The organism is uncultured Zhongshania sp., assembly GCF_963975605.1.
GTDB classification, from domain to species: Bacteria; Pseudomonadota; Gammaproteobacteria; order Pseudomonadales; family Spongiibacteraceae; genus Spongiibacter; species Spongiibacter aquimaris.
Genome location: NZ_CAXBHN010000008.1, coordinates 1 through 115343 on the forward strand (window position 1 = coordinate 1; position 115343 = coordinate 115343).

The following is a 115343-nucleotide window of genomic DNA, read 5'->3' on the forward strand; positions in this document are numbered from 1 at the left end:
CTAACCGGCCATCATAGTTGTCGCCGACCGGCCAAGATAGTTGACGCCAGACAGGTATCTACGGTTTCGTGCTCATGCGTATCGAGACCAGGATCAGACGCGACATTAACACTGCCCTGACGGTAACCCCTGGTGTATTTTGTGTACAACATCACATCATCGACAGGTCGATAGTTAAATTCCAAGAATCCGGTTGGCGCTTCGCTTTTCACTTCCGGTGTAGAACGACTAAACACAGGCGCTTGTCGAGCCGACAACAAATATGCGTAACGCTCTTTAACGCCTTCGCCCTTGGTTTCATCCCACGTATAACGCAAGCCAAGTGTGGTACTCAGCTGTGGCAATACGTCGTAAGTCGCCTGGCCATAAACCGCCTGGTTTAGAAATTCGGTTTTGTTTTTGAAGATTAATACGCCACCCGCTATCCCGAGCAGGGGATCGAAGCAGTTAAACTGAGAAGGATCACTCGTTTCGATAGTTGATAGGTCGCAGTAAAGTAAACTGGCTGCATTCTGCCCTGAAAACCCATCCGGCGTGCTATTTTCATGGTAAAGACCAGCTTGCCAAATCATACGACTATCGAGCGCCACGCCCTGTAGCTGCAGCTCCCCCACCCATGTTTGCTGGCTGGTAGACGGGAAGTCAGGATTGACAACAGAGGCGCCCAAGGAGATTTCGCGACGCGGATCCACCAAACCAAGAGGCAGCCCAAATCCGAGTAGCGCGGCGACATTTTCCTGAAAGCGCGTACCGAAAATATCAGACCCGTTGGTACCCTCTAGATGAGCATAGGCAATGATGCCTTTCGCTGTCAGATTTTCATCAATCTCCCATGTGGTTGTATTGATAAAGCGCTTTTCCTTGATCGTTGTAATCGGCGTTTTTACAGTACTAACCAGATCGTAGAAACCATCCTGACCGGTTGCTTCCTGCATCTCTAATTGGCGCACACACTCTCGACCAATCGTTAGCGCGAAAGGGTTGTCGACGACCGTCTGATCGGAATTACAGTCAAAAAGCGTCGCGGTATAGCCTGTTGATTCGGAATCAACATAGGTGAGAATTGTATAGTTCTCAATGGAGTCAGTTATATCCCATACCAAGCTGAGCCGGGCGGCTAAATATTCGGTATTCCCCAGCTTCCGTGCACCCACCCCCGTTATATTATTCAGGTGGCCATCGCGCTCGTTCTGATCCAGGCCGAAACGCACCTTGAAATTATCAGATACCGGAAAGTTCGCTACCAATTGCTGGCGTCTTGATCCTAGTTCTCCGGCAGAAAACTCGACATAGCCTTCATATTCCTCCGAAGGTTTATTGGGCACTAGAAGAATGGCACCGCCCGTCGTATTGCGGCCGAACAAGGTGCCCTGAGGCCCCTTGAGAACCTGAATATTGGCAAGATCAAACAGTGTTCCCGGCCCGGCACCATCACCTGGCGTCTGAGCCACCGCGCCGCGAGGCGCAACCACGTCGGCAAAGTACGTTGCGACGGAAGCCGTGGTACGAAGCGACTGTGTAAAACCACGAATCGCAAATGAGGTATTTTCATTACCAAATCGAGTGTCGACGGTTAGCGACGGCGTATAGGTCGCTATGTCACTCGAATTTATCATGTTTGCATTGGCAATCTGCTCTTGATTAAAAACCGTCACAGAGATCGCTACATCTTGGGCATTTTCCTCACGTCTTTGCGCCGTAATTATAACCTCCTCTATTGCCGGAGTTTTCGCTGCGCTTTGCGGGTAAGCCTCACCCGCAAACATCATTGGCAAGAGGAATAGTATTCCCCTTGATTTTTTCACACTAATTAACCGAATCATGCTGACAACACCTCTTATTATTTTGTGCCCGTGTTATCGCACTCGACCAATAGCGCCACAAGCAATGATACGCACTGTATCAAATGATACGCAATGGATCAATTGATATTGTGCGTATCACTCAATTGTCAGTTCTTGTACAATTGGAGACCATGTGAGGGAAAGCCTGTCCTCTTGATTTTTGAATGCTTCGGTCGGACAAATGCCTGAATTAAAAACCAAACCCAAAGACACCATGGGACTTCGCTCCCAAAAATCGCGGGAAGCCCTACGCGCAGCTCTCCTTTCAGAACTTGGAGAAAAGACGTTTCAGGACATTACGGTAAAGGAGCTCACTGCGAATGCGCGGATCGGCTATGCCACCTTCTTCAGACACTATGAAGGCCTCGACGAGCTATTAGTTGATTTAGCCAAAGAACAAATTGATAAAATGGTATATGACGTTCTACCGGTGATGGAGCAGCAAGATACCCTGTCAGCCTGTCGGTCGATGTGTACATTCATTCACGACAATTGGGCAGTGTGGTCAATTCTACTTACCGGCGGCGCCTCAGAATCCATTCGCCAGGAGCTGATGCAGCTATCTACCAATTATGCCGGACTACAAACGCAATTTTCGTCTACTCTACCCGACGACCTCGGTATTACCCTCTCAGTGAGCACAACGATCGAACTGCTCATTTGGTGGCTGAGACAAGCTGAGCCTCGCCCCATAGAAGAGGTGGCACAGCTGATCAACGAAATAATACACACCCGATTGCTACAGAGCCGAAAGGCCTAAAATCAAATACGAGACAGTAATAGTGAAAAGAGTTTCGATCATCACGGGCGGCGCCGGCGGTATGGGTCTTGCCACCGCCAAGATACTCGGCTCAGATCACAGCCTAGTGCTCTGCGACCTAAATCAAAACCGTCTTGACCTAGCAGTAAACGAACTATCAATGGCCGGTATCGAAGCTGTCGGAATCGTGACAGATGTCACTGATCGCAATTCCGTAAACGAACTTATAGTCCGCGCTCAGTCGCTAGGAAACCTAGTATCGCTTGTACACACCGCGGGAATCAGCCCACAAATGGCAGGTGCCGAACAAATTCTTCGTGTGAACGTGCTAGGGACTGTGAATATTGTCAATGCCATGTTTGACGCTGCTAGCGAAGGGTTTGTTTTAGTCAATGTGGCGTCTATGGCTGGACATATGCTGCCTGAAATCATGATCCCGCGACGAACTTATCGCTATGCATTTTCTGCTTCAGAAAAGCTGATAAAGAAGTTATTGCTGCGCTGCAAGCTGATGCCGACAGATTTCTATCGTCGCGGTATCGCCTACAGTATCAGCAAAAATTTCGTCATGTGGTTTAGCCGGGAGAACGCGGCGAGATACGGCGCCAAAGGAGCCCGCATCCTAAGTATTTCACCTGGGATCTACGATACCGAGATGGGCAAACTCGAAGAACAAAGCGGCGGTGTCGACATTGCAATGAAATCCGCTGCGCTCAAGCGTGTCGGGCGACCAGACGAAATAGCCGAACTCCTCGCATTCTGCGCAACCACTAAAGCAGGATATCTTACTGGCGTTGATATTCTAGCCGATGGTGGCGTCATTGCCGGGAGGAAATCCCAACACAAGTAAAATGCTATTTCTTTTTTAGTACAAAAGGCCGACAACTAAATTTAATGACTTAGCCAGCTCAAGGAGATGCTTACACACCTTTTATCGATAGCGAGAGATCAAGGGCGCTAATCGGTACGGGGCGGGACACGTAATAACCTTGAACGCATTCGACGCCAATTTCGCGAACTATATTGAAGGCCTCCATGTTTTCCACTCCTTCAACTATCACCTTTTTACCAAGGTTATGGCTCATTTCCACCATAGACTTCACTAGAATCTGATCGCTTTCTCGCTCGTGAATAAAGCGAATAAATGATTGATCAATTTTTATATAGTCCACTGGCAATTCACGAACGTACTCGAAGGATGTGAACCCAATACCAAAATCATCTAAGGCAACTTTGGCACCTACGTTTTTGAAGTTGTTTAGCAATTTACGGGCAACACTAAGATTCTCCAGCGCATCAGTTTCAACAACTTCAAAAATAAGATGCGCCGGGTTCGCACCGGTGCGACTAATCATATCGACTAGGCGGGACTCAAAATCTGCCTGCTCCAAGGTAAATGCCGTTATATTAACGCTTAGCCCAACATGTATGCCCGAGTCTTCCCACATGCGCTGCTGACGCATGGCTTTCTCCATAACCGAGAAATCCAGCTGTGGCATAAGGCCAGATTCGGCGGCAATACCAAGAAAATGCGCTGGCGAAATAAACTCACCTTCACTATCGAGCATCCGCACCAAGCACTCACAGTGACTGATACTGTTAGACGCCAAATCGAGAATCGGCTGATAAAAAACCACCAACCGATTATCAGCCAACGCAGACTGCAACTGTTCCCTCATACGGTATTTCATTTGCCGCAATAGCTTGCTTGAGTCACCCGATTCTGCGGCGTAATACAAAGTGCCCTTTATCTTGCTTTTCACTTTGGCCATGGTCGATGTTGAATTAGAAATCAACTCATCAATACTGCTCAAAGATTGGTCGTAACAATCAACCACAATTGAGATACAAATTTCTTCATTAATATCACTATGATCAAAGCTATACCGAGTAAGCGATTCCAAATTTAAATCTTTGACACTCTGCCCAGTGCTTTTAGCATGTTGAATGATGGCGCAAAACTCTCCCGACCCCGTTCTTGCCAACAGACAATTTTCAGGGAGAGCCTGAGCCAAATGTAACGCTAAGCTATTGAGTAAACGATCACCTGCGTCAAAGCCAAACCGATCGTTAAAAATCGCGAAATTATCGATATCAAACATGACCAACTCAATGTGATGGCTATCATGATATTTGGCAATATTCTCACTTGCACTTTCTGTAAAGCTGCCGCGATTAAGCAAGCCGGTAATACGATCATGTTGGCCAAGCCAATACAGACTCTGAGCGGTTTCTTTCCGCTCAGTAATATCAACCCCCATTGACAAAATGCGTGACTCACCATTTATTTGTAGGCAGGTATGAGTCCATAAAAAATACAATTTGTGGCCATTATCAGTAAAAAAGGCCATCTCCCCCTGCATCTTCTTACTAGTGGAATCAAAAATATTTGCCAAAGAGCTCGACAAGGATTTGCTCGAGTGCTCATTTCTTACCCAATTATTGATATTAGCTGCTATCGACGAACCCGATGACAAACCCGCCAGCTCTCGTCCGAGTTTATTGATGTTATAAATCACACCATCGCGGTCATGGATAACCACTACCAGCGGCGACGAGTCGAGTATCAACTCGTTAAACACCTTAGCTTCCGTTAGTGCTTCAATTTTTAATCTAAGCTCATCCCTATGCTCACTCACACTAGCACTCATGCCTTCCAGTGAGTCGACAACTTCACCAACGGTGTACTGCAAAACATCTATTTCATCACTGTATTTTTTCTTAGCCTTTGCATTATTTAACTTCTTAGCATCACTAAATCGCCCCTTCGGCAACAAGGGCAACACTTCGGCCAATCTCATTGCGCGATTTAAAGATGGCTTCAAAATTAAACCAATGAGCAACACGACAAGAACCAGGGTGATAACAGTGGAGAAAACGATGTCTTTTATCGCTTGAATAATTAGCGCTCGAATATGGCTTTGATCTTGTAAAACTGCCGCGTAAGGAATGATATTGCCATCGCTACTCAAGGGGAAAAATCGAGCGCTGTAAAGGCCGCGCAAGATCGAATCAAAGAATATATGATTGCCGTGAGAGCTATATTTACGTGACTTCAATATATCAACTAATACTGAGCTTATTATTTCAGCATTGCTGGCAACAAATACTTTATCAACAGCGAGCACATCGCTGTCTTTACCCACCGAAAACAGAGCAATATCCGCCCCTGTGATTTCATAAAAATCTTGAATCAATAATGTCGCAGAGCGGTTAATGTTAATTATTAGCTCACGTCCGTCGTCTGCGATAACTGGAATAAATACACTTTGAAAACATTGCAATAGGCAGCTTAGGTTTGCATGAGGACGCTGCTCACGCCGCAAAATCTCCACGGCATCGCTAATTTGTTTCTCACTCAAGTGCTCATTTGAACCAGCTTGTATTGAGCTATTCAAAATTGTTCCACTGTTACTCAAGTAGTAGATCGATTCAATGCCAGATATCAAAGATGGTGCGAAAGCTTCACTATCATCAAGTTCATTTTCTGCGGGAACTCGCAATTGATCTGCGAGCCGGAAGAGTTCCTTGCTCGATCTCTGATGTATTGCGTGGAACGTCGCTTCCAGCTGGGATAAATCAAGCTCGACCTTCTCTCGCTGTGAATTAACGGTTTGAACAAAACTAAGGTAACCCCGGCCGCCCATCACTAGGGTTACAGCTAAAAAAAGCACAATACTTAACTTTCGCTGCAAGCCAAACGTAACTATCGGTGCAGTCGTCACCGAAGCACTGCCATCAATCGGCTCAGAGTTTTTCAGAATCGATACCCTATCATCACAGAAAAGATTTCAGTTCGTTCGCTAAGTGGCATATTGTCGGCATTATCAACACCGGGAATACCAGACTGCCCTCTAATTCCGTAGACATCAATGTCGACTATCCAACTTGGTGATGGTGTCCAGCGCGCACCAAACACAAGATGGTGACCATCTGTTTCGCTGCGATTATCTCGATCCAGCACGATGTACTCATAACGGCTAGTCAAGGTAAAGTCCGGGCGAACACGATACTGCGCCTGCAGATACGCCGATTCAATTTCGTTGACCTCATTCCCTAGCGACGTCCTAAACTCAGTGCTTAATAAACTGTACTCTGCGGTGAAGGTCCAGGTTGCGAGGTTTTTTTGCGCAGAGAAAACATAGCCACTGGCGTCGAGGGTAATATCCGAGAAAAAACTGGAATTCGAATGTAAATCAAGATGGACATTCAACATTGAGAACGCAAATTTACTGTCCCCGCCATTCCTGGAATGGAGAAGCTGCATAAATATAGGAGTCTTGAACTCAGCTTTATGAACTAGCGATGCGCTGGGTCCAAATAAATTCCTCAGGATATCTGCCGAGAGACTCTTGTCCCGCCCAAGTGTGAAGCTAAAATTTGTCGAATTTTCATCCGAATCCCAATAACTGTAGAGCTGAACGCCATCGCTAGCAAAAAACAATTCGCGAAAGCCATTTCCCTCAAAATAAACTGCCTGCGGCATTAAAATGGTAGGACGAGTAAAAAGAACGTCGCGAGTATCATTGTACAAACCAAAGGCATTGCGAACGCGACCAAGCCGAAACCCTAGGCCTGACGCATCACTTTCAAAGGTTTTTATATCGGCGAATAAAAAATCTACCTTAACGTCACCATTATCGGTATTCCCGGCGTCGCGGCTAATGATTTGACCTGCAAAATTCAGTGTGGGACTTGCCCTCCACGTGCTATTAATACCGGCCTCTGTGTAGTCGGTACTTCCCCTCAGGCTATTACCATAGAAGTTGTTGCCATCACTGAGTAGATACCCCTGAGACAAGAAGCCGTGAAACTGCAAATCAGTATTTTCGTCAGCGCAACTCAGGCTCGAACCGATTAAGGCAGCGAGGAAAACCACTGCGGGTCGACAGTATTTTCTATATAAATATGGCATCATTTTGTACTCGCTTCAGATTCTAGTTCTGAACTTTTTGGCGGGATTTTTTCTATAGATGGCATGCCTTTTTGAGTATCCACTGCGGCATAACCTATTGCCCCTGAGGTCGCATTAACCAGAGCAATGAGTTCTTCTTCACTTCCTACCGTAATTGGCGGAATTCCGGTTCCACTAAACAGCAAGCGATCCCATTGTTCGCGGAGTACATAGGGGTAGACTTTCAGTACTGATTTACAAAACCGCTGATGAAGCTCGTGATTATCTGGAAGAACATACACCTTGATCGGAGCCTTGTTGTCCCAGCTCCGCTTACGAACGGCAAATATCGCCCGCAAGTCAGCTAAATTTAGCTCACCCGACTTAACATCCGCATTCCTGATCACCATCACCCCGGCTTCATTAGCCTCACTGCGGACTACATCAGCATGGCTATAACCGCTAAATACCGTCGCAAGAATGAACAGCGAGGACAAATGCCATTGTCTCTTGGGGTGTCTTTTAGTCCTTTTTAACATGCGTGGATTGCTCAAAACATTGTCCCGCGGTGTCGGTGACTCCATATCCCATACCCGTGCTATATTTCACAAACGCAAGGGGCGCTTTCCTTATATAACGTCATATGTGCAAAATACTTGAATGAATTTTTTATTCAGCATTTAAGCCGTCCTATCACGGAAACTGACCGAACTGTGCCTAAATAGCACGCTAGAGTACGTGCCCTAAGACATGGAAGAGCGACGAGTTCTTTTGCCCCTAAAGACATTAATTCCAACAAGTTTGGCGCCGCATCAAACCACCCACCCATCGCTTAAACTAGGCCCCTGGCTTTAACCGATACCATCCCAGCCTTAATCATCCCTTTCGTCGCTAAAGCCTCTCCTCTAGCCCGGCCACGCTAAGCTCGCCTTAATCTTTACGTGCAAATATCATGGTAGCTTACGCCCGGCGTATTGCTAGCTGCGCCGGCAACAATTCACTAGCCCGGTGAGTCATTCAAGGCTTAACAGGACAATAAGCAAAGGTTCCATCAATCAGCTTCGCATCAAAGACCTCTTTGCCGATATCCCGATTACTACTTACATGACTCGCGTATTAAATTTACACTCCGATCTATCCCAAACACGGTTTGTGCATAAGACTTTATGACAGCACCTCCCCCTAACAAGAGTACTCAAGAACTCGTTCTCGTCGGCGGTGGTCACGCACACGTTCAAGTACTGAAGTTGTGGGGACGTAATCCAATCAAGGGCGTTAGCCTCACACTCATCTCACCGCAACAACATACGCCCTACTCCGGTATGCTGCCTGGACTTATTGCCGGTCATTACCAGATGAATAAAACGCATATAGATTTAGCGGAACTATGCCACTTCGCAGGCGCGAAATTGATTCAAGGCAGCGTCAGCCAAATCGACCTGCGCAATAAGGAATTACAGATTAGTAATGGCGCAGCTGTAAAAGTATTTGATTGGCTGTCAATTAACAGCGGCATTACACCCGATTTACATATCCCTGGCACAACGGAGTTCGCCACAGCTGTAAAGCCAATCAGCGAGTTCTATCCGCGCTGGCAACACATACTGCAAGAGCTAGACAATGCAAATACCAAACAGTCCATCGCTATCGTTGGCGGGGGTTCAGCGGGGGTCGAGCTGGTCTTAGCCATGCGTCATGCGATTTCTGAGCGCCAGTCGATCTCAGTTCCGGTGACACTTCATCTGGTGTTTCGTGGAAACCAAGCCTTAAAGGACTTTCCCCACCGAATTCGCAAGCGCTGCGAGACCGCCTTAGAAAAGGCGAATATCTATCTTCACAGAAACTGCCATGTTTCAAAACTCAGTAAAGGCGAAATTCACTGCACAGGAACAACGCGGATTCCCGCTGACTTCATCGTTTTATGCACCCATGCAGCCGCACCTAGCTGGCCGAAAACCTCAGGTTTAGCAACGGATATCCATGGTTTCATATCAATTGAAGATACTTTGCAGTCGCGCAGCCACCCCTACGTGTTTGCGGCGGGAGATATAGCGCAGCAAACACGTCACCCGCGCCCGCACGCTGGGGTGTTCGCAGTTCGACAAGGCCCCGTGCTGTTCAACAACTTACAACGGGCACTGCAAGGTAAGCCACTACACTCCCATCACCCTCAGCGGGATTTCTTAAGTATCCTTGCCCTAGGCGGAAAGTCGGCTATTGCTTATCGACGGTTTTGGCCCGCCTTGCAAGGCAATTGGGTTTGGCGCTGGAAGGATGCAATCGACAGGCGATTTATGACTCAGTTTGGTTCAAGCAAAATAATAAAAAGACAGCACTGATAGCGGAGCCGCGGCCTAGCGGCCGCTAAGAAAAATATCGTTCTGCTTTTGCCATTTTATAATCAGAAAAGAATCAAGCTAGCAAATACAAATAACCCCAAACCACTGATCAACAAGGTTTTGCGTTTATACATTGGCGACATCCAGCCTAAATAGAGGCCGGTGAGCATGATCAACACCAAACCTAGGGCAAATATTTTTTCAAATAAAACGGCTATTTTAGGGCCATGACCTTTGTGGAGCTCCATCATCGCTGCCTGCAAATCGGGGTTCGCGACCTCAACATCAACGCCCGACTCAGTCTGCCTCAGGGTATAATTTTGTCGGCTAGATGGGCGAGTATAAAAATTATCGCCGCGCACTCGGACCTCTTCTACCCGAGTACGAATATTGAGCGCAGCTAGGACTGCAACAACATCACTGCTTAATGTGTGACTACTAGCATCTAGTTTGGCACTGGCAACATGACCGACTTCAGTTCGGATCACTTCACCTTCGTAATCTAACAGATACAAACCACCGGACACGGCCATGATGATGACGACGGGAGAAAAGAAAGCAGCAAGATAGAGATGAATAGAAACAAATAGTTTGCGCGACATCGGGCAGTGCTCATAGCGGTAAAAACAGCCAAGAATTATCCTTGTTTACACCGATAATTACAGCCGCAATGCGCTTTTAATTACATAAATTACAAGCGCAAGCTAATCAAATCCTCACTTTGAGGATGCTGGCAAACGAGGTCGCCGAAACCGTGCATAGTGCAGGATGCGACAAAGTGTCGCAGTCAAAGCTCGTCGCTATTAGCAAGACCCGCGTATACTTATTATTATTATTTAACAAGCATTGAATATATTCATGATCGCCATAGCACAACAAAACGTGAGCTTAAACCCAAACACAGCTAACTTACGTGGCCTGTGCATAATACGCAGTCTGGTCATCGCCGGTCAGTTTGCCGCGGTATTTTACGCAGAGGCGCAGCTCGGCTGGCTGCTGCCCTACGTCACGCTTAAATTGCTGCTTGCAGCAATTTCGGTATTTGCGGTCTTCAGCTGGTGGCGCAGTTTTCGCAGCTGGCCCGTGACGGATATCGAGTTATTTGTCCACTTATGCGTAGATACTATTGGCTTTAGTGCGGTGCTTTATTTCTCTGGTGGCGCCAACAACCCTTTTATTTCCTATTTACTGGTGCCACTGTGCATTTCTGCCGCAACCCTGCCATGGGCCTATGCATGGACACTAAGCATACTCGCCTGTGCGGCCTATAGTTTACTGCTATTTTTCTTTATCCCTTTAGAAGCGCTATCACCGCTCCAACACCAGCACGGCGCATCGCCCAATACTCACATACTTGGCATGTGGGCAAGTTTCCTGGTTAGCGCGCTACTGATTAGCTACTTTGTTTTCAAAATGGCTCACCGCTTGCGGCAGCGCGAAAACGAGTTGGCGCGCAGCCGCGAACATCGCCTGCAAGATGAACAAATGCTAGCAGTTGCCACTCTCGCCGCTGGGACCGCCCATGAATTCGGCACGCCACTATCAACGATGAAAGTGATACTGGAAGATTTAGCAGAGCAGAAAAACGCTGAAGACGCCGACGACATTCTCTTATTAGAACAGCAGCTCGATCACTGCAAAGACATTTTAAACAAATTAGTAAGCACTGCCCGCGACCTAAGTGAGGGAGAAGTTTTCTCAGTTGATGCCGGAGTTTATTTAACTGAGATAACTGAGCGCTGGCAGATATTGCGCCCCGCTTGCGAACTGAGAACGTCAATCGGCAACGAGACTGCAGCACTGCAGTTACGGCTTGATGGCACAGTTAGCCAAGCGATCCTAAATTTATTAAATAATGCTGCCGATGTCAGCCCCGGTGATATTCACTTGGAATTACGACATACCAATAGCGAACTCATATTTTCTATCAAAGATCGCGGTCCCGGCCTTAGCGCTGAACAAGCAGCTATGTTTACCAAGGCATTTGTTAGCACAAAAGGGAAAGGTCGCGGATTGGGCTTATTCCTCAGCCACGCAACCGCTAATCGCTACGGTGGCACATTAAGCTGGCAGCAGCGGGATGGCGGTGGCAGCCAAGTGGAATTAATACTACCACTGGAAAAAATACAGAGGCAGGCATGAGTCAAAACTCTGAGAAATTTTTATTAGTCGACGACGACATCACCTTTAGTACTACGCTGAGTCGTTCACTAAAACGCCGTGGCTACATAGTCGAAGTAGCTCATAGCGTCGACGAAGCACTACAGAGATGCGAAGTGTTCACACCAGACAAAGCGGTTATCGATTTAAAATTAGAAACCCGCTCAGGCCTAAGCCTTATTCCCATACTGCGCCAGCGTTTCCCCAAGTTGCGAATGATCGTCCTGACAGGTTATTCAAGCATAGCCACCACCGTCGACGCCATCAAAATGGGGGCCAACAACTATTTGCAAAAACCTGCCGGTACCAGAGAAATCCTCGCCGCCTTTGACGACCACCCAATCCAAGATGAAACACCCACAGAGACACTTAGCCCACCTTCTTTAGATAGAATCGAGTGGGAACATATTCAGCGGGTACTGGCAGAAAACGACGGCAATATCTCAGAAACTGCGCGCCAACTCGGCATGCATCGACGAACCTTACAGCGCAAATTGCAAAAGCGGCCCGCAAAGAACTAATAATTTTGCGCTAAGCCGAAAGGGGCAAAAAAAAACCGCCTTGCTAGCAAGGCGGTTTTTAGATTAAGCGTGAAAGTCTTACTCGCTTGCTTCTACACCTGGGTCGACTTCGATAACCCGGACATTGCCAGACATAGCATTGGCGATTACTAAATAGGCTTTACTATCCAAGAAAAACACCGCCGTACCGTCGGCGCCGAAATCCTTTGTCACTCCAGCACTGTTATCAAAACGATTATTCACATACTGGATAAACTGCACACCCAGTGGTGAAGTGATATCGTAAACCGCAATACCGCCAGTGCGCTCTAAACTCACAAACGCGTATATGCGATTTAAACTGGATAATAGAGAAATACTTTTGGGCTTAGCGCCGCTCTCGTCACTACCCTGATCGAGATCATTAAAGCCATTATTCGGAAGGTTTTGGGTGATTTTCGCCAGATCAGCGCCGGAATCGTACATCAATTTTCCATCTTCACTCCAGATAGAAAACGAGCGCGCCCCAAAGGCCGTTATCTCGTCAATATCACCGTCGTTATCCGTGTCACCCGCTTCACTACTGATAAACAAACGACCTAACTGGCTGCCGTCCTGAGCAGCAAATGCGCTTGGATTAGATGGATCTATCTCTGCAGAACTCGCGAAGCCATCAGCGTCTTGCGCGCGAACGGCTTCATTAAAGGCAGAGTTTGCTCGAACCTTCCCGTCGTTGGCGGTAACAAAGTAGTTTTTATTTCCGAAGCGGTAAGCGGCAATACCATCGGGCTGATACATCCCGTAAACACCACTCCAGGTTCGAATATCAATATTACCGTCGTCATTAACGTCTAGCTCATTACCAGCTACGCCAAAATCTTTACTTCCGAGCGGGATAATACGATCAATACTCAGTCCTGCAATATCAATGACGGCTACCGCATTATTTTCCTGAAGCGTCACAAACAATTTATTATTGTCTAGTGAAACTGCAATATGCTCCGGCTCCAAATCTTGTGCCACTGATGGGTTGTTGGCACCAAAAATTCGAACACCAGCTGGCAAAGTTTTACTGCCACCCACATTGAAATCTTCAAACCCAATGGTCGTCAACGTCGGAGTTTCAACACCGTCTGAGATATCGATAATAGTCACCGAACCAACCGGATCAGAACTATAATCACCACTAGGGACACCTTCGTTCGCAACGGCAATAATAGTCGACAGGGCGTCGAAAATGACCATCTTGGGTGCGGCACCTACGGTATAAGTGCTAACCAAACTCAGATCTTCAAGATCGTACAAGGCCAGAATACCGTTGGCCTGCGGGTTAACATTATTAATCGCCACTGCGACATAGCCACCGCCAATAGTCACCCATTTCGGCGCACCGATACTGATGCCGGCATCATTGGCAGCAGCCACAAGATTGAGCTCTGTACTATTTACCGGTGGCGTTAGAGGCTCAGAGATATCCCATACATCGACAGAATTACTCTGATTATTGACAACAAACATTTGCTCACTAGCGCTATCGGCAACCACTGACGTCGCCGCATTTGAACCGAAATTACTGTCGTCACGCATGTAAGATGCGGAATTTTCGTAGTCTAGCGAAGGCTCAAGCGGCGCGGATGACTGCACAACAAATGAACCTATTGGCAATACTTTAGCAATGCTTGCATCATCATAAATGCCGTATTGGTTGTCGTTCAGCAATACCGCGAAATTAGAATCCAACAGCGCCATACCTTCAATATTTTCGGCCAGCGGCTCGATATTGTCTGGCAGCGGCATCGTCAGAGAATCAAAGCCAAGCTGCTTGGTGACAAACTTAATACCTGAAGGATTTTCCTGCTCCTCCACACTTGGCGAAATACCAAAAGTATCCGCGCTGGTGCCAAGAATATTGGTGGCATTTGCTAGATTGATTCGAAAATATTTACTCACTGTCTTGGCTTGCTCAACCACCACCAGGTAATCTTCAGCGAGCGCAATGGCCTCATTAATAGTCACTTCACTTTGGGCAAGAAAATCGCCATTGCCATCGAGATCACCGCTATTATCTGACTTGATACCGTAGTTCGAGCTGGGATCTAGTCGATATAGATACTCTCCCACCATCGCATTCGGCGTGCCGTCACTATTAAGCTCGATCTTACCGATTCGCACATTTCGCGAACTGTCCGCGGCAGCACTATCTGGATTCTCCAAGGCGCTTTGCATAATAAAATACAAAAATTTGTTATCTGGGCTTAAGGCGAGAGCCTCAATACCACGATCTATTTTACGACGGGAAAAAATCGCCGGTAAAATTGCATCACTAACGGTGTAATTGGCACCGCCGAGATCAAAGGCAGAACCCGCTGGCACTTGTCGCTGTAAAACCCGACCATCAACATCGACCAGCAGCAAGCTAGGGCCGTTTTCTTCGGCAATCCAAAATTTACCATTGTCGAGTTGAACAATCGCCTCTGGATCGACACCGCTTGGGCTTGGCTGCAACTCTATCCCGCTGGGGCCAAAGGCCTTCTCATTGCTCGCATTGCTAAAGCTATTGGGCAGACCATTAAGCTCAACACCGTTGCTACCACCCTTCAAGGTAATCACTTCGGTTTGTTCAAGCTTCAATGCTGTACCGATACCACTGAGCTGCCACTTGATGATTTTAGGAACATAACTAGGAATCGCAAATATAGATCCGGTGTTGGCACCGCAGAAATTGGCAACACCAATAGCCGCTTGACTGTCTGCACAGTCGATAGTTGGGCCACGGTCACTAATGGTGTAGAACACGTCATTCGATCCATTTACGGGTCGAAACGCACCGCTGCCATAGTTTTCTGTCAGGCTCAAAGTATCACCGCCAGCAAAAGACACCGTCGCCAAACTTTCAGTGATATTAAACTGCCTGGAATTAGGCTCTGTGCCGCTAAATCCCCGGGACCTATTACCGTCGCCGCTACAGGCTGCAATTGCCGTAATACCAATGGCTAGCGACAGAACCTGAAGCCTACGTGCGTACATCTGCGGTTCAAAAAAAGTCATCAATAACGTCCCATTTTGCAAATTCAGCCGGTGCACGATCGGCACCGAAACCTAAGCGTAACGACCGGAAACCCCAGCCCCTAATGTATTCTTATCTTCATTAAAAGCAGAAAGGGGCTGCGTCGCCCCTTTTACTTACGACGCTTACAGCTGCGAGCGACCTTTATTCGCAGCGATTCGCAGGCGCAGTGCATTAAGCTTGATAAAGCCTTCTGCATCTTTTTGATTGTAGGCGCCGGCATCATCTTCAAAGGTAGCAATTGCTTCGTCGAACAGCGAATTATCTGATTTCCGACCCACTACGACCACATTACCCTTATAGAGTTTCAAGCGAACAACACCGTTCACGAAAGCCTGCGACTCATCGATTGCAGCTTGCAGCATACGGCGCTCAGGGCTAAACCAGTACCCGTTATAAATCAATTTTGCATAACGGGGCATTAGCTCATCTTTCAAATGCGCCGCCTCGCGATCTAGCGTGATTGACTCCATTGCGCGATGCGCACGCAGCATAATAGTGCCGCCGGGGGTTTCATAGCAGCCCCGCGACTTCATGCCAACATAGCGGTTTTCAACCAAATCTAAACGACCGATACCGTTGTCGCCGCCGATTTTATTCAGCGCCGCTAACATGGTGGCTGGGCTCAATGCTTCGCCATTCAAGGTCACTGGATCACCGTTTTCGTAGCCTAATTCAATATAGGTTGGCGTATCTGGTGCCGCCTCAGGGCTGACACTCCAGCGCCACATATCTTCTTCTGGCTCCCAGTAGGGATCTTCCAAATTACCGCCCTCGTAGGAGATATGCAGTAAATTGGCGTCCATTGAATAAGGAGACTTTTTCTTTTTACCGGCAAAATCGACGGGGATATTGCGCTCGGCACAATAGGCCATCAAGGTTTCACGAGACGTCAAGTCCCATTCACGCCAGGGCGCAATAACCTTTATGCCGGGTTTGAGCGAGTATGCACCCAGCTCAAAACGGACCTGATCGTTGCCCTTGCCGGTTGCGCCGTGAGAAATCGCATCCGCTCCCGTTTCGTTGGCAATTTCGATCAAGCGTTTGGCGATCAGCGGGCGGGCAATAGAGGTACCCAGCAAATACTCGCCCTCATAGATCGCATTGGCGCGAAACATGGGGTAAACAAAATCACGGACATACTCTTCACGAAGGTCGTCGATGTAAATTTCCTGGACACCCAGTGCCTTAGCCTTAGCTCGGGCAGGTTCCACTTCTTCGCCCTGGCCGATATCGGCGGTAAACGTGACCACCTCACACTTATAGGTATCCTGTAGCCACCTGACAATAACCGAGGTATCGAGGCCACCTGAATAGGCCAACACAACCTTGTTGATATCCGACATTACACACTCCGCTGAAGCCCCGTAAAACGCCACGCCTACGGGATGAAAAAGACCGCCATTTTACCGATCTTTACGCCGCCGCGCCATGCCGCGTTGCAAGACGTCAAATATAGTCAAAATCAATCTGCAAACCGGCAATAAAAGCTATTGACGTGGAGGCCATCAACGGAAAAAAATAGCGACCAACGCAAACCGCCACGGAAGCCCCCCTAGCAGTGTTAGAAATCATTGATGTTTCGCGCCGTTTTGGCGACTTTGTGGCTTTAGACAAGGTGAGCTTGCATATTGAAGCGGGTGAGTTCTTCACCCTGCTCGGCCCGTCTGGCTGCGGCAAAACCACGCTACTGCGGCTCATTGCCGGCTTTGATCAAGCAGACAACGGCGAGATTTTACTCGACGGCAAATCTCTTACTGCGCTGACGCCGGAACAACGCCCAGTCCATACGGTATTCCAAAGCTACGCGCTGTTTCCGCATATGACCGTGGCGGAAAATATCGCCTTTCCACTGCGGATGGCCAAAAAAGCCAAACCCGTCATTGATGCGATGGTGCGCGAAATCCTTGAGGATGTGCGCCTACCCGATAAGGCAAACCACTACCCCGATGAGCTTTCCGGTGGCCAAAAGCAGCGTATCGCTATCGCCCGCGCCCTGGTAAATCGCCCGAGACTGCTGCTACTAGACGAACCGCTGTCGGCACTGGATGCAAAATTACGAGAGCAAATGCAGATTGAGCTTATTAACCTGCAAAAAGAAATTGGCATCACCTTTGTTTATGTCACCCACGACCAAGGCGAGGCACTAGCGCTGTCGCATCGCATTGCAGTGATGAACAAAGGGGAAATCAGCCAAATTGACGAGCCCTCTGTGCTCTACAGCTGCCCAGACAACCGCTTTGTAGCAGATTTTATTGGCCAATGTAATTTACTCGATGCCACCGTCGTTGCGACCGGCGAAAAAAATCTGCGCATAGCAATTAAGGGTTTAGGCGAACTCGATGTTTGCACAAATCCTGAAATAAAATTTTTAGCAGGCGACAACTGCGCCCTCACCCTTCGACCAGAGAAAATTAGGTTGGCGGCCCAGCTCGTCGCTGACGACAACGAGGTATTGTTTAGCGGCCAGGTCCACGACATGTTGTATTTAGGCGACGTCACGGTTTACATCATCGAACTCGCCAACGGCGTATTAATTGAAGCCATGCTAGCCAATGACGCACCGGGTCGCACTAGACTCTTCGATACCGGTGACGCCGTGCAAATTGCCTGGCGCACTGACGCCGGCCACTTGGTACGCTGACTAGTGAGCACTTTCTTCACCGCCGCCCTAAACCGAGCTGAACGACTCAGCCGCATTTTACTCTCCCTGCCGCCGGGACTTTATTTGCTACTGTTTTTTGCCGTCCCCAGCTTAATGATGCTATTCGCCTCATTTCGATTCTCGGGTGAATACGGTGGCTTAGCGCCGTGGTATTACATTGACGACGGCGGCATTACCCTCGACCTCACACTCGAGAACTGGCAGCGCCTATTTGAGACCGACATTTACCTTAGCTTACTGATTAAGTCGCTGGCCTACGCACTCGTAACAACCTTAATTTGCGTGCTAATGGCGTATCCGATTGCCTTAATGATTGCGCGCAGTCAAAAGCGCTATCGCGATTTATTGCTACTGCTCGTCATACTCCCATTCTGGAGCAATTTTTTAGTGCGTATATACGCGTGGATGATTATTTTCAGCCCACAAGGCGCACTCACTGCTGCATTGAACGCCGTTACGAGCAGCCTCGGTCTAGAACCTATTTCCCTCATGTTTAGCAGTACGGCGGTCGTTGTCTGCCTGGTATATGTCCACCTGCCCTTTATGATTCTGCCCTTGTATGCCAATTTAGAAAAACACGACAATCGCTTGCTCGATGCGGCACAAGACCTAGGCGCCAATCGATTTCAATGTTTTTGGTTAATTACCTGGCCGCTGTCTCTGCCCGGCATCTACGCTGGGGCGGTGCTGGTATTTATCCCATCGCTGGGGATTTTTGCCATTCCCGACCTGCTCGGCGGCACCAACGGCATCATGATTGGCAATGTCATTAAGCAGCAGTTTGTTGAATCCCGCGACTGGCCATTTGGCAGTGTACTTTCCTTAGTCCTCACCGCAATCACGCTAGTACTGGTGCTAGTTGCCGCCAAGTTGGGCAGTCCCGCTGGAGAAAACAATGGCAAGAAATAGCGCTTATCCCAGCAAATTTCTGATCGCCGCCGGCAGCCTGGTATATCTGTTTCTATATGTGCCGTTGGCCGTCGTGGTGCTGTTTTCCTTTAACGACTCAAAACTCAACGCCGAGTGGGTCGGCTTTACTTGGAAGTGGTACCACAAGCTATTTCAGAACGGAGATATTCTGCACGCTGCGGCAAACTCTCTGATCATCGCCACAATCAGCGCGTTGCTGGCGACCGTGCTAGGCACATTGGCCGGACTCTCTATTTACCGTTTCCGCCAAAAATGGTTGTCGGCACTAGTACTTGGGCCCATTGCCATGCCCGATATTTTAATCGGGGTAAGCCTGCTGCTAATGTTCATCCTCTTCAATGCCACACTGGGGATGACCTCAATCATTCTCGCCCATGTTAGTTTCTGTATCGGCTTTGTCGCACTGGCGGTGCAATCTCGGCTATCAGGCATGGATCAAAGCCTAGTGGAAGCTGCCCGCGATCTCGGGGCAACGCCACTACAAGCGTTTCGCCTGGTCACTTTACCGCTGTTAAAGCCCGGCATTATCGCTGGCGGCATGATGGCATTTACACTTTCTATTGACGATTTTGTAATTACGTTTTTTACTGCAGGGGTTGGCAGCTCAACGTTGCCACTGGAGATCTATTCCATGGTGAAAATTGCTGTCACTCCTGAAGTCAACGCGGTGTCCACCTTGCTTATGCTGGTGACGCTGGTACTGATCACCGCGCTTTCCCGAATCTCACCAATGGTGTTGAGAAACTAAGCCGCTATACCCTTTACCTAACCCTTATATAAAGGATGCTACCGTGAAAAAGATACTGTGCTGTTTTGTGCTGTGCGTTTCGCAATTTGCTATGGCCGAGAAAGCGTTACACTTGTTTAATTGGAACGACTATATCGCCGAAGATACTGTCACCCGTTTTGAAGAACAATGTGGCTGCAAAGTAGTGCAAGACTACTTCTCAGCCACCGAAGAAATGATGGCAAAGCTGCTGGCTGGCGCCGGTGATTACGACGTGGTTATTCCCACCCAAAACGCCGTTGAGGCGCTGGTAAAACAGGGCTTTTTGCTACCACTAGATAAAAGTAAGCTGAGCAATCTTGGCAATACCGCCAAGGGCTTTTTAGATAAAGCTTACGACCCAGGCAACATCTACTCACTGCCTTACGCATTCACCACCACGTTAATCGGCTATAACGAAGAAAAAATCGCTGAGCTAGGCATCGACCCAAGTGACTGGTCCATTATTTTTGACCCAGCGGTACTGGAAAAAATAAAGGGTAAAGTCACCGTTATGGATGATTCGGAAGAACTATTCGGCGCGGCGCTTAAATACCTGGGCTACTCGATTAATGACAACGACGAAAAACACCTAAAAGAAGCGCAGGCTTTGATCTTAAAAGCCAAACCCTACTGGGCTGCGTTTAACTCATCAAGCTATATAAAAGAGCTAACCGTTGGCAATATTTGGGTTGCTCACGGCTACTCTAGCGATATGTTCCAGGCTCGCGTCGATGCCGCGGATGCTGGCCGTGACTTCAGTGTGAACTTCGTACTGCCAAAACAAGGCGCAGTGTTGGCCTTGGACAATATGGTTATTCCGAAAAAAGCCCGCAGCCCTGAATTAGCGCTGCAATTCATTAACTTTATGATGGCACCAGAAAACGCCGCCGAACTGACCAATGTCGTCGGTACCGGCAACCCCAACGCTGCTGCCACACCGTTTATCGAGCCCGAGATTTTAAAAATCTCTGCTATTTTCCCCAACGACGAAGTACAAAAGACCCTAGAAACAGTGGCTGCGCGCAATGCAAAACAACGCCGCTTAATCAACAAACTATGGACAGAGATTAAAGTTCGCTAAACAGAGAGTATTGCCGACTTTGCATAATTATCGACATGCTCTATGATTGAAACAGGTGCGCCAGATGGTGCACCTGCACAATTACCCTTAAACACTTCATCTTGAAAAGGATTTTTACGATGAAATACTTTCTTTGCCGTTTCACGGCACCTCGTTTTTTGTTCGCCCTACTGTTGTCACTCGCTTTCTTTAATAGCGCGAACGCAATGGATATCAATACCGCCAGTGCCGAAGAGCTACAAACCTTGAAGGGAGTTGGCCCTAAACGCGCCGAGGCCATTATTCGCTACCGCGAAGAAAAAGGCCCCATTCGCAGTGCCGATGATTTAATGAGCGTTCCCGGCGTGGGCGGCAGCATCCTCACGGCCAATGGCGATGAATTGACATTCAGCGCCGCCAAATCGACACCACCGCCCAAGTAAAGCCACCATACGGGCATAAACCCCCGCCGTTCCAGCGCGGCAGGTGTTTATACACCCTGCAAATTACTGTAGCATTCTCGACCTAAGATCACGCCTCCAAAAGCCGACCCAAAACGGGTGACCGGTGGACGCTAGCACTAAGGCTCAGCATGCAAACCCTAGAAATTACCCGCCCCGACGACTGGCATATCCATTTGCGAGACGGCGAGGTTTTACGCCATACCGTAGCCGACGCGAGCCGCTATTTCGGTCGCGTAATCGTCATGCCAAACTTGACGCCGCCGGTACGCAATCTTGCCGAGGCAAGGGCATATCAGCAGCGCATTGAACAAGCGCTCCCAGCAACTGGCCACAAGCTTCAGCCTTTGATGGTGCTATATCTCACCGACAACACCCAACCAGAAGACATTGCCGCCGCGGCGGCCTCAGACGTGGTCTACGCTGCAAAACTTTACCCCGCCGGCGCAACGACTAACTCAGACTCCGGTGTTACCAACATCGAAAAGCTCTATCCGGTGCTAGAAAGCATGGAAAAGCACGGTTTACCGCTGCTTGTTCACGGCGAAGTCACCGACGCCGAGATCGATATTTTTGATCGTGAAGCGCAATTCATCGACCGATATCTACGACATATCTGCAAGCAATTTCCAGCGTTGAAACTAGTCCTTGAACATATTACGACCGCTGACGCGGCTCAGTTTGTGAGCGAGTCTGGAGATAAGGTTGCGGCGACCATCACCGCCCACCACTTGCTGTACAACCGCAATCACATGCTGGCCGGCGGCATTCGCCCGCACTACTATTGCCTACCCATTCTTAAGCGCAACACGCATCAGCAAGCACTCATTGCCGCTGCAAGCTCTGGCAGCCCTAAATTTTTCTTGGGCACAGACTCTGCTCCGCATGCCCGCAATCGCAAAGAAACCAGCTGCGGCTGCGCTGGCTGCTATACCGCCTACGCAGCAATTGAGCTTTATGCCGAAGCCTTTGAAACAGCAGGAAAACTCGACAAACTCGAAGCTTTCGCCAGCTTTTACGGGCCCGATTTTTACAGCTTGCCCCGCAATAGTGACTCAATTATTTTGCAGAAAAAAAGTTGGACCGCACCAGAGCTACTTCCGCTCGGCACCGACACCATTTACCCACTGCGTGGCGGTGAACAACTGCACTGGCAGCTAGCCTGAGACTAATATGGATTTCAGCGATGAAAAATCGATGATTGCGCAGCGCTTTAGAGGCTTCCTACCGGTGGTTATCGACGTCGAGACCGGCGGCTTCAACTGCCAAACCGACGCGGTTCTCGAAATTGCCGCTACGTTTTTACGCATGGATGACTCTGGCCAGTTAGAGCCCGACGACACCGTGAGCTACCACGTAGAACCTTTCGAGGGCGCAAATTTAGAACCCGCCGCCCTTGAATTTACCGGCATTGATCCCCATAACCCATTACGACAGGCACAAAAAGAAGTGACTGTCATGGGCGAGCTAATGAAGCGAATTCGCCAACAAGTAAAAGCTAATGGGTGCACCCGTGCGGTGCTGGTGGGGCACAATGCGCACTTCGATCTCGGCTTTGTATTGGCCGCCATTGAACGTAGCAATATCAAACGTAATCCCTTCCACCCCTTTTCGGTAATGGACACCGCCAGTCTTTCGGGACTTGCCTACGGCCATACCGTGTTAGCTAGAGCTTGTCAGTTAGCCGATATTGACTTCAACAATAGCGAAGCTCACAGCGCTGCTTACGATGCCTTTAAAACCGCCGAATTATTTTGCCAGATCGTCAATCGCTGGCAGCAATTAGGCGGCTGGCGTTGGCCCTGATTTTGCTGGATTAATTCACGACCAACAGTGAAATGTCAGCGCAGCATCATGTAAATCAGGTGCAACATTTAACCGTTTTACTACACAAAACCATACTCAGGAGAGAATCACATGGCTTTTGAACTACCTGCTCTACCCTACGCAAAAGACGCGCTAGAGCCGCATATTTCTGCCGAAACCCTCGACTTCCACCACGGCAAACACCACAACGCCTACCTGACCAAATTAAACGAACTAGTGCCAGGCAGCGAGTACGAGGGTAAATCACTCGAAGACATCATCAAGACGTCTAGTGGCGTTTTATTCAACCAAGCCGCCCAAGTTTGGAACCACACTTTTTATTGGAATAGCCTAAGCCCAAATGGCGGCGGCGCGCCAACTGGCGACCTGGCTGCTGCTATCGATAAGGCGTTTGGTTCTTTTGACGAATTCAAAACCGCATTTAACGGCAAGGCCGTCGGCAACTTTGGCTCAGGCTGGACGTGGCTTGTTAAAAACACCGATGGCAGCTTAGAAATCGTTAATACCGATGATGCTGACACCCCAATTGCCCGCGAAGGTCAAACGCCACTGTTTACCGCCGACGTATGGGAACACGCCTACTACATCGACTACCGCAATGCCCGTCCAAAATACTTGGAAGGCTTTTGGAATTTGGTGAACTGGGAATTTGCTGCGGCTAATTTCGCTTAATTGCGAAATTTGGTCGGACGTCTGAGCTTGGGCGTCGGATGAAAAAAGCCCGATGCGTGGTACGCATCGGGCTTTTTCGTTTTAGCATCTGACGTCCGACTTCCGACGCCCGACTATCTCATCACAGCTTATCTGAATTCTCAGCCAAGTAAGCAGCAACGCCATCTGGAGAGGCATTCATGCCCTTATCGCCTTTATTCCAGCCAGCTGGGCATACTTCGCCATGCTCTTCGTGGAATTGTAGTGCTTCAACCAGGCGCACCAATTCATCCACATTGCGGCCAAGAGGCAGATCGTTGATCAACTGTGAGCGAACCAAACCAGCTTTGTCGATCAAGAACGCGCCACGGAATGCAACACCGCCTTCAGCTTCAACATCGTAAGCGCGGCAAATGTCGTGACGAACGTCAGCGGCCATAGTGTAAGTCACAGGGCCAATACCGCCGTCTTTGATTGCCGTGTTACGCCATGCATTGTGGGTAAACTGTGAGTCGATAGACACACTGATCACCTCTACACCCAACTCACGGAATTTATCCATGCGGTGATCTAATGCGATCAGCTCAGACGGGCACACAAATGTGAAGTCTAGTGGATAGAAGAACAACAAAGCATATTTGCCTTTGGCAGCTTCGCTCAATGTGAAGCTATCAACAATTTCACCATTGCCAAGCACTGCTGCGCATGTGAAGTCTGGAGCTGGCTTGCCTACAAGAACACCCATGTAAAACACCTCTGATTAGTAGTTGAAGAAACTTTCACTCACTAGTTATCTCACCCTGTACAGCGAGGCAATATACTTAGTTTGTGACGGTTTCTTATGTTTATAAAACGACAAGGAATGCCGAAAAAAACTCAGTTTCGATCGGCAATCATACACGCCACCCTCGGCCAATCCCATTGAATTTTCTTATCGCTACCATAGCCATTCACTATTAAAAGCGGATTGAATCGCCAGCAAAATCTTAATTGACAAGCATTCTCATTTGCATTATCGTTGCCATTAGATTTCGAACCCAGTGAGATTTAAAATAGAATGTACGTTTGTCTCTGTAAAGGTATTACCGATAAGCACATACGCGACGCTGTAGATAGCGGCGCAGGTAGCTTCCGTGAGGTTCGTCGCCAACTTGAATTAGCCAGCCAATGCGGAAAATGCGGCTCGCTCGCTCGCGATGTGTACGATAGCTACCTCAACAGCTATGATGAAAATCTGTGTTATGCAGCCGCGTAACGCAACTGATAACGATTAGCTTTACTCTTCTCTATATGCCTTATAAATCAATTACTTAGCTTGACTTTCAGACCTTTCTGCAAGCACACTTAGCGCTCGCATATAGCTAATCGCAGAAAGGACAGGAATCATGAAAGGTGACAGCAAGGTTATTGCCTACCTCAATAAAGCCCTCGGCAATGAACTCGTAGCGATTAACCAATATTTTCTCCACTCTCGGATGTTCAAAGACTGGGGATTGAAAGAGCTAGCCGACTACGAATATCACGAATCAATCGACGAAATGAAACACGCCGATAAGCTCATCGAACGAATCCTATTTTTAGAAGGTCTGCCTAATCTACAAGATCTCGGCAAATTACTGATTGGCGAAAACACCAAGGAAATGCTGGAGTGTGACCTTAGCCTCGAGCTAAAGGCCGTCCCCGACCTCAAGGACGGTATTAAATATTGCGAATCGGTTGGCGACTATATCAGCCGCGAGCTAATGGAAGACATTTTAGAATCTGAAGAAGAACACATCGACTGGCTGGAAACTCAGCTAAGCCTTATCGACAAAGTGGGAATCCAGAATTACCAGCAATCGATGATGGGCAGCATTGGCAGCTAAGCTATGTTTTCACGCCCCATCACTGGGGCGTATTCGAGTTTCAAGCACGTTTTAATGCGTCCCCTTCAAAATGTACCCCACCCCAGCCCTCACGCATAAAATTGCGGATATTGGCGTGATCATTAGCGCCCGGATTCGCAAGCACATCTTGCGTATAAAAATCGCCAAAGGCATTTAGCGTTGCCTGCTGACCCAAATGATGTAAAAGTCCAAATGCAAAAATCTTGCAGGATCCGTTATTTGTGCCGGCAGCGTTCTTTTGCTCACCGTTAGAAAATGCGGTGGGAGTGAATACATACTCCGCATCAATCACCGCAATAACGTCAGCAAATGGCTGCGGTGCGATATTTAGTTTTGCTATAAGCTGTTCTGTGGTCATCGTTCATCCTATTCAAATGGCTGTCAAAGTCTGCCTTCATTATACCGAGCAAATTGGGTAAGCAAGACCATCAATTGCCAGACAAAAAAATACCGGAACGAATCCGGCATTATCTTTAGGTGTTACCACACTAGGTTTGCGTATTTACTTAGTGCCTATCGCTGACCTTGACGCGGGTATTCCAGTAGTTCGCATTGTGTTTTTGACGATCGTTTAGGTTTCCGCGCCCCTGATGATCATTATTACCTTGGTAACGACGATCATGGTTATCGCGAGCGAAGCGGTCAAACCGATTATCGTGCTTATCATGGCCGTACTTTTTGCCATTATTGTGTTTCTTGTCTCGGTAATAGTAGTTTTTGCCGTGGTTGGTATGAACGTCAGTATAGACATGCTGATTTCGATACCCGCCGTTATTGTAGCTATAGTTATTACCGTAACGATTATAGTGCGAGTTATCACGATAACCCACCTGATGACCACAGCGCCTGTCGTGCACATGACCATGGCGATAATGTCGATCATCTTTATTTGAGTCGTGCGCGGCGTACAATACCGCCGCACCAATCATGATTGCGGCCGCCGTTTCTATGCCGTCTGCATGAGCCTGTTTAGGCGACACCGCCACCGCGGCGATCAGCAGCACGGTCAGCGCAACGTTACGGATCAACGCAGGGCTTCCACTATTTAGTGCTTTAGTATTTGTCATCATCGTTTCTCCTTTGTGTGAGTGTAAAGTATCAGGAGTTAACTGAATGCCAGCTTAAGCACTAAAAAGATTATTCAGCCCTCAAATAATACTAGTTTTCCCCCATCGACGTTTCAAATTCACCCACAACGCCACCCATCACAGGGTCCTGAGTTGCTCCTCGCAACATGAAGATCTCAACTCGACGATTTCTCGCCCGTCCTTCGACAGTCTTATTATCAGCAATAGGCCTGGTATCCGCGTACCCCGCCACCCTAAAGCGGGCAGGTGATTGACCACTGCTTTCAACAATACTGCGAATCACAGTCGCAGCTCGCGCTGATGACAAATCCCAATTTGAATAAAATCTATCGGTATGAATTGGACGGTTGTCTGTGTGGCCCGCCACCACAATTTGACCAGAAATATCATCCAAGACGTTGCCAAATTTAACAATAACCGCGTCAAATCCTGGCGAAAGATCCGCCTTACCAGACGGGAATGACCCTCTTTCACGAATTCGAATAATAATCACTTTATTGCCATCGTTCTCAACTTCGACGAGACCTTCACTAATCTCCAATTGCAGATGCGCTTTCACCTTTTCAAGGTCATCTAACATTTGGTCATCGGCTTCGACCGACACAAAATCCGTCATTTCGCGCATAGCTTCTTGGCGTACTTGATTCTCTGCAGTCGGCCTCACCGTGCCGGGAGTGAAGTCCCGCGCTATCATGCTGGTACCAATTGGCGGCTTAAACGCCGGCACCTCGCGCTGCACACCAAACGCGTCTTTCATCGAACCAGACAATTCTTTAAATTTTTGCTTATCCATTTCCGAGAACGAAAACAGCAACACAAAGAATGCCAAGAGCAAAGACATCAAGTCAGCGAAAGTAAGTACCCACGCTGGCGCACCCGCGTCAGGCTTTTTAACATGTGCATCATCCACTTACTTACGCCTCCTCCGCCTTTTTATCAGGCTCGCGCTTATTGTCTGGCAAGTAAGTGGACAGCAGGGACTCAAGAACCCGAGGATTAATACCCTCTTGAATACCGTCAACCGCTTCAAGTATGAGATGACGATTGCGACGCTCCTCAGATGTTCTGAACGCCAGCTTTTCAGCAATCGGAAGAGCGACAACATTAGCCAGAACAGCGCCGTAAAGGGTAGTTAGCAAGGCAACCGCCATGGCGGGCCCTATCGCTTTGGGATCAGACATATTCGACATCATCTGCACCAGGCCCACGAGAGTACCGATCATACCCATAGCGGGAGCGGATTCGCCAAAGCCCTTAAACACGGACTCGCCCATCTCATGACGTTCAATGGCCAAATTTATTTCTTTGTTTAGCACTCGGCGCACAAATTCTGGGTCGTGGCCATCAATTGCCATTTGCACGCCCTTATTCAAGAATTCATTACTAATTTCAAGCGACTCTAGACCAAGCAAGCCCTCTTTACGGGCCACACCAGCCATTTCCATGCACTGAGCAATCAAGGCTTCAGAGCTTGTTGTCTTGTGGACAAATGCGCGGGACGCCACCTTGAACGCGCCCAAGGTTTGGTCCAGTGGAAACTTCACCAAATTGGCGAGTAAGCCACCACCAACCACAATCAACAGACTTGGCGCATCAATAAACCCACTCGCGCTGCCGCCGATTAAAATTGCCACGACAATGACACCCAGCGCGCCCAACATGCCTAAAAGAGTTGCGATATCCAACGGACTTCTCCAATGCCTTGTTTACCTAGCTGGGCATAATGTCAGCTGACGAAAACACTTCGTCGACTATTGCCCTCATACGTAACCCACTTAACGGCCGAAGTCGCACTCTCTGTATAAGAGAATACCCTGATAGCGCACACCAAATTTCTATTTCCGCCGCCCAAGTAAACTCGCGAACTGACATTGCACGTGGCACTTTTCTACATGGTATGCTTGCGCAATACACAATATGAGTTCACTGCCCCACACCATGCTTACTCACCACCTCCTCGATTTTGGCCGCGGGCCTGCACGCTGGCTCGAATCTGAGTCAAATAGCGACACACTGCATTTCTCCGCAGCTAATGGCTTCCCGATAGGGAGTTACCGATTTTTCCTCGACCACTTTAAGCGTGACTTTAGCCTTATCGGGCTTGAGAACCGGGGCGCATGGAACCAAGAGCCTCCGTCGCGCGGCTTCACATGGCGCCAACACGCCGACGATTTAATTGCCTTTCTCGACCACCGGCGCGTAAGCCAACATAAAGGCCCAGTTATCGCCATGGGCCACTCAATCGGCGGCACGGTAAGCGCCTTGGCCGCTGCCAAACGACCGGATTTGTTTAAAGCCTTGTTAATGTTCGATCCCGCTGCTATTCCAGGCCGCATCATGCCCAAGATTGCGACAATCGCGCCCACCACGTTGATGGGCCAAATGAAGCTTGTAAAAAGTACCCTACGCAGAAAAACACACTGGGAAAGCCGCGAAGCATTCATCAACTATCACCGAGAAAAGTCGGCCTACCGGCGATTTTCTGACGCGGCGTTCGACGATTACGCACAAGCGGGCCTAGTCGAGCAAGACGATGGCAGCTTTACCCTGCGCTACGGTCGCGAATGGGAAGCCCACAACTTTCAACACACCTATTCGCCATGGCAAGCTTTGCGCCATATTACGGTTCCGACCCTGGTCTTGCGTGCGGAGCACTCCTACCTTCACAAACCCAAGGATTTTGCCCGTAATATCGCCAGGGTTTCCCAGCATGTTAGCCACGGTGTCATCACCGGCACGGGACACATGGCCTTACAGGAGGACTGCCAGCAAGTTGTTGCCAAAAGCTATGCCTGGCTACGTGAACAGCAACTGCTAAGTAGTCAACCGTGAAGATATTGCAGGTGCTTACTCATTCAAAAGCCAACACGCACTGGCCGGCTAGCCAGATAGCGATGTTAATTAGTGCGATCCTGCTGGCATCCTGCGCCTCTACCCCACCGTCAGCCGCAGTAAAATCCGCTGAGCTAAGCAGCCTCCTTAGGGATCAATGGCAAACTGTCAGCCTTCGGGACCATAAGATGGGATATCGTCATATTCGGAGAGAACTTAATAGCGAGCGCATCAACAGCACAGAAACTCTGGCGCTCACCTTGAGCCAACCCGGAACCCGCGACCGTAAAATCAGTACGATTCTGAGCTATCAAGAGTCGATTGACGGCAAGGCTATTTCGCTAAGTAAAACCATGACCTCGGAAACCGCCAACCACCAAATGAACGCAAAGGTGAGCGGAAATACGCTTGTGGTAACGCTAAAACAAGACGCCAAGGCGGAGAAATATGCCATTCCGGAGCCTTTCTATCTACCGGAAGGCCTTCGACTGGCCCTGCTAAAGCACGAGCCGCGCGATGCGCTCCTGACGTATTACAGTTGGAATTTTAGTACCCGCAGCTTCGACAAGATCAGTCTAACAATCAAAGCCTATACCGACTCAGCCAACCCCGCTTATGCATGGCATATACAAAAAGCCACCGCGATCGGCGAAAGCAGCAAGACTAGTGATATTTTCACTGACGCACACTTTTACCCACTAACAGAGCGCAGCCACTCAAACGGCGGAGACGTTCTATTTGCGAGCTGTGACCGCGCCTGCGCGACAGCTGACTTTATACCAAACACCCATGTCTACCGGCAGCTCATACAATCGCCCTATCGCATTAGTGATAGCGCCCTGCAGGGAAAAATACGCTATCACTTAAGTGGTGATTTTGATTTGCAGCCGCCCACCACTTACGAGCAGAGCGTAGCTGTTAGCCCGGAGGGTACAGAGCTTGTCGTCTGCGGCGACTGCGGAACAGAATCGTCACCCAGCGACGACGATCTGAATACCGCACTCAAGGACAATTACTGGCTGCCCGCGCAGAACCCGATATTCAAAAATCTAGTCGCAGAACTGCTACCAGATCAAGATTCCGACCCCAGCGGGCAGATGCAGCGCCTCACGCGTTTTGTGACCCGACATATGAGCGACGAACCCAGCTACTCCGGCTATGCAACTGCCTTAGAGGCATTTAATAGTCAGCAGGGCGATTGCACTGAGCACGCCTTATTACTAGCTACCCTCGCCCGAGCTGCGAACATACCCACCAGAGTGGTATTTGGATTGGCCTATAACAACGAACGATTTTTGGGGCGCAAATACGTGTTTGTGCCTCACGCGTGGGTGCAGGCATGGACAGGCAGTAAATGGGAGAGCTTCGACAGTGGCTTGGGGGACTTTACCGCTGGCTATATCGCGCTGGGCCTGAGTAATGGCGATCAAAGTGACATTCTAAAAATTAACGAACAGTTACATAAAATACTTATCGCATCAGCAATACAAATCAGGAGACGCTGAATGCACAGCGCCTCCTGACAAAAGACCAAAAAGTGGGGGTAAAACTGATTTTCTAAAAGCCAGACTTATTCGTAAGCAACCGGCATTTCTTGCAGTGTTTGATCACTAGCCACATCAATATCCGCGACCTCAACAGCGCCAGCGCGAACCGCACCAACAACAGTCACTTCTTCAATCAATTGCACCGGCTCATCAGCCACTGCACTCATCGGCGCTGCGGCCACTGCAACCACTGCCAGCATCATTACACGTACAAAACTATTTACACTCATTACCTACTCCGTCGCCCTTAGGCAGCTAATCAATCTTGCGGCAACCTACACGCACTGCACGAGGGCCCTTAACGGAGTAATTATCGTGTCGAATTGTGACATTCGTATTAATGTATTGTGACAAAACACAAAAAAATCAAAAAACATGGGATTTCTTATCACACGCCCCGGCACTAGAGGGTCGTTTAGTTTACCAAACTACCCGATGAGGCAATCACGACAGCATCGCAGCTGCCAATAAATTGCGTACGACCTGCGACCAGAGCCACGGCTGCGCAAGAAACTTAGAGGTGGAGAGCGCGACCACAAAACACGTATCGTGATCACCGCTAATATGAGTGTCTGCTATGCTTGGACAATAATAATCTGACAGAGATACCCGAATGCCTAATCAACTCGCCGACTGGCACCACGCTATTACCACCCGCGATATCGCCATGCTTGACGATATCCTCGCCGACAACGCGACATTCCATTCACCTGTAGTATACACCCCACAAGTCGGCAAAGAGGTCACCAAGATGTACCTCAGCGCCGCATTCCACGTCCTTCTCAACGACAGTTTTCACTACGTGCGCGAGGTCGCCGATGGCAAAAATGCCATCCTGGAATTTATGGTCGATGTCGATGGTGTGCAGGTCAATGGCGTGGACATGATCCGCTGGGATCACGACGGCAAGATCGCCGATTTTAAAGTGATGCTCCGCCCATACAAAGCGATCAATTTAGTGAAGGACAAGATGCGCGAAATGCTTGAGAGTTTATAAAAGTAGAGCAAACAAATTTCTCGCACAAATCGCTCAACAGATTCGGGGTAAGAAAATTTCCGCGGGCTTTATCCGTTATACGTTTCTCACCCCATGTGTTCCGCCAGGTAATCCACCAGACTTTTAATCTTGGGTGACAGCTGACGATTAAAAGGATACAAGGCCCAAATACCTTCTTCTGGTTCCTGATAAAAATCCAAGGCCATCAATAAGCGCCCTTGTTTGATATGATCTTGAACATAGTAGTCCGGCACCTGGATTAAGCCCAAGCCCTTGAGCGCGGCATCAACTAAGGCGTAAGCGCTATTGCACTGAATTCGACCCGACACTTTAATGCTTCGCGCTTTTCCACTCTCCATGAAACGCCAGTACCCTGACCCGCCCACCAAACATTCATGCTGATCTAATTCTGATACTGTATGCGGCACACCAAAACGACTTATATAGTCAGGAGCGGCGCAAACATGGCGCCGCCGCGCAGACAGTTTTCGCGCAATCATGCTCGAATCCTGCAAGTGACCCAGGCGAATTGCCAGATCATAGCCGTCAGCCAAAATATCCACCAATTGATTTGATAGCAAACACTCAACCTCTAACTGAGGATTTAGCGCCATAAAATCATTGATCAACGGCATGACCCGCTCCTCACCAAAGGTAATCGGTGCGGTAAGTTTTATCTTACCCTGAGGCGTGGCCTGCAGATCGGATACCGCTCTTTCTGCGTCTAGCAAACCCTCCAGGGCATGGCTACAGTGTCGAAAATAAACAGCACCCGCTTCAGTGAGCGCAACTTTACGGGTGGTGCGATAAAGCAACTTCACCTTGAGACGCGCCTCCAAGCTAGCGACCTGTCTACTTATCTGCGCCACAGAAAGGCGAAGACGTTTTGCCGCCGCCGTAAAACTCGCGGTTTCCGCTACCGCGACAAATTCACTAATCCCATTCCATTCCGACATTATTACCGCCTCGTAAAAGTCTTTTACATATAATGAACATTACACACAATGAGGAAACAATTACAATCAAGGCCGTTCTCTACAATCATTATCACCTAACCATCTCTCGGAGCGACTTCATGTCAGACCAATTTATAAAATCTAAAGCCGCTGTGGCCTGGGGTCCCGGCCAGCCATTAAAAATTGAAGAAGTCGACGTCATGCTACCCAAGGCAGGCGAGGTGCTTGTCCGCATCGTCGCCACCGGCGTATGCCACACAGACGCATTTACCTTGTCGGGCGATGATCCAGAGGGTATTTTCCCTGCCATTCTCGGCCATGAAGGCGGCGGTATTGTTGAACAGGTCGGCGAAGGTGTGACCAGCGTGGCAGTTGGCGACCACGTAATTCCGCTTTACACCCCCGAATGCGGCGAGTGCAAATTTTGCCTGTCAGGAAAAACCAACCTCTGCCAGAAAATTCGCGAAACCCAGGGTAAAGGGCTTATGCCAGACGGCACTACGCGGTTTTACAAAGACGGACAAGCCATCTTTCACTATATGGGCTGCTCCACGTTCTCGGAGTACACCGTGCTACCAGAGATATCACTGGCAAAAGTGAACCCCAGTGCGCCGCTTGAAGAAGTCTGCCTACTCGGCTGCGGTGTTACCACCGGCATGGGTGCGGTGATGAACACAGCCAAAGTCAAACAAGGCGACACCGTCGCTATATTCGGTTTAGGTGGTATAGGCTTGTCAGCCGTAATTGGGGCCGTCATGGCCAAAGCCAGCCGTATCATTGCCATCGACATCAACGAGTCTAAATTTGAATTGGCGAAGAAATTAGGTGCAACAGACTGCATTAATCCCAAACTCTTCGACAAACCCATTCAAGAAGTGATTGTGGGTATGACCGATGGCGGCGTGGACTTTTCCTTTGAATGTATCGGCAATGTGAACACCATGCGCTCAGCCCTAGAATGCTGCCATAAAGGCTGGGGCGAATCCGTGATCATTGGGGTTGCAGGCGCAGGCCAAGAAATATCTACACGCCCCTTCCAGCTTGTAACGGGCCGAGTCTGGCGCGGTACCGCCTTCGGTGGCGTTAGAGGTCGCTCAGAATTGCCAGACTACGTAGAGCGCTACCTTGCCGGCGAATTTAAACTCAGTGATTTCATTACCCACACCATGCCGCTGGAACAGATTAACGAGGCATTTGAGCTTATGCATGAAGGTAAAAGCATTCGCTCAGTTGTGCATTATTAAATCCGCCATATAACGAAGAGGACATTGCCCCAAGGGGCAATGTAATACCTTATGAGTATTGAAAACATCAGCAGTAATAAAAGCTTCGGTGGTTGGCACAAGCAGTATAGTCACCGCTCCGCCGTGCTGAATTGCGATATGCGTTTTGCGATTTATCTGCCGCCCCAAGTGTCCACAGGTGATACCGTTCCGGTACTCTATTGGCTGTCAGGACTGACCTGCACCGATGAAAACTTTATGCAGAAAAGCGGTGCACAAGCTATCGCCGCCGAGCTCGGCATCGCGATTGTCACTCCCGATACCAGCCCGCGTGGTGACGACGTAGCTGACGATGAAGGATACGACCTAGGTAAAGGCGCGGGGTTTTATGTCAACGCCACCCAAGCGCCGTGGAATCGGCACTACCAAATGTACGACTATATTGTGGAAGAATTGCCTACCCTCATCGAGGCGAATTTCCCCGTGTCTGGCATGCGCTCAATTTCAGGCCATTCAATGGGTGGCCATGGCGCACTAACTATCGCGCTAAAAAATCCACTGCGCTACCAATCGGTATCTGCATTCAGCCCCATCAGCAATCCGATAAATTGCCCCTGGGGGCAAAAGGCCTTTACGCAGTATTTAGGTGACGATAAATCCCAGTGGCGGCAACACGACGCCAGCGAACTCATGCGCAACGCACGACAATTTGTACCCGCAAGAGTTGAGCAAGGCAACGCTGATCAGTTTCTGGAAGAACAACTAAAACCAGAAACCCTCACGGCTGCCGCCAATGCCAGTGCTTATCCGCTTGAGCTAAATAGCCACGACGGCTACGACCATAGCTACTATTTCATCGCCAGCTTTATTGAAGAGCACCTGCGCTTTCACGCGGTACATTTGCAGGGTTAAACCAGAGAGGTGCCGACAACACTAACTCAGCACCTGTCATGTCACTCTGCCTGCGGCACCGGTAGCACAGCAATTGAAGGCATTGCCAAGCTACCGAGCCAGAGCAGGCCATCGTACTCATTTACGCTAGTCACTGTGTGGTACCGTCCGTCATGAGACTGTAAATTAAACTTCACGACGCCATCCAAACTGAGTCCGAGCACAAAACCGAGATCACTAGTCGGCACCAGCATGTTGGCCGGCAAACCACCCAATAATTTACGTATCAATGGGTACTGCGCCAATAGATCAATCTCTTTGCTTCGCAATGCCGGTATGGCCAGCCAAATAGTATCGCTACCATTAAAGCTGATGTTGTCAGGCATACCTGGTAAATAGTCGATAAACACATCTTGAACACCTGCCTTTGGTCCTTTTAGCCAAAGGCGAGTCACCCGCGATGCGCCCGTTTCATTGACTAATACCCAGCTATCGTCAGGACCAAGACTTACCCCATTAGCAAAATAAAGACCGCTGACACGCACCTTGAGCTCGCCACTGGCTGGAGAGGAACTCAACAGTCGACCCGTCGCGCTAGCCTCTAGCAAATCGTAAATGTAATCATGCAAGCCAAAGCGAGTCGAAACATCGCTAAACCAAATTGTGCCGTCTTCGGCCACATCGACATCGTCGATAAAGCGAAAATTAAGCTCATGATCGTAGTGGACTAAAACACTAATCTCGCCGCTGGCCGCCACAGACAACAAGCCCTTAAATGCGTCGGCAACAATTAAATTTCCCGCGCCATCAAACTGCATTCCCAGCGGGCGACCGCCGGTATTCACAAACTCCCGAATAGTACTGGGGTCAGGCTCGCCGTCCCTTAGCCCAAAACACACGATCCGGCCATCCATATAACCGGTGTAGAAAAGCCCATTGGGACCTTTTACGACATCTTCTGGCCCCACACCCACATCGTGCAAATAGGTTTTGAGCGTCGACAAACGATTATTTTCTGCAAAGGCAGCACTCGCTGGCGGCGTAAATGCCACCGGCTCAAGCGGAGAACGGGCAAACAATGCCAGGCCTCCAATAAATAACACCAAAACTGCGATAGCACATACGCGCAAGAAATATCCCATGTCACACTCTCTTATTGTTGTATGTTGTCAGTCGAGAAGTTGTATTGCATCGCCCCGCAAATCTATTCACTCGGCACATTTTTACCATCGCTTTTTTGACGCTAACCTAATTTCTCGAACAAAAACTCAATGCCAAGGCAAAACACACCAATGCAAATGCTGGCAACAGTGGCTTGATAAGACTATTCTAAAAGTTATCATTTGACGACATTTTGCTGGCTATTTATTGAAAGGACACTTATGCGCCCCTTAGTACGTTCAACCGCGCTCAGTGGTTACTCTGAGCTCGTTCGCAGCCTCAACGAAGACCCAGCCCCCTTATTAAAACAGTTCAATATTGACCCAGAACGTCTAGGTGATCTCGACTATTTAATTTTCTTTCACAGCTTAATGCAGTTATTAGAAGCGACCGCAGAAAAATTACAGTGCGCCGACTTTGGCCTGCGCCTATCTAAAACACAAAACCTAGAAACCCTTGGCCCGATCGCCATTATGGCACGCGCCTCCAGCACTGTTCGCGACGCCCTATTTTGTATCGCGCGCTATATAGCCCACCACAGCCCCGCCATAAAACTGACGCTAGACAACACCTCGGCACCAAATTTTCCACGCCTGATGCTAGACATCAACGTCGCCGACTTTCCCTACCGGCACCAGACTACAGAAATGTCCATTGGCTTGATGGCAAACGTACACGCGATGCTCACCGAAAATCGAAAAAAGCCCGAAACCATTTTATTCAGACACGACCGAATCTTGGATGCAAAAATTTACAAGCGTCATTTCGGCTGTCCGGTACTGTTCAATCAGGACTGCAATGCGCTGGTGCTCACCCCGGAACAATTCGATTTCCCAATTAAAACCGCAGACTCCTTCCAACGCGACATCATCGCTAACTACGTCATTAAAAAAGGTAGCAACTCGCCATTTACATTTATAGAACAAACCCGGTTTATTATTAGCCGTCTGCTGCCAGCACAGTGCTGCAACATCAAAACCGTGGCCAAAGAGCTCTATATGCACCAACGCACTCTGCAACGTCGATTAAAAGACGAAGGCCATGTATTCGAAGAGTTAGTTGACGAAATACGCAGACACGATGCCAAAAACTTCCTCGCCGAACAGCGAATGCCAATGGCTCAAATTGCAGGACTGCTCGGATATCAAGAGCAGAGTTCATTTAATCGCGCAGCCAAACGCTGGTTCGGTGTCACGCCCAATGTTTATAGAAAAGCCGTCCACACTGCGACGAAACAAGAACACTAAGCTAAGCTCTACAAGCAATGAGCAGCTTTCACAGAAAACATAATGTGAATAATAACCGGGCAAGCTGTCATCAAAAGACAAGAATAAGTCGCCAAATGACAATTTATAACAAAGGGACTTCGGCATTATCCACGCTCTAAAATTCTTAAATAATACCAACCTGTCACCGCTTGAAAGGATCAGTCTATGCAGCAACGTCGCTCAGCAACACAAAAGAGTCGCCGGCACTTAGTAAACGCTGGCATCTGTCTTACCATTGCTAGTGCAGTAAATTGTGCTGTCGCCGCACCCATGCTTGAAGAGGTGCTGGTTACGGCGCAAAAGCGCAGCCAGAGTACGCAAGATATTCCCGTGGCAGTAACCGGTTTAACAGGCACCCAGCTCGACAAATACGGCTTCGAAAATGCCAGCGATATCTCCGCACAAGTTCCCAATATGCAGGTCAGCGGCCCCTACGGTGACATTCAACCTATTTTCTCTATTCGCGGCGTCAGCATGTCTGACTATAGCTCTAACCAAGCCAGCCCAATCGGGGTCTACGTCGACGAAACCTATCTCGCACCGGTATACAGCCACGGCGCTAACTTTTTTGATATTGAGCGCTTAGAAGTATTGCGCGGCCCGCAGGGCACCCTATACGGCAAAAACACCACGGGTGGCGCGATAAACATCATTACCCGCACCCCACAATTTGGTGGTGAAGCCAACAATTACGTCAAATTGGGCGCGGGGAGCTTCAACGCCACCAGCGCCGAAGCTGGCGCGGAAACCGAACTTATAGAAGGTATTTTAGCTGCCCGCGGCGCACTCAGTTTTAAGCGCGATGAAGGCTATGTTGATATCGTTGGTCGCGGTGAAAATGGCGCCCAAACTGATTTCCGCGGCGGGCGCTTGGCGCTGCATTTTGCACCCAACGACACCTGGGATGCGGTATTTAAATATACTGTTTCTGGTAACGACGCGCTGAGTACTCCCGCGCGCAACGAAGGCCGTACCGATCTGATTGGCTCACCAAATTCCGACTACAACGGCTACTCGCGCGAAAGTCGCAATTTAGATTTCCATGAGACTGAAGCCAACGACGTCGGCCCTCTTATTACCAACACCGACATTGCCGGCCTAACGATCACTTTTTCTGGCGATAATTACTCGATCACATCGGTAAGCTCATACTACGACGCCGACTACTACCAGTTGGCTGACACCGACGGCTCACCGAATGATCTGCTTACTATTACCTGGTCCTCAAACACCATCGGTTACAGTCAAGATTTGCGTTTCTCATCCGAATTCGACGGCATGTTTAATATTATTGCCGGTCTCTATTACGGCTATGAAGACCAGTTCATGAATAATATTTATGACATCTTCGACACGCCACCGGATGTTCGCGTGGGCATAGCGAAACCGGATACCGCCCAACAATATCCGTTTCTACTGAACTACGGCATGCTTGATCAGCGCATGGAAACCAAGAAAAGCAGCCTAGCTGCGTATTCACAAATGCGTTTTGATTTCACCGATCGTTTTGGCATGGATATAGGCCTGCGCTACACCAAAGACGACAACGAGCAAAGCTACTTTAATATTTCACGCGTGGAGTACGACGGCAGCCCAACAGGAACCTATGTGCCAGGAAACAATACTGGTGTCGATGACGCATATATTTCTCTGCCACTATCCCAGTCACAGCTGATCGACATCCTCGGAGACCCGACCTTACTGGCAAACCTACTGAACATAGGATACACACACGGCCCCTATACACTTGACTCCGCTCCCGCACTGGAAGCCAACGAGGCTGAATGGACGGGCAAATTAGGACTTGATTACCGCATCAACGACGACGTAATGGTCTATATTAGCGCCAGTCACGGCTACCGCAGCGGCAGTTTCAATGGCGGCGCCTACTACCTTGCCCGACCGATTGAAACCGCCTACGCGTCTCCTGAATATATCGACGCCTTTGAAGTTGGTTTCAAAGCTGATCTGCTAGACAACAGCATGCGCTTAAACGCCGCCTTGTTTTCCTATGACTATACCGACCAGCAATTTATTAACGTCGTCGGTTTCTCGAACTTCCTTGAAAACGCCGGTAGTTCGAAGATTGCCGGTGCTGAAGCGGAATTATGGGCGCGCTTAACCGAAAAACTAACTCTACAAATCGGGTTTGGTTATCTGGAAACTGAGTTTTCTGAACTTACTTTAGCGAACACTGAAACCATTGCCGACGCAGATGATCGCGTCGATCTCAGCGGCAACGAGCTAATTTCCGCACCCAAGTTTAACTACAGCATCTCGCTGGATTACGATATTTGGGTAACAGAAGCTGGCTATCTAACGACCAATGTTAACGGCAATTTTCAAGATGACCAGTGGTATAGCGCTTACAATGACCAATTCGGCTACGGCGAAATTCGCCAAGACGCCTACTGGTTATTTAATGCCCGAACTAGCTGGCATGCCAGCGACGACAGCTACTCAATTTCGCTGTGGGTTAAAAACCTGATGGACAAAGAATACGACGGCTACGGTATAAACCTGCAAGCTGGTTTCGGTCATGACAGCTACCTTGCAGGCCCGCCACGCACCTACGGCGCAGAGGTTACATACCGCTTCTAAGACTCGGTGTCAGTACGCTGACACAGCCTTTCAACAGCAGGTTACGCAAGGATGCGACCTGCTCTGCACCGCAAAACCCTACCCAAATTAAAACTAAAATCCCGCCCTAGCATTTAACAAACACCGAAACTAAGCTGCGCCATCTACGTATTGAAGGTAGCGCTGCAATGTAGACAATAGAGTTGTCTATGCACTCATCCATTCCGCAGTAACTTCGGAATAGGAGCCGTAACTCTATGAAGGCTACAAAACCTAGCGACGCATCTGCGAGACCAGTTTCACTCGGTCAACTGTTAATCGCTGGCGGATTCATATCCGCCAGCACCTTGCAGGACGCCTTAAATACCCAGCAATGGAGTCGCCGCCGCCTTGGTGAGGTACTTGTCCAACGCGACATACTCAGCCGCTTAGAGAAACAAACACTGCTTGAACTCCAAAAAAAGTTATCAACTCACGCAAAAGCACTTAGGCCTGACGGCAGCCTGACGCAGACCTTACAGCTTAGCTTAGGGCAGTTACTGCTTAATAGTGGCGAAATCACAGCTCAACAGCTGGAGTCGGCATTAGCTGAGCACAGCCTTAAGAATCGTCGACTCGGCGAAGTCCTCGTTGAGCAACAATCACTGACACCTATCCGCCTCGCGCAGTGGTTAAAACTGCAGAAGAAGTTAGTCAGTGCCGCAGCTGTAGCGACCTGGATGATGGCCGGCAGCTGCAATGTTGCCGCCGATGAGCGCGAACAGACTCTTTGGAAAAAATTTATTTCAGGGAAATTTCATCAGGAAAAAACGAGAGACTCTCATCTTGCCTGGGGGCAGCTGGGCGCGAAAAATCTTGGCAATATGAATATTCAAAATCGCGACCTCAGCGAATTGCGCCGCAGCCGCGATGGCACTCTGACACTCAGGTTTGGCGACAAAGGCTTGAATATTACCAAGCGATTCTAGGGCCTCTCTACACTACTTGGATTTCAGGCTTAATCTTCTTCATTCGCTTCGCGGATTCGCTCGCGACGCTCGGCCTCTTCTTCCATAACCGCCTTAATTTCCAATAGCACGGCATCCACGTCTGCCGCTTCACCACTGTCTTCAAACTCGCCACTGAGTGGGGTATCTTCGTTTAATTCGCCGTCTTCATACAACGCCCACATCTCGTCAGCATAACGCGTCGCTAACAATTCAGGGGCATACTGACCGTAGTATTCGGTCATATTATTGATATCGCGACCCAACATACTTCGGGCGTTATTATTGCCCGCGGCGTCGACTGCCTGCGGCAGATCAATGATGACCGGGCCGTATTCATCAACTAAGACATTAAATTCCGACAAGTCACCGTGAACCAGGCCGGCAACCAACATCAGTTTCACGTAATGCATCACAAGAGCATGGTCTTCGATTGCCTGTTCAGCCGACATCGACACATCGTTCAAGCGCGGCGCAACGCCACCCTCTTCATCGGTAACCAACTCCATCAGCAATACGCCATCGAAACAGCCGTAGGGTTTTGGCACCCGCACGCCCGCCTTAGCTAGTCGATACAGCGCGTCCACCTCTGCGTTATGCCACGCATCTTCCTGCTGCTTGCGACCAAACTTCGAGCCTTTTTCCATCGCGCGCGCGCGGCGACTATTGCGCACTTTGCGGCCTTCTTGGTACAAAACGGCCTGCTTAAAGCTACGTTGTGCCGCTTCTTTATACACCTTTGCGCAGCGAATTTCGTCGCCACAGCGCACTACATACACAGAGGCTTCTTTACCACTCATCAATGGCCGAAGTACTTCGTCAACAATGCCATCTTCAATCAGCGGTTGTATGCGTTTAGGGGTTTTCATTTTGTCCTTCACGTTATTCCGGCATAGACCGGAGAATTCCACACGATATTAATAAAGCCAATGTCATTGTAAAGCGTGGCCTATCTTTAGGCGACCACCCCGCACAAAACCTACGTCAAAGTTGACACCTGGCTGAGCAATACCGAATCTTAGCGTATTCTAATTAGATTTTTTGACATACGCGCTAATTATCACAATTCGCGTACCATTAACTCGGCCTTCGATATGTTCAGAATTATTCGTCAACGAGATACCGCGCACCGCTTTACCGCGCTTGGCGACGAAGCTTGTAGCTTTAACGTCCAAATCCTTGATCAATACCGCCGTGTCGCCGGCTCGGCACTCCAAACCGTGCCCCTCAAACTACGCCAGCGTTTAGCGTCTAGCTCGTTAGTTGCAGGCAGCTGCGCAGCCCAAAGCTCGCAAACCCTGACACAATGGCTAAGATTAGCCTGCTCGAAGGGAGGCACCGCGAAAAGCGTCAAATGTTCAGAGGACGCGCGCAATTCACAGCGGGAATCGCTACGCTAAGGCTTGCCCGGTATTCATAAGATGTACGTTAGCAAAACGACGTATTTTACGGCTTAGCGACTGTAGAAACGACCTAAAAGAAGCTGAAATGAAAAAAACTTAGCGATTGCCCGAAACCTGGGGGAGCAAGACGCCGCAAAAACAGCGCCTTAAACTTAGACTAATTTAACTAGCACGATTCTCTGTAGCTGACGAATCTTGTGTTTCTTGCGTTTTTGCCGCATCTTCATTAACAAAAGTTAGGCGAGGGGTGTCATGCTTCTTTACTTGGCTCGCGCCAACAAATTGACCGCCAGACTCAATCACCAACTCGCGAACTTTAATCTCACCACTCACTTGTCCAGAGGCGACAATTTCTAAGCGGTCGGCATCGACCTTGCCGTCTAAGATTCCACTTACCAATACGCGCTTGGCTTTTACATCGCCAGTAAAACGACCACTTGTGCTTACAATCAGATCATTTTTGGAAATCAGGTTTCCCTTCATGACGCCATCGAGATGAAAGTCGTCGTTTAGCTCGACGTCACCGGTAAGCGTGGTGCCAGCTGCGACCACCGTCGTTCGGGAACCACCATCTGTTTTCTTAGAGTTTTTGCCAGGGAATCCCATTTTATTTGCTCCTCGCGAGTAAAGAGAACATCGTAATTTTCCCAAGACCATTCCATGAATGGACCCGGAGCCAAGCGTCGATGTAAGTATCGTACTTCGTAGTGAAGATGTGGCGCACTGGATAAGCCAGTATTGCCGGTATAGCCAATCAAATCGCCCTGACGAACATAATCACCCATAGCCACTGAGGATTTACTCAAATGACCAAATACCGTCACAAACCCAAAGTTATGGCTTAATTTGATCATATTGCCAAAGCCACTTGTATTCATACCCGCCCACTCAACCACGCCATCGGCGGTCGCATAAACTGGGGTACCAACCGCAGCGCGTAAATCCGCTCCGCCGTGTAATGCCATTTTGCCCAGCACGGGGTGATTACGCATACCATAGCGACTGGTCACAAAAGCATTAGATAGAGGGTAACCACTGGGAATAGCATTTAGCATGTGATGCTTTTCAGACGCAGTTTGGCTAGCCGTATCCAGCCGTTGATAAAGGGCTATATCGGGGTCGGGGGTTAATCCGATCATGGTTTCAATAGAGCCAAGCTCGTCGGTCATGGTCGACAGCGCCGCTACCTTTTCGTCAACAGTTTGCTGTAAGCGCCGCTGCTCCGCCATCAAAACGCTGTTTTCTGACTTAATCTTGGCCTGATATTGCTGCAATTCCGCCACTTCGGTATTCAACATACCTAGGCGAGTACTCATAAACAAAATCGCCAAAAACCCGCCGAGAAAGCAAGTTCCGAGCAAAATGCCAAGGCCGGCCATATAGCGGCGCATGAGCTGGGTAACAGTGTAGTGCTTAGCACCACTGTAATTCGTTATTGTTATTCTGTAATGATCGCGCATCTTAACTCTCTAGTTTGCCTTCATCGCATTCGGAGTTGACCAAGCCGTAAGGACAAAATAAAACCAAAATCATCAAACCACTGCTCAAAAATTCTCAAAAATGATGGAACTTTTTCCACCCCACGAGACGCAAAACCATCTCGGGCGGCTCGATTATGTTATTACTGCGCAAAGTATGCAAATTGTGCAGCAATTTAGGCTGCCAGATTCGACCAGTTACACGCGTTTAAAAGAAGATTGAATGTCATCTGACAGGTCAATAGTGGCGACACTTAATTATGGATTTACCCTAAAGCGTGGCAGCTACTTTGTTTGCACGACCCTCAAGGAGTAAGCAAAGCAAAAAGTACAGGAAAGCGGCAAACAGGAAGAATTTGTAGCACAGACAAGGACATACCGCTCAACACCAGTAAAAATTGCCGCGATATAAAACCTATAAACGCAAAAAAGCGGCCAAAAGGCCGCTTTCAATCTAGCAATAGCAAGTTAATGACTTAAGGCGCTGCACTAGCAAACAAAGTCGTAAGTGCACCCTGCAGCACGGTAAGTAAATTCTCACCACCGCCGCCACCGATTGCATCAGTTAAGGTTGATGCGACATCACACAGGGCGCTAAGAGGGGTCGCCGCCAGCGGGCAAGACCCCGCACCGCCATCTAATGCAGTCACTAAAGGCGTTAGCAACAAGTCTAAAGGCGTACCTGTTAAGCCATCACCTGTGCCACTGCCACCGCCGGCAGACAATAATGCTTGCAGCGGAGCGAGTGCTTCTAACAGGGCATCAAACCCACCCACATTAGAGCCGCCGCCACCACCAGCTAAACCGTCAGTTAGCGCACTTTGAAGCCCTGCCAAGAACGTATCGCTAAGCGGACCAAATAGCGCATCGGCTGGATTTTCAAAACCGCCGCCAGGTAGCTCGCCAAAATTACCACCCAATAGACCGGCTAGCGCTGCCGTTGCTTCTTTAATTTGGCTACTCAGAACTGGGCCTTGATCAGCCTGCTCTTCGATAAAGCCGATAGGCACCACATCGATTAACAAGCCGTTCAGCAAGTTTTCAAGCGTGACGCTCAATGCTGCAGACGCCGCATCGGTATCCATATCGTCAAATGCAAGTCCAGCTGCAGCCAGGTCGCTTAAGGCGGTATCCAGTGTTGTCAACAAGCCACCTAATACAGGTGCACCGCCAATTTGGCCTGACGGATCTTGATCACGAATGGTTTGAATACCTTCGCTAAACGCGTCGCTCAACATCGTCAACAATACCGACGGTGATGGCGCTTCGCCGCTGCCGCCACCATTGGCCATTTCCAGCACAGGTGCCAATGCATCTGCCAAGGGTGCTAAAGGCGTACCCGCTAAGGCAGCCAGTGGATCAGATGAATCACCACCGCCACTGCCGCCACCCGTGCAACTCTCCCCAGCCAAAGACGCCAAGGCCACCGGTAAGTCAGCTGCCAGCTCAGTCACTGTTGCCTGGAAGCTTGCCGCTGAATCAGTAAACAAGGCGGCCGGATCACTTTGCAGCGTAGCCGGATCAACATTCACTAGAATTGAATCTAAGATATCCAGGACGTCGGTAACAATAAACGACGTCACGCAGCTCACCGGACCTTCCAATGGTGTACCCGCAGCACCCGCAACAATCGGTGCCAAAACCTGTTCAGACAGAGGCTGCTGTACCGCATCCAGCGGGCCTTCAACCTCAGAAAACCCGTTAGTGATCGGCTGTTCCGCGCCGCCACCGCCACCGCTAGAGCCGCCTCGGTTGCTACTACTGCCGCCGCCACAACCCGTCAACACCAAACCGGCGCTGAGGGTTAAGGCCAGAAGCCCCTTGTTAAAAAACACTTTATTCATACTAAGTACTCCGTTAATTAGCGTAACAATCGCTGATACATCTACCCAAAATGACGCGCTTTGTAACAAGGCTAAAACTACTCCACCATCTTACATTTGCTGCTGTGCGTGCTGAGGACAGTAGAACAAATATGAGAAGTAGTTGAAGTAAGGGAAAACCGAGGAGCATCGCTAAGCGACACACCATACCGAGAACTGCATCACATTTTTATTAAGTCACCGAACCAAACACATATACGCATCATCACGCTTCGCTAGATCGCGGTTTATATCTAATTAGTGAATAATGTCGAATTTGATGGAAACTAGCTATGCAGAGCACGCCCTTCAATTGGGACTATGAGAACCCGTTCACACAAGAATTTCGTGTTCAGGACCAACACATCGATTTTATCGGGCATGTGAATAACGCGGTGTATGTCGGCTGGTGCCAAGACGCAGGTTGGCAGCACTCGCTAGACCTCGGATTAGGCCTAGAAGAATACAAATCCCTGGACGCAGCAATGATAATTCGGCGCGCTGACTACGACTATATCCTCTCGGCCTATGCCGGCGACGAGTGCGTCATGGGAACGTGGCTAAGTGCCAACGACCACAAGCTCACGATGGAAAGGCAATTCCAACTACTTCGCAAAGTAGACGGTAAAACATTGCTGCGCGGCCACTGGCAACTAGTGTGTATTCGCATGAGTAACGGCAAACCGCGGCGCATGCCAGTGGAGTTTGATACACGTTACGGTGCTGTGGTCATCCCCCCTGCGGTCTAGTCGAGTGCACCGCACCATAATCCGTGTAGAATACGACGATAACTTCAAATCAAGAGAGAGTGATACGGTGACAAGCCAATACGCTGAACACCCCGCCATGTTTCGCAACAATCCGCTGGGGTTTATCCTCGCCGTCATTCTAATTCCGGCGGCCATTGGCATCATAATATTGATGGTCTGGTATTTGCGCTGCAAATCTACGCGCTTAGAGATCAACGATAATGAAATAGTTCTTGAGCAGGGCCTACTCAGCAAAGAACGCACCGAACTGAACGTGTCGGGTATTCGCACGGTAAAAATCAAACAGTCTTTTTTCAATCGCTTGTTTGGTGTGGGCACCCTGTCGGTTTACACCGCCGGTGACAATCCCGAAATACAGGCGCACGGCATGCCCAAGCCAGAAGTATTCCGCGATCTCGTCAAATCACGTCAATCCAACGCGAGCTGAGCCGATTAACGAAATGAACAACGCAAGCGATAATGACAGCAAGCGCGCCTTGAAAATAGCGATCATATCCCTGGTATTGATTGTCTTACTCGGCTTGGCCGTCGCCATGTTCATCCCGCTGGCGTCGACCTTTATCGACCAATATTTCAGTCCCGGTCTCGGGCTGAAAGACGCCGCGGTAGCAGCCTTTTTCGTCACGGTCGTGACCTTGGTTATTTTTGCAGTTGCCGCCGGCGACGGTTTACTCGGCGAGCTACAATTCATACTGAGCGGCTTTTTTAGTTTTTTTCTGGTGCTGTGGCTTTTAATTGCATGGATTTTCTAAGCAGCAGCCCAGCTCGATGTCAGCGGAACCTCATCCATGCTTGACCTTTTCGACGTTACTGCGCTGTTTGGCTTTTTTGCCCTTCTCGCTTATTTTTGGCGGGCACAGGGCACACGAGAAATCGCCTTGCGCGCGACTCGCAAACACCTGGAACTTCAGCAACTTGCTTTGCTCGACGACCACGTCGCCCTTCGCGCCATCTGGTTTAAACGCAATTCCAAAGGCGAGTTTAGCCTGTGGCGACGCTATATCTTTGAATTCACCGCGACCGGTCACGAGCGCTACAAAGGCTGCGTAATCACCCTCGGCAATAAAATTGAAAGCTATGAGCTGGAACCGCATCGTTTTCCAAATGACATAATTCACTAAATAACAAGCGATCCCCGACATGCGCCACGGCACCAACTATCCCCAGAACCAAGATGTTAGTTGGGCTACTCTGCGCGAACTAATACCTTACTTAATGGCATTCCGATCTCGAATCGGCATTGCGCTGCTATGTTTGATTGCCGCCAAAGTCGCCAGCGTTGGACTGCCGTTTATACTCAAACATATTGTCGATCAACTCGACAAAGACGGCCAACCCGCCATTCTAATATTGCCTCTCGCGCTACTCCTTGCTTACGGTGTATTACGATTTGCCAATGTACTGTTTGGCGAGCTGCGCGACACCATCTTTGGCCGCGTTACCGAGCGCGCCATGCGCCAAGTTGGCCTCACCGTATTCAAACATCTGCATGCCCTGGATCTCGAATTTCACCTCAACCGCCGCACCGGAGGATTGTCTAGAGACATAGAACGGGGCACCAACGGTATCAACTTTCTACTGCGGTTCATGGTGTTTAATATCGTCCCGACGTTTATCGAAATTGGCTTGGTCATCGGCTTATTGGGCTGGCAATACAGCATGTGGTTTGCGGCCATCGTATTGCTTGCAGTGATCTGCTATGTAGGATTTTCGATCTTCGCTACAGAGTGGCGCACCGGCTTTATCCGCCGCGCCAACGAGGCGGAATCTCGCAGCAGCACCCGCGCGGTAGACAGCCTGTTAAACTTTGAAACCGTAAAATACTTTGGCAATGAACAACACGAAGCCAATCACTACGACAATGAACTCGAAGGCTGGGAAACCGCTCGCCGGCAGAATCGCCTCAGCCTCTTTGCGCTCAATGCCGGTCAGGCCTTAATTATTGCCGCCGCCATGACCGCAGCGATGGTATTGGCCGCCAGCGAAGTCGTCGCCAAAGAAATGACCCTCGGCGACTTTGTTCTCATCAATGCCTTTATGATGCAGATTTTTGTACCGCTTAACTTCCTCGGCTTTGTGTACCGTGAAATGAAAGGCTCAATGGCAAATATAGAGGCAATGTTCGCCCTGCTGCGCCAAAAAGCCACCATCACTGACATCGAAAATGCGCCAGACTTGCACTTAAGCGAAGGCCGCATCGAGCTTGAAAACATCAGTTTTCACTATCAAAGCGAGCGCCCTATTCTCAACAATATCAGCTTTAAGGTCGGCGCTAATCAGAAGGTCGCCATCGTCGGCAGCAGCGGGGCCGGCAAGTCGACCTTGTTGAAATTACTGTTTCGTTTTTACGATGCCAGTTCAGGTCGAATTCTTATCGACGGACAAGATATTAAAAACGTCAATCAGTCATCGCTGCGACGCGCACTCGGTATCGTGCCCCAAGACACCGTATTATTTAATCAGTCCATTCTCGAAAACATTCGCTATGGTCGAATCGACGCCAGCGACGAAGATGTCTATAAGGCCATCCGTATGGCTCACCTCGAAGACTTTATTGCACGCATTCCCAAAGGGGTAGACACGCTGGTCGGTGAGCGGGGCTTAAAGTTATCCGGGGGCGAAAAGCAGCGCGTTGCCATCGCCCGTGCGCTCCTAAAGCAATCGCCGATTATGATTTTTGACGAAGCCACGTCCTCCCTCGACAGCGCCTCAGAGCGCTTGATTCTGGAGGCGATCCGCGACATCGCCCGCGAACACACCATGTTGGTGATCGCACATCGCTTGTCGACGGTAGTTGATGCCGATCATATCCTGGTATTGGAGCAAGGCGAGATTATCGAGCAAGGCACTCACACCAAACTACTCGAACTCAATGGTCAATACGCCCATCTTTGGTCTTTACAACAACGTGAACGGGCTTTAACAAGCGATTAGACAACTCTTCACCTTATCTGTGATTGCCAGCCTACCCAGACTCTTATAGTCTGATGCAGTAAAACACAATAAGGAAAAAACATGCAGCAGCTATCCGGCCAAGACGCCATGTTCATTCATACCGAGACCGCGGGAATGCCGCAGCATATCGGAATCATGAGTATTTATGATCAGTCCACCGCGCCTGACGGCATAGTCCGCTTCAAACAAATTCTGCAATTGTTGGAAAGCCGCTCACACCTATCGCCGATATTTAATCGGCGACTTCGTAAAGTGCCAATGGGACTAGATCAACCCTACTGGGAAGACATAGAACACCCCGACATTGAGGCTCATGTTCACCACATGGCTCTACCCAAGCCCGGTGACTGGCGACAGCTCTGCATTCTCGCTTCACGCATTCATGCGCGCCCTTTAGATATGAGCAAACCCCTCTGGGAAATGTACGTCATCGAAGGGCTAGACAGCGTCCGCAACCTCCCCAAAGGCTGCTTCGCGGTCATAAGTAAAGTTCACCACGCCGCGATGGACGGCGCCACCGGTGCGCGTTTTATTCCGCTGCTACATGACCTCAGCCCCGATATTGCTGACCCTGGCTACGCGTCGACCAAAGTGATACAAAAATACACCGACGGCCAAATGTTGAGCAAAGCCCTATTCAATAACCTTAAGAAGCCAATGCAAGCGGTTAACCTAATTGGCAGCGCCTTTCCTACCTGGCGCCGAATTCGACGTGGTAAGAAAGAGCAGGACTTCGCCACACTAGAAGACAAACAAAAAACCATTTTCCAAGGCAAAATTTCACCCCATCGCGTGTGCGACGCCGTGCCCTTCGCCTTTGAAGATATTCGCGCCATCAAGAACACCGTCGCCGGTGCCACCATCAATGACGCCATGCTCTGCATCGTGTCTGGCGGTTTGCGCAAATACCTCGCAGCCAAAAATGCGCTGCCGGATAAGACCTTGGTCAGCGGTTGCCCCATCGATGTTCGCAGTGACAAAGAACACAGCAGCGGCGGGAATATGGTCGGCTTTATGACAGTATCACTGCACTCCAATATCGACGACCCCAAGCTCAGACTAACAGCGATTCACGACGCGTCGATGAGCAGCAAAGCCTATGCAGACGCGCTAGGGCCTCGCATGGCAGTCGACGTAACCAATGTGCTTCCCGGCGGCATGCTGTCACTCGCGCTGCGGGCGGCATCGGCAACCGGCCTCACCGAGGCGGCGGTTATCTTCAACACCGTGGTCACCAACGTTCCTGGGCCCACCCAACAGCTGTATTTCTGCGGCGCCAAAATGGTCGATGGTATGAATTTCGGCCCGCTACTCCCCAACGTCGGCCTGTTCCAAATTATCTATAGCTCGGTGCTAAACAAGGTTGGCACTATCTCTATTTCATTTACTGCCTGCCGCAAAATGCTGCCGGACCCCGAGTTTTACTCTGAGTGTTTGCAAGCGTCTTTCGACGAATTAAAAGCCGCCTGCCTTGGCGAGACAAGTCCGAGCAACACCACCAGCGAGGCGCAAACCACCTCCTAGCGAAAACACGCTTGCGACAATGAGAAAGCCTGAATAAGCTGGTGGGCAAACCAAACACACTTGCCCACCCAGGAAGGGATTTCGCCGACCATGAACGATAGCCACGACCTGCGCCTGATAATTGAATCTCGCATTCCCGTCATCGTCATTGAAACCTGGGAAGAAAAGCGCGCCTTAACACTGCTCTCTAAACTTGGCATTCAACTGGGGTTACCGGTGTTTGCATGGTCGATTACCGAGGGTCTACGGCGCAGCGATTACGATCAAGCCGCTAATCAGCCCCTTACCGCCGAGCCCGAAGCGGCGCTCAAACATATTCGCAGCGGCAAACTCGCGGGTATTTATACGCTCTGTGATATCCATCCTTTTTTAAATGATGAACCACGTATCATCCGCCTCATAAAAGACATCGCATTAGACGCCGAGGAAACCGGCCAAACGCTAATCTTAGTAAGCCATGCCATCGACATTCCCAGCGAATTCAAACGCCATAGTGCGCGCTTTAACTTATCGATGCCAGAAGACCACAAATTGCGCGCCGCAGTTTACAAAGAAGCGCAGGAGTTCTCCGCCAGCAAAGGCCGCAAAGTCAAAACTGACCGCGACGCGCTAGACAAGCTCATTAACAATTTGCGCGGTCTTCCACTCGAAGACGCAAGAAAATTGGCACGTGGCGCTATTTTTCAAGACGGCGCCATCACCCATTCCGACATCGCGGCGGTGAACAAAGCCAAATTCGAATTGCTCGATATGGACGGTGTTTTAAGCTTTGAATACGACACCGCCGACTTCGCCCATGTCGGCGGCCTATCTAAATTAAAGGACTGGCTGAGCAAACGAGAACAGGCATTTACCCGGCACGGCGACGACGCCCCCAAAGGCATTATGCTAGTAGGCGTGCAAGGTGGTGGTAAAAGTTTGGCGGCAAAAGCGGTCGCGGGGCTCTGGGGTTTACCCCTGCTACGCATGGATATGGGCGCGCTCTACAATAAGTTTTTCGGTGAATCGGAACGCAATGTGCGCGAGGCCCTGGCGCTGGCAGAAACCATGTCACCCTGTGTGTTGTGGATCGACGAAATTGAGAAAGGCATCGGCAGTGACACCCACGACGGCGGCACCTCGCGCCGCATACTCGCTACATTATTAACGTGGATGGCAGAGCACAAGCAGGCGGTATTTGTTGTCGCCACCGCCAACGACATTCAACGTCTGCCACCTGAACTCATCCGCAAAGGCAGACTCGACGAAATATTTTTTGTGGATTTGCCAAGCGAAAAAGTCCGCCAAGACATCTTTGCTATCCATCTTAAAAAACGCAATTTTGCACTTCAGGATTTTCGCTGCGCCGAACTCAGCGCCGCCAGCGACGGTTTTACCGGTGCAGAAATTGAACAGGCGATCGTCGCCGCGCGCTACTCTGCCAACGCCCGCAATGAAAATCTAACTACCGCACATATCCTGCACGAAATCAGCAGCACCGTGCCGCTGGCAATTACCATGAGCGAGAATATCGATGCACTGCGCCATTGGTGTCAAAGTCGCGCAGTGGCGAGTGATTAATACATAAGCAAGCCGTCGCACTCGAATTACGGCATACTATCGTCTTTAAAAATTTGCACATTACACGGAATACTCATGCCATTACTGCCCCTCGCCCACTTGCTCTGCCCCATCGACCAGAGCGAGTTGCAGCAAGACGGCAATACCTGGCGCTGCCAGAATAATCACTGTTTCGACATTGCCAAACAAGGTTATGTCAACCTGCTGCCGGTACAAAATAAAAAATCACTCGACCCTGGCGACAGCAAAAAAATGATTGCCGCACGCCGGGATTTTTTAAATAGCGGCGTCTACCAGCCACTTGCCATCTCGCTGGCAAATGTCGTCGCGACACTCTGCCAAGGGCGTAAACAGCTCGCGGTGTTAGATGCAGGCTGCGGCGAGGGCTACTACCTAAATACGGTCAGTGAGAGCTTGGTTCAAAATGACGTAGCGCTGTGCGCTACGGGATTGGATATTTCGAAATGGGCAGTGCGCAGTTGCAAAATTCGCAACCCCAAACTCAACGGCCTTGTGGCGAGCAACCGGCAAATACCATTGCCAGACCACAGCCAGGACATTGTGTTATGCACCTTTGGCTTTCCGGTATTCGACGAGTTTAAGCGCGTATTAAAGCCGAATGGCCATATTGTCATGGCCGACCCCGGCCCTGAGCATTTAATAGAATTACGCAGTCAAATTTACGACACCGTGCGCCGCAATCCACCAGCAGATATTAGCACCGCCCTAAGCGATGGCTGGCAACTCAGCCAAAGCATTAATGTGCAATTCACAACAGCTCCACTCAGCGCCGAGCAGTTCGAACATTTGCTGGTAATGACACCGCACCTGTATCGCGCCAGCCGTGAAGGTCGCGAACGCGCAGCGAAATTACAAAATATTGCTATTAGCGGCGACGTGCTCATTCGCGTAATTAGCAACAGCAACTAAACCAACAAAGCAGTTTCAATGATTGAAGTGTCGAAGAGAACGTCGGTGCGGATATCTGAAGGGAGTTATTTAAACTAATATAAAATGCAGCCAAAGCTATCGAACTAGCTTTGGCTGCAAAACGCAATCTAGATTACGTTGCGCGCAATGATCATACGCTGAATTTCACTGGTACCTTCGTAAATACTGGTAATACGCACATCACGCGCCAAACGCTCCAACGGGTATTCGCGGTTATAACCATTGCCACCCAGGATCTGCAAACCGGTGTAACAGGCGCGGTTCGCGGCCTCAGTGGCAAACAATTTCGCCATCGATGCCTGCTTGCCAAAATCGCCACCGCTCTCTTTGGTAAACGCAGCCTGCATTAACAGCAGCCGCGCCGCTTCCATTTCAGTATAGGCATCTGCCAACATCCACTGCAAACCCTGGAAATTAGAAATAGCCTGACCAAATTGCTGGCGCTCTCTAGCGTAGTCCCGCGCGTAGTCCAGGGCGGCCTCACCCAGACCCAGCGCCAGCGAACCGACGCCGATGCGCCCGCCAGCAAGCTCGCCCAAGGCCACTTGATAGCCGCGATTTAAGGTGCCCATAAGCGCCGAAGCGGGAATGCGGCAATCATCAAAATATACAGGGTTAGTCGCAGAGCCTTTCTGACCCATTTTCTCTTCAGCGGGACCGACACTCAGACCAGTCGTTTCACGCTCAACCAGGAAGCACGAAATGCCCTTGCCGCGCGGGGCATCTTTGTCCGTTACCGCCCATACCACAAAAACACCAGCGTACTCGGCACTGGTAATATAGGCTTTTGAGCCATTCAGAACCCAGCTATCTCCATCGCGCACTGCGGTGGTTTTCATACCTGAAGGATCTGAGCCTGCACCAGATTCTGTTAAGCAAAAGCCGGCCGCCAGATATTCGCCGGAGCAAATTTTTGGCAAGTAGGTGCTTTTCTGATCCTGACTGGCAACCGCTTGAATAACTTCGGCGACCATATTGGTTACCGAAACCGTCACGGCCGTAGAGGCGCAACCGCGCGCCAAACCGGTAATAGCAAGGCTGAATGCAATGGTGCCCGCCTCAGTGCCGCCATAGTCGGCACCGACGTTTAGCCCCATAAATCCGAGATCGGCAAGCTTTTTAAGATTACCTAGGAATTCGTCCTTGCCTTTGCCTTCATCCAATTTAGCGGCGTTTGGCACCAGCTCTTTGGCCGCAAAGTCAGCTGCGGTTTGCTGAATAAACTGCTGCTCTTCAGTAAGGTTTAAATTCATTACACTTGGCCCTGCTAATTGAAAATCGAAGACAAAATAATAAAAACCAGAATCCTGGAAGCGCTCGGCGCTTCCAGGTATTGAGCGCTAAATCACATACGCTCAATAATGATGGCTGGCGCCATGCCACCGGCAGTACACATGGTAATTAGACCGCGCTTTAAATTGCGACGCTCTAATTCATCCAATACTGTGCCGATCAGAATAGAGCCAGTGGCACCAATCGGGTGACCTAAAGCCATTGAACCGCCGTTAACATTGATCTTGTCGCGGTCAATATTTAACTTGCGAATAAAGCGCTCAAGTACCACGGCAAACGCCTCGTTAACTTCAAACAAGTCGATATCATCAACCGTCAAACCGGCTTTTTTAAGCACCTTCTCAGCAGCGGCAACCGGCGCGTTTAGCATTAGGGTTGGGCAATCGCCCATGTTCGCCATAGCCAATACTTTCGCGCGCGGCTTCCACCCCTGCTTAGTCGCGTACTCTGGTGAGGCTAATAAAATTGCCGCCGCACCATCGACCACACCCGATGAATTGCCCGCGTGGTGAACGTGGTTTATTTCAATCCCGGGATATTTTTTCTGCATTAACTTGCGGTAGGTTAAGCCATTTTCGTCCAGCTCTTTATCCGCCAGCGCGGGGAAAGAGGGCTTGAGTTGCGATAAGGACTCAAACGTGGTGCCTGGACGGGGAAACTCTTCTTTATCTAAGGCCAAGCTGCCATCTTCATGATAGACAGGTACAACGCTTTTCTTGAAGTAGCCATTCTCGATAGCGTGGGCAGCGCGCTGCTGGCTCACTACCGCCAGCCTATCCAAGGCTTCACGATCTATGCCTTCGAGTGTTGCAATCGTATCCGCACAAACACCCTGGTGGCTTTGTGGGTGACTTTCACGCAAACGCAAATTGCCACTGTCCATAATTTCCGGCAAGCCATTGTCGTGACCGTAGCTCGACATCATCTCAGCACCACCAGCAATCACCACGTCTTCCATGCCAGACATGATCGACGCCGCTGCGATGTTCACACTGGTAATACCGGAACCACAAAAGCGGTCCAGGGTGACGCCACTGGAGCGGATATCAAAACCGGCATCCAATGCCGACATGCGGCCCATGTCGCCAGCGTGACGACCGCGCTGACAGCTAGTGCCCCACACCACGTCATCGACGTCTGCGGTATTCAAATTATTACGTTCAACAATCGCTTTAAGCACACAGGCGCCCAATTGCTGGGGGTGAATTTCTGCCAATGCACCCTTGCCTAATTTACCTATGCCACGCGGGGTACGGCAGGCGTCTATAATCCATGCTTCACTCATTTTAAAATCCTCTGTTTTAGCGGCCTAGTATTTACATCAGCCAGTATTTTCGATTTACGGTAAAACACCTTGCTCGGCAAGCTGCGTTATTTGTTCACTGCTGTATCCCAAACCGCTTAATACAGCGCTGGTATTACTTCCCGACGCTGGCGGCGAAGCCGGTACCGACGGTGCGGTACGGCTGAATTTTGGTGTTGGCGCCGCCTGTAAGATACCGTCAGTGTGAAGGTAGCTTTGACGGAATTTATTATGCGGGTGCTCTGGCGCCTCGCTCATAGAAAGGATTGGCGCAAAGCACACATCGCTGCCTTCCATGATCGCGCACCACTCATCGCGGGTTTTATTTTTCATAACCGCAGTGAGCTTTGCCTTTAATTCCGGCCACCTTGATTCATCGCTTTGTGAGCTAAACTCACTGGCATCCAGTTCGGCTTTTTCCAGTAGTATCTGAAAAAATTGCGGCTCTAAAGAACCAATCGACACGTATTTGCCGTCGGCGGTTTCGTAGCTGTCGTAAAAATACGACGCACCATCGAGCAAATTTACACCGCGCTCATCACGCCAGCGGTCACTCGCCATCCAGGCGTACATCATGTGCATTAAGGCCGCGGAACCTTCAACCATCGACACGTCCACAACCTGACCTTGGCCGGAGCGCGACGATTCAAAAATGGCGCACATCAAGCCAAAGGCGAGGAACATGCCGCCGCCGCCAAAATCACCGACTAAATTCAACGGCGGCACCGGTTTTTCACCCGCTCGACCAATGCTGTGCAAGGCGCCAGACAGCGAAATATAATTGATGTCGTGGCCTGCAGCCTGCGACAAAGGGCCGGTTTGACCCCAGCCGGTCATGCGCCCGTAAACGAGCTTTGGGTTCCGCGCCATGCAGTCTTCTGGACCGATACCCAAACGCTCCGCAACACCTGGGCGAAACCCTTCGATAAGCGCATCTGCTGTCGCACAGAGCTTTAACACAATCTCCACGCCCTCAGCCGACTTTAAGTTGACCGCGATGGATTTCTTACCGCGCTCACTGACCTCTGCAGGCCGCGCTTTTGAGGAGGTTTTACGGGTAATAGAAATAACTTCCGCCCCCATATCCGCCAGCATCATGCCGCAAAATGGCGCGGGGCCGAGGCCTTCAATTTCTATTACACGCAAGCCAGTCAAGGGGCCCATATTTACTCTCCTGCTATTCCAGCAATTCGACAAGCAAAGACTTATTTAGGCTGCATACGCAGACCGGCATCCATACGAATGCACTCGCCATTGATGTAATCGTTTTCGATGATACTGGTGACCATATGCGCAATTTCATGTGCGCGACCAAGACGCTTAGGAAATAGTGGCGTGCTGCTCAGGGCTTGATAAACAGGCGCAGGCAAAGACTCAAACATGGGGGTATTGATCAGACCCGGGGCAATGGTATTCACCCGAATACCCACGGTTGATAAGTCACGCGCGATGGGCAGAGTCATGCCCACAATTCCGCCTTTACTCGCGCTGTATGCAGCTTGACCAACCTGGCCTTCAAAGGCGGCAACTGAGGCCGTATTCACAATCGCACCGCGAACGCCGTCTTCATTGTCTGGTGTATTCTTAGCCATTTGCTCGGCGCATAAACGCAACACATTAAAGGTGCCGGTTAAATTTACAGCCAAGGTTTTTTGCCACAAATCTAAGGGGAATGGGCCGTCTTTACCCAAAGTCTTGCTACCTGTTGCAATACCCGCGCAGTTCACACAAATATGAATGGCGCCAAATGCGGCCATAGTGGCGTTCACACCGGCTTGAACCGACTCTTCGCTCGTCACGTTCACGTCGGCAAACATAACCGCCTCGCCCAACTCGGCAACGACTGCCTCGCCCGCCGCTGCGTTCATATCGAATATCGCCGCCTTAGCACCAAGACTCACTAGCCGTTTAACAATCTCTAACCCCATGCCCGACGCACCACCGCTGACAACCGCGACTTTTCCTTTGATATCCATTACTTTCTCCAAATGAGGGTAGGGACCGCACACCGCGGCAACAAAATAGACTTGTGCGCAATACTCCACCTCTATGGCAAGCAATACAATGACGCAAAAGAAGACAAAAATAGACATATTGTTATAATGCGGCTTCACGCTAACTTGAGCCTAATACGGTGCGATCTCCGACTATCTCAATCTACTTCATTCAGGCCTGCCTAAAGAACCTAGAGCACAGGCCCGATATGCAGCGGGAACTACTCGCCAAAAATCATATTTCACCCCAAATTTTGCAATCGACTACCGCGCGTGTACCCGCGGAGAACTATGCAAACCTGCTCCGCGACACCATGCAGGAAATGGACGATGAGCTAATGGGCTACGGTAGCCTGCCCCAAAAATTAGGTTGCTGGACTACGATGGTGGAGCTAGCGGCCAACTCAAATAACCTCGGCGAGGCCTTAAAAAAACTGACGCGATTTTATCGCCTAATAACCTGGGGCTTAGAGACAAGGCTTAGCAGAGACGACAGCGGCAATGCATTCCTGTCACTAAATCACAGCAATCAACAAGATCACCCGGCACAGTTCGATCCCTATTTGTATGAATCCTTTTTGTTCTACATCCATCGCACCGCCAACTGGCTAATTGGTCGCCAGATCCCACTGCACGCGGTAGATTTTTGCTTTGCGGAAACAACGCACCGCTCGGTGTATTGGGATATGTATTTTTGCAAAGATATTTATTTTCAGCAGCCGGTATCGCAGCTGCGTTTCTCAGCAAGCATGTTAGATTTACCAATCGCGAAATCGGCACAGGCAATTAACACTTTTCTCAACCACGTTAACCAAGCAATGATCACCCAAGTCTATGCCCAAAAAAGCTGGCACTATAGAGTGAGCACACAACTGGAATCGCGACTCCAAAGCAACCATTCGTTCAGCGAGTTTGCCAAAGGTTTTAATGTACACCCGCACACATTGCGCAACTATCTGCGCGACGAAGGCTTTCAATACCAGGAAATAAAAGACCGGGTGCGTCGTGACAGCGCTATTTTCTACCTGAGTTCACAGGGTAAAAGTGTCGAAGAAACCGCCACCCTCACCGGCTTCTCTGAAGCTAGCGCCTTTATTCGCGCTTTCAAAAAATGGACGGGGAATACCCCGATTCACTACAAACAAAAATCGAACTAAAACGATCTAGTCTAAAATTGGGCGTAGATGTGACAAACAAACGCTACACTCCCAAAACTCAAATTCAAGTACGTTTCAGGACTCCATAATATAAAATGGCATGCAGACACGCTTTATAACGACATTTTTATCCCAGATGAGACCTTAGCCATCCGCAAGGAAGTACGAGAATTTGCCGATGACGGCATTCGCCCCGTTGCAATATTGATACTAAATTGTGAAAACAACGTAGCGCTTAAATGCCGATAACACTTAAACAAGCGGCGGGCAGAGGATTACCGAAAAAAGGGGCTAAAGACCTAGTATCTATATCAACTAGATCTTAGCCCCAAAGCCTAGAGGCCACTTTGAGTTTCAGCTATGTTACATAGCAAGATTAAAGACCAGGCAGAGCATCCAATCCCATCGGCAATATTCCCAGAATTTGAGAAGCCAAGAATGACGGGCCAATCATATCAGTTGGCAAACCGATACCAACCAGGTCTAGCCCACCAATTCCAAGCACTGCTAACGGTTCGTTAACCAGAGGAAGAGGAAGAACAGGAAGGCCAGGTGAGAGCAAAATACCGCCATTTGTAACATAGCCAGGTAGCGTCAGTGGCTCAATATAGGCAACAGGAAGTACTGGAACAAAACCCGACAAAAGACTGATATTAACATTCGCCGGTATACTGTTTGCGGGATTTTCAAAGACGGCAAGTAGTACATTCTGAATCTGCGCATTTGATGCAGAAGCAGCAAATAAAATACTTGCAGCTAAGGCTGACTGTTTGATTGATTTCATCTTCATAGGAAGTCCTTCATTCGAATTCTTTGTAAGGTTTATAACTCAACTTTAAGCTTAAGTCCGTAAAGTCTTGGCGGACCAAAGTTACCGTTTACGCCGAAGTCGTTTTCAATTAACTGAACGAAATATTCTTTATCCTTAGCATTGTCTACAAACGCGGTAAGCGTCACGCCCATTGGTTCGTAGACCCATGAAGCGCGCGCACTCCACAGCTCGTATTGTGGCTGCACTGCATTACGTGTATTGGATGCTGTCAGGAAAAAGCTGTCTTTGTATGCGTAGTCCACTCCAAATTCAAACCCACCGAGAAAGCCAGCATCAACGTACTGATTAACAGATAAGTTCGAGCTAAACTTAGGAGTGCGCGGAATATCATTGCCAGTGAAATCTCGCTCAGGCAGGCCAAGTAACGAATCAGGCCCGTAAAATAAGCCGGTATCTTCGTCGTAGCCTCTACCGTCTTTAAAGTCGGTATATATTGCTTCTATATAAGAGGCGCCGCCAGTTATCGCTAGACCGGGGTTCAGGCTTGGAAGCGGCTGCCAAACAAAATCAACTTCGGCGCCTTCGACCTGAGACTCGTCTGCGTTAAAAAACGACACAACACCGCCAGATTGCAATGCAACGATTGAGGAAATAGGGTCTTCGGTGATCGTCTTATATATAGCTGCATTAAGACGCAATGTACCATCAAAAAGATCTGACTTTATGCCTAGCTCAGCCGAAGTAGTTGTTGACTTATCAACGGCGTCTGGCGCAGAAAAGAAGTTAAGGATATTGTAAGTCTGGCTTTTAAATGCGCGCGACAATGACGTGAATACCTGCACATTATCAGAAGCAAACCACTGCAATGCAAACCTTGGCGCGATAGATTCGTCGCTTAAATCCGGTACCGTAAAAGTCGAAACTCGAACATTTCGACTGTGATCATCACTATCAAAATAAGACCTATCAGGAACACCAAGCGCGGTATTAACCAGCTCCAAATAGTTTCTATCAAGCCCACGAGTTTCCTCCTGATAACGCAAGCCAACAGTTAAATTCAGTGTATCACTAATAGCATAGTCAGCTTGCGCAAAAACCGAATCGGAATCTATGGTTATATTCCCACCGGACTCCAAAATTACCCGCGTACCACTGAGAGGTGGAATAAGGGTATTCAATAGGCTGCCAATAGGTCCCGGAGCTAAGCCAGTAACCAGGCCCGTAGCAATTTCGGGTGAAATATGGAAAAAGATACGATCAAAGCCACCTCCGCCTTCAAGATGATATAGGCCAGCTACCCAGCTAAGCCTATCTGACATCCAGGTTTCCGAATTTGAACTAAGCTGTAACTCAAACGTTTTCTGGTAAGTTGGTTCGTCAAACGTCGTAAAAAATGTGCGCAGCTCATCTGTACCGTCATAATCCGTCTGCGATCCGTCAAAGAATATCGACTCTTGATCAGAGGCAATAAATTTTAGATCTACGGGCCCCAAAGCCCAGTCAACAATAAGCCCGTACAACTCGCTATCGCTGCGGCCGTAACTCTGAATATCATTATCCGCTACACGGTCAGGCGTAGATGTAGGCTCACCTATAGTTAGACCACCACTAACAATCTTTTCATTACGCAAACCTTCCGCATCCTGCTGATCATTCTTCTGCGCGATACCTGTAATACTTATATTGTCGCCAATACGTTGGGTAAATTTAAGCCGAAAACTTTCCGAGAACGTTTCTCTCAAATCCTGTTGATCAATGCCATTAACTTGTCGCCCGCCAAAATGATCGTGTTGGTCCTTGTAGTAGGAAAAGCTGAAGCCGGAGTAATCAGTTAGCGCGCCGGCCAAATAAACCGCAGAGCTTCGAGTATCGTAATTCCCTTGACTGTAAATGACAGAGCCTTCGAATCCCTCATCGGGCACAGGCTTGGTGATAATACTAAATGCCCCACCCGTCGCGGCACGACCGTAGAGTGTGCCCTGCGGACCTTTCAACACCTCTATCCGTTCGATTGGACCTAAACCGTCTTGCTTACCATGAGCACCAGCTATATTAATATAGTCGACATAAGTCGCTATACTTGGCTCCGAGTTCGGCAAGAAGCCTTCACTGCCGACACCACGAAGATAGATTAGGGTATAACCATATTGTTGCGTAAAAGTGAGTCCCGGGGTTATTTTTTGAAGATCCTGGGTATTCTTAATCCCAAAAGCTTCGAGCTTATCTCCGCTGAAAGCGGATATAGTAATGGGCACGTCTTGCGAATCTTGCTCACGTTTTTGGGCCGTAACCACCACCTCTTCTAGCAGCCTGTTTGCTGACTTCTGCGCAAAAGCCGGATCAACAAGCAAAGACAGAATAATTAGGCCGATTGCATTTTTCCTATAAGACATTTTTTATAATCCCACTTTTATATTATATATTTTTAATCTGAACGAATATTCGACACACAAACCAAGCCAGGTAAAACTATAGTATTTCGTCATAGTCGTCTTTCGTGGCACCACAATCGGGACACATCCAGCTATCAGGAATATCGTCCCATAGTGTCCCAGGCGGCAACCCCGTATCGGCATCACCAATAGCTTCCTCATAGATATGTGAGCAATATCTACACTGAAATTTTCTCATTTCTACCACCTTCAAATACTCGATTTTATTCTGGGACTGCGACTTTCTTACCTACTGAAAATGTTTTTACAAAAAACGGATTTTGGCTTACATGATATTCTTTGCGCGCATTCCATATTTTCACCATGCGATAAAAAGGCGCCCTCGGGTAAAGGTGGTGAACAAGGTGATAATTCTGATACGCCATCAGAGGCGTAAGTATTGATTCATAGCCGGCACGAATATTAGATGCTTGGTACTCACCTTCTTCTGACAACCTGGCAAATGGGGCATGAGGAAGGTATACGAACATGGTAACAAACAGGATCGAACTTATACGAGTAGGTAGCAGCCACAACATCCAGACCTCCGCCCCGTAACCCAAAACCATCGCTAACACGGTAACAACAATCACAAAGCCAACCTGTACTATTAGTCGAGGGAGCAGTTTCTTCCGCATTGGCCCTGCATGTTTTAGGAAATAGGCCGTGTAAAAATAGTCAAAATTCGCCCAACGCAAAGGAGTTAGCCAATCCATTTTGTGGCCGAAATGATCTGGATCACGAACTGGATCATTTGTAAAACGGTGGTGTTGCATATGAATCCAGCGAGCCAAGTCCAACGTCGCAATAGGACCAAAAAACAGCATACCTACACGCCCAAACCAATCATTCAGGGCCTTGTTCTTCGAAATTGATCCGTGGGAGGAGTCGTGCACGACACTAAACAAGAAGTAAACAACAATGCCATTAATTAAAGCCCCAGCCCAAAGCGGTAATGCGCCTGTCACCGCAAGATAGGCCACGGCGCTGCATAGGCTAAGGCAAACAATCATCATCAAAGCCGTCGGCCAAGCAAAGTCCGGCGTTTCTACCAGCTTTTTAAATGCTAGCTCGTCGCTTTTCAATTCGTTATTTTTTTCAAATGCCATTTCATTAAACCGTCTTTTGTATATAACCGTTATGACTACTATCCTCCCTCTCAACACCCCTAGGCACCCCAACCCTTAGTTTGGGATTTGATGACGGATAATAGCCGCACCAACGCTCGGGAAATTGACCTACACATACTTTATTAAGCCCTAAGACAAGCGGCACCAAACTTTAGAATGGGTGTTTTTGAGGCAAAACATCAGATAGTTACCGTACAAATACAATCTAGGAGATAATAAAGTGGCTACCCATACTGTCGAGAATAAGATTGCACTGATTACCGGAGCAGGCTCTGGTTTTGGGAAATCTACCGCCGAAAAGTTTGCAAACCAGGGCGCAAGCCTAGTACTGACAGATATAAATATCGATGCCCTTGAGACAACTGCAGAGGCCTGCAGACAGTACGGAGTAGAAGTAATTTCAGCTCAACAGGATGTTGGCTCCAACCAGGATTGGGCCAAGGTGCTTAGCCAAGCAGAGAAGAAATTCGGCAAACTTGATTGCCTAATGAACAATGCTGGTTACATGTTGACCAAACCCTACTTAGCAACATCGCTAGAAGAATTTCACAACATTATGCGGGTTAATGTGGATAGTGTATGGCTCTCTGTACAGATGGCGCACCCCCTGCTAAAAAAAGCCGCGCTAGATACCCCAGCCGGGGCATCGGTGGTTAATCTATCTTCCATTTTTGGACAGATATCTGGATTTTCACAATCGGCCTACTCCGCGACAAAGGGCGCGGTAAGAATGCTAACCAAATCACAAGCTGTAGAGTTTGCAAGAGGCGGAGATAATATTCGAGTGAACTCTATTCACCCAGGCCCAGGTAATACAGCCTTGGCTGCAAATGGTGTTGCGGAAATGATTAAACATGGCATGGTAAAAACCCCTGACGAAGCGATGGCGTTTCTGCTCGGCCTAATCCCCTCAGGCAGATTTGCCGAGCCCGACGATATTTCTAATTTGATGATTTTCCTGTGCAGCGATGCATCAAGTTATTTCACTGGGTCCGAGTTCACTCTAGACGGAGGCTACACGGCTATCTAAGCAACTAAGATAAGGGCCCGAAAGGGCCTTTATAGCCAATACGATTTTCTAAGCAACGCCTCTCTCCTTCGCCCCCCAATAGGGCTTACGCAATTCAGTCTTTAATATTTTCCCCGCGCCAGACATCGGCAGCGCATCCATCGTCTCCATGCTCTTTGGGCATTTATAACCCGCAATGAGGCTTTTGCAATGCACCCTCAAATCATCAAAGCTCAGCTCGGCACCAGGTCTTAGTACAAGCGCCACATGAACCTTCTCTCCCATATCATCGCAGGGAATGCCGATTACCGCGCACGCAGCAACCGAGTCATGCCGCATTACCGCATTTTCAACCTCAACGCTGTAGACATTTTCTCCACCAGAAATAATCATGTCTTTACAGCGGTCAACAATGTAAATATATCCACTGCCATCCATGTATCCCATATCACCGGTGTGCATCCACCCACCAGCCAGGGCTTCACTACTTGCCTCGTCTCGGTTTATGTAGCCACGCATTACGCTGCGCCCTTTTGACAGGATTTGTCCGACCGTATTCCTCGGTAACTCATGGTCATTATCGTCAACAATCTTTACCTGAATATGCGTTCCGGCCAGCCCTGCGCTACGCATGCGGCCAAGCCCCCTATTCTCAGACAAATGCGCTTCATGACCCAGTATTGTCATGACAGCCGATGTCTCTGTCATACCATAAACTTGCGTAAAAGCCGCACTAGGAAGTGCGATCATTGCCCTATCTAACAATGATTCAGAGGCAGGGGACGCCCCATACATCACATTTTTGACGCTACTAGTGTTACTAGTCCTACACTTTGGATGATCAACTAGTGCCTGCATCATCGCCGGCACCAACAAGAGATCCGTCACTTTTGTATCTTCTATCAGCCCCAACACTTTTTCGGGATTAAACGCTTGTACAAACACATGCTGGCCGCCGCGGAGAATCATCCCGGTTGTCATCATCATATCTGCTAGATGGAACATAGGCGCCGCATGAAGGCCTTTACTGCCCGACTTAAACAGGCCCTCCGCCAACAACGCAGACGCTCCGGTGCAAATATTCGTGTGGGTCAACATCACACCTTTAGACACGCCAGTTGTGCCACCGGTGTAAAATATACCGAAGAGGTCATCACCCTCTGCTTGCCGGTCTTCAATAGGCTCGTTGAACGCGATCAAAGACTCGGTCGATACAAAACCACTATTTGCGTACAAATCTCCGGCGTAAAAAATAGTCTCAAGTAACGGTAGTTCTTCTTTTACTTGCTTTATTGTATCAACGAAATTGTCGTCGACTATGATGGCTGTTGAACCTGAGTCCTGCAGAGAATAAGCAATTTCAGCGGCTGACCATCTGAAATTAACCGGATTCACAACCGCACCCATCCACGCGATCGCTAAATACGCCTCTAAATATCGATCGCTATTGAAAGCCAATATAGCGATACGATCACCCGCCTTGTAACCCTGCCTTACAAACCCGGCAGCCAGCCTTGAAACGCGGTCGTGAAGCTCGCGAAATGTGCGCACTCTATCGTCGCAAATCGTCGCAATATTATCAGCCTGTTGCTGCAGCGCTCGGTGCAAACCTTGTGTGAAATGCATTAAAAACAACCTCATTCTTTTTAATAAATTTAGCTATCTAGAATTTGAAAACACCTACTGAGGGGGCTTAAATTTAGACATTGCCAACAAAATAAACGGTGCAACGACTAACTCGATGATGATGGCAAGCACTACAAATCCTTGCCCTGCAGTATTCTCGGGCAAGCCAAGCATGGCTGCGCTGGCAAATCTGCCTATGCCACCCAAAATCACAAAAAGCATCGCTCCCTGTAGCAGAACACGCCGATTAAAAAGATCGTAAAGGCCATAAATAATCAGAAAACCAAAGCCACACCAGATAGCGCCCAAAAAGCGGACCTGGCTGTCTAGCACCGGATCTCGAAGCGCCTGTGCAGGTAAATCAATGCCGATATTGAGTTGCGCCACGGCCCCAACAACAACATCCATAAAGCCGGTTAACACCGCTATCAGCGCAATAAATATAAGCAGTACTCGCACTAACCGTTCCATCACATTACCTTGTCAGTAGATTCTCTTTGAGGTGTTAAGCATTCATCGCGGAGGTCATTGCGGCAGAGCCACCCAGCGTCCAGCCGCCATCAACGGGTAGCACAACCCCCGTTACAAAAGATGCAGAACAAGAGCTTAACCACTGAGCCGCGTCGGCAATATCAGCGGGATTTCCCCAACGCCCCAGCGGAATGCTATCGAGCCACCGCGTATCAGATGCCGTAGTCGGCGAGAGCCTGCTCATTCCTTCAGTACCTTGTATCGGGCCAGGGGAAATTGCATTCACTCTTATACCGTGTCGCCCCCATTCCATTGCCGCCGTTTTCGTTACCTGATTAATTCCGGCCTTTGCTGCGCAAACATGTATTTGATTGATAGTGGGTTCGGTCGCGTGCGGAGCCGTAATATTGATTATTGAACTACCCGGTTTTCTCAATCGCGGGAAGCACGCTCTCATGACGTTGAAACACCCGTTGAGATCGATATCTACTATCGTTTTAAAACCATTTGCGGAAAGTGTTTCTGCCGGAGAAATGAAATTTCCGGCAGCGCCAGAAATCAGAACGTCAATGTCTCCCCAGCGCTCGTAAGTCTTTTCAACCGCGTGAGAAACCTGGTCGAAATGTCTAACATCGGCCTGAAGCCCCATTACCTCCCCGCTAGCTTGATCAAGAAGCTCAAGCCCAGCCGCAATTTTTTCTGCAGAACGACTGACAATACACACCCGATCCCCAGCGCGATTAAACGCCTGCGCAATGCTGAGATTTATCCCAGTTGACCCACCGACGACTAATACAGTCCTATTTTTCATGCAAATCACTCACGTGCTGTATAAGTTAATCCCAACCCGGCCCGACGAATCGCCGTGACTAGAGAACGAGTCATTCTCAGCACCCAAGCCCTCAAACCTATTCACGTTTTTTTGAATCTGCCAGGGCCGCTCCACAATCACCATTCAGCAGCGCGAATGCATTCCACGTAGCGACATATTCCAAGCCGTCACGAACCGAATTGTCGCGCGAGAACAACAGATTCCGTTTTACGCCCCTTATCGTAAGCGCAGACTTGCTGGCGATAAGCGATGCCAAGCGATCGGCCTCGGCATAAAGCGCATCCTTATCATCGAGAACCTTTGATACCAAGCCCATCGCCTTCGCCTCGCCTGCGTCAAACGCTTCCCCGGTATACATAAGTTCACTCAGGCGGGAAAAGCCAATAATGTGTCGCAATCTCTGTCCCGAGCCAACATCGGCAACAATGCCAAAATCGATTTCTTTGAGACAAAAACGGGCATCTGCCGAGCATAGACGCAAGTCACAGGCGGCAATCATATCCAGTCCCGCTCCAATACAGGCGCCATGATCAGCGGCGACGACGGGAACGCGCGTATCCTCGATCCGATTAAAGGCGTTCTGCAACTTTAAAATTTCCGCCCTCAAAGACTCGCATCCCAGAGCCAGATCATCACCACCTGCAAAACTAAACAGGTGCTCCAGCAGCTCCATGTCAGCGCCTGCGGAAAAGTGCCTGCCCTCGCCCTTGAGGATAATGACGCGGACGTCAGTCTGCTTATCGAGCCATTCAAGGGCTTGTGGCAACTCAGACCAAAAGCCCAGCCCCATCGCATTAGCCTTGGGCGCGTTATCGAGAACAAGCTCCGCAATGCCATTACTTGTGCTTACTCTTAGAAAGTTAAACATATAAAAATTAGGCCTAAACCATTAGTTTCAATACTGTTTTTTTACAATCAAGAATTAAACAGTGTTCTTTAGACACCCGTACCAAACTTTAGGTTGGTACGAGCAAACTTCGGCTAAGTGATGATGGACTCTTAAAAATTGGGGAGAACACTATGACAGACTTTGCACTACCGCCGTCGGCGCACTTCATAAACGGTGAGTGGAACTCAAGCAGCAGCGCAACCACCTACGACGTCAAGAACCCAGCTGACGGCAGCACCCTCGGCACAATTCCCTGCGCTGACCTTCCCATCGTTGACCACGCGGTGCAGAGCGCCAAACGAGCTTTAATAAATAAAGCATGGAGCGACATGCCGCCCTTAGAGCGAGGCATGCTAATGAACCGCTTGGCCGACCTGATTTCTGCCAATGCCGAAAAATTAGCCACAGTCGAATCATTGGACAACGGTAAACCCATTGCCTTTTCCCGTACCTTAGACATTCCACTGTGTGCGATGTGGTTTAGATACTTTGCCGGCTGGACAAGCAAAATATCAGGACAGAATTTACAACCCAGCTTACAAAGTGGTGGTAGCTTCCATTGCTATACACGAAAGGAGCCAGTGGGCGTTGTCGCGGCCATTGTGCCTTGGAACTTCCCACTGGTTCTAGCTGTATGGAAAATCGCTCCCGCCCTTGCAGCCGGCTGTACCGTAGTTCTCAAACCTGCCGAAGACACACCCTACTCAGCATTAATGCTTGCAGAACTTGCCGTTGAGGCGGGCTTCCCACCAGGCGTGCTTAATGTCGTGCTAGGTCAGGGAGATACGGGTCGACTACTGGTTGAACATGAAGGTATTAATAAGATAAGTTTTACTGGCTCCACCCAAACTGGCAAGGCTATTTTGCGTGCCGCGGCAAATGATCTAAAACGGATCACCCTAGAACTAGGCGGCAAATCACCCACAATCATCATGCCCGACGCCAATATGGATCTCGCGATACCTGGCGCCACCCAAGCGATATTTGTTAACTCAGGACAAATATGCTTCGCAGGCTCCAGACTGATTGTCCCCCGCAAAAGCATGAACCAAATAATAGATGGTGTTTCGACCGTCGCAAGTACCCTAAAAGTGGGCCCTGGTCTCGACCCAGAAACGCTAATGGGCCCGGTGATAAATCAGAAGCAGTTGAGCTCGATACTCGAAAAAATCGAAATGAGTATCAGCCAAGGCGCCGCACTTGTGCAGGGTGGCAATCGAATCGGAAGCTGCGGATATTTCCTTGAGCCAACGATACTGGTGACTGAAGACCGGAACAACACCGCCTTCAAAGATGAATTTTTTGGGCCAGTTCTGACGGTAACCCCATACGACGACATAGATGATATCGCAGACATCGCGAACGACTCATACTATGGACTCGCCGCGCATATTTTCACTGAAAATCTAGGCACAGCACACAAGTTAGCGGCCAAAGTAAACGCCGGCACCATCTGGGTAAATACCCAGCTGAATCCGGACCCGAATATACCCTTTGGAGGGTTCAAGCAATCTGGATGGGGACGGGAAAATGGTGAAGAAGTGCTCAGCAGTTACACCGAAACTAAATCTGTGATCATGTACTTAGGATCATAAATCCTGCGTGAATCCCCGTTTTAGCAAGCACAGGGGATTCACAAACATCCGAATCTGTGCAACAGACCGCGACAATATGAATTTGTCTGGACAATCCGGCGTATGCTATACAATCAGCCGATTACAATAAATCTAAACCGAAGATCAATCCGGTACGCCTAGCAGAATTATAAAATTCAGGATCCATCTATGCGCAGCTCACATGTCCGTTATGAACCACCCACATTTAACTTTAATATTGTTAAAACGGCGGGATTGGATTCATTAACAAAATCAAAGAAGTTGCCGGGGCGATTCTCGCTGATCAATGCACCAACCGGCTACGGAAAAACGGTGCTAATGTCAGCATTATTCAATCATTTCAAGGCCGGAGACACTGTCTGCTTTTGGACTTGCCTAGCGGAGACCGACCGAAGCTTTGAAAAAGTGATCACTCGACTCGAAAAACTTTTTGACGACGATAGTACGGGTTTCAACCAAGCTGAAAACGTTCATAAAAGCGATGCTCCGATAGAAGAGCGTATCGCTCATATAATCAAACACCTGACGTCAGAAGACAAAGATACCTTCCTATTTATAGATAATTTGGACTACTGCAAGGACGAAACACTAAGCGGACTTTTCGACTCACTGATATTCAACACACCAAATAATTTCCATGTCATTTGTGCTGCCACCACTGAACTGAATATGAGTTTGCATCGCATCATGCTCGAAGGTCATCTGATACATTACGACTTCAAGCAATTAGCGTTTAATAAGGTCGGGGTAAAAGCATTATTCGGCAATGCACTTTCTGAGCGCCTTGGCGACGACGGAATAGAAAAAGCACTGCGTATCAGTGAAGGATGGCCGGCGGCTCTTCGAATGATGCAAATTATTCTGAATAACGCAGACAACGCAATTGCAATCTTGGAGAAATTTTCCGGTGAGGATTCGGATATTGCAAGCCTTCTGCAGAGCCAGCTGTACAATAGTTTTGACGAAGAATTCAAAAATTTTCTTCTCGCCACGTCGCTCACAAAGAGCTTTTCAGCTCCGCTTTGCGAATTTATCAGTGGCAACAAGCAAGCGACAGAACACATTAAAAACCTTATCAATAATAATTTACTAATTATTCCATTAAACCGAGAAAAATCTGAATTCCGCTTACACTCCCTTTTTCGAGATTTTTTACGCGGTCAAGCCAAGCTCAAAATTGGCGACGAGGGATGCAGAGAAATACTGCGACGCGCATCGGTCTGGTGCGAAAATAAGCGGCATTGGGGTGAAGCAATAGACTACGCTTTAGAAGCGGATGACATAAATTTCGCCGTTGATTGCCTCGAACGGATTTCATCGGATTTTATCCGAGATGAAGGAGATTTGAGCACTTATATAAACTGGGTAGAGCAGATAATGCGCAACGGCAAGGAACCCAGTATAGAAACGGACTACTGGTATGTGTGGGCGTTGGTTTTTCACAGACGCTATGAGTACGCGGCACAACAAATTAAAAGACTGTCTCAGCGGTTACGAAATGACGACAGAGGGCCGGTGGACGATATGTTGCGTCGTCTAGAAATTATTGAAATTACATGTGCAACATATAGAGACATCCTCCCTCAAGTAACTAGTCTCGGCGAGCAATGGCTAAAATGTGATCTGGAAGATGACCCGTTTGACCGCGCAACAGTGGCATGTGCTACTGGTATTTCATACTGTGCGGAATTTAACTTCCCCAAAGCACGGGAATTTTTCCAAGCGGCGCAAATTAGCATCAGCCAATCCAATAGCGACTATGGCAAATCTTGGGTGGACGCACTTTCGAGCCTCGCCATGCTATATGAAGGAGATTATCTAAATTGCCACGAAAGAATAAGCCGATCTTTCGACAGAACGGTTGCCTCATCAGGGGCGAATTCAGGAATAACGAGCACTATTGCATCAGTGGCAGCCTACGTCGCAGCAGAGCTGGGTAAAGACAGCGATGTAATCAAATACCTTGAAGCAAGTAACAGCAGACTCACGACCCATGGCGTCGCCGATACTGCGTTCTTTTCCCTCGCCGCTTCGATAAAAATGTGGGCAACGCAACAAGGTGAGAACATCCGCCTTTACCAGCTACGAGAAATAGCCGAAAGTTATCCCAAAAGAGTCTCCGTACAGTTTAGCTGTGTTCTCATCCAGCGCCTACTGCGACTGAGAAGAAATTCAGACGCGCGAGATGAGGCTAAAAAACTTAATTTGGCAGAGCGAATAGAAGAATTTTCACACAATAAATACGCCTCATTTCTTATACGGCAAACATTGATTGACCTCGATATATGCGAAGGGAGAATCACTCAAACTGAAACCCTATTATCTGACGAAATTAAGCTCGCCAAGTCCGAGAATCGCGTTGGCAATTTGATTGAACTACACCTAATGAAAATGTCTGCGGAAATCTTTCGCGGCTCAACCTCAAACGCCACAAGAGAGTTTACTCGCGCCATTGGCTTGGCAGCAAAACGCCAGCATATTCGCCCTTTTCGAGACCGCGCCGACCACATCGCAGGGCTAGTTAACGAAAAAAAAGCCAAAAGTTGGGGCTTCGCAACAGATGAAGAGAAAAATTTCTTTCGGGAAATCTGCAAGTCACTCCCTATTGCAAATAGCGCGATATTGGAGCAGCTAGAAAGGCTCGATGTTGAAACGGTTCTCCTCGAACCTCCCACGCCAAGGGAGCTTGAGCTACTCCAGCTCATCGACGCCGGACTGACAAACCAACAGTTGGCCGACAGACTCTTTGTGTCTTTAGCAACCGTAAAATGGCATCTCCACAATTTGTACAATAAGCTAGAAGTTTCAAATCGCTCATCCGCAATTGCAAAATCTAGAGCATTGAATTTGATAGCCAAATAAAGCTGCAATTTTTTTAGACTTTATTTCGGAGACTTAAAGCCGGCTTTTCCTTGTATTTCCACCCGTATTAAGATCCACTTCCTGCCACCCTAGAAATATCTCAATCCTTTAGGCAAGAGAGCTAAAAATATAATACCTTTTAGAAGAACTTCTGCAAAAATTTTAAGCCGCTTAACTTTAGGCGTCGTAACTCACCAAGACAATCACAACTCTCAAAGTTAACGCTATTCACTAACTGAATTTCTGTCGATATGACCGTGGCGTCAGACCCGTTTTACGCTGAAATAAACGATTAAACGAACTGATATCCGCATAACCAATACGTCGCATTATTTGCTCAGACGACATGCCGGTGCTTTCCAATAGTTTTTTAGCCGCTTCAATACGCAAATTTTGCAAATAGCTATTGGGTGTATCACCCACTGCTTCTTTAAAACGTCGCATCAATGTTCTTGAGCTGACATGGCATTGCATAGCGAGAGCATCCAAGGAAAACGGAGACGTGAGATTTTTTTCAAGATGGTCCTGCGCCGACAGCACCAGAGCATCACTGTGCTCCTTTTGTCTTGGCAATATTAAATACGGTGTTTGCTGGGTTAAATTGGTATCGACCAATAATGTTTTGGCGCATAAAGACGCCACGGCTTTACCCATGTAGCGCTCAACTAGAATTAATGCCGTGACCATTTCAGCGCCATTTGCACCACCAGTTATTAGACGTTTTTCATCGACGACTAACTCGCCCGCGCGCAATTCAATATCGGGGTAACGCTGCCCAAACTGTTCCGCCAACCACCAGCTCGTGGTGGCAGTCAAACCACTCAACAAACCGGTTTCTGCCAATACGAAACTACTTGTGCAATGGGCGCAAATGATACAACCATTGGCGTACTGGCGACTGAGCCAGCTCACAATCGCGCTCATCGCCAACAATTTGTGACTGAAGGCTTTGCCGCCTGGGTAATTCATCGCAGGTAGAACAATGATACTTCCCTCGTCGAGGTCTACTAAGGCGCCGTCGACGGCAACCCGCAACCCCGAAGCGGTTCTAACCGGCGCACCGTCCTCGGATAAGACTTGCCACTCAAAAACACCTTCCTGCCGTTTGTACTGCTCACGCCAATGGGAGTTTGCGACTAAATATAAATCCTGTGGATTGGCCAAACTTCCCGCATAGCAATCTTCATACGCTAGCACATAGACCTTCGGCATTTTTCACTCCACTATGCACAACACCATCTCAAGCCCAAGTGTCACTATCAACGTATTTAATGTCAATACAGACACTACCCCGCGCTGGCGTAAGCCTATAAAGTACGCTTTCCAAAAAAGCCTTCCAAAAAGAGTATTACGACTATGTCACTCCCCGAACTGCTAAAAAATCGACTGCAATTGCCCGCTGTTGCCGCCCCCATGTTCTTGGCATCTGGCCCAGAGCTGGTCATCGAAACCTGCAAGTCCGGTATGGTTGGCTCTTTTCCCGCATTGAATCAGCGCAGTAGTGAAGGGTTTGAAGAGTGGCTCAACACCATAAATACAGCGCTGGCAAAATATGAGCAAGAAACGGGTAAAAGAGCGGCACCGTTTGCGGTGAATCTGATCGTCCACAAAACCAATCCTCGCCTTGAGGCAGACCTCGCCTTATGTGTAAAACATAAAGTACCGATGATTATTACCTCGCTTGGCGCAGTTAAAACAGTAATTGATGCAATTCACGGATATGGCGGCTTGGTATTCCACGACGTCATCAATGCACGTCACGCACGCAAAGCAGCAGACGCAGGCGTAGATGGTTTGATCGCCGTTTGCGCAGGTGCAGGTGGCCACGCGGGCAACACCAACCCCTTTGCACTGGTCGCAGAGATACGTGAATTCTTCGACAAGACGCTTTTGCTAGCGGGTGCTATTTCAAAGGGTAGTGATATTGCCGCCGCACGCATGATGGGCGCCGACCTCGCCTATATGGGCACACGATTTATCAATACCCAAGAAAGCTTGGTACAGCCTGAATACAAGCAGATGATCGTAGATTCTATGTCCAGTGACATCGTCTACACGCCAAATATCTCAGGGGTATTCGCCAACTTCCTCAAGCCCAGCATTGTGAACGCGGGACTAGATCCTAACAATCTGGAAGCTAAAACAGATATCGATTTTGGTGAAGAGTTAGAGGTAGATGCTGACCACAAAGACGGAGACAAAGCGGGCGGCGCATGGAAGCAAATTTGGTCTGCGGGCCAAGGCGTTGGCGCGATACACAATATTCCAACAACAGTTGAACTGGTGTCGACGCTGATAGCGGAATATCAAAGCGCGGCAACAGCATTTAATAAGCCATACTAATATGTAGCTTAACAACGCGCGGTGCCTCTATCTCGGCACCGCGTATTTCAACCCCGCCCCACAAACTGTAATGTGATGGTTACGGCTATTTCTTCAATCACTTAGCTTCAAGCGCGCATCTTTTAAACAACTCGCAAACGCAACTCACAGCCTTACTGCCTAATAAGTTAAATCAGCGATCTATTGCTTAACAATAAGCTCAATTTCCAGCCGCTTTTGCGCGGTGAGTGAATTGCTGACAATACAAATTTTCTCTGCTTTAGCCAGCAGTGTTTCTGCTTTCTGGCGCGAGGCCTCTGAATCTATGGTCAGCGCGACTTTCGTAACAATCTCGGTAAATTGCATTGTCCGCTCGACCTTATCGAGTACGCCGTCTGTCGTGCAACGGATGGCCTGCCATTCCAGCTTCGCGATAGAGGCAACCGTTCGAAATGATAAAACAAAGCAATTCGCCGCCGCGGCCAATAATAGCTCCTCCGGCGACCATTTATCGCCCGGACCACCAAATTGGCTCGGTGCATCAACGTCTAATGTAGGTAAATGATCAGCAGAGACCTGCAAATGGTTATCTGGCTTCGCGTTGACTACAACTGAATAGTGATGGGGCAAACTTTCCATTAGGTCATTCCTTTTTCAGTAATATAGCTAGATTAAAAATAGTGCCGGTATACCAGCGCCCGGCCTCTGACACCACATTGTATGATGCCAAGTAAGAAAGACACAGTGATTCCTGCAGGCCACCACCGTATGTATTTATCAAACGATGCTCATCGACAGTGAGGGGTACACAAGCGCTATAATCCACAGCAGCTGAAAACAGGTTTATATTTACATAAAATAAAGTATTTTCCACCACATACAGGCTTTCTGGTCGCGATTCAGTCTATAGTTAGCAATGCAGATACTGGTGCTTGAGAACAATGTGACGCACCATTTTTAAGATGAGACGCAGATACAAGCGATGCCAACATTCTCAAAAAATTTACTCACCGCCGCGATCATAAGCAGTCTACTAGCCTGCTCCAGCACCGACACCCGCGACGCTACTCAACTTGATATCCAGCCCCCCAGCGCTGAAGAAGTCACGGCGCTATTAAATCTCAAAAACAGCGGTGAAAATGTTGATGTTAGTGTATATCCCGAAGACAACATACTCGCGCTCAATGCAGAAATGCGCTACTTCGTAGAAGAGAATGTACCGGCCGCTCTGTCGCCACGCGCCCGCTTAAGTTATCTGCTCGACAGCATGATCAGACCCTCGCAGCTAGGTCTTGAATATGACCCCGGCATTACCCTCAACGCGACTGAAACATTTCAACAGCGCACCGGAAACTGCCTATCACTAACGTCACTATTTATTGCCCTCGCGAGAGAGGCAAAGCTAAATGCCTATTACAATGAAGTCACTATTCCGCCGAGCTGGGATATGGTTAGCGACAACAGCATGGTGTTCTACAAGCACATCAATGCCATCGTTGACTTTGGCAATGGTGACAAAGAAGTAGTCGACCTCAGTGTCGACAATTATGAATACCACTACCCCCAACATCAGGTGAATGAGCAGCAGGCCGCCGCACAGCATTACAATAATCGCGGCGCCGAGTTTCTCAACAGCGGCGAAAATGACAAGGCACATCTGTATTTTAGACGCGCGCTCTTTCTCGACCCGAAAGCGGGGCATATCTGGGGGAATTTAGGTACCTTACTTCGCCGACAGGGCCGCACTCTCGATGCAGAAATTGCCTATCGGCACGCGCTAACGCTTAACTCCAACGACCAAGTAGCTATTAGCAACCTGGGACGTCTTTATAGTGAGCAAGGTCAACACGCAGAAGCACGAAAACTGGAGATAATTGCTGAGAACTTTCGAAAACAAAATCCCTTTTTACTCTATAGCTATGCAAAGGCTGAGTATGAAAAAGGGGCTTACGAAGAAGCGCTAGATTTAATCCAGCAGGCTATTAAGCTGCGGAAAGATGAATATCGATTTTATAGATTTGCGTCTCTAATCTATTTTCGCCAAGGAAATTTAATTCGTGCTCAGCAGTTTTCTGATAAAGCCAGCAGACTTAAGCTGAGCTCAGAATAAGATATTAACAGGCACAAAAAAGGCGCCAACCGGCGCCTGATTTAGCAAATCCTTTGCTAAAAACGTTTAAGAATTTATTAATATTTCCAGCTCAGGCTTAAACCCACGCTAGTACCGACTTCTTGCTCAAGAATTTTGACGTTAGTACCGCTGCTATTCTTTTGCTCAAACTCGCGGCTTGAATCCAATAGATTCGTTACCTTGACTTTAAGTGAAAGATTTTCAGTTGGGTAGTAATTGTAAATTACATCCAGCGAGCCAAACGGCTGCTCAAACGCATCGTCATTACCCGAAGTACCAGCAAAGAAAATACGCTCACTAGATATGTTGTACAGTATAGATGCACTGTGACGCTCATCTGGCGAATCGTATCCCAATGACGCGTTAACAACATATTTAGAATGACCGGTTAGACGACGATCCGTATTAGTCACTTCATTGTTACTAGTGATGGCAATTTCCGAATCACTCAAGGTTACATTACCCGAAAGGAACAAACCCGCCGGCAATGTTTTAAGGCCCTCAAATTCAACGCCGTAAACTTCACCCGAATCGCCGTTGATGTAACGCAGTACCGTGTCATCATCTGAACCAGCGCCCTCAACCTGCTCAATCGGCCGTTCTAGATCCTTATAAAACAGCGATACCGTGAAGTTATCACCGCCGTCATAATAGAACTCACCACGCAAATCGAAGTTACTAATATCCGTTGTTTGTAACCCTGGATTACCAAAAACCCGGACATTTAGCTCGGGATCAATATAGGCAACATCCGCTAGTTCACGAAGATCAGGACGAACTACCGTCTCACTCGCACTAAAGCGAATTTGAAACTCATTGGCACCCAGCAAGCTCATACCCGAATAAGTCACGGCAAAACTTGAGTAGATATCATCATTCTGAACAGCAAACTTCTGATTGGGATCTTGCAACTGCTCAATTAACTGCTGATTAAACACACCGGTAAAATCGAGAAGGTTCACCGGCAACACAGCCTGCTGATACTCCTCCCAACGGGCGCCCAATGTAATGCGCCACTCTTCAGTCATCCGAAAATCTAAACCGCCGTACACCGCCCCTATCTTCTGAGCAGCAACGTAACTTTCATTACCGAATCCAGATCCCATCGCAAGATCAAAAACATTATTTAAGTCATTGATTCGCTCATCAGTGAATACCGTTTGCGGGGTACCGACCGTGGCATTCGTACCGATGTTCGCGGTATAGCCGTAGTACTCTCGAGTTTTTTCTGAGTTCCACCAACCTCCAGAAACGGTAAGTTCGCGACCGTCAATATCGATTGGCAATTCAACACGCCCACCCCAACTCTCCACATTATCTTCCAATGCAAGAAACTCAAACTGGCCAGCGGTAGACGACTGTGAAATGAAAGGGGTTTCTGGCGATGTGTTTCTATCGATAGAACCGGAAAAACTCGTCGCATTGGGAACATTTGTTGTGGCCTGAGCATCCGAGTAAAACCAGTCAAAGCTCAACATTTCCAACGCTGGCACTGGCGAAAATTTGCCCAAACGATGGCTACCCGTAATTTGCGTCAGCTCGAGCTCGCGCTCCTCTAAGCGAGTATCATAATTAACTCTGGGACGGTTTTCTGTTGCGGGATTATTGCTAGAAAATCCAGAAGTAATACTCGCCTCGTCAGCGTCGTTTTGAATAACATAGTGACTCAGCTGTATTGTATTATCTTCGGCGTACTCCGCGCCCAATACAATTGCCAAGGTTTTTCGCAGTTCGTAAACAGTCCGCTCAGACTCAGAGAAGTTATCGCTCGGATTACCGATACTGCGTTTAATCTGATTTTTATTACGATATTCTTCATCGTAGCCCCAATTTAAAGACGCGCCGAGTACTAAGTCGTCACTCACATCCCAAGCGTTGCCAAGATCGATTTTAATATCACGATCAGGATCTAGCTTGCCTTGGTTTAATGCCACATTGCGATTTAAAGATAGAATTAAATCGCGCTGCACTTGCTCCGCTTCTAAACGGCTAATAGCGTTACCGGCTGCATTCTCAATATCAAAGATGTTACTTTGCGACAAATCGCCTTTATACCGGCTGATTGCGTTTGTTAACGCCTGCGGCATCGATCCCGAATTATCCGAATAGGTTAATCCGTCATCACTTTCGGTATTAAAACCGGTCCCAATGCTAACTGCTGCAACAGGCCCACTTGGCACACTTCGAGTCCGAATATCAATCGCACCACCGCCAAAGTTAGCTGGTAGTTCCGGCCCCCACGATTTTTGAACCTTCAGAGATTCAACAATACTTGCAGGGAATAGATCCAAAGGAATAACGCTACGGGCCAAGTCAGGCGACGGCACGGCCGCACCATTAACTGTTACGTTGCTATAGCGCTCGCCAAGACCACGTATATAAATAAATTTACTGTCTACTAAAGTAACACCGGTTACTCGACGCAAAGCAGCTCCAATGGTTGAGTCACCGGCACGTGCGATGGCTTCAAAACCCAGAAAATCAGCCGAATAAGGTAATTCCAGGCGCTCATCAGTCAAAGAGGCAGCAACACTCTGTAATCGACCGACCACGACCACTTCCTCTAGCGAAGCCGGCGAGAATTGCTCGCTGGTATCTACGGCGACGCTCTGAGCCAAAGCCGTGCTGATCAGTCCGCTGCTTGCCACTGCTACGGCTATAGAAAGCTGCTTTCGCGCAAATCGTTTAATTAGCATAATCAAAATCCTAAGTGCTCAGGAAAATGCCCTCACGAGCGGAGGGCGTTCTAGCGCTGTACTTGCGGGTCGCAACCCGCATTTCCTGTGAAACAGGTATTACTTTTAATACTTAGGGATTAAGAGGAGCGCTTAAACCTACAGTCCAGCCAGCCAACCAGTCGTCGCCAGCATTTGCGCCACCGAGGTAGCTTGGTGTTTCAAAGTAAGCGTCAACCGCAGCCACATCGGTAAGTTGGGTTGCTTGGTCGAACACTGCGGTGCCATCAGCTTTAGTCAAAGTTGCAGCCGTTTTGTAACCTCGGCTACCAACACCACCAACAATCAAACTTTGCGCTGGAATATCGGCGCCACTTATAACCACGTTATTAACGTTGCTGTTTGCAGGTGTATCCGCATTACCACCACCAGCCAACCAATTGTTAATATCGAACATATCAACTCTGTTGCTTGCTTTCGTAGGCTCGCTACAAGCTATTAGGTTACTGCTTGCCTTACTTACACCGTCCTGCGCCGCTTTAATCGTTTGTGGACCTTCCGTGTTATCTAACTCAAAGCACTCGTTACTTGCCATGTTTACTGCGTTAGAGGTAACAATAGAGTTGTACATTTGGAAGAAAACGCCTTCGCGAAACAACGGCCCTTCGGAATCACCCTTAGAGGTAGCGTTGACACCACCGTTTTCATCGATACTTGATGTAATACAAGTCATGTTAGAGATGATCATATTAGTTGTTGGTGTAAACGCATCACTACGTCCGCCACCAGTGTTATCGCCTTCAATACAGCGGTTAGCACCTGAGGTGTGAACAACCACAGCGTATTGAATCATGCCGTTATAACCTTCTGAGTAATCGATTGAATCATCACCCACGTTAACAGCGACCAAGTGGTCAATATTCACCGCACCACCAAAAAACTCGAAGCCATCATCTTGCGAGGTATAGGCTTGTAGGTAGCTAAGAGTTGTACCACTGCCAACACCGTTAAAGGTAAATGCGTTAAGCTCGTTACCGTCGACAACCTCGAAACCTGCGTGCTTCACAACCACATATTTCATTACACCAGAGCTCTCAGCGTTGTTGTTACCACCGTAGGTCGCTGGCTGCCCCTCTGCTTCTTGGTTACAGTTATGCGGGTTATTCGCAGTGGCAGTGAAATCACTAACCGCACCTGTACCTGAACCAGTTGCAGTACCGTCATGACACTTGTTAGTCATACCGTTACCGTTGATTTGAATACCGCCCCAAAGACCGCGATCATCTTCAGTCGCAACGCCATCAATATCTTCGTCGGCAGTGAACGTGATCGGTGCGCCCTCAGTACCGTTTGCAAAAATTTGCGAACCGCGGGTAATACGCACATAGCTATCTGGACGTTTAAACACCATGGTGACGCCAGCTTCAATATTTAACTTTGTACCTTCGCCTTCTTGCAAAATTGGCGTACCTGATGCGGCCGCTTGGCTATCTACGTCCTCACCAATAAAGAGGCTGTCGGCAAATTCATGCACGCCGGAGATCGCAGAAAAAGTCACTTCGTCAGCAGTGATCGGATTCGTAGAGCTAACAAAGTTGGCAGAATAAAAGCAATCTGCACCCACTACCTGACCTTGGAATGTGTTGCCATTCTTAACATAAGACGCACACGGATTATTGTTGTTGCCACCGCTGTTATTCGAGCTATTATCTTGACTATTATCAATATTAGTAGGGCTTAAATTAATATCGCCGCCACCGCCACAAGCAACAAGCAGTAGGGCTGATGACATTGCTGTCAGTGCAAAAAGCTTTTTCATATTTACTATCTCCGAAACCAACTCTAAGGATTTTCTAGGATTGAATTTATGTAGCGTATGGTAGGGAGACTTGGTGACAGATATGTGAATAGTATGTTGCAGTTATGTGACACGTTGTGAGCGGAAACACCTTTTCATTTTTACGTAGAGACTAATAACGCACAGAGAATTAAATAGCGCTATAAAAACCGCCTGGCTAGGAATGCGGAGTACACAAACAAAAATGCCGCTGTAAACAGCGGCATTTTAACTTCCTAGCATCAGCTAAATTGCTTAGCCGAAGGGGTGGCGCAAGACAATTGTCTCTATCCGATCTGGACCAGTAGAAACGATATCGATGGGCACACCGACAATTTCTTCGATACGACGAATATAAGCGCGAGCATTTTCTGGCAATTCAGCTAGGGATTTTGCACCCACAGTCGATTCCGTCCAGCCTGGCATATCTTCGTAGATCGGTGTAATGGTGTTGTAATCTTCACAATCAAACGGTGCGGCGATTGATTCGCCAGCCGGGTTTTTATAGTCCACACACATACGAACGGTTTCTAAGCCATCCAGTACGTCAAGCTTGGTCAGACACAAACCGGTCACACTATTGATTCTGACCGCTTGGCGCAAACCAACGCCGTCAAACCAACCGCAGCGACGCGGACGACCAGTTGTTGCGCCAAACTCATGGCCTTTCTTCGCTAGATACGCACCCACATCATCAAAGAGTTCGGTAGGAAATGGACCACTACCGACACGGGTGGTGTATGCCTTGGTAATACCCAGTACGTAATCGAGATACAAGGGACCAAAGCCACTGCCGGTCGCGGTGCCACCTGCGGTGGTATTCGACGAGGTAACAAAGGGGTAAGTGCCGTGATCGATATCTAGTAGAGAACCCTGCGCACCTTCGAAGAGAATGTTCGCACCCTCTTCACGGTATTTATGCAACGCACTGGTTACATCCGTCACCATTGAACGCATTTCTTCTGCCATACGCAGCGCGTCATCAAGGGTTTTTTGATAATCAACCGCCTCAACTTTGTAATATGAGGTCAGCATAAAGTTGTGATATTCCATCACCTCTTTTAGCTTGAGCGCGAATCGCTCAGGGTTGTAAAGGTCGCCTAAGCGCAAACCGCGACGCGCGACTTTGTCTTCGTAAGCTGGCCCAATACCGCGACCGGTGGTACCAATTTTTGCTTCACCACGCGCCAATTCCCGCGCTTGGTCAAGTGCAACATGGTAGGGAAGAATAAGCGGACACGCTGGACTTAAACGCAGACGTTCGCGCACTGGCACGCCCTTAGCTTCAAGTTCGCCCATTTCTTTTAATAGGGCGTCGGGTGCCAACACCACACCGTTGCCAATCAAGCAGGTCACGCCTTCGCGCAAAATACCCGACGGAATCAAATGTAATACGGTTTTTTCGCCGCCGATAACCAAGGTATGGCCCGCATTGTGGCCACCTTGAAAGCGCGCAACAGCCGTCGCCTGATCTGTAAGTAAATCGACGATCTTGCCTTTGCCTTCGTCGCCCCACTGGGTGCCCAGCACCACTACATTCTTGCTCATATCCGCTTCTCTGGATAAAGGTTAATACACTGACTCACAACCACCGAGCCCAATTAATTCAGCGATACAACACACCACTGTTCTTGCTCTTTGCGAACTACCCTGTCACATGCCGCGTCAGCATCTTGTCCTGGTAAACCGCAAATTACCTTTTCACCCGACTCGCGCAAGGACTGCACAAACTGCCACTGCGCAGGACTCGGGTCGTAAGGTGCAAATATCGCCGCCGGCTCAGTCACCGGAGACAACAAGCCCAATAGAGCTTTTAAATCGATACTAAACCCAGTAGCCGGACGTGCGCGCCCGAATACTTCACCGATGTCGTCATAACGACCGCCCGACGCCAGCGCCTGACCGTGTTCGCGAACCAGTGCGGAAAACACAACGCCCGTGTGGTAGTGGTAACCACGCAGCTCGGCAAGGTCAAAATAGAACTGCAAGTCTGGAATACGCAGCGCCAAGGTTTCGGTTAGCTGCTCTAAACTGGCAATCGCCTCAATGGCTTCCGGAATATCAGCAAAAACCTGCCGACCTTTGGCCAGTACATCTTTGCCGCCGTGCAATTCGTTTAATGCCAACAGGTGCCCAGCGACACCGTCGCTCACCGGTAAATTCGCCACAAAAGCGCGCAATTCAGTCTTGGCTTTGCGCTGCAATATATCGAAATAACTCGCTTCTTGTTCAGCGTTTAGCGCTGCTGCCTTGATCACCGCACGGTATACACCCACGTGACCGGTATCTAAGGTAATGCCATCAAGTCCGGCAACCCGCAGGGTTTCCAGCATCAGGCAAATAATTTCTAAATCACTGGCTGGGCTGTTATCGCCGTACAATTCAGCGCCCAACTGAATGGGAGAGCGCGAGGCCAATGGCTTTTTAGGTTTGCTATGCAGCACGCTGCCGGCGTAACAAAGCCGGACTGGGCCTTCTCGACCCAAACTGTGCGCATCAATGCGTGCAGCTTGCGGAGTGATATCAGCACGCAAGCCCATCATTCTACCGGTGAGCTGGTCGGTTACCCGAAAGGTCAACAAATCAATGTCGCTACCCAAGCCCACCAATAATGATTCGGTGTATTCCAACATAGGTGGAATCACCAACTCATAACCCCAGCGTTTATAGAGGTCTAAAAGTTGCCGACGCAGTGCTTCAACCTGTGCCGCTTGTGCGGGCAACAGTTCCTCAACACCGTCCGGGAGTAGCCAACGATCTACCGAAGTCATACGCGATTTTTGCTCTCTTGATCAGCCATCAGACTTTATCGCAGCACACTCAATAAAATGAGGCCCGATAACATACTTATTAAACCGACAATGCGAACAGTTTTAGTGTCCATATCTGCCATCCGGTATGCTAGTAACCGCCATCTTTCTGGACTCAGAAACGGCAGCAAACCTTCAATAATAAGTACCAGACTGAGAGCCACTGACAGTTCCTGCCACATGCGCTTTGCCTGCCACAAACATAAAAAATCCGCGCTGCCCAAAGACGTTTCGGTCTCGGATCAGCCCGGATGTGTGAATGATACCACACTCCCCGCTATAGCGAGGAGTGAAAGGGTAACTTATCGCTTATCCGCACCCTGCTTCAGGTAACGGAAGAACTCGCTTTTGCTGTCGACGACCAAGAGGTCGCCTTTATTACTAAATGACGCCCGATACGCTTCTAAGCTGCGAACAAAAGCATAAAACTCAGGGTCGGCACTATAAGCCGCGGCGTAGGTGCGGGCTGCTAATGCATCGCCCTCACCGCGCAACACCTGCGCGTCACGGTAGGCGTTTGCACCGATAACAGTGCGCTGACGATCAGCCGTCGCACGAATTTTCTCAGCCAATTCGCGACCAGTAGAGCGATGCTCACGCGCTTCGCGCTCACGCTCAGACTTCATACGATCAAACACCGACTGACTAACCTGCGATGGCAGATCGATACGCTTAACTCGAACATCAACTAACTGGATACCAAATTCGCTAGTAGTGATCTCGTTGAGGTCGCGAGTTAAATCGGTCATCAACAAATCGCGCTCACCCGACACGACTTCGTGGAAGGTACGCTCGCCAAATTTGTTACGCAGCCCAGTATTAATACGCTGAGCCAATAAACCCTCGGCACGAATTTCCTCACCATTGGTCGCGGTATAGAACTTTTGAGTATCTATAACACGCCATTTGGCGTAGAAATCCACATCTAGTGGTTTTTTCTCGATAGTTAAAAACCGCTGAGTCGGCGCATCCAAGGTCAAAATACGACGTTCGAATTTACGTACCATGTGCACAAACGGAGTTTTAACATGCAGACCCACGGCGACATCGGGATCAACAATTTCACCAAACTTGAGCAGTACGGCCCGCTCAGTCTCACGCACGATATACAAAGAATTGAACGCCAGCACCAGCGCGCCCAGCAATAAAATGACAACGGTAAAGGAACGATTACCCATGTTAGCGACCCTCTCTGCGAGTGGTTTGCGTATCGCGGCGTAACTGCTCAACCACCTTATCTGTCAGCACACGTATATCGACTTCTTCTTGAGAACCCTTGCGAACAGTCGCAGATTTATCCATTAATTTATCGATTGGCAGATACAGCATATTGTTACCGCCATCGACATCGACCATCACTTTGGTCGCGTCAGTGTATAGGGTTTCTAGCGCATCTATATAAAGACGCTCGCGAGTTACCTGAGGTGCCTTGCGATACTCAGTAAATAAGTTTGCGAATCGCTGCGCCTCACCCTCTGCCCTTGCCACAACCTGCTCTTTATAGGCTTGTGCTTCTTCCAGTTGGCGCTGAGCCGCACCGCGCGCCTCAGGAATAATGCCATTTGCATACGCTTCGGCTTCGTTCTTTAAACGTTCGCGATCCTCTTTGGCTCGTGTTACGTCATCGAAGGCGTCCTGCACTTGCGACGGCGCTTGAGCGTCTTCAATATTGACCTTGGCTACCAAAATACCGCTTTGGTAGGTATCCAAATAAGCCTGCAGGCGCTGCTGAGTATCAACCGCAATCTGTTCGCGGCCTTCAGTAATAACCTGATCCATTTTTGAGCTGCCCACCACGTGACGCAGCGCACTTTCCAGCGCGTGCTCCAAGCTGAGCTCAGGGCTTTTTACTTTGAGAAGGAAATTGGCAGGATCGGCTACCGTGTATTGAACCGACAAGGCGACATCAACAATATTTTCATCTTCAGTTAACATCTGACCGCGACTGGCCACGCCACGTACTTTGGTCACATTGATCTTGTTGACTTCATCCATCAGCGGTGGATTCCAGCGTAGACCTGGCATTACCGTTTCGTGATACACGCCCAGACGCAAGACCACTGCCCGCTCCTGCTGGTCGACCTGATAAAAGCCGAACAAGCCCCAGACAATAACCGCTAACACGCCAAAGATAACAAACGTACTCGCGCCTATTTTGACGTCCCCACCATTACCTCCACCGGGTTTTTTACCCCCGCCAAAAATACTGTTGAGCTTTTCCTGAAGCTTTTTTAGCGCCTCATCTAAATCCGGCGGCCCTTGGTTTTTACCACCCCAAGGATCGTTGTCTTTGCCACCACCCGGCTCATTCCAAGCCATAGCCCTCTCCTATGTTATCGTATTGTTCGCTATTAAATTATCACGACCGTATTGGCCTTCGCACAGAATCAGCGATCCAACGACTTAATGTCCGGCGGGCAGTCTAGCAGAATTCTTCCTGCGTGCTAACCGGACGCGTCGAGTGCAAAAGCGCTTCGCTTACTGACTCGTTCGACAAAAATCGCTGCCAATCCGACTCCAGTAAGCGCAGCTGTAAATTCTGCGAGCCATCGTCATTAAGTTTTTCATCAAGCACTGCGCCGAGCCCGTAAAGTAAGGCCCGCAATCGGCCTTGCCCCGCAGTCAAGGTAATAGTTGTTTCACAAATTTCATTACCGAGAATGTCACTTAAGGCCTCATAAAAAAGCGCCAAGCCCTTTGAATCGCGAGCTGAAAGCCAAACTCGCACTGGCCTACCGGTATCGTCACGCTCTATACGCGGCTCGACATCAATCAGGTCAGTTTTGTTATAAACCTCAAGCAGCGGAATATCACCCGCGCCGATTTCCGCTAACACACCAACCACTTGCTTTATATTGTCGCTGCGCTCAGGGTCCGCGCAGTCAACAACATGGATCAGCAAATCAGCCATCGCGGCCTCTTCCAGCGTTGCTCGGAATGCCTCGACCAGTTTATGGGGGAGATGGCGGATAAAACCAACCGTATCGGCCAAAATAACGGGGCCGACGTCACCTACCTGAATACGCCTAACCGTCGGGTCAAGCGTCGCAAACAACTGGTCCGCGGCGTAGACCTCCGAGGTCGTCAGCACATTAAAGAGCGTCGACTTACCGGCGTTGGTATAACCCACTAAAGATAAGGCGGGGATCTCAGCGCGACGCCGCGCCCGCCTAGCCTGTTCGCGCTGCTTGCGAACCTTTTGCAGCCGCGCCTGAATACTCGTAATACGCGCACGCAATAGTCGGCGGTCAGTTTCAAGCTGAGACTCACCCGGCCCCCGCAAACCAATACCGCCTTTTTGCCGCTCAAGATGCGTCCAACCCCGCACGAGACGTGTGGACATGTGCTGAAGCTGGGCAAGTTCAACCTGCAACTTACCCTCATGGGTATTCGCACGCTGAGCAAAAATATCGAGAATCAAACCAGTACGATCAAGCACGCGACACTGCAGCTCGCGCTCGATGTTGCGTTCTTGACTGGGAGAAAGGGCGTGATTAAACAGCACGATCTCGCCTTCATTGGCGATTAGCGCTTCGCGAATTTCTTCGAGCTTACCGGTACCGACGAATAGTCGAGCATCCGGCCGCTGACGCGAGCCGGTGATGAACGCAACCGGGTCCCCCCCTGCGGAGGTGACCAGCTGCACAAATTCGTTGGAATCTTCTCGCTCGTTCTCACTGTGAAAATCCAGATGGACGAGAATTGCACGCTCACCGGAATTAGGTCTTTCAAATAGCAAGGACGAACCTCAATTCAAAGAATTGCCGTTATTCAGCGTCTTCTTGTTCTTCGTCATCTTCTGGCGGATGCGCCATCGGCAAACGAACAACACGAGACGGTACAACGGTAGAAATGGCGTGCTTGTACACCATTTGGCTAACCGTGTTTTTCAACAGCACAACAAATTGGTCGAAAGACTCAATTTGGCCCTGAAGTTTGATACCGTTAACCAGATAAATCGATACCGGAATACGCTCCTTGCGAAGAATATTCAGATAAGGGTCTTGTAAGCTATGCCCTTTTGACATGGTGTAGCCTCCTGTATGCCCAAACCGGGCGTTGATAAAACCTATCAATAAAAAGCAGCAATATGGATCACAAACCTGCGAATTAGTTCGTAATCAGACTGGGTAATTTGCAGTATACCGTAAGTTAATGTCCTACGGCAGCGCCAGATTGCATCAAGACCTTATTTAGCTGAGATTCCGTATTTTCGCCAGAATCTAACCACATCAAATCTGACCAACCCCGCAACCACGTTAATTGGCGCTTAGCTAACTGACGGGTGGCAATTAAGGCTCTCTCAAAGGCTTCGCTCTTGTCATAATCGCCCCGTAAATGCTCCCAGACCTGGCGATAACCCACCGCCCTAATCGACGGCAAGTCGGGATGGAGGTCCCCACGCGCCATTAAGCCCGCAACCTCATCAATAAAACCGCTATCAAACATCTGTCGCAAGCGCTGCTCAATACGACGGTGCAATACCGCGCGATCTGGTGGCGCAATCGCAAACTGATGCACTTGATACGGCAATTTCTGCTCTGATTGCCTAGCCTGCCATTCGGTCAACGTAATGCCGCTGATCTGATAGACCTCCAGCGCGCGCGATAATCGCTGGGAGTGGTTGGGGTGAATACGCGCCGCCGATTCTGGATCGACAACGGCCAACTCCGCATGCACTGCCGGCCAGCCATTTTCCACCGCCAACGCATTAATTTTGGCGCGAATCGCGGGGTCGGCACTGGGCATGTCGGCCAAGCCTTCCATTAAGGCTTTGAAGTACAGCATGGTGCCACCCACCAACAGCGGAATACGTCCCGCCGACGCACTAGCCGCCATCGCCGCGAGTGCATCACGACGAAATTGCGCCGCCGAGTAGGGTTCTGATGGGTCGCAAATATCAATCAACTGATGGGGGTAGCGCGCCAAAGTATCGGGTTCAGGCTTTGCGCTGCCAATATTTAAACCGCGATAGACTAAGGCCGAGTCCACACTGATGAGATCGCAGGGCAAATGGTCGCTTAACGCCAAGGCCAAATCGGTTTTACCCGCTGCGGTCGGCCCCATTAAAAATATGGCCGGCGGTAAATCACTTTCGGTATCTAAGGATGAGCTAGCGACCACGTAAAAACCATTTATCCAACTCAGCCATTCCGACTTGCACCCAGGTTGGACGTCCGTGATTGCACTGGCCGCTGCGCTCGGTCGCTTCCATATCTCGCAGTAAACTGTTCATTTCGGGCAGCGTTAAGCGCCGATTAGCCCGCACCGAACCGTGACAGGCCATGGTCGATAAAATTTCATTTATGTGGGCGCGAATACGATCACTGCTGCCGAATTCCAGCAAGTCAGATAGCACATCGCGAACCAACTGCTCTACCGACGTGTCCGCCAATATGGTTGGCAATTCGCGAACAATGACAGACTCTGCAGCAGCGCGCTCTACCCTCATACCCAACTCAGCAAATACATCGCTGTGCTGCTCAGCGCAGTCCGCTTCGCGCTCGCTGACCGCCAAATTCATCGGTACAAGCAATGGCTGGCTGCGGATACCCTCACCATCGCGGGCGTTTTTCATCCGCTCGTAGGTAATACGCTCGTGAGCCGCATGCATATCGACCAGCACTAAGCCCTGCTGGTTTTCAGCCAGAATATACACACCTTTTAATTGCGCCAGGGCGTAACCCAGCGGCGGTGTGACACTGCTATTCGCCGCGTTATTAACCGGCTCCTGAGCCTGTAGACGCTGGTAACCGGCCTGTTGATCAGCAACACCCGACGTATTCGAGAACGCCGCACTAGACCGATACTGAGGCTGATAGCCATCCACCGAGTTAAAGCTCGGCGCGACATCAAGCGCCGCGCTAGAGCCCGCGCCGCTGTCGGCCAGTGCCATCGCCGCCTGGGTTTCCGGCATCGCCAGCATTGACTCGCCAGAGAGCTGAGGCACCGACGCATTTTGCGGCACAGTGTCGGGACGCACATCCGCCAGCACTTTGTGCAAGGTGCGGAAGATAAAATCGTGCACTGTGCGGCCATCTCGAAAGCGCACTTCATGCTTAGTCGGGTGGACATTGACGTCAACCGACGCCGGCGCTAACTCTAAATACAAAACAAACGCGGGATGACGCCCGTGAAACAGGACATCGCGATAGGCCTGACGCACTGCGTGCACCACTAAGCGGTCACGCACATAGCGGCCATTGACATAAAAATGCTGCAAGTCTGCCTGACTGCGGGAAAAGCTCGGCAGCGCCACCCAACCCCACAATCGCAAGCCCATGGCTTCGCGGTCTATATAGAGCGCCTGCTCCATAAAAGCGGGGCCACACACCGCGGCCAAACGACGCTCTTGCTCTAGCTGATTATCTGCGGGTTTGAGGCTGTGAATTGCACGACCGTTGTGACGCAGAGAAAAACCCACGTCGTAGCGACTCAAAGCCTGGCGCTTTACCACCTCGTCCAGGTGGTTAAATTCGGTTTTTTCGGTACGCAAAAATTTACGGCGGGCCGGGGTGTTAAAAAATAAATCTCGCACCTCAACCGTCGTGCCACGTGGATGGGCAACGGGGGCCAACACCGCTTCCATATCGCGACCTTCGCTGCGCGCAGACCAACCAGAGTCACTGCCTTCGCGGGCCGTACTTAAACTCAAGCGCGATACCGAGCTAATACTAGCCAACGCCTCACCGCGAAAACCTAAACTCGCCACTGACTCCAAGTCTTCAAGGACCGAAATTTTACTGGTGGCATGACGACTAAGCGCTAATGGCAAATCGTCATGGGCGATGCCTTCACCATCATCGCGCACGCGAATTAACTTCACGCCGCCATCTTCAATCTCTAACTCGATTCGGCGAGCGCCGGCATCGAGACTGTTTTCAAGTAACTCTTTTACAACTGAGGCAGGGCGCTCAACAACCTCACCGGCTGCAATTTGGTTCGCCAAGCGCGGATCTAGTAAACGGATTTTTGTCATTAGGAAGCGGGAATCTTTATTTTTTGACCGACGCGGATATCACTACCCGACAATTGATTATGGCGCTGTAAATCACGCAATGGCACATTGTAGCGATGCGCTATACCAGACAGGGTATCGCCGTTTGCAATGACGTACTCTCGCACACTCGACCCAGGCGTAGAACGCCCCCCTGCCGGTGTGATATCACCGCGTTTTACCGCTGCAAAGTAGGTATCTGGTGGCGGACTTTCACGGAAATAGCGATCAATGCCTTCATATATTGCCTGTGCCATTTTGCCTTGATAGCTCGAGGTTTTTAATTTACTCGACTCATGCGGATTTGAAATAAAACCCGTTTCTACCAATAAGGAGGGGATATCGGGCGATTTCAATACAGCGAAACCCGCTTGCTCAACACGTTTGCTATGCAGTCGCGAAATTTTTCCCATCTCGCCCAATAACTGGCCACCTACACTTAAGCTTGCGTCCAGGGTTGCCGTCATCGATAGATCTGTGAGCACGCCCGCAAGTACCTGATCTTTATCAGACAAACTTACGCCGCCAACCAAATCCGCCTCGTTTTCACGCTGTGCCAATATCCGCGCCGAGGCACTGGTCGCTCCGCTCTTAGAGAGTGCGTATACCGAGCTGCCATTCGCACTGGGATTGGTAAACGCATCGGCGTGAATAGATACGAAGAAGTCAGCCTGAGCTTTTCGCGCCAAATCGCGGCGCTTAGCCAAGCCTACATAGTAATCACCGTCGCGGATCATCACCACGCGGTAGCCTTTCTTGCGTTCAAATCGCTCTTTTAAACGCAGTGCAATCTTGTAGACAACCTCTTTCTCTTTAACCCGACCCGGGCCGATGGCGCCAGGATCTTCTCCACCGTGACCGGCATCAATGGCGATCACGACATCGCGATGAGAGCTATTCTGTAAACTTTTAGTGACCCTTGGCGCGCTCTTGGTCGCACTGGCCGCCGTGGATGTACCATCGCCGGAGCTCTCAACTTTATCTAAAAAGTCTACGACCAAGCGATCACGTAACTCGCCACTGGCGGTGAGCAAAAAGCTTCTTACCTGAACGTCGTCGCTAAGATCAAAAACAATACGCAGCGCGCCACCTGGCTTCTCCGCATGACGTAAGCGCGTAATGGGGCTATTGGTAAATTCGAGCTTGCTGGTATCAGAGGTAAGATTGGCGCCTTTTATATCAATAACAAGGCGTCGGGGATTGTCTAGCGTGATCAGTTCATGCTCTACCGGCCCGCTTAAGTCAAACACCACCCTACTGTGGTCAGGTGCCCGCCAAAAGCGAACGTCGCGGACTTCTGCAGCCTGCGCAGTGGCCGCAATAAATAGTAAACCGCACAATAATGCACTGCTAATCCGTTTCATATTCGCTCAACTGCGCCAGAATTTGCTGCCCGCGTAAGGTATTGCCACGCGCGGCAAGAAGGCGGCCCACTCCCTGCGGTTCAATGCTAACCATTATGTCGGCAGATGGCAAAAAACCGCTGCCGCGCTGGGGCCACTCAATTAAACATATTGTATCTTGCTCGAAATAATCACGGATGCCCATATACTCCAGCTCTTCCGGATCACCGAGACGATAAAGATCAAAATGATACACAGTGACCGCCTTAGACTTAGCTGGTTCCGCGCCAAAAACTAAATCTTCGTAGGCTTCGACCAAGGTGTAGGTAGGGCTTTTCACTGGCCCGATATAGCCAAATGCACGCAAAACACCTCGACAAAATGTGGTTTTACCGGCGCCAAGCTGTCCATCCAAATAGACTACCGCGCCACGGTGCATTGCAGCGCCGAATAGTTCTCCCGCCGCAACGGTTTCGGTTTCGCCGTCAAGATAGCGCTGCATACCCGTTGATCACACCTCGTAAATTATCAATAACATCACTTGCCAGCATACCGCGCTCACCACGCTCGGCAGCGCAATCCGCCGCAGCGGAGTGCACTGCCGCCGCCAAGCAGGTCGCCAAAGTGGGCTCGCAACCTTGGGCGACAAACGCGGCAATAACGCCTGCGAGCACATCCCCCATGCCGCCAGTCGCCATTCCGGCATTGCCGCCGCTATTTAAATACATCGACGACTCAGGCGACGCGGCGGCAATAAGCGTACCCGCACCTTTCAATAACACCGTCGCTTGATATTTATCTCGAATGGCCAAGGCGCTAGCAAAACGGTCTTTTTGCAACTCGGCGGTACTGCAAGCTAATAGTCTCGCCGCCTCGCCCGGATGTGGCGTGAGTATACGTGGCCCGCGATGAGATTGCAGGAGCTTAGGCTCTGCGGCAATCATATTAAGCGCATCGGCATCAAGCACCACTGGCTTATCACTGTTTAATGCCGCATTTAACAAGTCATGGCCCCAGGCGCTCTGCCCCAAGCCTGGCCCCAGCACTAGCACACTCGCTTTTGCCAATAAGGGCAGGATATCCGCGACGACGCTAACACCGTGCACCATGATTTCGGGCCTAGCGCTTATAAAAGCGGCGACATGCTCTGGCCGAGTTGCGCATGAAATCAAACCGGCGCCACTGCGCGCTGCCGCTGTCGCGGCCAACAATGCCGCTCCAGCCATACCCGTATCGCCACCAATCACCAACACATGGCCAAACATGCCTTTATGACTATTGCGGGGACGCACGCCCCACCGCGCCAGCATCGATGTGCAACTCAATTGCTCGATCTTTGCGGCACCACTTTGCTTGAGTTGACTGTATACGTCGCGTGGTACCGCCAGGGAATCGAACACCTTAACACCGCCGCAGTCGACACCATCGAGGGTGTATAAACCGCGCTTTCGACCAATAAAACTGACCGTAAGTGAAGCGCGAATAGTAAGGCCAAGCCGATTACCGGTATCACTGCACAAGCCCGATGGCACATCTATCGCCAGCACCGGCGCGCCGCTGTCATTAATAGCGGCAATCGCCTGTGCATATTTTTCACGCACCGCACCTGTCAAACCGGTTCCCAGCATCGCGTCGACCACAATTGCTTGGGGATCAGGACTTGCCCCCGTCCACGCTTGCACCGTCACGCCGACATCTACCGCAGCTTGCATTGCCAGCGCCGCATCGCCGCTCAGCGCCAAAGGGTCGGCCAGGGCCCACACACGAACGGGCAAACCATGCTCCGCCGCCAGTACCGCAATCAGATAGCCATCCCCGCCGTTATTACCACCTCCGCAAAATATTTCTATCGGCGAGCAGTCTGGCCAGCGCTGCTGCAGTTCACGGAAAGCAGCCAATGCAGCTCTGTGCATAAGGTCAAAACCACTGATACCACCGGCAATCGCGAGTCGGTCCAGCTCCCGCACCTGCGACGCGGTATATAGTAGTTGCTCAGCGATTATGGACTCACTAGGCGTGGTCAGTGACATACAGCGCTTCTCGATTATGTGTTACACATTCCTATCATAGCGCCCAAAGCAGTGCTGGCAAACTTAGCTCCCAGGAACTTGGGTAACACGACACCAAAACTAATATGCTGACGCAGCGATTACACTATCAAGCGAATCTCGAATAAGCCGCTCTTTCGCGGCCACCTTTTTAAATAGCGTACCAGCAGCCTGCTCTACCACGTACTGAGCCAAGCGATCTGGCGAAACCGACTCGGCGGGAACACCCGCATCAACATCGCCATCAGCCTCTGCGCTGACGATGCTTTTCTCCTCTTCACTCAGCAAATCCTCATACAATTTGATGGCACCGTCAGCTTCAAGGCTCTCACGCACAAGGGGCAACATCGCCGACTGCACAAGCTCGGCCCCTTCAGCTACCAACAATTCAGTCGCTGCACTGCGAGGCGAGTGCAGCAATTTTTGCAAAGTACCGGGCTCCATATTGGCCACGATATCTTTCAGGATTGGCCCCGCCACCGGAATGGCATTTTCAGCGGCGCGGTTAATCATAATTTCCAGCAAGGCCGCCTCGGGCTTGTCATTTAAATCCCGGGCCACATCAATCACTAAGCCAAGTGGTGGTGGCAGTAGAACCCGCACTAGCCGATCATCCAAAAAACCGCCCTTTGCCGCTAACAGATCAACCACCAAATCAATACCGGATTTGAGCTTTTGGGCAAAGGTATTAGCTAGCACTTGTTGAAATTTGGCTTGGGCAGCCAGGGACATACCATCGAACATCGATGCACAACCAGACGTCAACAGCGTCATAAACACGAAGGCAATTACACGCAATTTTTAAATACCAGCGAGAGAAAGCTCAGAGGGAAGTGCCGAAATGGCGGCGCATTCTAGCAGAACGCCAAAAGAACGGTAGTGGCGCCGCAAACAACAATTACAAAAAGTATTCCTGAAGATCGACTGCCACTAGAAAGAACAAAAACTGACTCGTAGCAACACGTGCCAGAATAGACCTAGGACTCACCAACCGCGAAATCCAAAGCGACATACAGACGCGCCCCAAGGGTGTAAAATGCCCAATACGACCACGCTCATTAGGCAACGGCAACTTGATGTCCATCACCTCGACCAATCTTGACGAACTGGCCCAGCAGATTAAAGCCTGGGGCAGAGAGCTTGGCTTCGCCCACATTGGCATTAGCCCCGCCACTAATGCTGCCCACGCAGAGCATTTGCGCAACTGGCTGGCAAAGCAATATCACGGCGACATGAGCTATATGGCCGAGCGCGAAGGCCTCCGCGCTGCGCCGGCAGAACTACTGCCAGGCACCGTCCGCGTTATAAGTGCGCGCTTAGATTACTTACCCGACGGCGAAAACTGTGAAGAAATCTTAACCTCACCCTCTAAGGCCTATATTTCTCGGTATGCACTGGGGCGCGACTATCACAAACTCATCCGCAAACGCCTGAGTCAATTGGCGGAGAAAATTAGCGCCGTCGCCGGTGGCAGTCACCGCGCCTTTGTCGATAGCGCACCGGTACTTGAGCGGGGCTTTGCCGAACAAGCTGGCTTGGGCTGGATAGGCAAAAACAGCATGCTGATTAACAGCAAAGCGGGTTCCTGGTTTTTCTTAGGTGAGATTTATACAGACCTGCCCCTGCCTACCGACCCGCCGCAAGAAACAGGTCATTGTGGGACTTGCCGCGCCTGCTTAGACGACTGCCCAACGGGCGCCATTGTGGCGCCATATCAAGTGGACGCCCGCCGCTGTATTTCTTATTTGACCATTGAGCTAAAGGACAGCATTCCAGAAGACTTGCGTCCACTAATGGGAAATCGCGTTTTCGGTTGCGATGACTGTCAGCTTGTATGCCCCTGGAATAAGTTTGCACAAACAACTACAGAAACTGACTTCTCTCCCCGCCACCAACTCGATAACAGCGAACTAGTCTCCCTATTTTTATGGACCGAACAGGAGTTCCTCGACAATACCGCTGGCTCTGCCATTCGGCGCATTGGCTACCAACGCTGGCTGCGTAATCTCGCCGTAGGGATTGGCAACGCGCCGGCAAATGACGACGCGATTCGCGCACTTCACACCCAATATGCCGTAGCGGATGAGATGGCTAGAGAACACATTACGTGGGCGCTAAACCGACTGCAAAAGATGTCATCGAAATAAAAAACGCCAATAAAAAAGCCCCTGCGAAAGGGGCTCTATATTTCGAAAATAACGTCTTAAAAAGGTAGCGAATAATTCAACATCACGCTTTCGCGCCCCTCACCCTCGTCGCTGTAATTTACGTTTAACGCCAAGCGAGATTTGTCGAAAAGCACCGCCGCACCAATACTGGCATCGACAAAGTTGTCTCCGTCTGCGCGATAGCTCGGCATGCGGTAACTTGCATAGCCTAAATTGGTATTGGTGACTTCAATAGTTTCATCCGCATCCTCAAGCTCTGACACAGAGAACACCTCAGCATAAAGATTAATACCGCCATTCACGCTTAAATTTGCCAAAAGTCCTGCGCGAAGCTGGCGACTCTGACGACTTTGTTCACCCCATTGATAATTAGAAACCGCACCGCCAGACTCGGTGTAACCATCTACCGCACCGGTCAAGAAACGCGCCCCCAGCGCTGGCGCAATACTGATATTTTTAGATGAGGAAAGTTCGTATGCCACTTGACCGTCAAGATGCCAGCCGTAGCCGTCGCTGCCACCTGACGCCGTTAATGCGCGATCACCCAAATTAAAGTGCCTGTCTAAATCACTGTAATCAATCACATTCAGACCGGCACTACCCTCCGCCAACCATTGGCCATCGCGGTAATTAAGCAAGCCACTCAGACCAACACTGCTGGCAGAAAAGTCTGCGCCGTCGGTGTCAGTTTCGTGCTTAGACATACTGAGCGCCGCGCCCAAACTCATCGCAGGTGATACCGCACTATTGTAGCCAAGGGTTAAATGGCTGGTTTTCTGATCGCCACCACTTGGCGTATCTTCGTTTGCACCACTGGCATTAATAAATAATCTATCGGTATTTTCAAACCAGCGATTTTCCCTGAGCATTTGCGAGAGGCTGTCGTGCTGCGTGCGCGCAATTCCAAGTGCAATGCCCGACAGACGGCCAACCAACTGCGGCGCCATCACGACATCAATTAGATAATCGCCGGTAATCTCGCCCACTTTGGCGGTCGGATGAACGCCGTCGTTAAACAATAATTTACTGGGGTCAGGGTTTACGCCGTCGATACCAAATACCGGATGCTGAATACAGTCGCCGCCACTGTCGTCGAAACACATATAGCGCTGGTCAAATGTACCCAGCGGGCCAAACGCAATATTAGCGCCGTTGGCGAATCCATAATCCTCCGCATTGGCGGCTATATAGGTGATCACCCCAGCTAAATCCACTGGAATAATATTAGCCGAACTAAAATTCGCGAAGGTCATTAAGGCCTGATTGTAACCCGCGGCCCCCGCCGATATTGCCGCCGCCGAACCTGGAACGACAAAGTTTTGTGCCTGCGCCGCTGCGGTATTACCCAAGTCAGGTAAATTGCTAAGCATGATATAACGTCCGCCGGCCGCACTGATGGCTGATACACCAGCGATCAGTGTCTGGGCAGAATTTACAATACTCGCCTGGTCAAATGCGGTGCCGTTAAGGAAATCATTGCCGCCACCGTCTATCAAAATTAAAGCATTTGAATCAATGGTATTGTGCTCTGTTAAATAGGCAGGTCTAGCAACTGCACCACCCGCGGGCAGGGCGAGACCGGTGCCGTTTATCGAGTTTAAGATATCTGCCGTTTCGTAGCCGCCGACAGCGTAGTTTGTACCCCCACTTACAGCAGGATCAGTCGGCAAGCCAAGCGCCGTACCCAAATATTGCGGGGCAATATTGGCATAGTCGCCCACGGTAAAATCGCCGTTTCCATCACCGACCCTATTGGTAAACCGGAGGCCTAAATTACCGCTGTCTAATAAGCTATCGCCAAAGATAAGCAGCTGACTAAAATAGCTCTGCGCAGACACAGGCGAGCACATTAGGGTAGCCACACACAGTGCGGTCAGTTTTCTCATAGCCATATACCTTCTTATTATTTAATTGTTTTAACCGTCAATTCATCCAGCAACGGAGCTAAATCGAAACAATAGCTCCATCACAAGTATTCATCGACAACATAGAGCACTACGAGACCTGTTTTAGCGGTAAACAACAATACGGGTAAATACAGATAGCCTAGGGCCGGTTCACACTAATGAACATAGAAGACAATTCGCACTAAAGCAAAGCGACGGCACTAGGGAAGAAAATAAGATGGGCAGGCTCGCGCCACGCTAAATAGTGACAACGAGCAGCCAAGGAGGATTTAAGAAAGGCGTAAAAAATGCTCGCGATAATAACCCAACTCCGCAATAGAATCGTAAATATCATTCAGCGCCAAATGGCTCGCACTTTTTTTCAGGCCGCCGCTTAGATCTGGGCGCCAGCGTTTCGCCAATTCCTTTACACTACTCACGTCCAAATTGCGGTAGTGAAAAAAGGCTTCCAGAGCCGGCATTTCGCGGGCCATAAAACGGCGGTCTTGGCAAATGCTATTGCCACACATCGGCGACGCGCCCTTTTCAACATGCTTGTCTAAAAATGCCAAGGTTAAGCGCTCGGCCTCTTCCACCGTAATGCAGGTATCTTGCACACGCTTGGTTAAGCCAGACTGCCCATGCTGACGGGTATTCCACTCATCCATGCCTGCCAAGACCTCGTCCGGCTGATGAATAGCCAGTACCGGGCCTTCTGCTAGCACATTTAAATTGGCGTCGGTCACCACCGTGGCAATCTCAATAATGTGGTCGTTGATGGTATCTAAACCGGTCATTTCAAGATCGATCCAAATCAAATTTTGAGTCTTGTCCATAAACTTGCCTTCACGGTGAATAATCAATTGATACTGCTGTGATCTCGAACAGTAATTGCAAACTAGCTACTTTTTTCAGTCTGCCTAGAACATGAGCTAGTTAACGCAGATTGTCGATTGTAGCAGTACATAGGTTAAGATGGCGCTTCTTAGGCGAATGAACCTTCATGACAAAACGTAAACTCAGCCGCCAGCAACGCTGGCGCATAGAAAAAGTACAGGCCGAACGCAGCGATCGCGCGAGCAAACGCGACTCAAAGCTCGACCAAGCGCTGAGCGAAGGCGAGCTCGGCGCCGAGCAAAACGGCCTTATTGTAAGTCATTTTGGCCAACAGGTTGAAGTTGAAGGCGAAGGTGGCCTAAGGCAGCGCTGTCATGTCCGCGCCCACATCGACGGCCTAGTCACCGGCGACAGCGTCACGTGGCGAGAAGGCAAACCAACAGGAGTAGTGGTCGCCTGCAACAATCGCGAATCGCTATTATCTCGCCCCGACAATCACGGCAAGTTAAAGCCCGTTGCCGCCAATATCGACCATATTGTCATCGTCATTGCCCCCGAACCCCGCGCCCACGCCAATTTAATAGACCGGTATTTAGTTGCCGCCGAGGCCATCGGTATTCGACCGATATTACTACTGAATAAAACCGATCTAATTAACGACGACAACCGCGAGTATCTAGACAGCATGCTGACGCGATACCAAGAAATTGGCTATCCAGTCACCCGCGCGTCCACCGCTGCTGAACGCGGCCTCGACGAATTAAAGCAAACTCTATGCGGACACATCAGTGTTTTTGTCGGGCAATCCGGGGTAGGAAAATCCTCCCTAGTCAATAGCCTACTCCCAGGCACAGACACCCGCATCGGCGCACTGTCTGAAGCCACCGCAAAAGGCAAACACACCACCACCACCGCCCGTCTCTTTCATTTTCCCGACGGCGGCAGTCTGATCGACTCCCCCGGCATCCGCGAGTTTGCGCTCTGGAATATGGATCGAGAAAAAGTGCTAGCCGGTTTTATTGAATTTCGACCATTCCTCGGCATGTGCCGCTTCCGAGACTGTAAGCACGAACACGAACCGCGCTGTGCCTTGCTAGATGCAGAGGCAGAAAACAAAATTCGTCCCGAGCGCATGGCCAGTTACCGACAAATCATCCAAAGCCTAAACGAAGAGTGAGCTGAATCGTCATCTCACTTTGCTAGAATGGATTCACTGACGAGTGAGAAAACCGCGAGATTCATTGTCCCAATTAATAAGCGTGCAATTAATCCATTACATTATGACGTCGCTTCGCTAGCACAGCTCCTGTTACAATTTGGCGTCACCTAAAGTACAAGTTGTTTACTATGAAAAACTGGCCACTATTAATTGAAACAAGCGACCTCGCTGAATCACTGCACGATCCGAAATTATTGATTTTGGACACCAGCAGCGCCGCTAATTACGCCGAACACCATATCCCCGGAGCGGTGCATATAGCGCCCGCAGAATTACAAAGTGGTGTTAAACCCGCTGTTGGAAAGCTACCCAGCATTGAGGCCTTAAACAGCCTGTTCGCAAAAGTTGGCTTGACACCGGACAAGCACGTTGTCGCCTACGACGACGAAGGCGGTGGTTGGGCGGGCCGCCTAATATGGACTTTGGACGTAATTGGTCACCACAATTACTCTTATCTCGACGGCGGCTTGCACGCGTGGCTACACGCCGGACACCCTACTGAGAAAGTCCCGAATCATCCCGCGCCCACTAAGCAAGACATCACCATTGATAGTCTGCCGATTGCCGAGATTGAAGATTTCATCAGCCTACTCGACAACAGCCAGCTCGCAATATGGGATGCGCGCTCACCAGAGGAATACCGCGGCGAAAAAGTATTAGCGCAGCGCGGTGGCCATATCCCCGGCGCGATCAATTTAGATTGGTTAGAATTAATTGATCGCGACAATCAAATGCGCCTCAAAGATTTGACCGAGTTACAAACTCGCTTAAACGAATTGGGGATCACCGCCGACAAAACCGTCATCACTCACTGCCAGACTCACCATCGCTCTGGCCTCAGCTATTTGTTGATGAAAATTCTTGGCTACCCGCATATCAAGGGCTATCACGGCTCTTGGGGCGAATGGGGGAACAGTGAGACGACGCCTATTGAAATCGGTGACCAAGCGCAATCAAGCGCGAACACGCCCTGATTTCGAGCCACCATTTCAGTCATAACAACCACACCGAGCATCGGCAAAAGGACAGCTTGTGAAAATTGCGTTTATTATTTTGCAGTATCTGCTACCCCAGCACCTTTTGTCGCGACTGGTAGGCAAACTCGCAGACACTGAAATCCCTTGGCTCAAAGACCTACTAATCGAGCGCTTTATCAAACAATACCAGGTTGATATGAGTGAAGCTGCCGATTCTGACTACCGCAATTACGCCAATTTCAACGCCTTTTTCACCCGTGAATTAAAAGCCGGGGCACGCCCCATCTGCGACGCCGAAGGCGATATTGCCTGCCCAGCCGACGGCGCGATCAGTCAAATAGGCAAGATCACCGGAGGCCGAATTTTCCAAGCCAAAGGCCAAGACTATAGCTTGCTAGCACTGCTAGGCGGCGACCGCGAGATGACCGCTCAGTTTGAGAATGGCAGTTTCGCCACCGTGTATTTGTCACCACGCGACTACCACCGCGTCCACATGCCTCTCGCCGGCACACTGCAAAGTATGAGCTATATTCCAGGCGCACTATTCTCGGTAAACACCACCACCGCCGAAAATGTCCAAGGTTTATTCGCTAGAAACGAGCGCGTAGTGTGCTTGTTTGACACCGAAGCCGGCCCAATGGCTGTTATTTTAGTGGGAGCCATGATTGTCGCCGGTATTGAGACGGTGTGGGACGGACAAGTTGCGCCACCACCAAAGGGCATTAAAACAACCGATTACCGTCAAGCGGCAAGGGAAATTCACTTAGAAAAAGGCGCCGAAATGGGTCGATTCAAGCTTGGCTCGACTGCCATCGTGCTTTTTGCAAAAGATCGCGCTGAGTGGCTTGAGACTTTTCAAGCGACCACCGCAACGCGCCTTGGCGAGACCTTAGGGCAACTCAAACAGAACCCTTAACTTACGCTGTCACGCGCGCTCGAGCGGAAACGCAATGACCTCATCGATGCGCTCCGCCTTGCACGCGAGCATCGACAGACGGTCAAAACCCACCGCAACACCCACACAAGCAGGCAAGCTCGCCATCGCCTTTAGCAGATGACGGTCAATCGGGGGCAGCACCTGATCATTGTCTGCCCGGCGGCTGTGATCTTGCCTAATTCGCCTAACTAACTCACCCGGATCTGTTAATTCGTCGTAGCCATTGGCTAACTCCATGCCCGCGTAAAACGCTTCGAAACGAGCCGCCAGCTCAACGCCGTCCGCATTGATAAACGTCTTTGCCAAAGCAGCTTGCTCGCTGGGGAAGTCGCAGACAAAACTCAGGGATTCGCGATCTAAGGCCGGCTCAATCACAGACGACATAAGTAGCTGCAGCCAGGTGTCGCGATCATCGGTATCAAAATGGATATCCATATGCGAATGTGCGCAGGCTTTTAGTTCGTCTAGCGACGCACTATGCGGATTTAGACCGCAGTGCAGCTCAAAAACGTGCTGATAAGTGTGGTGTTTTACGCTAAGCGGGCCAACCGCCAAGCCCACAATCGCGGCGACCTCATCCATTAACTCCGCCATCGACAAGCCCGGACGGTACCACTCGAGCATCGTAAACTCCGGATTGTGCCGCCTGCCCCGCTCACCGCGCCGAAACGCCTTGCAGATTTGGTAGATTGGGCCGCTACCCGCCGCCAGCAGACGCTTCATCGCAAACTCAGGTGACGTCTGCAAATACATGAGTGCGCCACCATCGGGGGCAACCGTGGTAATAGCTTCGATATTGGGATCAGTGACTGGCGCAGAGGCTAGTAGAGGTGTTTCCACCTCCAAGACCCCGCGAGTCGCAAACAAGGCGCGCACAGAGGAAAGTAATTGTGCGCGGCGACGCAGAGCCGAAAATTCAGCTGTGGGCCGCCAATCTGACATTTAAGATTTTACTCGGTTCTGATATTCGCCGGTGCGAGTATCTACCTTTATCACTTCGCCTACGCTTAAAAACAAAGGCACTTTAACAACCGCACCGGTGCTCAAATAGGCAGGTTTAGTTCCACCTTGGGCGGTATCGCCTTTTACACCGGGGTCAGTTTCTACAATTTCCAACTCAACAAAATTTGGTGGTGTCACCGACAGCGGCGCGCCGTTATAAAGCGTTACGGTGCACACATCCTGCTCTTTGAGCCAATTCGACGCATCGCCAACCGCTTTGAGATCAGCCTGAAACTGCTCAAAGGAATCGGGATCCATAAAGTGGTAAAACTCGCCATCGTTATACAGATATTCCATATTTTGATCGATAACGTCGGCGCCTTCCAAAGACTCGCCAGACTTAAAAGTACGCTCCCAAACCCGACCTGAGTTAAGATTACGCAAGCGCACCCGGTTAAAGGCTTGGCCTTTACCTGGCTTAACAAATTCATTGTCTAAAATAGAACAAGGCTCGCCATCGAGCATCACCTTCAGTCCGTTGCGAAACTCATTGGTAGAATAATTAGCCATGATTTTCCTCAGCGACGGTGTAAAACCGTTAATTAAAAAGGCGTCAATGATACCCTTAAACGACACAGTTTGGCAGACCGAAAGCTGGCAGCAACAAATGCGCGGCATGATCCGCGACCCCGAACAGCTATTTCAGCGGCTGCAACTAGACCCATCAGAACAGCCCGACATCGCGGCGGCAATGCGACAATTTCCACTTCGCGTACCCGAAGCCTTTGTCGCAAAAATGGCCATTGGCGACTGGCGAGACCCGCTGCTATTACAGGTATTGCCGCTAGCTACAGAGAGTCAAGAGCAGCCCGGCTTTATTAACGACCCCCTCGATGAAATCAACGCCAACCCCGCGCCGGGTTTAATTCACAAATACCACGGGCGGGTATTACTCATTACCAGCCCAAGCTGCGCCGTTCACTGCCGCTATTGTTTTCGCCGCAACTTCCCCTATGACGATAACAATCCAAGCCAGCGAGACTGGCAAAAAACCCTAGGGTATATCCAAGAGCGACCGGATATTAGTGAGGTGATACTCAGCGGCGGCGACCCTCTATCGGCACCAGACGATTACTTAGAGAAGCTGATCCACAAAATTGCCGCAATTCCCCACGTTAAAACCCTGCGCATCCACACTCGCCTACCACTGGTGCTGCCAGCGCGAATTACCCCCGAGCTTACTAAAGTTCTAAGCAATCACCGACTGAAAACCGTGATGGTGATTCACTGCAATCACGCCAACGAAATTGATACTCATACCGCCGGCGCCCTAGACATATTGCAGAAAGCAGATATTACCCTGTTAAATCAAAGTGTTTTGCTTAAAGAAATTAATGATAATGTCGATACATTGGTTAATCTCAGTGAGCGTCTTTTCGACGCCAAGGTCATACCCTACTATCTACACTTGCTCGACAAAGTGAGAGGCGCAGCGCATTTTGACGTAACAGAAGTAAAGGCACAGGCATTAATGGAAGGTATACTTACGAAGTTGCCGGGCTATTTAGTACCACGCCTAGTATTGGAAGACCCGAAAGCAAGCAGCAAGCGGCCACTTGCACTACAATGGATTGACGCGTAAAAACATAGACTTAAAACACAAAGTAAATGCCACGCGACATTACAGAGCCAGAAATAGGACTTTATGAAAAATAACTCAAGCCTTGCTGTCGCGACGCCTGACATAACGCGCGACTCGCACAGCCAGTTCGCGCTAAACGGCGGCGCAGTCAAATCTTGGCTGAGCTACCTGCCCTTGACCAATTTGGGCGAATCCACCCGCCTACTCTTTCAGGCCCTGTCAGAGCTAAGTCACACTGCATGTAAACCCAAAGATCGCTACGAAATACTCGAAATCATTCGTCCGCAAGTTCATCACATCGTCAAGGGTTTATCTCAGCATTACCTTAACAAGCCAGTGATACTGGCGGAAAAAACACAAAAGATTGTACTGCTCGCTAACACCCTAAATACCCAGCTGGCGACGGGTTACTGCCAAGCCTTTAAAGGTCTAGAAGGCGAAAACCGCCTGCTGCGCTCCAAAGAAGCCATGGCCACATGCCTGCATCGTGCACTTATTGAACACTGCCGAATACTACTGCGTACTTACCAACTTTATGGCTCATCACACGCAGGCTTTTGGCTTACCGCCCATGAAATTTATAAATGCGTACAAACCCAGAAGCTGGGTAAAACAAAGGTCATCGACAACCTATATGGCGATGCCAGCGTACGGCAAGCCTACGTCCGCTTGCTCATGTTAGGCTGCAGCAAAACCCATCAGCTCCCACAGCGCCATATTGAAGAAGTCTTTAATGAACTCAACCAATGGTCATCGCTCATTGATTTGCGTAGCGATAGGCTAGAAAGCTGTGTGTTCTTATTTAATCCGGCCGAAGATGCCTCACCCGTTTACCGAGAACTCATTCAACGCGCGCCATCTCTTGGCTGGCTGGGCATTGATACTAGAACCTTACTAGCACAAAGCGGCGGCCTATCTAGTTCGTCATCACCGCGAAAAAGCAATGCCCCCAAACCAAGTAAAACCGTGCTCGACCATCTCAGTATTGCGTGGAGTTCGGCGACATCACGGGCGGCGGAACGGATTCCCTGCAACGACCCGATTCTGATTACCGTGGGTATGAATACCACCCATTTCTACGTTGCCAATCAAACTGATTTTAGTAGCTTTCAATTTGAGAACGACCACAACGATGACTCTGAACTTTTTCGCGAGCGCCGAAACAATCAGGATGACGTATGGAGTAAGAATGGCGGCGTAGATGCGCGCAGCCGCGATAAGAGTGCCCCAGCGATGTCACCCATCCCCTACCGAAATACCGAAAGCCAGATAGAAACCATTAATTATAGCCTTCCGCAAAACGCGCCAGCTGCCAACGCGCCGGAAAATAAATACGAGTATTTGCGTTCACGCATGCTGGACACCAGCGGTTCGGGATGCCGAATTGAGTGGCCAGAAGATACTCAACTCCGCATTCGCACCGGCGAGCTTGTCGGTTTAAAAACCGACGACTACGAAGGATGGCGCGTCGGCGTTGTCCGCTGGCTACGCAGTGACAGCACGCATCAAATAGGTATCGAAGCATTGGCATCAACGGCAACGCCCTACAGCGCTCGCTTAGTGCAATCAGGCTTGGCGGTAAACGAGTACCAGCGGGCCATGCTCTTGCCAGGCAGCCAAATTGCAGAGGGCCCGCTATTGCTCTTATCTGGCGTTGTTGGCATTTCCGAGGGGCACACCGTCGAGCTCTTGCGCCCAGGGCATGCAATGCGTATAAAATTAGGCAAGATTGTAGAGCAATCTAATGCCTTCAAACTATTTAGCTTTCAAGACATTGCCCGCTCATCAATTAAAATTGATGTACCTGACGCTGACGCGGTTAATAAAAACGACTTCAACCAACTTTGGGATATTTTGTAATTCGAGCCCAGAAATCAGGTTTTTAACACTACTTCTATTACCGTAGAGCACTTATGAGCAGCAGTAACACTGCCATCAATATTCTTTTGTTTTGCCTCGCAGACAGCGACGCCGAGCAACTCGTAACACACTGCCGCCGCGGTGGTCGCATCGCCCATACCTTTGGTATCGACACTGGCGAAAAACTCGCGGCAGCAATTTGTGACAGTGATTGGGACGTACTTATTTTTGATGCCGAGCAATCTCAGCTCGACATCCAACGCTGCTGTCACATTCTGCGCAAATACCACAAAGACATCCCGGTAATTTATGTCGGCGAAGGCGATGCCCTGCAGCCGCCAGACCCCGACGTCGTCGACATGATCAATAAATACAATATGGCCCAGATCGTTAACGCGGCGTTCAAAGCACAGTCCGCTTTGGGCGTGCGCCGCGAACTAGCCACAACAAAAACCGCTTTGTCTGAGGCCGAGGAGCGCAATCAATTACTGCTGAATGATCATCAGGACCCGATTGCCTATATCACCGATGGCATGGTGATTTACGCGAACACGCCGTTTTGCGAACAGATGGGCTACGATGACCTAGATGGCTTCCCTATCGTCGACCTCATCACCAATAAAGACCAAGAGCGCTTTAAAAACGTCCTTAAAAAACAGCGGCAACACAACGAACATCAGCAATTTGAAATTAGCTTTTTTCTGTCGAACCGCAGCGAATTCAAAACCCATATTGTCTGTGATAGCGCCCATTACGAAGGCGAAGACTGCATACAAATTTCAATTGTTAAACCCAGCGATAAAGATAAGTCCAACGGTGTAGATAACACCACGCGAATGAGTAGCAAACACCAGTTTTTAACCCTGCTGCAAGAATTTATTGAAAACGAGCGCAATAGCGATTCGTCCCTAATTTTGATGTCTGTGGACCACTTCAGCAAACTGCGGCACAGCACTAGCCTAATTGACGTTGAACTCCTTATTGAAGCGCTAAGCAATCGCGTTCGCACCAACTTGCCTGCGCAGCACTACGGTCGCGTCGCCGACGACATGATCGCCGCCATCGCGCACCACGTCTCAAGTGACACTGCGCTAGAAATGGCGATGGAATTAGTAAAGGCCATCGAGTCTGAAATTTTTGAAGTGCGCAAGCAGTCGTTGCAATGCACCGCTAGCATTGCCGTTATGCCGATAAATCACTTAACGCCACCCAAGGCATCGCTGCTGCTAGACACTGCTTTTGACGGAGCGGAAAAGATCTATCACGCGGGTGGCAACAATGCAGAGATTTGCCGCCGGGATCGTCAACAACTTGACCGCAACACAGCCCCAGATGATGTCATCACAGAATCGATGAACAATAATCGTCTGAGCTTGCTATTCCAGCCTCTGGTGAATCTTGGCGCATCCAGTGGCGACCATTACGAAGCCACGCTCAATATTAATGACTGGGTGGAAGGCGAAATTACGGCCGGAGAAATGCTCCGAGCTATTGAACGCGAACCAGAAAATACCCAGCTAGATCACTGGATCGTGGTTGAGGCCACCAAGCAATTAGCAAAAGAGCGGCTCGCAGGCCAAGATCTGAAACTTATCATCAACCTTAGCGGCAACGTTTTCCATGATCCAGAGTTTTGCTCATGGTTATCCGTGGCATTCAAAGCCGCCGGCCTGCCACCCTCGTCAGTAATTTTACAGTTCAGCGAGGAAAGCATTGCCGATGCCTTAAAACCGGCTCTGGATTTTGCCACCCACTTACAAAAACTGGGCTCATCTCTGGCGGTAAGGAATTTTGGCCGAGCCCAAAAAGGCAATAAATTCCTGAGCCACATCCGCCCAGCCTTGGTAAAACCAGGCTACCGCGCGGCAGACATGCCGACTGACGAACAGATTCGCGACATGGTTCAACATGCGAAAACGCTCAACAGCCAGATTGTTATCCCGAATGTAAGCAGCGCGGCAACTCTCGCCATGCTTTGGCAATTGGGTCCGGACTTCATTCAGGGCAGCTATGTGAATGAGCCCATGCCCAGCATGAACTATGAATTTGCCGCCTTTGGCTAGCGCTGACCTCTTTTAAGAAGGCCAGAAAAACGAGTGCAACAGAAACCTTATTTTCCGGTTAAGCGGTCGCTGATTCCCAACAAATACAAAATCCCATCCAAACCAAGGGTAGAAATTGACTGCTTGGCATTTTCGCGGACAATCGGTTTAGCTCTAAAAGCGATCCCCAATCCCGCGATACTGAGCATTGGCAAATCATTTGCACCATCACCAACCGCAATAACCTGCTCCATATCCAAGCCTTCGCGCTTGGCTATCTCGCGCAGCAACTCTGCCTTGCGCTTGCCGTCCACAACAATACCCTCTACCTCGCCCGTGACTCGACCATCGCGTATAACGAGCTCATTGGCATGAACATAATCTATGCCCAACTTGCGCTGCAGATAGTGACCAAAATAGGTAAAGCCGCCGGATAATATAGCGGTTTTATAGCCGAGCAACTTTAACGTTGAGACCAAATTCTCTGCACCTTCGGTAATTCGCAAGCTCTCTGCAATACCAGCCAACACTGATTCATCTAAGCCTTTTAACAAGGCCACCCGCGCCTTAAAGCTCTCGGTAAAATCAATTTCACCACGCATTGCACGCTCGGTAATTTCCGCAACCTGCTCGCCAACACCGGCAGCGATGGCGAGCTCGTCAATCACCTCGGCTTCAATCAGTGTTGAATCCATGTCGAAGGCGACCAAGCGACGGGTGCGGCGGAACATATTGTCTTCTTGATAGGCAATATCGATATCCATCTCACTGGCTAGATGCAAAAGCTCACGACGGAAGTCGGTGGCATCCGGCAAATTACCTCGAACCGACAACTCAACAGACGCTTTGGATTGCTGGGCAACCCCTTCAAGCGGCACCCGACCCGACAGGCGATCGATCCTATCAATATTTAAAGCGTAGCGAGAGACGACATCGGTGACACCGGCGATATGCCTTGCCGTAATCTTGCGCGCCAACAGGGTCACAATATGACGCTGCTTGCCTTGGCCAGACACCCATAAATTGTAGCTTTCGGGACTAACCGGCAGAAAGCGAACCTGCATGCCCATCTCATGGGTGCGGAATAAAATATCTTTTAAAATACTGGCCGCTTCAGCACCCGCAGGTACTTCCACCAATAAGCCTAAAGACAAGTTATCGTGAATCACAGCCTGGCCGATATCTAAGATATTCACCTGATGATCTGCCAAAATACTGGTTATTGTACTTGTCACGCCGGGCCGATCATCGCCCGCTATGTTGATCAATATAATTTCGTTCACACCACCCCCTGCAGCAATCGGCGTATTGTAGCGGTAGACGTGATTTCACCCAAGCACCACTGCATTAGAATGCACTTATAATTAAAATGTGCGAAAACAACGTACTGATCTCCGGCGCGAAAAGGTCGCGATGACACGAAGTACATAGGCAATTTAAGCAACGCCAACACCCAAGATGTCGAGTCCAGTAATTAATCAGCGCTTTCCTTGATATACTCCCCCAGATAATAGAAGCCCCGCCTTCCAGATGGACAGTACAACATGCTTAAGCAGCTCCTTAAATTACCACTCTCGGCGAAATGCGGACTGATTACCGCACTGATATGCGCAATTGCAGGCATGACACTGCTACTCACCAGCATGACCGCGAGCAAACAAATCCTTCTTGAAACAACTCATTTAATAGGCCAGCAGTGGACCAACCAGCTGGCCTCGCAAAGCCAACAAGCCCTACTGCGTAACGACAAAGTAAGCCTACAAGCCATTTTACAGGACTATATTAATAGCCCTCTCATTGTCTATGGCAGTATCGCCAACTCCCGCGAAGAAACCGTGGCAGAAACGGGGCACTGGCGCGCAGAAAACCTAAATTACGAAGCGCCAGTGGCCGCAAATGGCCGACTTGGGCTCGTTAAACTGTCCCTTAGCCGCGAACTGATCGGCGATGAGATCCGCGATCTCGGCAAAACGCTGCTTATCCTCACCGGCCTATTAGCGTGTTTCAGCTACGCCATAATTGCGGTGCCAATGCGCCGCATCGAAGGTTTCTTAGAGCTGGCGCGCGCACGGATGGCACAACCCCTGCGCAATGATCACAGCGCTTACCCGGGCTCGGACAGTCTAGGGAAATTATTAGACGAAATTCACAATCCCCAGATCAGGCTTAGTAAACTCGGTAAAACCCGCTACAAAGATTATTATATTTTGCACTGCCACTGGCAGGCGTTTAGCGCCCTGCAAGCACAAATGGCGCCCGCTAGCTTCCGCGAGCATCTGCGCACGAGTTACGCCCGCGGTGAGGCGATTGCCAAGCTCTACCATGCCGATATTGTGGTACATCGTCACAACGCTATCAGCCTGCGCTTTTTTGAGGTGGAGGGTACTGATCACCCGCTGTTTCGCGCACTGTGCTGCGCCGACTTATTTCAAAGTTTAGACAAAGTATTGCGAAGCCGGGCGGGAATCGCGCATATCCACGGCGAGGGCGACCACTGGGAGTGTGCCGCCAAAGAATGCGCCGCCATTGATCAAATGCACACCGCGACAGCCGAAGGCAAGGGCACTTGGCTAGACGACGGTAGTCGTGACAATGAGCGCTTAGACGCCTGGGTAGATATTCGCGGCAATCACATTAGCGCAATGAAATCGCCTTACAGTGATTTATTAGAAAGACAGCAAACCCAGCTGAAGAAATTAACTCTGGACGCCTTCAAACAAGATGCCGCCAGAACGCAGTCTGAAGCGAATCACACTAGCTAAAAAAAACGCGGAACCAAACTTGGAACCGCGTTTTTTAGCGAGCTAAGTTTTAACTCAGCTCAACCCGCAACAATTGTTTGCAGTGCATCCACCTTCTGGAAACCGCGTGGCAACTTGTGTCCACGTCGGCCACGCTCACCTAAATAGTGTTCCAGCTCGGCAAACTTCAAGCTTAAATGACGCTTCCCGGAGATCACTTTTAAGGTATCGCGCTCAGAGAAGATAGCGATGGCGCTCACATACTCCTCGCGATTCGCAACCCGCGCCGACGGGATACCAATCATTTTATTGCCCTTACCGCGCGGCATAAGCGGCAAATCACCAACGGGGAATATCAGCATACGACCTTCGGTTGTGACCGCCACTACGTGACTAGTCTCCATATCAGCAATCGCAACCGGCGGTAAAACCAATGCGCCTTTTGGCAACGTCAGCGCTGCTTTGCCCGCTTTGTTTTTACTCTGCAGATCCGACAGTTTTACGATAAATCCGTAGCCGGCATCAGAGGCCAATAAATAATGCCCATCATCACTGCCCATCATCATGCCGGTGAAATTAACACCCGACGGTGGATTAATTCGCCCGGTTAAAGGCTCACCCTGGCCACGCGCCGACGGCAGGCCGTGAGCGGCCACCGTATAGGTTCTACCGGTACTATCGAGGATAATGACCGGTTGATTACTTTTGCCCTTAGCGGCTAATTTAAAGCGGTCGCCGGCCTTGTAGCTCAAGCTAAGCGGATCAATATCGTGGCCTTTGCCCGATCGAATCCAGCCCATTTCCGACAGCACAACGGTAACGGGTTCAGCTGAGACAATCTCTTCTTCAGAGAAAGCGCGTGCCTCACTGCGTGTAACTAGAGGTGAACGGCGCTCGTCACCAAACTCCTCGGCAACCGCCAGTAATTCTTTGCGAACCAAACTCTTCATCCGACGTGGAGAGCCCAGGGTCAACTCCAAACTATCGCGCTCAGTGGCAAGCTCATCCTGCTCACCGCGAATTTTCATTTCTTCAAGTTTTGCCAAGTGGCGTAACTTTAACTCTAGGACCGCCTCGGCCTGCGTATCGGTAATACCGAAGCGCTCCATAAGCACCGGCTTGGGCTGATCCTCTTCGCGAATAATGGCGATCACTTCGTCAATATTTAAAAACGCGATTAATAAGGCATCTAATATATGCAGACGCCTAAGTACCTTATCCAGACGGTACTCTAAACGTCGACGGGTGGTGGTGGTGCGAATTTCCAACCACTCACCAATGATTTTATCGAGCCCCTTAACCTGCGGCCGGCCATCCAAACCGATGACGTTCATATTGACCCGATAACTGCGCTCCAAGTCGGTGGTCGCAAATAAATGATTCATCACCGCCTGCTTATCGACGCGGTTTGATCTGGGAATAACCACCAGACGAGTCGGGTTTTCGTGATCTGATTCATCCCGCAAATCCACCACCATTGGCAGCTTCTTGGCTTGCATCTGCTGGGCAATCTGTTCGAGCACTTTCGATCCAGAGGTCTGATGAGGCAGTGCCGTAATGACGATATCCTCACCCTCGTCTTGCCACAGTGCCCGCATACGCAATGAGCCGCGACCACTTTCATACATTTTCCGCAAATCTTCTGGCGGCGTAATAATTTCGGCATCGGTTGGGAAATCCGGGCCTTTTACATGTTCACATAACTCGGCAACGCTGGCGTTGGGTGCGTCCAGCAAATGAATACAAGCACTCACCACCTCGCGCAAATTATGCGGCGGAATGTCGGTGGCCATACCGACCGCAATACCCGTGGTGCCATTTAGTAATATATTAGGCACCCGCGCCGGTAAGGTCGCGGGCTCGTCCATTTGACCGTCAAAATTCGGCACCCAGTCTACCGTGCCCTGCCCCAGCTCACTGAGCAGAACCTCTGCGTACTTGGTTAATTTAGACTCGGTATAACGCATTGCCGCGAAGGATTTAGGATCGTCCGGCGAACCCCAGTTACCCTGACCGTCGATAAGCGGGTAACGATAGGAGAAGTTCTGCGACATCAATACCATCGCTTCGTACACGGCGCTATCGCCGTGTGGGTGGAACTTACCGATAACGTCACCCACGGTGCGCGCAGATTTCTTGTGCTTGGCATTCGCCTTAAGCCCAAGCTCACTCATGGCGTAAATAATACGGCGCTGCACCGGCTTCAGACCGTCTGCAATATTGGGTAGCGCCCGATCGAGAATGACATACATGGAATAGTCCAAATAAGCCTTCTCGGTATAACTTTTTAAGGGCATTTGCTCGACGCCATCAGCGCCAATCACAATAGTTTCCGACATATTCTCTTATTCAATCCTTATTCATTGCCACTGATCACTTCATGGAATGGCTACGTACAAGCCACTACGGAACATATAACACTCTACGGGTAATTACGAAGATTCAATCCTGCTGCGCCGACATATACTGACTCCACGTTGATCAGAGGAGATCCGACATGACTGCTCAAAAAGTAGTAAGCCTATCAGAATATCGTCAAGATACGCAGCAAATGCATATAGACGACGTTAGCGCTCAGGCCTTCTTGTTTCTACAAGAGCAAGCTCAAGAACTTGATCTCCCCATGCGCAAATTGCTGAAAGAGCATTTACTAGGCATTGCCTGCGTTGTCAAAGCCGTTGAAGGTATCGACGAAGCG

At 49.6% G+C, this 115343-nt stretch carries 101 protein-coding genes (1 of these 101 running past the window's edge); 46 read left to right on the forward strand and 55 right to left on the reverse strand.

Features of this window, described 5'->3' with window-relative positions; translation table 11 throughout:
* Window positions 1-11 precede the first annotated feature (11 nt).
* Window positions 12-1823, reverse strand: a complete 1812-nt coding sequence (locus AAC007_RS08870) for a TonB-dependent receptor (protein ID WP_339676068.1) — start codon at window positions 1821-1823, stop codon at window positions 12-14.
* Window positions 1824-2025: 202 nt separating this feature from the next.
* On the opposite strand from AAC007_RS08870, the gene AAC007_RS08875 reads away from it, so the two are divergent.
* Window positions 2026-2604, forward strand: a complete 579-nt coding sequence (locus tag AAC007_RS08875; protein WP_339676070.1) for a hypothetical protein — start codon at window positions 2026-2028, stop codon at window positions 2602-2604.
* 22 nt (window positions 2605-2626) lie between these two features.
* On the forward strand, window positions 2627-3454 hold the full coding sequence (locus AAC007_RS08880; RefSeq protein ID WP_339676071.1) for an SDR family oxidoreductase: 828 nt from the start codon (window positions 2627-2629) through the stop codon (window positions 3452-3454).
* A 70-nt stretch (window positions 3455-3524) separates the two neighbouring features.
* On the opposite strand, the gene AAC007_RS08885 is transcribed toward AAC007_RS08880, so the two are convergent.
* From AAC007_RS08885 to AAC007_RS08895, 3 genes are all read right to left on the reverse strand, one after another.
* Complete coding sequence (locus AAC007_RS08885) at window positions 3525-6278, reverse strand: EAL domain-containing protein (protein WP_339676073.1); 2754 nt, start codon at window positions 6276-6278, stop codon at window positions 3525-3527.
* Window positions 6279-6361: 83 nt separating this feature from the next.
* Window positions 6362-7522 (reverse strand): hypothetical protein, encoded by a 1161-nt coding sequence (locus tag AAC007_RS08890; RefSeq protein WP_339676076.1) that lies wholly within the window; start codon window positions 7520-7522, stop codon window positions 6362-6364.
* Entirely contained in the window at window positions 7519-7995 is a 477-nt protein-coding gene (locus tag AAC007_RS08895) for a hypothetical protein (protein WP_296436078.1), read from the reverse strand. The genes AAC007_RS08890 and AAC007_RS08895 overlap by 4 nt, the downstream gene beginning before the upstream one ends.
* A 669-nt stretch (window positions 7996-8664) precedes the next feature.
* On the opposite strand from AAC007_RS08895, the gene AAC007_RS08900 reads away from it, so the two are divergent.
* Window positions 8665-9837 (forward strand): FAD-dependent oxidoreductase, encoded by a 1173-nt coding sequence (locus tag AAC007_RS08900; RefSeq protein WP_339676078.1) that lies wholly within the window; start codon window positions 8665-8667, stop codon window positions 9835-9837.
* Between the two features lie 62 nt (window positions 9838-9899).
* Here AAC007_RS08900 and AAC007_RS08905 read toward each other — a convergent pair whose 3' ends face one another.
* Window positions 9900-10439, reverse strand: a complete 540-nt coding sequence (locus tag AAC007_RS08905) for a PepSY domain-containing protein (protein ID WP_339676081.1) — start codon at window positions 10437-10439, stop codon at window positions 9900-9902.
* A gap of 256 nt (window positions 10440-10695) precedes the next feature.
* Between AAC007_RS08905 and AAC007_RS08910 the strand changes: the two genes are divergently transcribed.
* A complete protein-coding gene (locus AAC007_RS08910; RefSeq protein WP_339676083.1) occupies window positions 10696-11979 on the forward strand; it encodes an ATP-binding protein in 1284 nt (427 codons plus the stop codon).
* The gene (locus tag AAC007_RS08915; RefSeq protein ID WP_339676085.1) at window positions 11976-12518 is read left to right on the forward strand and encodes a response regulator transcription factor; all 543 of its coding nucleotides are present in this window, start codon (window positions 11976-11978) and stop codon (window positions 12516-12518) included. The genes AAC007_RS08910 and AAC007_RS08915 overlap by 4 nt, the downstream gene beginning before the upstream one ends.
* A gap of 78 nt (window positions 12519-12596) precedes the next feature.
* On the opposite strand, the gene AAC007_RS08920 is transcribed toward AAC007_RS08915, so the two are convergent.
* Together AAC007_RS08920 and AAC007_RS08925 are read right to left on the reverse strand one after the other, a co-directional pair.
* The gene (locus AAC007_RS08920) at window positions 12597-15545 is read right to left on the reverse strand and encodes a choice-of-anchor I family protein (protein ID WP_339676086.1); all 2949 of its coding nucleotides are present in this window, start codon (window positions 15543-15545) and stop codon (window positions 12597-12599) included.
* 144 nt (window positions 15546-15689) lie between these two features.
* Window positions 15690-16910: an argininosuccinate synthase gene (locus AAC007_RS08925; protein WP_296436084.1), complete on the reverse strand. Its 1221-nt coding sequence runs from the start codon at window positions 16908-16910 to the stop codon at window positions 15690-15692.
* Window positions 16911-17125: 215 nt separating this feature from the next.
* Here AAC007_RS08925 and AAC007_RS08930 point away from each other — a divergent pair, with 215 nt between their 5' ends.
* From AAC007_RS08930 to AAC007_RS08965, 8 genes are all read left to right on the forward strand, one after another.
* Window positions 17126-18208 (forward strand): ABC transporter ATP-binding protein, encoded by a 1083-nt coding sequence (locus AAC007_RS08930; protein ID WP_339676087.1) that lies wholly within the window; start codon window positions 17126-17128, stop codon window positions 18206-18208.
* Between the two features lie 3 nt (window positions 18209-18211).
* Complete coding sequence (locus tag AAC007_RS08935; protein WP_339676089.1) at window positions 18212-19138, forward strand: ABC transporter permease; 927 nt, start codon at window positions 18212-18214, stop codon at window positions 19136-19138.
* Window positions 19125-19907, forward strand: coding sequence for an ABC transporter permease (locus AAC007_RS08940; RefSeq protein WP_219042584.1), 783 nt, complete (start codon window positions 19125-19127; stop codon window positions 19905-19907). The genes AAC007_RS08935 and AAC007_RS08940 overlap by 14 nt, the downstream gene beginning before the upstream one ends.
* Window positions 19908-19950: 43 nt before the next feature.
* A complete protein-coding gene (locus AAC007_RS08945) occupies window positions 19951-21009 on the forward strand; it encodes a spermidine/putrescine ABC transporter substrate-binding protein (RefSeq protein WP_339676091.1) in 1059 nt (352 codons plus the stop codon).
* Window positions 21010-21128: 119 nt separating this feature from the next.
* The gene (locus tag AAC007_RS08950) at window positions 21129-21431 is read left to right on the forward strand and encodes a helix-hairpin-helix domain-containing protein (protein ID WP_339676094.1); all 303 of its coding nucleotides are present in this window, start codon (window positions 21129-21131) and stop codon (window positions 21429-21431) included.
* A 149-nt stretch (window positions 21432-21580) separates the two neighbouring features.
* The gene (gene pyrC, locus AAC007_RS08955) at window positions 21581-22615 is read left to right on the forward strand and encodes a dihydroorotase (RefSeq protein WP_339676097.1); all 1035 of its coding nucleotides are present in this window, start codon (window positions 21581-21583) and stop codon (window positions 22613-22615) included.
* A 7-nt stretch (window positions 22616-22622) separates the two neighbouring features.
* Window positions 22623-23255, forward strand: coding sequence for a ribonuclease T (gene rnt / locus AAC007_RS08960; protein WP_219042588.1), 633 nt, complete (start codon window positions 22623-22625; stop codon window positions 23253-23255).
* Between the two features lie 111 nt (window positions 23256-23366).
* On the forward strand, window positions 23367-23948 hold the full coding sequence (locus AAC007_RS08965; RefSeq protein WP_295874097.1) for a Fe-Mn family superoxide dismutase: 582 nt from the start codon (window positions 23367-23369) through the stop codon (window positions 23946-23948).
* A 121-nt stretch (window positions 23949-24069) separates the two neighbouring features.
* Here the strand turns inward: AAC007_RS08965 and AAC007_RS08970 are convergent, their stop codons facing one another.
* Window positions 24070-24672 (reverse strand): peroxiredoxin C, encoded by a 603-nt coding sequence (locus AAC007_RS08970; RefSeq protein ID WP_219042590.1) that lies wholly within the window; start codon window positions 24670-24672, stop codon window positions 24070-24072.
* A 312-nt stretch (window positions 24673-24984) separates the two neighbouring features.
* Here AAC007_RS08970 and AAC007_RS08975 point away from each other — a divergent pair, with 312 nt between their 5' ends.
* Window positions 24985-25182 carry a bacterioferritin-associated ferredoxin gene (locus AAC007_RS08975; protein ID WP_295874102.1) on the forward strand — a complete coding sequence of 66 codons (198 nt, stop codon included), beginning with the start codon at window positions 24985-24987 and terminating at the stop codon, window positions 25180-25182.
* Between the two features lie 130 nt (window positions 25183-25312).
* Complete coding sequence (gene bfr, locus AAC007_RS08980; RefSeq protein ID WP_219042592.1) at window positions 25313-25792, forward strand: bacterioferritin; 480 nt, start codon at window positions 25313-25315, stop codon at window positions 25790-25792.
* Window positions 25793-25832: 40 nt separating this feature from the next.
* On the opposite strand, the gene AAC007_RS08985 is transcribed toward bfr, so the two are convergent.
* The 4 genes from AAC007_RS08985 to pomA form a co-directional block, all read right to left on the reverse strand.
* Window positions 25833-26171, reverse strand: coding sequence for a HopJ type III effector protein (locus tag AAC007_RS08985; protein ID WP_296436092.1), 339 nt, complete (start codon window positions 26169-26171; stop codon window positions 25833-25835).
* Window positions 26172-26319: 148 nt separating this feature from the next.
* On the reverse strand, window positions 26320-26883 hold the full coding sequence (locus AAC007_RS08990) for a hypothetical protein (RefSeq protein ID WP_339676102.1): 564 nt from the start codon (window positions 26881-26883) through the stop codon (window positions 26320-26322).
* A gap of 88 nt (window positions 26884-26971) precedes the next feature.
* Window positions 26972-27811 (reverse strand): flagellar motor protein MotB, encoded by an 840-nt coding sequence (locus tag AAC007_RS08995; protein WP_295874112.1) that lies wholly within the window; start codon window positions 27809-27811, stop codon window positions 26972-26974.
* A gap of 4 nt (window positions 27812-27815) precedes the next feature.
* Window positions 27816-28586, reverse strand: coding sequence for a flagellar motor protein PomA (pomA, locus tag AAC007_RS09000; RefSeq protein ID WP_219042595.1), 771 nt, complete (start codon window positions 28584-28586; stop codon window positions 27816-27818).
* A 232-nt stretch (window positions 28587-28818) separates the two neighbouring features.
* Here pomA and AAC007_RS09005 point away from each other — a divergent pair, with 232 nt between their 5' ends.
* Both AAC007_RS09005 and AAC007_RS09010 read left to right on the forward strand, forming a co-directional pair.
* Entirely contained in the window at window positions 28819-29733 is a 915-nt protein-coding gene (locus AAC007_RS09005) for an alpha/beta hydrolase (RefSeq protein WP_339676103.1), read from the forward strand.
* Between the two features lie 11 nt (window positions 29734-29744).
* Window positions 29745-31238, forward strand: coding sequence for a transglutaminase domain-containing protein (locus AAC007_RS09010; protein ID WP_339676104.1), 1494 nt, complete (start codon window positions 29745-29747; stop codon window positions 31236-31238).
* A 65-nt stretch (window positions 31239-31303) separates the two neighbouring features.
* On the opposite strand, the gene AAC007_RS09015 is transcribed toward AAC007_RS09010, so the two are convergent.
* Window positions 31304-31510 carry a hypothetical protein gene (locus AAC007_RS09015; protein ID WP_295874122.1) on the reverse strand — a complete coding sequence of 69 codons (207 nt, stop codon included), beginning with the start codon at window positions 31508-31510 and terminating at the stop codon, window positions 31304-31306.
* 383 nt (window positions 31511-31893) lie between these two features.
* Between AAC007_RS09015 and AAC007_RS09020 the strand changes: the two genes are divergently transcribed.
* Window positions 31894-32277, forward strand: a complete 384-nt coding sequence (locus tag AAC007_RS09020; RefSeq protein ID WP_295874124.1) for a nuclear transport factor 2 family protein — start codon at window positions 31894-31896, stop codon at window positions 32275-32277.
* Window positions 32278-32363: 86 nt separating this feature from the next.
* Here the strand turns inward: AAC007_RS09020 and AAC007_RS09025 are convergent, their stop codons facing one another.
* Window positions 32364-33233, reverse strand: coding sequence for a LysR substrate-binding domain-containing protein (locus AAC007_RS09025; RefSeq protein WP_295874126.1), 870 nt, complete (start codon window positions 33231-33233; stop codon window positions 32364-32366).
* Between the two features lie 119 nt (window positions 33234-33352).
* Between AAC007_RS09025 and AAC007_RS09030 the strand changes: the two genes are divergently transcribed.
* Both AAC007_RS09030 and fghA read left to right on the forward strand, forming a co-directional pair.
* Window positions 33353-34477, forward strand: coding sequence for an S-(hydroxymethyl)glutathione dehydrogenase/class III alcohol dehydrogenase (locus tag AAC007_RS09030; RefSeq protein WP_296436104.1), 1125 nt, complete (start codon window positions 33353-33355; stop codon window positions 34475-34477).
* A gap of 51 nt (window positions 34478-34528) precedes the next feature.
* Window positions 34529-35368 (forward strand): S-formylglutathione hydrolase, encoded by an 840-nt coding sequence (gene fghA / locus AAC007_RS09035; RefSeq protein ID WP_339676108.1) that lies wholly within the window; start codon window positions 34529-34531, stop codon window positions 35366-35368.
* A 41-nt stretch (window positions 35369-35409) separates the two neighbouring features.
* Here the strand turns inward: fghA and AAC007_RS09040 are convergent, their stop codons facing one another.
* Window positions 35410-36489 (reverse strand): SMP-30/gluconolactonase/LRE family protein, encoded by a 1080-nt coding sequence (locus AAC007_RS09040; RefSeq protein ID WP_339676110.1) that lies wholly within the window; start codon window positions 36487-36489, stop codon window positions 35410-35412.
* A gap of 240 nt (window positions 36490-36729) precedes the next feature.
* On the opposite strand from AAC007_RS09040, the gene AAC007_RS09045 reads away from it, so the two are divergent.
* The 3 genes from AAC007_RS09045 (at window position 36730) to AAC007_RS09055 (ending at window position 41324) form a co-directional block, all read left to right on the forward strand.
* Window positions 36730-37755 (forward strand): AraC family transcriptional regulator, encoded by a 1026-nt coding sequence (locus tag AAC007_RS09045; RefSeq protein ID WP_339676111.1) that lies wholly within the window; start codon window positions 36730-36732, stop codon window positions 37753-37755.
* Window positions 37756-37941: 186 nt separating this feature from the next.
* Entirely contained in the window at window positions 37942-40377 is a 2436-nt protein-coding gene (locus AAC007_RS09050; protein WP_339676112.1) for a TonB-dependent receptor, read from the forward strand.
* 236 nt (window positions 40378-40613) lie between these two features.
* Window positions 40614-41324: a hypothetical protein gene (locus AAC007_RS09055; protein WP_339676114.1), complete on the forward strand. Its 711-nt coding sequence runs from the start codon at window positions 40614-40616 to the stop codon at window positions 41322-41324.
* Between the two features lie 29 nt (window positions 41325-41353).
* On the opposite strand, the gene AAC007_RS09060 is transcribed toward AAC007_RS09055, so the two are convergent.
* The 5 genes from AAC007_RS09060 to AAC007_RS09080 form a co-directional block, all read right to left on the reverse strand.
* Window positions 41354-42211 carry a PA4780 family RIO1-like protein kinase gene (locus AAC007_RS09060; protein ID WP_339676117.1) on the reverse strand — a complete coding sequence of 286 codons (858 nt, stop codon included), beginning with the start codon at window positions 42209-42211 and terminating at the stop codon, window positions 41354-41356.
* Between the two features lie 159 nt (window positions 42212-42370).
* A complete protein-coding gene (locus AAC007_RS09065) occupies window positions 42371-42559 on the reverse strand; it encodes an alkylphosphonate utilization protein (RefSeq protein ID WP_339676120.1) in 189 nt (62 codons plus the stop codon).
* A gap of 348 nt (window positions 42560-42907) precedes the next feature.
* A complete protein-coding gene (locus AAC007_RS09070; RefSeq protein ID WP_339676122.1) occupies window positions 42908-43297 on the reverse strand; it encodes a polymer-forming cytoskeletal protein in 390 nt (129 codons plus the stop codon).
* Window positions 43255-44205: a M23 family metallopeptidase gene (locus AAC007_RS09075; protein ID WP_295874160.1), complete on the reverse strand. Its 951-nt coding sequence runs from the start codon at window positions 44203-44205 to the stop codon at window positions 43255-43257. The genes AAC007_RS09070 and AAC007_RS09075 overlap by 43 nt, the downstream gene beginning before the upstream one ends.
* Before the next feature lie 494 nt (window positions 44206-44699).
* Window positions 44700-46067 carry a hypothetical protein gene (locus AAC007_RS09080; protein WP_339676124.1) on the reverse strand — a complete coding sequence of 456 codons (1368 nt, stop codon included), beginning with the start codon at window positions 46065-46067 and terminating at the stop codon, window positions 44700-44702.
* 311 nt (window positions 46068-46378) lie between these two features.
* On the opposite strand from AAC007_RS09080, the gene AAC007_RS09085 reads away from it, so the two are divergent.
* The 8 genes from AAC007_RS09085 to AAC007_RS09120 all read left to right on the forward strand — a co-directional run bounded on the left by AAC007_RS09085 (window position 46379) and on the right by AAC007_RS09120 (window position 53824).
* Window positions 46379-46834, forward strand: coding sequence for a thioesterase family protein (locus tag AAC007_RS09085; RefSeq protein WP_295874163.1), 456 nt, complete (start codon window positions 46379-46381; stop codon window positions 46832-46834).
* A gap of 67 nt (window positions 46835-46901) precedes the next feature.
* Window positions 46902-47282: a PH domain-containing protein gene (locus AAC007_RS09090; RefSeq protein WP_295874164.1), complete on the forward strand. Its 381-nt coding sequence runs from the start codon at window positions 46902-46904 to the stop codon at window positions 47280-47282.
* Window positions 47283-47295: 13 nt separating this feature from the next.
* The gene (locus AAC007_RS09095; RefSeq protein ID WP_339676128.1) at window positions 47296-47607 is read left to right on the forward strand and encodes a hypothetical protein; all 312 of its coding nucleotides are present in this window, start codon (window positions 47296-47298) and stop codon (window positions 47605-47607) included.
* A 36-nt stretch (window positions 47608-47643) separates the two neighbouring features.
* Window positions 47644-47976 carry a DUF3301 domain-containing protein gene (locus AAC007_RS09100; protein ID WP_295874170.1) on the forward strand — a complete coding sequence of 111 codons (333 nt, stop codon included), beginning with the start codon at window positions 47644-47646 and terminating at the stop codon, window positions 47974-47976.
* A gap of 19 nt (window positions 47977-47995) precedes the next feature.
* The gene (locus tag AAC007_RS09105; RefSeq protein WP_339676130.1) at window positions 47996-49789 is read left to right on the forward strand and encodes an ABC transporter ATP-binding protein/permease; all 1794 of its coding nucleotides are present in this window, start codon (window positions 47996-47998) and stop codon (window positions 49787-49789) included.
* A gap of 81 nt (window positions 49790-49870) precedes the next feature.
* The gene (locus AAC007_RS09110) at window positions 49871-51334 is read left to right on the forward strand and encodes a wax ester/triacylglycerol synthase family O-acyltransferase (protein ID WP_339676132.1); all 1464 of its coding nucleotides are present in this window, start codon (window positions 49871-49873) and stop codon (window positions 51332-51334) included.
* 90 nt (window positions 51335-51424) lie between these two features.
* Window positions 51425-52894: an AAA family ATPase gene (locus tag AAC007_RS09115; protein WP_339676133.1), complete on the forward strand. Its 1470-nt coding sequence runs from the start codon at window positions 51425-51427 to the stop codon at window positions 52892-52894.
* Window positions 52895-52969: 75 nt separating this feature from the next.
* Window positions 52970-53824, forward strand: coding sequence for a putative RNA methyltransferase (locus AAC007_RS09120; RefSeq protein WP_339676134.1), 855 nt, complete (start codon window positions 52970-52972; stop codon window positions 53822-53824).
* A gap of 128 nt (window positions 53825-53952) precedes the next feature.
* Here AAC007_RS09120 and AAC007_RS09125 read toward each other — a convergent pair whose 3' ends face one another.
* The 4 genes from AAC007_RS09125 to AAC007_RS09140 form a co-directional block, all read right to left on the reverse strand.
* Window positions 53953-55098 (reverse strand): acyl-CoA dehydrogenase family protein, encoded by a 1146-nt coding sequence (locus AAC007_RS09125; RefSeq protein ID WP_339676136.1) that lies wholly within the window; start codon window positions 55096-55098, stop codon window positions 53953-53955.
* 92 nt (window positions 55099-55190) lie between these two features.
* A complete protein-coding gene (locus AAC007_RS09130; RefSeq protein WP_296436126.1) occupies window positions 55191-56423 on the reverse strand; it encodes an acetyl-CoA C-acetyltransferase in 1233 nt (410 codons plus the stop codon).
* Window positions 56424-56477: 54 nt separating this feature from the next.
* A complete protein-coding gene (locus AAC007_RS09135; RefSeq protein WP_339676138.1) occupies window positions 56478-57605 on the reverse strand; it encodes a CaiB/BaiF CoA-transferase family protein in 1128 nt (375 codons plus the stop codon).
* Window positions 57606-57646: 41 nt separating this feature from the next.
* Window positions 57647-58417 carry an SDR family NAD(P)-dependent oxidoreductase gene (locus AAC007_RS09140; protein ID WP_296436128.1) on the reverse strand — a complete coding sequence of 257 codons (771 nt, stop codon included), beginning with the start codon at window positions 58415-58417 and terminating at the stop codon, window positions 57647-57649.
* Window positions 58418-58644: 227 nt separating this feature from the next.
* Between AAC007_RS09140 and AAC007_RS09145 the strand changes: the two genes are divergently transcribed.
* Complete coding sequence (locus AAC007_RS09145) at window positions 58645-59592, forward strand: AraC family transcriptional regulator (protein ID WP_339676139.1); 948 nt, start codon at window positions 58645-58647, stop codon at window positions 59590-59592.
* A 376-nt stretch (window positions 59593-59968) separates the two neighbouring features.
* Here AAC007_RS09145 and AAC007_RS09150 read toward each other — a convergent pair whose 3' ends face one another.
* The 4 genes from AAC007_RS09150 to AAC007_RS09165 all read right to left on the reverse strand — a co-directional run bounded on the left by AAC007_RS09150 (window position 59969) and on the right by AAC007_RS09165 (window position 63905).
* On the reverse strand, window positions 59969-60382 hold the full coding sequence (locus tag AAC007_RS09150) for a hypothetical protein (protein WP_339676140.1): 414 nt from the start codon (window positions 60380-60382) through the stop codon (window positions 59969-59971).
* 32 nt (window positions 60383-60414) lie between these two features.
* Window positions 60415-62757 (reverse strand): TonB-dependent receptor, encoded by a 2343-nt coding sequence (locus AAC007_RS09155; RefSeq protein WP_339676142.1) that lies wholly within the window; start codon window positions 62755-62757, stop codon window positions 60415-60417.
* Between the two features lie 76 nt (window positions 62758-62833).
* Window positions 62834-62995 carry a rubredoxin gene (locus AAC007_RS09160; RefSeq protein ID WP_339676143.1) on the reverse strand — a complete coding sequence of 54 codons (162 nt, stop codon included), beginning with the start codon at window positions 62993-62995 and terminating at the stop codon, window positions 62834-62836.
* A gap of 25 nt (window positions 62996-63020) precedes the next feature.
* Window positions 63021-63905, reverse strand: a complete 885-nt coding sequence (locus AAC007_RS09165; protein ID WP_339676144.1) for a fatty acid desaturase — start codon at window positions 63903-63905, stop codon at window positions 63021-63023.
* A 241-nt stretch (window positions 63906-64146) separates the two neighbouring features.
* Between AAC007_RS09165 and AAC007_RS09170 the strand changes: the two genes are divergently transcribed.
* Window positions 64147-64956 carry an SDR family oxidoreductase gene (locus AAC007_RS09170; protein ID WP_339676145.1) on the forward strand — a complete coding sequence of 270 codons (810 nt, stop codon included), beginning with the start codon at window positions 64147-64149 and terminating at the stop codon, window positions 64954-64956.
* Between the two features lie 48 nt (window positions 64957-65004).
* Here AAC007_RS09170 and AAC007_RS09175 read toward each other — a convergent pair whose 3' ends face one another.
* The 4 genes from AAC007_RS09175 to AAC007_RS09190 form a co-directional block, all read right to left on the reverse strand.
* Window positions 65005-66561: a long-chain-fatty-acid--CoA ligase gene (locus AAC007_RS09175; protein ID WP_339676147.1), complete on the reverse strand. Its 1557-nt coding sequence runs from the start codon at window positions 66559-66561 to the stop codon at window positions 65005-65007.
* A gap of 54 nt (window positions 66562-66615) precedes the next feature.
* Window positions 66616-67032 carry a DUF4345 domain-containing protein gene (locus tag AAC007_RS09180; protein ID WP_339676148.1) on the reverse strand — a complete coding sequence of 139 codons (417 nt, stop codon included), beginning with the start codon at window positions 67030-67032 and terminating at the stop codon, window positions 66616-66618.
* 34 nt (window positions 67033-67066) lie between these two features.
* The gene (locus tag AAC007_RS09185) at window positions 67067-67843 is read right to left on the reverse strand and encodes an SDR family oxidoreductase (RefSeq protein ID WP_339676149.1); all 777 of its coding nucleotides are present in this window, start codon (window positions 67841-67843) and stop codon (window positions 67067-67069) included.
* Between the two features lie 97 nt (window positions 67844-67940).
* Window positions 67941-68732, reverse strand: a complete 792-nt coding sequence (locus AAC007_RS09190) for an enoyl-CoA hydratase-related protein (RefSeq protein ID WP_339676151.1) — start codon at window positions 68730-68732, stop codon at window positions 67941-67943.
* 152 nt (window positions 68733-68884) lie between these two features.
* Between AAC007_RS09190 and AAC007_RS09195 the strand changes: the two genes are divergently transcribed.
* Both AAC007_RS09195 and AAC007_RS09200 read left to right on the forward strand, forming a co-directional pair.
* Entirely contained in the window at window positions 68885-70348 is a 1464-nt protein-coding gene (locus AAC007_RS09195) for an aldehyde dehydrogenase family protein (RefSeq protein WP_339676152.1), read from the forward strand.
* A 189-nt stretch (window positions 70349-70537) separates the two neighbouring features.
* Entirely contained in the window at window positions 70538-73231 is a 2694-nt protein-coding gene (locus AAC007_RS09200) for a LuxR C-terminal-related transcriptional regulator (protein WP_339676153.1), read from the forward strand.
* A gap of 231 nt (window positions 73232-73462) precedes the next feature.
* Here the strand turns inward: AAC007_RS09200 and AAC007_RS09205 are convergent, their stop codons facing one another.
* Window positions 73463-74443 (reverse strand): helix-turn-helix domain-containing protein, encoded by a 981-nt coding sequence (locus AAC007_RS09205; protein ID WP_339676155.1) that lies wholly within the window; start codon window positions 74441-74443, stop codon window positions 73463-73465.
* Window positions 74444-74587: 144 nt separating this feature from the next.
* On the opposite strand from AAC007_RS09205, the gene AAC007_RS09210 reads away from it, so the two are divergent.
* Window positions 74588-75574, forward strand: a complete 987-nt coding sequence (locus tag AAC007_RS09210) for a nitronate monooxygenase family protein (RefSeq protein ID WP_339676157.1) — start codon at window positions 74588-74590, stop codon at window positions 75572-75574.
* Between the two features lie 180 nt (window positions 75575-75754).
* Here the strand turns inward: AAC007_RS09210 and AAC007_RS09215 are convergent, their stop codons facing one another.
* Entirely contained in the window at window positions 75755-76192 is a 438-nt protein-coding gene (locus AAC007_RS09215) for an OsmC family protein (RefSeq protein WP_339676158.1), read from the reverse strand.
* A gap of 343 nt (window positions 76193-76535) precedes the next feature.
* On the opposite strand from AAC007_RS09215, the gene AAC007_RS09220 reads away from it, so the two are divergent.
* Window positions 76536-77663: a tetratricopeptide repeat protein gene (locus tag AAC007_RS09220; protein ID WP_339676160.1), complete on the forward strand. Its 1128-nt coding sequence runs from the start codon at window positions 76536-76538 to the stop codon at window positions 77661-77663.
* A 77-nt stretch (window positions 77664-77740) separates the two neighbouring features.
* On the opposite strand, the gene AAC007_RS09225 is transcribed toward AAC007_RS09220, so the two are convergent.
* The 15 genes from AAC007_RS09225 to AAC007_RS09295 all read right to left on the reverse strand — a co-directional run bounded on the left by AAC007_RS09225 (window position 77741) and on the right by AAC007_RS09295 (window position 96192).
* Window positions 77741-80380 carry a TonB-dependent receptor gene (locus AAC007_RS09225; protein ID WP_339676162.1) on the reverse strand — a complete coding sequence of 880 codons (2640 nt, stop codon included), beginning with the start codon at window positions 80378-80380 and terminating at the stop codon, window positions 77741-77743.
* 112 nt (window positions 80381-80492) lie between these two features.
* On the reverse strand, window positions 80493-82178 hold the full coding sequence (locus tag AAC007_RS09230; protein WP_295874216.1) for a hypothetical protein: 1686 nt from the start codon (window positions 82176-82178) through the stop codon (window positions 80493-80495).
* Between the two features lie 273 nt (window positions 82179-82451).
* Window positions 82452-83744, reverse strand: coding sequence for an adenylosuccinate synthase (locus AAC007_RS09235; protein ID WP_219042629.1), 1293 nt, complete (start codon window positions 83742-83744; stop codon window positions 82452-82454).
* A 53-nt stretch (window positions 83745-83797) separates the two neighbouring features.
* Window positions 83798-84967: an ATP phosphoribosyltransferase regulatory subunit gene (locus tag AAC007_RS09240; protein WP_339676168.1), complete on the reverse strand. Its 1170-nt coding sequence runs from the start codon at window positions 84965-84967 to the stop codon at window positions 83798-83800.
* A 35-nt stretch (window positions 84968-85002) separates the two neighbouring features.
* Window positions 85003-85188: a DUF2065 domain-containing protein gene (locus tag AAC007_RS09245; protein WP_219042631.1), complete on the reverse strand. Its 186-nt coding sequence runs from the start codon at window positions 85186-85188 to the stop codon at window positions 85003-85005.
* A 120-nt stretch (window positions 85189-85308) separates the two neighbouring features.
* Window positions 85309-86184 carry a protease modulator HflC gene (gene hflC, locus AAC007_RS09250; RefSeq protein ID WP_295874228.1) on the reverse strand — a complete coding sequence of 292 codons (876 nt, stop codon included), beginning with the start codon at window positions 86182-86184 and terminating at the stop codon, window positions 85309-85311.
* Between the two features lies 1 nt (window position 86185).
* Window positions 86186-87325 carry an FtsH protease activity modulator HflK gene (gene hflK, locus AAC007_RS09255; RefSeq protein ID WP_296436142.1) on the reverse strand — a complete coding sequence of 380 codons (1140 nt, stop codon included), beginning with the start codon at window positions 87323-87325 and terminating at the stop codon, window positions 86186-86188.
* A 103-nt stretch (window positions 87326-87428) separates the two neighbouring features.
* A complete protein-coding gene (gene hflX, locus AAC007_RS09260; protein ID WP_339676172.1) occupies window positions 87429-88745 on the reverse strand; it encodes a ribosome rescue GTPase HflX in 1317 nt (438 codons plus the stop codon).
* A 28-nt stretch (window positions 88746-88773) separates the two neighbouring features.
* The gene (gene hfq, locus AAC007_RS09265; RefSeq protein WP_219042635.1) at window positions 88774-89034 is read right to left on the reverse strand and encodes an RNA chaperone Hfq; all 261 of its coding nucleotides are present in this window, start codon (window positions 89032-89034) and stop codon (window positions 88774-88776) included.
* 124 nt (window positions 89035-89158) lie between these two features.
* A complete protein-coding gene (miaA, locus tag AAC007_RS09270) occupies window positions 89159-90073 on the reverse strand; it encodes a tRNA (adenosine(37)-N6)-dimethylallyltransferase MiaA (protein WP_339676244.1) in 915 nt (304 codons plus the stop codon).
* A gap of 46 nt (window positions 90074-90119) precedes the next feature.
* Complete coding sequence (gene mutL / locus AAC007_RS09275; RefSeq protein ID WP_339676175.1) at window positions 90120-91985, reverse strand: DNA mismatch repair endonuclease MutL; 1866 nt, start codon at window positions 91983-91985, stop codon at window positions 90120-90122.
* Complete coding sequence (locus AAC007_RS09280; RefSeq protein ID WP_295874241.1) at window positions 91985-93367, reverse strand: N-acetylmuramoyl-L-alanine amidase; 1383 nt, start codon at window positions 93365-93367, stop codon at window positions 91985-91987. Before AAC007_RS09280 ends, mutL begins: the two co-directional genes overlap by 1 nt.
* Complete coding sequence (tsaE, locus tag AAC007_RS09285) at window positions 93354-93848, reverse strand: tRNA (adenosine(37)-N6)-threonylcarbamoyltransferase complex ATPase subunit type 1 TsaE (protein ID WP_219042638.1); 495 nt, start codon at window positions 93846-93848, stop codon at window positions 93354-93356. Before tsaE ends, AAC007_RS09280 begins: the two co-directional genes overlap by 14 nt.
* Window positions 93832-95376, reverse strand: coding sequence for an NAD(P)H-hydrate dehydratase (locus AAC007_RS09290; RefSeq protein WP_339676180.1), 1545 nt, complete (start codon window positions 95374-95376; stop codon window positions 93832-93834). The genes tsaE and AAC007_RS09290 overlap by 17 nt, the downstream gene beginning before the upstream one ends.
* Window positions 95377-95475: 99 nt before the next feature.
* Window positions 95476-96192 (reverse strand): DUF4197 family protein, encoded by a 717-nt coding sequence (locus tag AAC007_RS09295; RefSeq protein ID WP_339676183.1) that lies wholly within the window; start codon window positions 96190-96192, stop codon window positions 95476-95478.
* Between the two features lie 278 nt (window positions 96193-96470).
* Here AAC007_RS09295 and queG point away from each other — a divergent pair, with 278 nt between their 5' ends.
* Window positions 96471-97541 (forward strand): tRNA epoxyqueuosine(34) reductase QueG, encoded by a 1071-nt coding sequence (queG, locus tag AAC007_RS09300; protein ID WP_339676185.1) that lies wholly within the window; start codon window positions 96471-96473, stop codon window positions 97539-97541.
* 56 nt (window positions 97542-97597) lie between these two features.
* On the opposite strand, the gene AAC007_RS09305 is transcribed toward queG, so the two are convergent.
* Window positions 97598-99448 carry an autotransporter domain-containing protein gene (locus tag AAC007_RS09305; RefSeq protein ID WP_339676186.1) on the reverse strand — a complete coding sequence of 617 codons (1851 nt, stop codon included), beginning with the start codon at window positions 99446-99448 and terminating at the stop codon, window positions 97598-97600.
* A 290-nt stretch (window positions 99449-99738) separates the two neighbouring features.
* Window positions 99739-100284 (reverse strand): oligoribonuclease, encoded by a 546-nt coding sequence (gene orn, locus AAC007_RS09310; RefSeq protein ID WP_339676188.1) that lies wholly within the window; start codon window positions 100282-100284, stop codon window positions 99739-99741.
* 167 nt (window positions 100285-100451) lie between these two features.
* On the opposite strand from orn, the gene rsgA reads away from it, so the two are divergent.
* The 3 genes from rsgA (at window position 100452) to asd (ending at window position 103397) form a co-directional block, all read left to right on the forward strand.
* Window positions 100452-101462: a small ribosomal subunit biogenesis GTPase RsgA gene (gene rsgA / locus AAC007_RS09315; protein WP_295874260.1), complete on the forward strand. Its 1011-nt coding sequence runs from the start codon at window positions 100452-100454 to the stop codon at window positions 101460-101462.
* A gap of 170 nt (window positions 101463-101632) precedes the next feature.
* Window positions 101633-102478, forward strand: a complete 846-nt coding sequence (locus AAC007_RS09320) for a rhodanese-like domain-containing protein (protein ID WP_296436152.1) — start codon at window positions 101633-101635, stop codon at window positions 102476-102478.
* A gap of 58 nt (window positions 102479-102536) precedes the next feature.
* Window positions 102537-103397 carry an archaetidylserine decarboxylase gene (gene asd, locus AAC007_RS09325; RefSeq protein ID WP_339676191.1) on the forward strand — a complete coding sequence of 287 codons (861 nt, stop codon included), beginning with the start codon at window positions 102537-102539 and terminating at the stop codon, window positions 103395-103397.
* A gap of 9 nt (window positions 103398-103406) precedes the next feature.
* Here the strand turns inward: asd and epmA are convergent, their stop codons facing one another.
* Both epmA and efp read right to left on the reverse strand, forming a co-directional pair.
* Window positions 103407-104360 carry an EF-P lysine aminoacylase EpmA gene (gene epmA / locus AAC007_RS09330; protein WP_339676193.1) on the reverse strand — a complete coding sequence of 318 codons (954 nt, stop codon included), beginning with the start codon at window positions 104358-104360 and terminating at the stop codon, window positions 103407-103409.
* Complete coding sequence (gene efp / locus AAC007_RS09335) at window positions 104361-104930, reverse strand: elongation factor P (protein WP_219042647.1); 570 nt, start codon at window positions 104928-104930, stop codon at window positions 104361-104363.
* Window positions 104931-104976: 46 nt separating this feature from the next.
* On the opposite strand from efp, the gene epmB reads away from it, so the two are divergent.
* From epmB to AAC007_RS09350, 3 genes are all read left to right on the forward strand, one after another.
* Window positions 104977-106002 (forward strand): EF-P beta-lysylation protein EpmB, encoded by a 1026-nt coding sequence (epmB, locus tag AAC007_RS09340; RefSeq protein ID WP_339676246.1) that lies wholly within the window; start codon window positions 104977-104979, stop codon window positions 106000-106002.
* A 63-nt stretch (window positions 106003-106065) separates the two neighbouring features.
* The gene (locus AAC007_RS09345; RefSeq protein ID WP_339676195.1) at window positions 106066-107862 is read left to right on the forward strand and encodes a hypothetical protein; all 1797 of its coding nucleotides are present in this window, start codon (window positions 106066-106068) and stop codon (window positions 107860-107862) included.
* 53 nt (window positions 107863-107915) lie between these two features.
* The gene (locus AAC007_RS09350; protein ID WP_339676196.1) at window positions 107916-109925 is read left to right on the forward strand and encodes an EAL domain-containing protein; all 2010 of its coding nucleotides are present in this window, start codon (window positions 107916-107918) and stop codon (window positions 109923-109925) included.
* Window positions 109926-109972: 47 nt separating this feature from the next.
* On the opposite strand, the gene serB is transcribed toward AAC007_RS09350, so the two are convergent.
* Window positions 109973-111187 (reverse strand): phosphoserine phosphatase SerB, encoded by a 1215-nt coding sequence (gene serB, locus AAC007_RS09355; protein WP_339676197.1) that lies wholly within the window; start codon window positions 111185-111187, stop codon window positions 109973-109975.
* Between the two features lie 261 nt (window positions 111188-111448).
* Here serB and AAC007_RS09360 point away from each other — a divergent pair, with 261 nt between their 5' ends.
* A complete protein-coding gene (locus AAC007_RS09360; RefSeq protein ID WP_339676199.1) occupies window positions 111449-112666 on the forward strand; it encodes a hypothetical protein in 1218 nt (405 codons plus the stop codon).
* Window positions 112667-112725: 59 nt separating this feature from the next.
* On the opposite strand, the gene parC is transcribed toward AAC007_RS09360, so the two are convergent.
* Window positions 112726-114984, reverse strand: coding sequence for a DNA topoisomerase IV subunit A (gene parC / locus AAC007_RS09365; protein WP_339676200.1), 2259 nt, complete (start codon window positions 114982-114984; stop codon window positions 112726-112728).
* 158 nt (window positions 114985-115142) lie between these two features.
* Between parC and AAC007_RS09370 the strand changes: the two genes are divergently transcribed.
* Window positions 115143-115343, forward strand: partial view of a hypothetical protein gene (locus tag AAC007_RS09370; RefSeq protein WP_296436159.1) — the 5' portion only. The gene runs 54 nt beyond the window's last position; only the first 201 of its 255 coding nucleotides appear in the window; the start codon lies at window positions 115143-115145; its stop codon lies beyond the right edge, outside the window.

Coding starts and splice junctions, on each gene's coding strand:
- AAC007_RS08870 (WP_339676068.1), bottom strand. CDS start 1,823: ATGATTCGGTTAATTAGTGTGAAAAAATCAAGGGGAATACTATTCCTC.
- AAC007_RS08875 (WP_339676070.1), top strand. CDS start 2,026: ATGCCTGAATTAAAAACCAAACCCAAAGACACCATGGGACTTCGCTCC.
- AAC007_RS08890 (WP_339676076.1), bottom strand. CDS start 7,522: ATGATGCCATATTTATATAGAAAATACTGTCGACCCGCAGTGGTTTTC.
- AAC007_RS08900 (WP_339676078.1), top strand. CDS start 8,665: ATGACAGCACCTCCCCCTAACAAGAGTACTCAAGAACTCGTTCTCGTC.
- AAC007_RS08905 (WP_339676081.1), bottom strand. CDS start 10,439: ATGTCGCGCAAACTATTTGTTTCTATTCATCTCTATCTTGCTGCTTTC.
- AAC007_RS08910 (WP_339676083.1), top strand. CDS start 10,696: ATGATCGCCATAGCACAACAAAACGTGAGCTTAAACCCAAACACAGCT.
- AAC007_RS08915 (WP_339676085.1), top strand. CDS start 11,976: ATGAGTCAAAACTCTGAGAAATTTTTATTAGTCGACGACGACATCACC.
- AAC007_RS08920 (WP_339676086.1), bottom strand. CDS start 15,545: ATGACTTTTTTTGAACCGCAGATGTACGCACGTAGGCTTCAGGTTCTG.
- AAC007_RS08925 (WP_296436084.1), bottom strand. CDS start 16,910: ATGTCGGATATCAACAAGGTTGTGTTGGCCTATTCAGGTGGCCTCGAT.
- AAC007_RS08940 (WP_219042584.1), top strand. CDS start 19,125: ATGGCAAGAAATAGCGCTTATCCCAGCAAATTTCTGATCGCCGCCGGC.
- AAC007_RS08950 (WP_339676094.1), top strand. CDS start 21,129: ATGAAATACTTTCTTTGCCGTTTCACGGCACCTCGTTTTTTGTTCGCC.
- pyrC (WP_339676097.1), top strand. CDS start 21,581: ATGCAAACCCTAGAAATTACCCGCCCCGACGACTGGCATATCCATTTG.
- rnt (WP_219042588.1), top strand. CDS start 22,623: ATGGATTTCAGCGATGAAAAATCGATGATTGCGCAGCGCTTTAGAGGC.
- AAC007_RS08965 (WP_295874097.1), top strand. CDS start 23,367: ATGGCTTTTGAACTACCTGCTCTACCCTACGCAAAAGACGCGCTAGAG.
- AAC007_RS08970 (WP_219042590.1), bottom strand. CDS start 24,672: ATGGGTGTTCTTGTAGGCAAGCCAGCTCCAGACTTCACATGCGCAGCA.
- AAC007_RS08975 (WP_295874102.1), top strand. CDS start 24,985: ATGTACGTTTGTCTCTGTAAAGGTATTACCGATAAGCACATACGCGAC.
- bfr (WP_219042592.1), top strand. CDS start 25,313: ATGAAAGGTGACAGCAAGGTTATTGCCTACCTCAATAAAGCCCTCGGC.
- AAC007_RS08985 (WP_296436092.1), bottom strand. CDS start 26,171: ATGACCACAGAACAGCTTATAGCAAAACTAAATATCGCACCGCAGCCA.
- AAC007_RS08990 (WP_339676102.1), bottom strand. CDS start 26,883: ATGATGACAAATACTAAAGCACTAAATAGTGGAAGCCCTGCGTTGATC.
- AAC007_RS09005 (WP_339676103.1), top strand. CDS start 28,819: ATGAGTTCACTGCCCCACACCATGCTTACTCACCACCTCCTCGATTTT.
- AAC007_RS09015 (WP_295874122.1), bottom strand. CDS start 31,510: ATGAGTGTAAATAGTTTTGTACGTGTAATGATGCTGGCAGTGGTTGCA.
- AAC007_RS09020 (WP_295874124.1), top strand. CDS start 31,894: ATGCCTAATCAACTCGCCGACTGGCACCACGCTATTACCACCCGCGAT.
- AAC007_RS09025 (WP_295874126.1), bottom strand. CDS start 33,233: ATGTCGGAATGGAATGGGATTAGTGAATTTGTCGCGGTAGCGGAAACC.
- AAC007_RS09030 (WP_296436104.1), top strand. CDS start 33,353: ATGTCAGACCAATTTATAAAATCTAAAGCCGCTGTGGCCTGGGGTCCC.
- fghA (WP_339676108.1), top strand. CDS start 34,529: ATGAGTATTGAAAACATCAGCAGTAATAAAAGCTTCGGTGGTTGGCAC.
- AAC007_RS09040 (WP_339676110.1), bottom strand. CDS start 36,489: ATGGGATATTTCTTGCGCGTATGTGCTATCGCAGTTTTGGTGTTATTT.
- AAC007_RS09045 (WP_339676111.1), top strand. CDS start 36,730: ATGCGCCCCTTAGTACGTTCAACCGCGCTCAGTGGTTACTCTGAGCTC.
- AAC007_RS09050 (WP_339676112.1), top strand. CDS start 37,942: ATGCAGCAACGTCGCTCAGCAACACAAAAGAGTCGCCGGCACTTAGTA.
- AAC007_RS09055 (WP_339676114.1), top strand. CDS start 40,614: ATGAAGGCTACAAAACCTAGCGACGCATCTGCGAGACCAGTTTCACTC.
- AAC007_RS09060 (WP_339676117.1), bottom strand. CDS start 42,211: ATGAAAACCCCTAAACGCATACAACCGCTGATTGAAGATGGCATTGTT.
- AAC007_RS09075 (WP_295874160.1), bottom strand. CDS start 44,205: ATGCGCGATCATTACAGAATAACAATAACGAATTACAGTGGTGCTAAG.
- AAC007_RS09080 (WP_339676124.1), bottom strand. CDS start 46,067: ATGAATAAAGTGTTTTTTAACAAGGGGCTTCTGGCCTTAACCCTCAGC.
- AAC007_RS09085 (WP_295874163.1), top strand. CDS start 46,379: ATGCAGAGCACGCCCTTCAATTGGGACTATGAGAACCCGTTCACACAA.
- AAC007_RS09095 (WP_339676128.1), top strand. CDS start 47,296: ATGAACAACGCAAGCGATAATGACAGCAAGCGCGCCTTGAAAATAGCG.
- AAC007_RS09100 (WP_295874170.1), top strand. CDS start 47,644: ATGCTTGACCTTTTCGACGTTACTGCGCTGTTTGGCTTTTTTGCCCTT.
- AAC007_RS09105 (WP_339676130.1), top strand. CDS start 47,996: ATGCGCCACGGCACCAACTATCCCCAGAACCAAGATGTTAGTTGGGCT.
- AAC007_RS09110 (WP_339676132.1), top strand. CDS start 49,871: ATGCAGCAGCTATCCGGCCAAGACGCCATGTTCATTCATACCGAGACC.
- AAC007_RS09115 (WP_339676133.1), top strand. CDS start 51,425: ATGAACGATAGCCACGACCTGCGCCTGATAATTGAATCTCGCATTCCC.
- AAC007_RS09120 (WP_339676134.1), top strand. CDS start 52,970: ATGCCATTACTGCCCCTCGCCCACTTGCTCTGCCCCATCGACCAGAGC.
- AAC007_RS09125 (WP_339676136.1), bottom strand. CDS start 55,098: ATGAATTTAAACCTTACTGAAGAGCAGCAGTTTATTCAGCAAACCGCA.
- AAC007_RS09130 (WP_296436126.1), bottom strand. CDS start 56,423: ATGAGTGAAGCATGGATTATAGACGCCTGCCGTACCCCGCGTGGCATA.
- AAC007_RS09135 (WP_339676138.1), bottom strand. CDS start 57,605: ATGGGCCCCTTGACTGGCTTGCGTGTAATAGAAATTGAAGGCCTCGGC.
- AAC007_RS09140 (WP_296436128.1), bottom strand. CDS start 58,417: ATGGATATCAAAGGAAAAGTCGCGGTTGTCAGCGGTGGTGCGTCGGGC.
- AAC007_RS09145 (WP_339676139.1), top strand. CDS start 58,645: ATGCAGCGGGAACTACTCGCCAAAAATCATATTTCACCCCAAATTTTG.
- AAC007_RS09150 (WP_339676140.1), bottom strand. CDS start 60,382: ATGAAGATGAAATCAATCAAACAGTCAGCCTTAGCTGCAAGTATTTTA.
- AAC007_RS09155 (WP_339676142.1), bottom strand. CDS start 62,757: ATGTCTTATAGGAAAAATGCAATCGGCCTAATTATTCTGTCTTTGCTT.
- AAC007_RS09160 (WP_339676143.1), bottom strand. CDS start 62,995: ATGAGAAAATTTCAGTGTAGATATTGCTCACATATCTATGAGGAAGCT.
- AAC007_RS09165 (WP_339676144.1), bottom strand. CDS start 63,905: ATGGCATTTGAAAAAAATAACGAATTGAAAAGCGACGAGCTAGCATTT.
- AAC007_RS09175 (WP_339676147.1), bottom strand. CDS start 66,561: ATGCATTTCACACAAGGTTTGCACCGAGCGCTGCAGCAACAGGCTGAT.
- AAC007_RS09180 (WP_339676148.1), bottom strand. CDS start 67,032: ATGGAACGGTTAGTGCGAGTACTGCTTATATTTATTGCGCTGATAGCG.
- AAC007_RS09185 (WP_339676149.1), bottom strand. CDS start 67,843: ATGAAAAATAGGACTGTATTAGTCGTCGGTGGGTCAACTGGGATAAAT.
- AAC007_RS09190 (WP_339676151.1), bottom strand. CDS start 68,732: ATGTTTAACTTTCTAAGAGTAAGCACAAGTAATGGCATTGCGGAGCTT.
- AAC007_RS09195 (WP_339676152.1), top strand. CDS start 68,885: ATGACAGACTTTGCACTACCGCCGTCGGCGCACTTCATAAACGGTGAG.
- AAC007_RS09200 (WP_339676153.1), top strand. CDS start 70,538: ATGCGCAGCTCACATGTCCGTTATGAACCACCCACATTTAACTTTAAT.
- AAC007_RS09205 (WP_339676155.1), bottom strand. CDS start 74,443: ATGCCGAAGGTCTATGTGCTAGCGTATGAAGATTGCTATGCGGGAAGT.
- AAC007_RS09210 (WP_339676157.1), top strand. CDS start 74,588: ATGTCACTCCCCGAACTGCTAAAAAATCGACTGCAATTGCCCGCTGTT.
- AAC007_RS09215 (WP_339676158.1), bottom strand. CDS start 76,192: ATGGAAAGTTTGCCCCATCACTATTCAGTTGTAGTCAACGCGAAGCCA.
- AAC007_RS09220 (WP_339676160.1), top strand. CDS start 76,536: ATGCCAACATTCTCAAAAAATTTACTCACCGCCGCGATCATAAGCAGT.
- AAC007_RS09225 (WP_339676162.1), bottom strand. CDS start 80,380: ATGCTAATTAAACGATTTGCGCGAAAGCAGCTTTCTATAGCCGTAGCA.
- AAC007_RS09230 (WP_295874216.1), bottom strand. CDS start 82,178: ATGAAAAAGCTTTTTGCACTGACAGCAATGTCATCAGCCCTACTGCTT.
- AAC007_RS09235 (WP_219042629.1), bottom strand. CDS start 83,744: ATGAGCAAGAATGTAGTGGTGCTGGGCACCCAGTGGGGCGACGAAGGC.
- AAC007_RS09240 (WP_339676168.1), bottom strand. CDS start 84,967: ATGACTTCGGTAGATCGTTGGCTACTCCCGGACGGTGTTGAGGAACTG.
- AAC007_RS09245 (WP_219042631.1), bottom strand. CDS start 85,188: ATGTGGCAGGAACTGTCAGTGGCTCTCAGTCTGGTACTTATTATTGAA.
- hflC (WP_295874228.1), bottom strand. CDS start 86,184: ATGGGTAATCGTTCCTTTACCGTTGTCATTTTATTGCTGGGCGCGCTG.
- hflK (WP_296436142.1), bottom strand. CDS start 87,325: ATGGCTTGGAATGAGCCGGGTGGTGGCAAAGACAACGATCCTTGGGGT.
- hfq (WP_219042635.1), bottom strand. CDS start 89,034: ATGTCAAAAGGGCATAGCTTACAAGACCCTTATCTGAATATTCTTCGC.
- miaA (WP_339676244.1), bottom strand. CDS start 90,073: ATGGGGCCGACCGCAGCGGGTAAAACCGATTTGGCCTTGGCGTTAAGC.
- mutL (WP_339676175.1), bottom strand. CDS start 91,985: ATGACAAAAATCCGTTTACTAGATCCGCGCTTGGCGAACCAAATTGCA.
- AAC007_RS09280 (WP_295874241.1), bottom strand. CDS start 93,367: ATGAAACGGATTAGCAGTGCATTATTGTGCGGTTTACTATTTATTGCG.
- tsaE (WP_219042638.1), bottom strand. CDS start 93,848: ATGCAGCGCTATCTTGACGGCGAAACCGAAACCGTTGCGGCGGGAGAA.
- AAC007_RS09290 (WP_339676180.1), bottom strand. CDS start 95,376: ATGTCACTGACCACGCCTAGTGAGTCCATAATCGCTGAGCAACTACTA.
- queG (WP_339676185.1), top strand. CDS start 96,471: ATGTCCATCACCTCGACCAATCTTGACGAACTGGCCCAGCAGATTAAA.
- AAC007_RS09305 (WP_339676186.1), bottom strand. CDS start 99,448: ATGAGAAAACTGACCGCACTGTGTGTGGCTACCCTAATGTGCTCGCCT.
- orn (WP_339676188.1), bottom strand. CDS start 100,284: ATGGACAAGACTCAAAATTTGATTTGGATCGATCTTGAAATGACCGGT.
- rsgA (WP_295874260.1), top strand. CDS start 100,452: ATGACAAAACGTAAACTCAGCCGCCAGCAACGCTGGCGCATAGAAAAA.
- AAC007_RS09320 (WP_296436152.1), top strand. CDS start 101,633: ATGAAAAACTGGCCACTATTAATTGAAACAAGCGACCTCGCTGAATCA.
- epmA (WP_339676193.1), bottom strand. CDS start 104,360: ATGTCAGATTGGCGGCCCACAGCTGAATTTTCGGCTCTGCGTCGCCGC.
- efp (WP_219042647.1), bottom strand. CDS start 104,930: ATGGCTAATTATTCTACCAATGAGTTTCGCAACGGACTGAAGGTGATG.
- epmB (WP_339676246.1), top strand. CDS start 104,977: ATGATACCCTTAAACGACACAGTTTGGCAGACCGAAAGCTGGCAGCAA.
- AAC007_RS09345 (WP_339676195.1), top strand. CDS start 106,066: ATGAAAAATAACTCAAGCCTTGCTGTCGCGACGCCTGACATAACGCGC.
- AAC007_RS09350 (WP_339676196.1), top strand. CDS start 107,916: ATGAGCAGCAGTAACACTGCCATCAATATTCTTTTGTTTTGCCTCGCA.
- AAC007_RS09360 (WP_339676199.1), top strand. CDS start 111,449: ATGCTTAAGCAGCTCCTTAAATTACCACTCTCGGCGAAATGCGGACTG.
- parC (WP_339676200.1), bottom strand. CDS start 114,984: ATGTCGGAAACTATTGTGATTGGCGCTGATGGCGTCGAGCAAATGCCC.